Here is a 115,343-nt window from a genome sequence, read left to right on the forward strand (position 1 = left end):
GCGTCCCATTGGAACGCGGAGCGTCCCTTGAGGCATTCCCACGCGGAGCGTGGGAACGATCGGCGTGTACCTCTTCTTTCTCTCGTTTTGTTTTTACGACGCAACTCAATCACTCGGGGTCTGGCGGAAGCTGACGGCCAGGCGGTTCCAGCTGTTGATGGTGCTGACCGCAACCGTCAGGTCCACCAGTTCACCTTCATCAAATTGCTCGCGCGACTGTTGGTAAACGTCATCCGGCACGTGGCTTTCGGCCAACAGCGTCACCGCCTCGGCCCAGGCCAGCGCCGCGCGTTCGCGGGGGTTGAAGAAGTTGCTGTCGCGCCACACCGCGACCGCATACAGGCGCCGATCACTCTCCCCGGCCCGCCGCGCGTCCACCGAATGCATGTCAGTGCAGAATGCGCAGCCGTTGAGCTGCGAGGCGCGGATTCTGATCAATTGCAGCAGGGGCGCTTCGATACTCAGGTTGGCGGTCAGCGCCTCCATGGCAAGCATCGCTTTCATCGCCTTGGGCGACGCGTTGTAGTAATCCAGACGCAGGGACATGGCGCGGCTCTCGGCAGGCGGAATGATGAGTTCACGGTAAGGGTTGTGCGGGCTGTGTTACAGCCCCAATTCCACGAATTTCGGCTACACCACTGCCCCCCTACCTTTACGCGCTGATCGTTCCCACGCTCCGCGTGGTAACGCCTCCAGTGACGCTCTGCGTCACAGTGGACGCGGAGCGTCCATGGCTGCATTCCCACGCGGAGCGTGGGAACGATCAGGTAACTGACCCACCGCTTTCGCGAGCAAGCTCGCTCCCACAGGGACTTGCGCCAATTTGCGGTTTTTACTCCACGCAACTACTGCCAAAAGCCCAACAACGCTAATCTGACCGACACTTCACTCGACACCCGGGAGCCTCGTCGGTATGGAACTTCATGTCGTGATCAACGGCCGCAAGGATCTTGCCGGTCAGTTGTATCAGCAGTTGCGCGCGGCGATTGAATCCGGGCGGTTGTCGGCGGGTACGCAGTTGCCGCCGAGCCGCTTGCTGGCCGAGCAATTGGGCATCTCGCGCAAGACCATTTCCGACACTTATGCACAACTGACCTACGAAAACTTCCTCACCGGCGTCATCGGCAAAGGCACCTATGTCAACGCCCGCCCGGCGCAGGTGCAGCGCAAGCAGAGCCACACCGAGCTGGCCAGTGCCGAGGTGATCGAGAGCTGGCGCAATCTGCCGGTGTTCCTCCGTCACCCGACGCTGGAAGGTTCGCTGCGCTACGACTTCATCGGCGGCGCCACCAGCAAAGGCCAGTTCCCCCACGACGACTGGCGCCGCTGCGTCGCCCATGCGATGCGGCAGATGGCGCAGTCGAAAGGCTTCTACAGCGTCGCCGAAGGCTTGCCGGCGCTGCGCAATGCGATCGCCCGGCACATCGCCTTTTCTCGCGGCATCAACTGTCAAGACGAGGACATCGTGGTGTGCAACGGCGCGCAGCAGGCGCTGGACCTGATTGCCCGGGTACTGACCCGCCCCGGCAGTCTGGTGGCCATGGAAGATCCGGGCTATCCGCCCGCGCGCTTGCTGTTCGGCACCCACGGCGCCGAGGTTGTCGGGGTGCCTGTGGATGCCGAGGGTATTCAGGTCGAGCACATTCCCGATGGCACGCGGCTCATTTACGTCACCCCGTCGCACCAGTTTCCGCTGGGCATGGCGATGAGTCAGGCGCGCCGCGAGGCCCTGCTTGCCCGTGCCTATGAGCTCGGCGCGATCATCATCGAAGACGATTACGACAGTGAATTCCGCTACGAGGGCCGGCCCACCGATTCGCTGTACAACCTTGATCAGCGCGGCATCGTCGCCTACGTCGGCACGTTCTCGAAAACCTTGCTGCCGGAGTTGCGCCTGGGCTACGCGATCCTGCCGCCGTCGATCATCGAGGCGGTGATTCGCGCCAAACAGCTGACCGATCTGCACGCCTCGACCCTGCCGCAATGGGCGCTGGCCAAGTTCATCGCCGAAGGTTGCCTGCTCAAGCACATCCGCCGCTGCCACACGATCTACGCGCAACGTCGCGAGCGGATTCTCGAGCGCATGGCCACCGACCTTGCGCCATGGCTGCAAGCCGTTCCGGCCAGTGCCGGGTTTCACATGGCGGTGTTCTGCAAGGTGCCGATCGATTTGCCGTTGGTCATCGAGTTGGCAAAAAAGGTCGAGGTCGGCCTGTATGCGATCAGTGGTTTCTACTACCAGCAGCCGGCGAAAGAAGGCCTGTATTTCGGCTTCGGCGCCATCGAAACCCTGGACATCGACATCGCCCTCGATCGCCTGCGCGACATCCTCGAACAGCTGTCATGAGCCGTTGGTATAAGGCTTTTACCGCCGATTGGTTATTGGTGATTCAGAGCGGCAGGCCTATTCTGCACAGGCGTTATCCCTCAATGAGCAGGATTCGTCCGGCCTGATTCAGGAGTGTGAGCAATGTCCAACGAAGTGATCAACACGGTTGAGGTCAAGGCGGTTGCGGGCCGCTCGGAAGAGCTCGGCAAGCAATTGCAGAAGATCGTCGACACCCTGCGCGAAACCCCGGGCTGCGATTCCTACCTGGTCGACCGCTGCCCCGAAGACAGCCACCGCTGGACGGTCAGCGCGCGCTGGCAGTCGGAAGCGGCGATGCAGGCGCATTTCAACCGGCCCGAGGCACAGGGGTTTATCGACCTGATCGATAGCCGCCTGGCCAATAGCGTCGATTTCAACAGCTTCCCCATCGTCTGAACCGGCCTCTTCGCGAGCAAGCTCGCTCCCACAGGGTTATTTGTTGTTCACAAGACGGGTGAGCAACCGCAGAACCTGTGGGAGCGAGCTTGCTCGCGAAGGCGATTTGCGCCGCACCGAAATCCTTCCGAGGGCAATTGGTCACCTGATCTTCGCGAATATTGGCCGTTTGAACCGGCCACATTGCGGCCTACTGTGAGCACACCCCAACCATCACAGGTAACCCGCCATGAAAGCCCTGCCCCTCTTCGCCGCCGCCCTCGCCTTCACCCTGTCCGCTTCGGCAATGGCTCACGACCCGTCCGAGAAAATCACCGTCCTGCAGGAACAACTGCTGAAAAACGCCCCCGGCAAGAAAGCCATGATGATCGAAGTCGACTACCAGCCCGGCCAGTCTTCGATCGCGCACAAACACGAGGGTACGGCGATGGCTTACGTGCTCGACGGCGAAGTGATTTCCCAAGTCAAAGGCGAACAGGCCATCACTTACAAAAAGGGCCAGTTCTGGTACGAGCCGGCCGGTTCCGAGCATCTGGTGTCGAAAAACGCCAGTTCGACCAAGCCGGCCAAGTTGCTGGTGTTCATGGTGCTGGCCCCGGATGAGCAGGTGCTGATTCCGCTGGAAAACTGATGGCTGAACGGCCAGCCATAAACGAAAGGCGCGAATCGAGCATTTGCGCCTTTTTTATTGCGCGGCGGCATTAACTGCGAACGCTTAAAGCCAATAAAACTAACCGCGCAAAGGTTATTCAGCCAACGGTCAGGCCGGCAGGTTTACCCTGAATATCCGCCGATATCTTCGGCCCGTGCACACTCATCGACAGACCTTGTTTCACGGGAGAAACACCATGAAACCTGCGCTTCCCGCCCTGCTGGCGATCTCCGTTTTGACGCTCTCTGCCTGCTCTGTTCCCACTGCCCCGCAAGCGGTGTCATCCCTCGACACGCTGCTGCCGCACCCGACCGGTCGCAGCAGTGCTACTCAGGTCAACAGCGGCCCCGGCGTATCGCTGGGGGTGATTTACAGCCCCGGCACCCAGGCCAATCGGCAATACTTGCGCGAGTATCAGGCCAAGGCCGGCACCGGTTTTGGTCAGAGCCTGCTGGTGCAACCGATCCACGACGCCTACGTCGCCAGCTCCAGCCCGGATCGCGCGGTGGAGTGGGTCAACGCTTCGCTGCAACGCCAGTTCGGCTCGGTGACGGTGTACCCGGACATGCAAAGCCTGCGCGCGGCCAAGCCGGATGTGGTGGCGATCGTCGATACCCACAGCCAGTTGATCACCTCGCGCAGCTCGGATATCCGCGCGGATGTCAGTGCCGATTTCTACGATGCGCAATTGAACTACATCGGCACGGCGAAGGGCTCGCAGGCTAGGGAGCTGACGCCGGTGTGGGCGGACTTCAAGCGCTCGGAAGAGATCGTCGCGGATATCAATCAGCAGGAGGAATTGCAGCTGGCGGCGTTGCGCGAGTTTGACCGTTCGCTGAGTAATCTGGTTGTGCGGCCGGGGGAGAAAGTGTCGATGCTCGAGGGTAAACCAGCGCAAAAGTTGTATTGAATGTAAGTGCCTCTTCGCGAGCAGGCTCGCTCCCACATTTGGAATGCGAATCCCTGTGGGAGCGAGCCTGCTCGCGAAGGCGCCAGACCAGACACCACAAAAACCCTCAGACATTAAACCCCGCCAAGACTGGCCATCCCGTCATTCAAATCCACAATCATCCCCCGCTGTCCACTGTCAGGTCTGACAGTGGACAGCGCGACCGAAAGCTTCCCAAATACCAGCACTGCGTTGATTTGCCGGTCTCTATCGACTGATCGCTTTACGCAAAAACAGCGTATTCGAGGAGCTGACCATGACTGAAGTCAAAGACACCGCCGTGCATAACCTGGACCCCACTTTCGGCCCCAACAAAAATGGCCTCACCTGGTTTGAATATCCCGATCAGGAAAACGGCTTCGCCAACGCAGTTACCGTCGCGGCGGACGGCAAGCTGCTGATCGCCGCCAGTGCGGGCAACAAGTTCGCCATTGTGCGGTTGAAGCCTGATGGCACACAGGACGCTTCGTTTGCCCGGGATGGCGTGGCGACCGGGGTTTTCGCGCAGGGCTATAAATCCACGGGTGGCAGCATCAGCATCCTCAAGAACAACAATCTGTTGCTTCAGGGTGCCTTTGTCCTACACGAATACGCACGACCACAGCGCTGCTTGGCAATGTTTCGCAATGACGGAACGCCCGAGAGCGGATTTGGCGACAACGGCGTGGTCATCGTCAGCCAGATTCCGTTGCCCGCCCTCGCGTCGTCCGAGGTAGCACCGGAGCAAAAACGCACTACGGCATCCGATTACAGTGGCCATGCCATTGAACTGGCCGACGGAAAACTGATGGTCCTGAGCAATCATCAATATTCCCCCAATGACCAATACGGTCTTTTGATCAGGCTGCATAGCGACGGGGCTCTGGACACTTCCTTTGGCCAAAGACAGGGTTACATCACGATTCGATACCTGGACAATTCCACGTGGGCTGGCTCACTGATCCGGCTCCAGGATGGCAAATTCGCCATCGCAGGTTACGTTTCACGTAAAGACCGCTACCGCGCAATGATCGCCCTCTTCGACGCCGCAGGTAAGCCTGTCAGCAGCTTTGGCGATAACGGTTTTGCCCTGTTCGACCGCCTGGACAAGCTCAGTCAGATCAACCAACTGGTCGAAATGCCTGATGGCAACATCCTCGGCATCGGTAGCGCCACCTCGGAGGATCTTGTTCACAGGGGCGTCCTGGTTTGTGTCGACAGGAATGGCAAATACGCCAGCGACTTCAATGAAAGGAGGCCAGTCCTGACGTCTTATTCCGACGCGCCTTTCGGCATCCAATGGACTGCTGGCACGCTGCGAGAAGGCGTACGCATCGTGTTGCTTTCCAGCACCCACGGCGAAGAAGATTCCGAAATCGTCATTGCCCAGTTCAAATCGGACGGCGCTCCGGATCGCGGTTTTGCCGACGACGGTGTGCTGGTGATCAATCTGACCGACGTGCTCGACATGGCGGGAGGCCTTGCTATTCAGAACAATCAGATTGTCGTAACCGGAACATCCCTGCCCCGTGCCGACGGCGTTGGTAGCTTCGCCTTCCGCTGCGCCGATACGCTCTGAATGACAGACAAGAAAAAGCCCCGCCTCTTTCGAGAGCGGGGCTTTTTCACTCAGCCACTACTTACGCCAGTTCAAGCTCGGCATTCGCAGTGATCGCAGGCACGATCGCTTGCCCGCTCAACGCCAGATCCAGCAGTTCACGGTTGGCCACCGCGTACATGGCGTAGTCCGTACCGCTCGCAGCACGGATTTCCACCAGCATGGCGCGCCAGCGTTCGATCATGCTTTCGTGCTGGGCCATCCACAGCGCCAGGCGTGCTTCCACGTCCTGGGAACCGTCGCCCTGTTGCAGGACGGAGATGGTGATCGCCCGTTGCTGCCAGTCGACGTCATCACGGAACGCTTCACGGGCCAGAGCCTGCCAGTTGTTTTCCACCGGCAGCGCGCTGATCTGTTGCAGGTACCAGGTGATGTCCAGCGCAGAGCCCACAGCGAAGTAAGCCTTGGCCACTTCGGCCGGGTCCTGCCCGGTGACGTCTGCGGCTTCGATGATCGGCAGCAGCGTGTACAGATGCGAAGTGCCCGCAACCATACGCGCCAGCAATTCCGGCACACCGGCTTCGACGTACGCCTGATAGCGCGACTGCCAGTTCTCGCGGATTTCGCCGCTGAGCAGTTCGTCGAGTTTCAGACCCAGCTCTTTCAGGTGCGGACCGAAGTGCGCGACGTCACGGGCAGCGTTCTGCTCGTTGCGGCGGGCACGCAGGAACCAGCGCGTGGCGCGACGGCCCAGACGCATCAGCTCGTCCATCAGCTCCAGCTGCACGTCAGCGGAAACCTGATAGTCCAGTGCTTCGATCTGACGGAACCAGTGCGGGAGGTGGAAGATGTCGCGCACGATCACGTAAGCGCCAGCCACGTTCGCCGGGCTCATGCCGGTCGACTCTTTGAGTCGCTGCACGAAGGTGATGCCCATGTGGTTGACCAGATCGTTGGCGATCTGGGTGCTGACGATCTCGCGCTTCAGACGGTGACGACGCATGGCTTCGGAGAACTTGCTGACCAGGGTCGGCGGGAAGGCCGTTTCCATGTCGCGGGTCAGGTAATCGTCGTCCGGCACCAGCGAGCCCAGCAACTGCTCTTTCAGGTCGATCTTGCTGTAGGAAATCAGCACCGACAGCTCAGGACGGGTCAGGCCGTGGCCCTCAGCGACGCGCTCGGTCAGTTGCTCTTCAGTCGGCAGGAACTCGATGGCACGGTCCAGCTTGCCACGGCCTTCCAGATCGCTCATCAGACGCTTGTACTCAGCGATGCGCGCGTAGGCACGGCGCGCCGCCAGGGACAGGGCCTGAGTCTGCTTGTAGTTGTTGCCCAGCACCAGATTGCCGACTTCGTCGGTCATGCTCGCCAGCAACTGGTTGCGTTGCTTGTCGGTCATGTCACCGGCCTGAACCACTTCGTTCAGCAGGATCTTGATGTTCACTTCGTGGTCGGAGCAGTCCACGCCACCGGCGTTGTCGATGAAGTCGGTGTTGGAACCGCCGCCATTGAGACCGAATTCCACACGACCCAGTTGGGTCATGCCGAGGTTACCGCCCTCGCCCACGACTTTGCAGCGCAGCTCGTTACCGTTGACGCGCAGTGCATCGTTGGCCTTGTCGCCGACATCGGCGTGGCTTTCGGTGCTGGCCTTGACGTAGGTGCCGATACCGCCGTTCCACAACAGATCCACCGGCGCCTTGAGCAAGGCATTGAGCAGTTCGGTCGGGGTCAGCTTGTCAGCCTGGATGTCGAAGCGTTCTTTCATCTGCGGCGAGATCGCGATGCTCTTCGCGCTGCGCGAGAAGATACCGCCACCTTCGGACATGATGCTGGTGTCGTAATCGGTCCAGGCCGAACGCGGCAGGTCGAACAGACGCTGACGCTCGACGAAACTGGTCGCCGGGTTCGGGTTCGGGTCGATGAAGATGTGCATGTGGTTGAACGCAGCGACGAGTTGCAGCTTGTCGGACATCAACAGGCCGTTACCGAACACGTCGCCGGCCATGTCGCCGACGCCAACCACGGTGATGCTGTCTTCCTGAACATTGATGCCGCGCTCGCGGAAGTGGCGCTGCACGCCGACCCACGCGCCCTTGGCGGTGATGCCCATTTTCTTGTGGTCGTAACCGGCCGAACCACCGGACGCAAACGCGTCACCCAGCCAGAAGCCGTAGTCGATGGCAATGCCGTTGGCGATGTCGGAGAAGGTTGCAGTGCCCTTGTCCGCCGCGACCACCAGGTACGGGTCATCGTCGTCATGACGCACGACGTTGACCGGCGGCACCAGGGCGCCGTCCTTCAGGTTGTCGGTGATGTCCAACAGGCCGGAAATGAAGATGCGGTAGCAGGCGATGCCCTCGGCCGCGATCTCGTCACGGCTGCCGCCCAGTGGCAGACGACGCGGCAGGAAGCCGCCCTTCGCACCCACCGGCACGATGACCGAGTTCTTCACTTGCTGGGCTTTTACCAGGCCGAGCACTTCGGTACGGAAGTCTTCTTCACGGTCGGACCAGCGCAGACCACCACGGGCAACGTTGCCGAAGCGCAGGTGCACGCCTTCGACGCGTGGCGAGTAGACGAAGATTTCGAACTTCGGCACTGGCTTCGGCAGCTCAGGGATCGCATGCGGGTTGAACTTGAAGCTGAAGTACGACTTGTTCTGGCCGTTGGCGTCAGTCTGATAGAAGTTGGTGCGCAGGGTGGCTTTGATCAGGTCGAGGTAACGACGCAGGATGCGATCTTCGTTGAGCACCTGAACATCGTCCAGTGCGGTCAGAATCGCTTGTTCCAGACGCAGTTGCTTGTCTTCCAGATCATCGCTGCCGAGCTTGCGCGCCAGGTAGAAACGGGTCTTGAACAACCGGGTCAGCTCGCGAGCGATGTCGGTGTGGTTGTTCAGGGTGCTGGCGATGTAACCCAGGTCGAAGCCCAGACGAATCTGCTTCAGGTAACGGGCGTAGGCACGCAGCAGTGCAACGTCGCGCCATGGCAGACCGGCGGTCAGTACCAGACGGTTGAACGCATCGTTTTCGGCGTCGCCGCGCACGATGTGCACGAACGCGTCTTGCAGGGTGTCGTTGAGTTGCTGGATGTCGAGGTCCAGACCTTCGGCGGCGGTGAAAGCGAAATCGTGAATCCAGAATTCGCGGCCGTTGGTGTGGCGCAAGCGATACGGGAATTCACCCAGCACGCGCAGGCCGAGGTTTTCCAGAATCGGCAGGACGTCGGACAGCGCCAGCGGCGTGTCGGCGTGATACAGCTTGCAATGCAGCTCGCGCTGGCCGGAGACCTGACCGAGCGGCTGATAGAAGCTCATCACCAGCGGATTTTTTTCGTTGAGGCTCAGCAGGTGCTGCATGTCGACCACGGCCGAATGCGCGGCAAAACGCTCGCGGTAACCGGCCGGGAAGCCTTTCGGGAAGTCGGCCAGCACGTTGGTGCCGTGGGCTTCGCCGAAGCTTTCGACGGTCAGTGCGGCGTAGTCGTCCTGCCAACTGCGGCAGGCCTGGACCACTTCTTTTTCCAGCAGTACCGGGTCGATGTCGAGGCGGTTCTTCGGATCGACGCGCAGAATCAGCTGCACGCGGGCCAGCACGGATTCCGAGAAGAAAGTCCAGAATTCGCAATCGGAAGCCTTCAGGCGCTCCATCAGCACTTGCTGGATCTTCTGGCGGACTTCGGTGGAATAAATGTCGCGCGGCACATAGGCCAGGCAGTAGCAGAAGCGACCGTACGGGTCTTTGCGCAGGAACACGCGGATCTTGTTGCGTTCCTGGATCTGCACGATCGACATCACGGTGGTGAACAGTTCGTCGACCGGGGTCTGGAACAGGTCGTCACGCGGCAGCACTTCGAGGACCTGCGCCAGTTCCTTGCCCAGGTGAGCCTTGGACTGGAAGCCGGAGCGGCGCTCGATTTCTTCGACCTTGCGGCGGATGAACGGGATGACCCGCACGCTCTCGCCGTACACCGAGGAGGTGTACAGGCCCATGAAACGGTGTTCCTTGATGACTTTGCCGTCGGCGTCGATTTCACGGATCGACACATAGTCCGGGTAAGCCGGACGGTGTACGCGGCTCGGGTGCGCAGCCTTGGCGAACGACAGCAGGGTCGGTTCGCGCAGGTAGGACACGGCGTAGTCTTCGATGCGCAGGTCTTCGTAGGTCAGGCCGGTGCGCAGCAGTTTGGTCAGGCCGAGGAAGGAGCTCTGGTCGTACTCGATGTGGCCGCCATCGGCTTGATCGGTAACCACGAACTCTTCGTAGCCGAGGAAGGTGAAGTGGTTGCCCACCAGCCATTCCAGGAAGCTCTTGATTTCTTTCTTTTCGTCGGCATCGACCGGATAGGCGCTGTTGTCGAGCTGGGTGAGGATGTCCTGCACCTTGGCTTTCATCGGCTCGAAGTCAGCGACGGCGACGCGCACTTCACCGAGCACCTGCTCAAGCTCTTTGCTCAGCACATTCAGCTCGGCCGCGTTGGCGCAACGGTCGATTTCCAGGTACATCAGCGATTCATGCAGCACGCCTTCGCCGGTGCTGCCTTTTGGCAGGACTTCCAGCAATTCGCCCTTGCTGCCACGACGTACGCTGAGCACGGTGGTCTGCAGGGTGTGAATGCTGTAGCCGCGACGGTTCAGCTCGGTACGCACCGAGTCGACCAGAAATGGCAGGTCGTGGTGCAGCACTTCGACCGCGGTGTGGGTCGACTGCCAGCCGTGGCGTTCGTAATCGGGGTTGTAGACACGCACTTGCGGTTGCGCGTGATCGAAGCGCTCAAGCAGGCGCCACGCAGAGAGAGTACAGCCAGCGAGGTCGGAGAGGCGACGTTGAGTCAGCTCGTCCAGGGAAATGATGCCGAAGAATTGTTCAGCGAACAGCGCCACTTGTGGCAGTGCCTGTTCACTGATGTGCTGCGCCAGTGCCGCTTGCAGTTGGTGCTGGAAGTCGGCTTTGCTGGCTGCGGTGAAGAACGCCATCTGTGGTACTCCGCTTAAGCTTGTTATTGATGGAAAGCGTCGCGTGCAACACCCCTTTCGGGGCTGGTGTCGCCCTGTTCCTGATTCTCGGGCAGAGGAAACAGGGAGACAGGTGGGTGAAGCTGGACGGGACACTCAGGTCACATTCACCTTCCATGAATGAGCATCTGCAAAAGCGACTGCCAGCACTGCCGGCAATGCCTTTACGGGTGCTCATCCGTTGCGCAGCTTAATGGGTGCGACAATGTGTCTGCTTGCGGTGCTGCGACATATTCGGTCATTGGCACGTAAATGCAGGGTTTGGCCTGCATCAACACTAGCAGGCGTGCGCCGAAATGCAGGTTCGAAACCCCGGTTTCACGGGACTTTCGTGCCAGGTCGGTCGCCGAGGACGTTACATATCCGGAAACGAAAACGCCCAAGGCCCTGTTATCGACCCTGAGCGTGGCATCCGGTTCAGCGCCAGCGGTTGACGCGGATCAGTCCGGCAGTTCCTCAAAGGCTCTGAATTTGCTCACCGTGGCGCAGTCGTAGCACATCGTCTGCAGGATCTGCTTGTCCATGCTGGCGTCAATGTTGCTCGAATCGCATTCGCGGCAGAACAGGCGCAGATGGCTGAGCAAGTCGCTGTCGAACGCCACGGCGGAAAAGAACTGCGGGACCAGTTCGTCACGCCAGTACATGCCCGGCGATTTGGAAAATCCGGCGCCGCTGTCCTTGAGCACCACGTCGTAGAGCAAGCGCTGCAAGGCCGTTTGCGGTACTCGCGCATCGCGATGGGCGTTCTTGCGCCAGTTGCGCGCGAGCGCGTCCTGCGCCGTGCCCAGCATGTTGCGCGGAATGGTGTTGGAGGCGTGACTGCGCCCCTTGGAATTGCCGGTGGCATAGAAATGCGCGGCATTTCTCACCGCGAGGCGGGCGAAGTAATACAACTGACTCACCGAGAAGTCCTGCAGCAACTGCCCGACCACCTCTTCGGCACGGGCTTCGGCCGTGAAGGCAAAATCCACTTCAGCGGCCAGCACACGAATGTATTGAATGGACGCTTCGCGGGCGAGACTGAAGACCAGCGAATAGATTTCGCTCTTCCAGGCGGCTTTGACGCTGCCCGATAACTCCTCATACAGCACACGGTACAAACTCTCGCGGGTACTGCGCGCCACGCCGTCGAGCGTGACGCTGGGCAGCCAGCGCACCGCGCTGTACTCGCGGATATTGCAGCCCTCGCTGCGATCGAAGGCGTTGATGTCGGAATCGGTGGAAACTGCCAGCACCCCGGCCTCGTGCAGGCCTTTGAGCAGCTCCTCACGTGCCTCGAACGTCAGGGCGAGCAGCTCTTCTCTGGATGGCGCATTCAACGGCGCAATCCATTCAACGGTTGCGCCGTAACCATCATCCAGCAAAGCGAGCAACGTCAGCTTCTGCACAAACCCCAGATTGGCGTAAGGCACTGCGGGGCATCGCGCGCCATACCGAGCTTCCAATTCCAGGCGATCACGCGTGGCCCGGGCGGCAAGCTGCTGCTGGCGCACTTTGAAACATTCTTTGCAGCTGCAAGTCGTGTGGCGGGTATTGGTGCCGGGAAGGCTTTGCTGGTGCTCACAGCGTACGCATTTGAAGGTACTGCGCAGCGAAAGCGGAGTGCCTCTGGCGTGTCGGCGCACCCACATCGGCAGTTTGCAGTAAGGACAGCTGAGGTCGGCACTGATGACCGGGGGCAAAACCTTGAGCAGACTGCGCACCGTTGCAGGGATCTGAAATTCCGCCATCAGCGCGGCAGTTTTCTCGCCTTCGAGATAGCGCTTGTAGATTTCCTCGATCTGTTCATCGGACAGGTGGCGGATTTCTTCGGCGCGGTCGAAATATTGGGTCATGGCAAAGGTCCTTTTCTGGGGGTTTCGTAACGCACTCCGTTGCGCAAGAGCGGCGAAACTAACGGCAAAGCGGTGGCGATCACAAGCGAAAAATCGCAATTTCGGGTGGATTTTGCGCATCCGGTAATTGCCTTACGCTGGCGTCGGATTTTCCCTTCTCGCTACTCGGAACCGGGCGACAGAAATGTCCTGCTTTGCCACTTTTTACCGATGCAGGCAGCGCAAACCGGTTGAGACTGGCAAAATCGCGCCTTCGAACAGACTCACCGCCGCCACTGCCCAGGATTTCCCCCATGCAAATGACCACCGCCCTACTGATCGTCAACCCGTGCGACGACGAAGAAGACAACATGGCCATGCTCTGCTGCCACAGCGACAAGGGCGAGATGTTCCTGATGAGCCGTTACCCGGATGAGGATGAGCTGGAGATCACCCTGGATGGCGAGCCTTCGACGCTTGACGGGGTGAAGGTCACGCTGACTTCGAAACTGCTGAAGATCGAGATTGCTGCGGCGGATGCCGATGCGTTGAATGGCGATGATGTGCTGGAGATCAGTTTTAATCCGGATATGGTGGATATGGATGAGGTTGTTGAGACTTTGAAGAATATTCTCGATGGGACCGGGACCTTTATCAGCGAGGTTTGATGTTGACCGGGCTGGCCCTTTCGCGAGCAGGCTCGCTCCCACATTGGAATGCGTACATCAGACCCTGTGGGAGCGAGCCTGCTCGCGAAGAGGCCGGAACCAGCGCCCAATCTTTTGCTCTTTTGCACAAAATGCCGTTAGTCGCCGCCCCCCGCGATGGATTAAAGTAACGCCCCCAGCCCCGGCGTTATCCGAACGCCCCGGCCACCCCCTTTCCAGGAACAGTCACCGATGGAACATCGTGAAGCGCTGCTGGCGCTGCGAACCTTTCTTTCAACGCAGATTCTCGGCCAGGAAAAACTCATCGAGCGTTTGCTCATCGCCCTGCTCGCCGACGGCCATATGCTGGTCGAGGGCGCTCCCGGTCTGGCCAAGACCAAAGCGATCAAAGAACTCGCCGAGGGCATCGAAGCCCAGTTCCATCGTATTCAGTTCACCCCCGACCTGCTGCCGGCCGACATCACCGGCACCGAAATCTACCGTCCGGAAACCGGCAGTTTCGTCTTCCAGCAAGGGCCGATCTTCCACAACCTGGTGCTGGCCGACGAAATCAACCGCGCGCCGGCCAAGGTGCAATCGGCCTTGCTCGAAGCGATGGCCGAGCGTCAGGTCAGCGTCGGGCGCAGCACTTATGAGCTGTCGCCGCTGTTTCTGGTGATGGCCACGCAGAACCCGATCGAACAGGAAGGCACCTATCCGTTGCCGGAAGCCCAGCTCGACCGTTTCCTCATGCACGTCAAGATCGGCTTCCCCGACGCCGCTGTCGAACGGCGCATCCTCCAGCAGGCCCGTGGCGAGGCGTTGAACGGTGAGACCAAGCCCGAGCGCCGGGTCAGCCAGCAGGCGATCTTCGCCGCGCGCAAGGAAATCCTTGGTTTGTACATGGCCGACGCCGTGGAGGAATACCTGGTGCAACTGGTCATGGCCACGCGCAACCCGGCCAAGTTCGACCCGGAAATGGCCGAGTGGATCGCCTATGGCGCCAGTCCGCGCGGTTCGATCGCCCTCGATCGCTGCGCCCGCGCTCATGCCTGGCTGGCCGGTCGCGATTTCGTCAGCCCGGAAGACATTCAGGCCGTGCTGTTCGACGTGTTGCGCCATCGCATCATTCTGTCGTTCGAAGCCGAAGCCGCTGGCATCGATCAGGATCGCGTGGTGCAGCGGATTCTCGACGTCGTCGCCGTCGCTTGACCCCCATGAACGCCGCCCTGCCCTCCGAACCCGGTATCCGCATCAGCCTCGCCGAGCTGATCGAAATGCGTCACCGCGTGCGCGAGGTACAGCTGTTTTCCACGCCGAGTCAGCGCAGCCCGCTGATCGGCCTGCATCACTCGAAATTCCGTGGCCGTGGCGTCGACTTCGATCAGGTGCGGGTGTATCAGGCCGGTGACGATGTGCGCACCATCGACTGGCGCGTCACTGCGCGCACGCAGGAGCCGCACACCAAGCTGTTCCACGAAGAGCGCGAGCGACCGATTTTCATCATGGTCGAGCAAAGCACGCGGCTGTTTTTCGGCTCGGGGCTGATGTTCAAGTCGGTGCTGGCGGCGCAGGTCGCGGCGTTGATCGGCTGGGCGGCACTGGGGCACAACGATCGGGTTGGCGGGCTGGTGTTCGGCGATAACGAGCACTACGAAATCAAGCCTCGCCGGAGCAAGCAGAGCCTGCTGCAATTGCTCAACCGCCTGGTCAAGGTTAATCAGTCGCTGCACAGCGAGCGCGAGCCGGATCGCGATGCCTTCGGCGTGGCCCTGCGCCGCGCGCGGGAAGTGCTGCGCCCGGGCAGTCTGGCCATCGTCATTTGCGATGAACGCGCGTTGTCCGACAGCGCCGAACAACAACTGAGTTTGCTGGCGCGGCATTGTGATCTGCTGATGCTGCCGCTGTCCGATCCGCTCGATCACGCCCTGCCCGCTGCCGGCCTGCTGCGCTTCGCCGAGCGTGGCGCGCAACTGGAAATCGACACGCTGAATTTCGACCTGCGCCAGACCTACCGCGCCCAGGCCGAAGCGCGCATCGCTCGCTGGGAATTGCTCGCGCAGAAGCTGCGGGTGTTGCTGATGCCCTTGAGCACGCAGAGCGAAATGGTCGAGCAGATGCGCGAGTTCCTCAACCCGCAGCGTCCGGGGAAAGGTCGATGAACGGCCTCGAACAACTGCAACCGCTGATCTCGCCGCCGCCGATCGCCTTCTGGCCGCCGGCGCCGGGCTGGTGGCTGCTGCTTCTGCTGTTGCCGCTGCTGGGCTTTGCCGCGTGGAAGCTGCGCCGCTTCATTCCGATGAAGAAACGCCCGGTGGTACGCGCCGAGCAACCGCTGGACCCGGTGCGCATCGCCGCGCTCGCCGAACTGGCGCAAATGCCCAAGCCTTACGACGGCGCACCCGCCGGCGCCTGGCTGCAACAACTCAACGGCCTGCTCAAACGCCTGTGCCGCAACCACTATCCGTACAGCCAGAGCCACACCCTCAACGGCCGCAAATGGCTGGCCTTCCTCGATAACCGCTGCCCCGCTGCCGGCCTGACGCGCTGGATGGTGCTAGTCGAAGGCGCGTATAAACCGGAATGCAAACTCGACGACAAAGCCATCGCCGGCCTGACCCAAGCGGTCGACACGTGGATTCGCAAACATGTTTGAATTTGCCTGGCCGTGGATTTTCATGCTGTTGCCGCTGCCGTGGCTGATGCGTCTGGTCCTGCCGGTGGCCGACAGCGGCGAGCCGGCGCTAAAAGTCAGTTTCCTCGCCGACCTCGAAGGCCTCGCCCGCCGCCGCGCCCGCGCCAACTTGCCGGCCTGGCGGCAGCAGGCGCCGTTTATCCTGTTGTGGCTGATCCTGCTGATCGCCGCCGCGCGCCCGCAATGGCTAGGCGAACCGTTGCCTATTGCCGCCAGTGGCCGTGATCTGCTGGTGGCGGTGGACGTGTCCGGCTCGATGGATTTCCCCGACATGCAGTGGCAGGACGAAGAAGTCAGTCGCCTGTCGCTGGTGCAGCACTTGCTCGGCGATTTCCTTGAAAGCCGCGACGGCGACCGCGTCGGCCTGATCCTGTTCGGCAGCCAGGCCTACCTGCAAGCGCCGCTGACCTTTGACCGGCGCACCGTTCGCGTGTGGCTCGACGAGGCGCGGATCGGCATCGCCGGCAAGAACACCGCGATTGGCGATGCCATCGGCCTGGCCCTGAAACGCTTGCGTCTGCGCCCGGCGCAAAGTCGCGTGCTGATTCTGGTCACCGACGGCGCCAACAACGGCGGCGAAATCAATCCGCTGACCGCCGCAAAACTGGCCGCCAGTGAAGGCGTCAGAATCTACCCGATCGGCATCGGCGCCAATCCCGAGGATAGCGGCTCGACCGGCCTGCTCGGGGTCAATCCGAGCCTTGATCTGGATGAGCCGGCGCTCAAGGCCATCGCCGAAATCACCGGCGGCCAGTACTTCCGCGCCCACGACGGCCTGGAGCTGCAAGCGATCAAGGACACCCTCGATCAGCTCGAACCGGTGACTCAGCAACCGACTCAGGCACGTCCGGCGCAAGCGTTGTATCACTGGCCGCTGGCGTTGGCGCTGTGGTTGAGCCTGTTGCTGGTCGTCCGCGAACTGTGGCCGGATAACCCGCTGCAACGCCTGTTTACCAAGCAACTGTATTTGCAAAGTCCACTGCCGGACTGGCGTGAGCGCTTGCAGCGTTTGCGCCTGCGGAGGCGCCGATGATCGCGCTCTGGCCGCACTGGTTCCGCCCTTGGTGGCTGTTGCTGTTGCCGCTGCTCGGCTGGCTGCTCTGGCAACTCTGGCACCGACAGAAACGCGCCGGTCGCTGGCAGATGATTCTGCCGCCGGCGTTCCATGCCGCGTTGCTCAGCGGCGGCAGCGGTCGCCAGAGCAAACTGCCGTGGATCGCCCTTGGTGTGGCGTGGTTGCTGACCATTCTGGCCTTGCTCGGGCCGAGCTGGGAGCGCGTCGAACAGACCAGCCAGAAACCCGCCGATCCGCTGGTGGTGGTGCTCGAACTGACTCCGGAGATGCTCGCCACCGACTCGCCGCCGACGCGTCTCGAACAGGCGCGGCGCAAGCTGTTCGACCTGTTGCAGGCGCGCAGCGATGCGCAGACCGCCATCGTCGTTTATGCCGGCAGCGCGCACACGCTGGTGCCGCTGTCGGATGATCTGGCGACCAGTCGCAACCTGCTCGACGCGCTCAAGCCGTCGCTGATGCCGGAAGCCGGCCACCGCGCCGATCTGGCCGTGGGCAAGGCGCTGGCCTTGCTCAAGCAAGGTGCGCTGGGACAGGGACGGATTCTGCTGATCGGTTCGTCGCTCAATGAAGAAGAACGGCGCGGTATCCGCCGCGCGCTGAAGGGCGAGTCGACGCAACTGCTGATGCTCGGCATCGGCACCGCCGAAGGTGCGCCGATTGCCCAGGAAGACGGCAGTTTCCTCAAGGACCAGCAAGGCGCGATCCGCGTGCCGCAACTCGACAGTCCCGGCCTGGCGACTTTCCTCAACAGCGTGGGCGGTGAGTATCACCCGGCGCGTCTTGACGAGGCTGATCTTGGCGCACTTGGCCTGCTCAACGGCCCGCGCAGCCTGCGCGACGACGGCCAGACCGTACGCCTCGATACGTGGGCCGATCAGGGTTACTGGCTGCTGTTGCCGCTGTTGTTGCTCGCCGCCTGTGCCGGGCGCCGTGGCTGGCTGTTCTGCCTGCCGCTGCTGTGGTGCCTGCCGCAACCGAGCTACGCTTTCGACTTCGAAGACTTGTGGCTGCGCCCCGATCAACAGGGTTTGCACCTGCTCAAGCAGAAACGTCCGGCCGAAGCCGCGCAGCATTTTGAAGATCATCAGTGGCAAGGGGTGGCGTTGTACGAGGCCGGCGACTACAGTGGCGCCGCTCAGCGCTTCGCCGAGGGCAGCGATGCCCGCGCCCACTACAATCGTGGCAACGCTCTGGCAAAAAGTGGCGAGCTGGAAGCGGCGATCGATGCCTACGAACAGGCGCTGGAACTGCAACCGGATCTGCGTCCGGCGCAGACCAACAAGGCGCTGGTGGAAAATCTGCTGAAGCAGAAAAACGCCCCGCCGCCGCCCGGTCCGGACAACCAGCCCAACGAACAAAGTCTGCCCGGCGATGAGCCCTCGCCCACTACCGCGCCACCTCCGGCGGTGAGCAGTGAAACCCAGAGCGAGGCGCAACCGGCCGAGTCGGCCAGCGAACCGCCGCCGACCGCCCCGCCGCTGCCAGGCCCCAATGAAATCCCCGGCAGCAACGAGGAAGAGGAAACCGACACGGTGCCGACCCTGCGCCCGAGCGAGAACAACCTCGAAGGCGAGCAGCGTCAGGCGCTCGAACAATGGCTGGGCAAGATCCCGGACGACCCGGGCGAGCTGCTCAGGCGCAAATTCTGGTACGAACAGCAACAACATCAGGATCAGGAAAACAATCGATGACCCGCTTCACCGCTCTCTTGCTGCCCCTGCTGATCTGCACGGCCACCGCTCAAGCGGCCGAGCTGACTGCCAGCGTGGATCGCAGTCGCCTGAACTCCGGCGAGACGGTCGAGCTCACCCTCGAAACTGACGACGTCACCCAGTTCGGTAAGCCCGATCTGTCGGCACTGGAAGCGCTGTTCGAAGTGCGCGGCACGCGCCAGGTCAACCAGCTCAACACCCTCAACGGCGACAATCGCGCGACCACACGCTGGATCATCACCCTGCTGCCGAAAGAAAACGGCAGCGTAGTGATTCCCCCGCTGCAACTGGGCGAAGCACAGAGCCAGCCGATCACCGTGCAGGTGATCGCCAGCGACAACCGCGAAGACAGCAACAGCCTTGATCCGGTGTTCATCGAAGCCAGCCTCGATCAGACCAGCGTCTACGTGCAGGCCCAGGCCATCCTGACTTTGCGCATCTACCACTCGGTTTCGCTGTACGACGACAGCAGCCTGAGCCCGCTGCAAATCGCCGATGCGCGCATCGAACAACTTGGCGACACGCGCACCTACGAGAAAGACATCAACGGTCTGCGCCACGGCGTGATCGAGATGCGCTACGCGATCTATCCGCAACACAGCGGCCTGCTGACCATCGCGCCGCAGACGTTCAGCGCCACGCTGGTCGATACCGCGCCATCAGCAGACGCCTCGGGGCCGAAGCCCGGCAAACTGATGCGCGTCAGCTCGGCGTCGATTCCGCTGACGGTCAAACCGAAACCGCTGACCTACCCGGTCGATGCGCCATGGCTGCCGGCGCGCAGCCTCAGCCTCAGCGAAAGCTGGAGCCCGGAACCGGATCACACCCAGGTCGGTGATTCCCTGACCCGCAGCCTGACCCTGAAAGTCGAAGGCCTCGCCAGCTCGCAACTGCCGGCCCTGCCCGCCACCGACGTCAACGGCCTGCGTCGCTACCCCGATCAACCGGTGCTGAGCAACCAGAGCAGCGACCGCGGCATCATCGGCAGCCGCGAAGAACGCGAAGCCCTGGTGCCAAGCCGCAGCGGCGCGATCGACCTGCCAACCGTCGACGTAGTCTGGTGGAACACCTTCGAAGACCACCTCGAACACAGCAGCCTGCCCGCGCGCACGCTGCAAGTGGCGAACAACCCCAGCCTGCAAATCGACACCCCGGCCGGCACGCTGCAACCGAGTACGCCCGACAACGACACCCTGTGGTGGTGGAAACTCAGCACCCTGATCCTCGCCTGCACCACCCTGCTCGGCTTCGGCCTCTGGTGGCGCGCCCGCTGGCAACCGGCAATCCACCGCGCCGCCCAGACCGGCCCGAGCCCACGCACCCTGCTCGACGACATCAAACGCGCCAGCCAGGCCAACGACCCCCACGCCACCCGCCAGGCACTGGACGCCTGGGCGCGGCAGCAGCCGGAGACACTGGCGGACATGGCCGCGCGGTTTGTACCGTTATCGGACGCGTTGGACGGGCTGAACGGCGCGCTGTACAGCGAGACCGGGCAGCACTGGCAGGGTGAGGATTTGTGGCGGGCGATTCGAACTATTCCCGCCGCCGAGCGCGTGCAGGATCCGGTGAGTGAGAGTGGATTGCCGCCGCTTTATCCGAAGTAGGTCCCGTCACCCTCGGGATTCGGAGCGGAGGTCACGGCAACCGCCGAACTCTCTGAATCGATTCCCACTTTTGGCACGTAAAACGGGGACAGACTACGTTTTCGGAGTAACTTGCTAAACATGGCCTGTCCCCGTTTACCCGCAGGTGAGTTCGACATATACAGCTTCGATGATGGCATTGTCTTCCTCAAAGTCAGGTACATAAAATCTCAAGCCCACGTCAATGACATTGAATCCTGAGCTATTGAAGACCAGAACTTCTCCTCGCCTGGACAGAAATTGTTGAGCCACCAAGGCATCTTCACCGACCAGGTTCTGCTCATCCCAGAAAAGCTTACTCCACTTAAAAAACTCGACACCAACGACTATGAGCTTTTCATCAAAGTACACATGAACGCCCAAGTCATCATAAGCGTCAGTCGGCACTGCCGAATCTTCGGTTTTGAAAAACGCCTCAAAACCACCACCCAGGGCTGTTCGGGATTCATCTCGCGTCATACCAGCGCGAATCAATCCCAAGTCCCCGCCCCCCAAAAATCTGAAAATCTTCGTCATGTCTTCTTGAACTTTTCCTGGTTGAAGGGCAAATCTGAAGTTGGTTGATACGCCAATGCTCACTGCAACGACCCAACTCCAAGCGACTAAAGGATCCCTCAGGGACAGTGCACGTTTTTTAAACGAGGTCTGTCCCGTTATCCTCAGAGATCGAACACAGAACGAACATATTCCGTCAGTCCAATTAAATCCTCGTACGCCACTGGACCAAGCAAAGGTTCATGAATGGACAAATAGACCGCTGCCGTCATGTTTACTTGCAAAGCACATTCATCCACGCCCCACAACCTTGACGGTGCAATCATCCAGTTAATCCCAGGCAGCCCTTCGCGTGACCGGCCAACAAGCGACCATGCTACCCCCCCCCTGTAGCCTTCCACGGCGACCTTCAACTTGTCGATATCAACGTTGCTAATACACTCAAACCTGAAAGCGATGAAGGGTGGCAGCGCAGAATGATCCTCCCGCTGCATTTCATTCCCAACCCTTACTTTTGGAAAACGCTGTTGATACTTTTGCCACTCCAATACGCCAATTTCAGCAATAACAGTAAGGAGATGGCCTTCTTCATTTTCAACTGTCATAAATTCAGACCTTTGATCCCTCGAGACAGACCACGTTTATTTAAATGGTAAAAAGTATAAAAAGGGGACAGACCACGTTTATTTAAACGTGGTCTGTCCCATTATTCCTCCAAACGCCTCAGACCTCGTCTGCGTGAAAGGAAATGAGATCAAGAAGTCGCCTAAAATTTCAATCAAGTTCTCCAATCGAGATCACGGTCACTTTCAAGATCGGTCTTGTAACCGAAATACAGCCCTACTTCCAGCAACCTGACGGCTGACTTTCCTGAAATCTTGAAATCAAAACGCTCAAGTAAGGACACCATCACTTCGTATGCCAAACCATATTCGCTATCATCTTCCAACCATTCTCTAATATTGGATAATGTATCTTCATAACCCAATATATCTGACGCAAAGAAGATCGCCATTTCGGGCTGAGACTCAAGCTCCTCCAAGAGCGCTGTGAGACTTTTTTCAACAAAGACATCATCCCTACTCATAATTTTGGATTCTTGGGTACATTCGTTGGATAACCTGTTACAACACGATTAAGAACCGTATCATAAACAACTTTGATATCGAGCCCATCTCTTGTGGCATTGCCCACTACGTAACCTCTGTTATCTGGAAGCAAAAAATGGGACAGATTTATTTCCTAAAATGAATCTGTCCCCTTTTAGCCTGACGCCCGCGCCCCTTATCAAAGACCCGATGTCGTCGCATTCTGCACCTATGGATAACTCACTGGTGGTAGCCCTGATAATCAAATCCTTCTGGAATATCCGGCCAGACTGGCTTGCGCAGCAGTGCATCCAAATCGTCGAAAATATCCCTGAAAAAATTGGCGAGATCCATGAAGTCCGTTCGTGAATTCAGTAACGCGGCTTTCAACATGACATCATCTGTATTTTCTTTGGCGGATGCCGCTCTGGACATATTGTAGAAAGCGTTTGCTAGCCTTTCCGCTAACTCGTCTTCCCAGTTCAGCTTGTAATCAGCTTCCCAACTGTCACCATCAAAATTACCGGCTTTATCTTTAACCAACTGGATAATCAGTTTCTTTACTGACTCGAAATCATTCATCTTTTAACTTTCTCTTGATCGGAGATCTTTTGGCTGCGCTAGACAAATGGAACACTTCTACTTATCAGATATAGCTCCCACTTAAGAGAACATCTACTTCAGCGTTACTTTCAGGATGGCGCTGTAGGTATTTATCACAAGCTAGCCGAAGGTATTCCATGCAAACCTCTTCACTGACAACAATTGTGTCTGCATCGCTAGAGGGACACCCATAAGAAAACTCCACTCCTTCGAAATGACCCTCTTCAAATGAGCTATTTACATCAGGGAAGTTACAGTATGCTCCATCAACACTGAACCCCCAACGCCTAACAATATAGCCGGCTGCCTCGATGAAACGGCCATCATCATACATCCTGTCAAAATACCCTTTGACAATCCAATAAGGGTCTGACTGGCGGTATGGCTGACCGAACAACTCCTTCATAACAACCTCACTTCATTGCCGGATCAAACACTGTCATTTCTTGAGTCTTCTGAATCGGAAACAATGTCCAACTCGTCCCACAGCATCGACAAGCCTATGCTTTCCATATAAGTCCCAAAATCCAGAAAAGGCGCAACGCCGATCGCCTCAACTGAAAACCAGGTAGCGTCGCACTCTGGGCACATGAATAACTCTTTCCCAGTGGCCTTGACATGGGCACAGACAATGTAATCCTGCTGACATCTTGGGCAGATGATCATCTCTGGCTCATGTTAGAGCACGACGCCGTTAAATGAATTTCGCGGCGCAGATTGATATATAAAGTGGTGATCAAGTCGTCGTCATCGTCAACGTAAAACCCCATACCCAACTCACCGACTTCAAATCCGTCATCGTCAATGACGGGATCAATACCGTGGCGACGAAACAAAGCCAACACGTCCGTGGATGTTTCGCCTACCAGCTTGTGGCCGTTCCAGGACACCGTGCTTCTTTCGAAAAACTCTACCCCTTTAACCATATCTCGCGCGTCGTAGTAGACATGAAGGTCGAGCTGAAAATAAGCATCCGTAGTATTCAAGGAGTCAGCTGTTTTCCAGAACACTTCGAAACCGGCTCCAAGAATGTCGCGCACTTGTCCTCTGGACAACTTGCCATTCAAAGGGCCGACCGCTCCGTACTCCGCAATTGAAAAGTCCATTTGAAGCCTCTTGCTGGCGAACAATCCAGTCCCCACTCTTACCCGAAAGCGTGTGGCGCGCTCTATCATAGTTCCTTAATATAGGAAGAAAAGTTTCCGCCACCTTGATCAATATGTAGTCGCCCGCATTTATTGCATCGATAAACAGTAGTAGCACCCGCACCTATCTGCTGATAGAACTCTTCCTCAGACAACCAACGGTCTGCCAAGGCAGCACCCAGCTCATCTATCTTTCGCTCGGCAACCATTGAAAACTCTAACTCGGACGTACCATGAGACAAATTGATAATCTGACCGCACACACAGGAAAATTTAGGCATTGTATTGGTGGCTCAACTCAAGAAATGTAAAAAGCTTGCCCACGGTCTTGAGGCGGACACATCAAAACAAAAAATCTTTCATCAGCGAGCGTTGGGAAGGGAACAATCATTGTTTCACCTGATAAAACGTAACCACCGGGCCGTAATCCTCATCCGAGTTCGACACCTCGACAGTGAATAACGTGTCCGGGAATTTCTCCTTCAACACCATTCGCCAGGCAAACCCGATCATCTCGCACACCTGAAGAAATATTCTGGGCGATACACCATTTCCGAATTGGCCAAAAACATCATAAATTTTCACATAATTCATAAGCCGCTCAACCTCCGCCATGTCGCCAGCGGCCAGGTTCACGCAGCGCGCGAACGCTTCGTGTGAAAAATTTCGCTCGAGGAAGACGCCTCCCTCAGACACGATGAACGTCGGGAACAGCAACGTGGAAAACATCAATATCTGTTCCGGGTGGCATTGGTCGTGGATATACGAATGAATATCCAGGCCTTCTTGATTCGACCACTGCTGCTTCCATGTGTCGAAGGGTTCTGTGTCGATAACCCATGGTATAGAGTTGATCACTTGCATTACATTGGCTCCCCACTCGATCTTCCGGCGTCGGCTTTATCGAATAACGCTGAAGACTGGACGTAACGCTTGCGACCGAGATGATATCAATACGATAGCTCGATATTAGGTAGCCGCTGTAAGGGCGTCAACGAGCGAATCGTCGAAATGCCCTGCGGCGTTCCGCTGGGACAAGCTCCACCGGCGCAATAATCTGTAAACTCTCCCCTCTTTCGCCGCCCTCATTTCATCTGCGGCCATCACCTCTTTTCTGTAGCGGAGTCCACCTTGCGTCTGTTCCACACCTCCGACTGGCACCTTGGGCAAAACCTGCACGGCCAGGAGCGCGATTTCGAGCACGCGTGTTTTCTCGAATGGCTGCTGCGCCAGTTGCACTTGGCGCAGCCGGATGTGCTGCTGATTGCTGGCGATATCTTCGATACGGTCAATCCGCCGGTCAAAGCGCAGGAACGCCTCTACGATTTCATCGTCAGCGCTCACGAACAGCAGCCGCTGCTGACCATCGTGATGATTGCCGGCAACCATGATTCCGGCTCGCGGATCGAACTGCCGGCGCCGTTGATGCGGCGTTTGCGCACTCACGCGTTGGGACGGGTGCTGTGGCTGGATGACGGGCAACTCGATGCCGAGCGCCTGCTGCTGCCGCTACCGAATGCCCAGGGAGAAATCGCCGCGTGGTGCCTGGCGCTACCATTCTTGCGCCCGGCGGAAGTCACCGGCGCGCATCTGGGCGACAACTATCTGCGTGGCATCGGTCAGGTGCATGAATGGCTGATCGCGGCGGCGAATGCCAAGCGCCAGCCCGGGCAGGCGTTGATCGCTATCAGCCACGCACACATGGCCGGGGGCTCGGTGTCGGAGGATTCCGAGCGCAGCCTGATCATCGGCAATGCCGAAGCGCTGCCCGCCAGCCTGTTCGGCGAAAGCATCAGCTATGTCGCCCTCGGCCATTTGCACAAGCCGCAGAAGGTCAACGGCGAGGAGCGCATCCGCTACAGCGGCTCGCCGATTCCGCTGTCGTTCTCCGAAATCGGTTATCAGCATCAGATTCTCGATGTGGTCCTGGACGGTGAAACACTGGTCAGCGTCGAGCCGAAACTGATCCCGCGCTCGGTCAATCTGCAGCGCATCGGCCCGGCGCCGCTGGCCGAGATTCTGCTGCAACTGGCCGACCTGCCGAACATCGATCTGCTCGCCGAAACCCAGCGCCAGCCATGGCTCGAAGTGCGCGTGCGCCTCGATGAGCCGCAGCCGGATCTGCGCCATCAAGTGGAAACCGCACTGCAAGGCAAAGCCGTGCGACTGGTGCGCATCGCCGCTGAATACGCCGGCAATCGTGGCGCCGATGGCAGCGATGATGGCAGCACGTTGATCGAACTCGACCAGCTCACTCCGCAGGAACTGTTCAGCCGCGCCTGGCTCGACAATTACGGCAGCGAGGTCGACGAGCAGACGCTCAAGGACTTCGCTGAACTGCTGCAGGACGTGCAACTGGAGGGCGAGCAGCCATGAAGATTCTCGCCATTCGTTTGAAGAACCTCGCCTCGCTGGCCGGGCCGTTCGAGATTGATTTCACCGCTGAACCGCTGGCCAGCGCCGGTCTGTTCGCAATCACCGGCCCCACCGGCGCCGGCAAAAGCACGTTGCTCGATGCCTTGTGCCTGGCGCTATTTGGCGCTGTGCCGCGTCTGAACAACACCGGCCGTGATGCGAAAGTCCCGGATGCTGATGGTGAAATCGCCACTGGCGACCCGCGCACCTTGCTGCGACGCGGCACCGGTGAAGGCTATGCCGAAGTGGATTTTGTCGGCGTCGATGGCCGCCGCTATCGCGCGCGCTGGGAAGCCAATCGCGCTCGCGAGAAGGCTGGTGGCAAACTCCAGGCCAGTCGGCAGAGCCTGCGCGACATCGATCAGGATCAACTGCTCGCCAGCCAGAAAGGCGAATACAAAACCCAGCTCGAAGCCGCGCTGGGCCTGAACTTTGAACAGTTCACTCGCGCTGTGCTGCTGGCGCAGAGTGAGTTCAGCGCGTTCCTCAAGGCCGACGACAACGACCGCAGTGAACTGCTGGAAAAACTCACCGACACCGCGCTGTACACCCGCCTCGGCCGCCGCGCCTTCGACAAGACCAAAGAAGCCCGCGAAGCGCACAAGCTGTTGCAGGATCAGGCTACCGGTGTGACGCCTTTGGCGCCGGAAGCTCGTGCCGAACTCGACGAGCGTTTCAACACCGCGCAGCAACAGATGAAGGCGCAACAGGCGCAGCTCAAACAACTTGAGCAACAACACGGTTGGCTGAAGGATTTGCGTCTGTTGCAGGAAGCGCAGCAAGCGGCCAGCGAACAACTGCAAACCGCGCAACAGCAATGGCAGGCACTGGCCGGCGAGAGGGTAAAACTGACGCGTCTGGAACAGCTTGGCCCGCAGCGTCATCAGTTCGCGCGCGAGGCTGAGCTCGATGCGCTGCTCACGCCACTGGCGACGCAGATTGCCGCGCACACCCAACAACACGCGGCGCTGGGCGAACGCCAGACGGAGCTGGAACAGAACCTCGGCGCAGCGAAAGTCGCCCTGAGCGCAGCGCAACAACGCCAGAGCGAAAATGCGCCGTTGCTGCGTCAGGCATTCGAAGAGCAAAGCACCCTCGCCCGCCTGATCAAGGACACCGCCAGCAGTGCCGAAGCCCGGCAAGCGGCCGAGCAAGCGTTCAAGGATGGCCAGAGCGCGATTCAGGCTTTGCAGGAAAAGCAGACTGAAGTCGCCGCGCGTTTGCAACGCATCGCCGCGGAGCTTGAGCAGAGTGCGCATCTGGCGCCGTTGAGCGATGCCTGGAGCGCCTATCGCGATCGTCTGCAACAGCTGATGCTGATCGGCAACCGCTTGAACAAGGGCCAGAGCGAACTGGCGTCCCTCGAACAGAACGCCGCGCACAATGCTGAGCAACTGGCCTCGCACAAACAGCAACTGGAAGTGCTGTTCAAAGAAGCCGGCGCAGAGCCGGACGCAGTCGCCGAACAGATCGGCCTGCTTGGCACCTTGCTGCAGGACAACCGCAAACAGCTGCGCGCAATCGAAGATCTGGCGCGCCTGTGGGCGTCTCAGCAGGATCTGGACAAGCGCAGCGCCGAGTTGCAACAACGCCAGCTCGACGCGCAGCAGCAACGTGAACGTCTAACCCAGGACGGGGTGAAAACCAAGGCCGAACTGACCGTCGCCGAGCAGACCCTAAATGTCACTCGCGAACTGCTTGAACGTCAGCGGCTGGCGCGCAGTGCCAGTGTCGAAGAGCTGCGCGCGCAGTTGCAGGACGATCAACCCTGCCCGGTCTGCGGCAGCAACGAGCATCCCTATCACCAGCCCGAAGCGCTGTTGCAAAGCCTTGGCCGTCACGATGAAAGCGAACAGGCCAACGCCCAGCAAGTGGTCGATCAGCTCAAGGAAAAACTGATCGAACTGCGCGGCGAAGTCGGTGGCGTGATCGCACAACAGAAAGAATTGCTCCAGCAACAGGAACAACTCGCGGCGCAACAACAAGCCCTGGCCCCGAGCCTCGACGCGCATCCGCTGGCCGCGCAACTGTTCAATCAGGACGCCGACAAACGCGACGCCTGGCTCAGCCGCCAGACCGAGCAATTGAACCAGAGCATCACTCAGGACGAACAACGCCAGAGCGCCCTGCTCACCTTGCAACAGGACGCGGCGCGCTTGTCGCAGCAATTGCGTCAGGCTGAAGCGGCGCATCAGCAAGCGGCGCAACAGCTGAGCCATCAGCAGCATGAACTCAACAGTGATCGTCAGCGCCTTGAGGAAGAACTCAGCGCGTTCGGCCCGCTGCTGCCCGCCGACACGCTCGAAGCCTTGCGCCTGGAGCCGGCGGCAACGTTCATGCAGCTGGACCGGCAGATCGCCGAGCGTTTGACCCAGCTCGAACAGCAAAAGGAAGAGCTGAGCGAACAGCAGCAACGCCAGCAGACGCTGGAGAAAGAGCAGGATCGCCAGCAGCTGCGCACTCAGCAGCTGCACAGTGCCGAACAGCAATTCACGGCGTTGACCGAGCAACAGCAAGGCTGTCAGGAAAAACTCGCGCAGTTACTTGGCGAGCACAGCAACGCCGAGCATTGGCAGCAGCAGTTGGAACACGCGGTGGAACAGACGCGTAGCGCCGAAACCCGTACCGCTGAGGAGCTGCAAAGCGTGCGCACGCAGCTGGTGCAAATCGCTGCAGAGCTCAAGTCTCAGCAGGAACGCCTGCAAGCACTGCAAGCTGAAGACCAGGCACTCGCCGGCAAGATCGCCGATTGGCGCGCCAGCCATCCGGAACTGGATGACGGCGGCCTCGAGGACTTGCTGCGCTTCGACGACGCGCAAGTCACCGAACTGCGCCAGACCCTTCAGCACAACGAAAAAGCCATCGAACAGGCCCAGGTCCTGTTGCAGGAGCGCGATCAGCGCCTGCTCGATCACCAGGCCCGGCAGGACGGCAATCTTGACGCCGAACAGCTGGACAGCGCCCTCGCCGAGCTGCAGAACCAGTTCGCCGTCAGCGAACAGCAGTGCGCCGAATTGCGCGCCGAACAGGTGGAAGACCAGCGCCGGCAGAACGCCAATCAGGCGCTGGCCCAGCAGATCGCCGACGCCTATGCCGAGTACCAGCGCTGGGCGCGACTCAGTGCCTTGATCGGCTCGGCCACCGGCGACACCTTCCGCAAGATCGCCCAGGCCTACAACCTCGACCTGCTGGTACATCACGCCAACGCGCAGCTGCGCCAATTGGTCAAACGCTATCGCCTCAAACGCGGCGGCAGCATGCTCGGCCTGCTGGTAATGGACACGGAGATGGGCGACGAACTGCGCTCGGTGCATTCGCTTTCTGGCGGCGAGACGTTCCTCGTATCACTCGCCCTTGCGCTGGGTCTGGCCTCGATGGCGTCGAGCACGCTGAAAATCGAATCGCTGTTTATCGACGAAGGTTTCGGCAGCCTTGATCCTGAATCCTTGCAGTTGGCGATGGACGCGCTCGATGGCTTGCAGGCGCAGGGACGCAAGGTCGCGGTGATTTCCCATGTGCAGGAAATGCACGAACGGATCCCAGTGCAGATTCAGGTGCGGCGCCAGGGCAATGGTTTGAGCACGCTGGAGGTGAAATGAACACGCTGTATTCCTTCCGCCGCTGCCCTTACGCGATGCGTGCGCGAATGGCCCTGCGTTATGCGGGCGTGCCGGTGGAGATCGTTGAGGTCAGCCTCAAGAACAAGCCGGCGGAAATGCTCGCGCTCTCGCCCAAGGGCACCGTGCCGGTGCTGAATGCCGATGGTGTGGTGATTGATGAAAGTCTGCAGATCATGCGCTGGGCGTTGGCGCAGAATGATCCGGATGATTGGTTGTTCAAGGATGATCCGGGAGCAGACGTCATCATGGACATGCTGATCGAGACGAACGATCAACGATTCAAGACTTCGTTGAACCACTACAAATACGCTGAGCGTTATCCAGAGCAACCGATGGAGGTCTATCGCATGCAGTGCGAGATGATCGCCCACTATCTGGATCTGACGCTCGCAGACCACGACTATTTGCTGGGTGACCGGCTCAGTCTCGCCGACATCGCCCTGCTGCCCTTCGTCCGACAGTTCGCTCATGTTGATCGCGAGTGGTTTGCGCAGACGCCTTATCTTCGCTTGCAGGCCTGGTTGCAGCGCCTGCTCGAATCCGAGCTGTTTACCTCAATCATGAAAAAATAACCCTCTGTCCCTTTGATCGTTCCCACGCTGCGCGTGGGAATGCAGCCGGGGACGCTCTGCGTCCCATTGGAACGCGGAGCGTCCCTTGAGGCATTCCCACGCAGAGCGTGGGAACGATCATTAGGCCAGTGCTTGGCACATGCCCAGCGCCATGCAATCCACTTCAAACGGCCCGAGAAAATCCACCGCGACCTTGACCGGTGGATTGCCGGCCATCAGCCCCAGCGTGTTGGCGCGTTCAATGTTGTGGGCGATGTTGTGGTTGGCCTCTATGGCCCGGGCCAAGCCGCCCACCGAGCCCTGGCCAAACCCCAGGAGTGAGGCGCCGTTGGTCATCAGCGCGAGGCTGGCGATGACCCAGAGTCTGTAGCCTTTCATGCGCCGCCGACTCCTGCGAGTTCGGCCCTGTCGACCATCGCGCTTTGCGAGCGCAGTTCGAACTGGATGCCGGGGTGGGCGACGTCGATCGGGGCGTCGAAGCTGTGTTCCATCTGCGCGCCGATGCTGACGAACAGCACCACGGCTAAGTACAGACCGATGGCCAGATAGGCGCCGAGTTTGGCGGAAGTGAGGATTGCGCTGGCCATGGTGTTCTCCGTGGGCAAAGGTTTCGATGGCCACAGAATCAATCAAAAAAGCCGAAGCAACCACTCAGGGTTTGCAATGGTGAATATCAGCTTCGTTGATTATTTAGCCGCTCTATTTGCCGGCGAGAGAAAACCTATGAGTGCAGAACGCGTACGCGCACAGGAGCTGCCGAAGGCTGCGATCTTCTGATTGATCGTTCCCACGCTCCGCGTGGGAATGCCTCAAGGGACGCTCCGCGTTCCAATGGGACGCAGAGCGTCCCGGGCTGCGTTCCCACGCAGAGCGTGGGAACGATCAGGTTACGCGCGTGCGTAGGAGCTGCCGAAGGCTGCGATCTTTTGACGATGAAGATCAAGAGATCGCAGCCTTCGGCAGCTCCTACAGGAGAACGGTGCGCTCAGGCTTGGGTTTTGTGATCCAGCGCGGCGTAGAAGTTGGCGCTTTGTTGCAGGTATTTCTGGGTGTAGCTCTGGGTGTGGGATTTTTTGCTGGCGATTTCGACGTTGGCACCGGCTGGCAATACCACGGTGGCAGAAATGGCGGAAGCGGCGATGACGGAGAAGAGATTGAAGTTCATGGCGGTAACCCTCGTGTTCGTTTGCTTGGTTTGCCCGGTCGGGCTGTGAAACAAACGTAACGCTCGAGGGTTGCCTCCTTGAAATCTTTTGTAGCATTAGCCGATATCAGTGCAATTAATACAACGATGCAGGCCCCGCAGACCGGGGCCTGTGGCTTATTGTCGCACTACAAATTTCAGATCGCTTGGCGCGTCCATCGGCAGTTTTTGCACGGTTTTGCCCAGCAGACCGGTCTTGGCATCGCGTTCGACGACGACAATCTGGTTGCTCTTCTGGTTGGCAATCAAGACAAATTTACCGCTCGGATCGAGGGCAAACTCGCGCGGGTGATCACCCTCGACCGAGCGCTTTTGCAGCTCTTTGAGCTGACCGGTCGCAGGATCAATGCTGAACACTACGAGCTGATTGGCCGTGCCGCGATTGCTCACGTAGAGAAACTTGCCGTCAGCCGAGGCATGCAGCGCCGCGCCAGCCTTGTCCGAGGTTGGCTGGCCCGCCGCGAGATCGACCAGTTGCGTCTGGGTCAGCACGCCGTCGTTGTAGTCGAACACCGCGACCTGTGCACTCATCTCCATGGTCAGCCAAGCGTGTTTGCCATCAGCGCTGAACAGCAGATGACGCGGGCCACTGCCGGCCGGCAAGGCTACCGAGGCGGTTTTCGCCGGGGTTAGCGGCAAGTGCGGGTTGGCCTTCGGGTCGTACTGATAGATGAAAACCTTGTCCGCGCCCAAATCATTGGAGAACACATAGCGCCCGTCCGGCGACGACACCGTCGAGTGCACGTGATTGGAAGCCTGGCGCTCAGGGTTGACCCGACTGGCCGGGTGGCCGCTCATCTGCACCACCGGTTTCAGCTGGCCGTCGGCATCGACCGGCAATACCGCCAGGGTACCGCCCGGATCTTCCATCACCGAGTAGTTGCTGACGAACAGGTGTTTGGCATCAGCGCTGAGGCTGGAATGGGTCGGCTCGTTACCGAGGCTCTGCACTTGATTGATCAGGCTCAGCGCGTGGGTCTTCGGGTCGATGGCGAAGCTGCTGACGCGGCCGACCGGGTCAGTCTGGCCCGGGCCGTTTTCGTTGACCACGAACAAGCGCTTCTGGTCTTTCGAGAGGGTCAGCCACGACGGGTTTTCGGTCTTGACCACTTGCAGCGGCTTGGCGTCGATCTGGCCGGTGGCACTGTCGAACTGCATGCGGTAGATGCCCTGGCTGGAACCGGCGGTGTAGGAGCCGACCAGCAATTGCAAGGTTTCGGCAGAGGCGCTGGAAAGCCCCATCGCGCCGACGCTGCCGGCCATCAGCAAAGGCCAGAAATTACGCATCTTCATTATTGTCATCCTCATCGTCGCTGCTGCTGACTACGTCGCCGACGCACACCAGACGATGCTCGCCCGTGGTCTTGGTGTCGCTGGCGTAACCGACGATCAGCCAGCTCTGCAGCGTCTCATCGAACGTCGCTTGCGCGACCTGCGCCGGGGTGAATTCCCAGTGCTTGGCTTCGCGGCCATCGATGCATTCGATGTGCAGGTTATCGTCCTCGTCGAGGGCGAATTCGAAGGCGTGCAGGCCATCGATTTCGACCATACCGCAGTGTTCGAGGGCGTTGAGAAGGGTTAGGGCAGTCATGGCAAACAGTCTTTCTAGGGGGGAAAGGGCCAATGATAGCCCAATGTGATCCGAAGGCCCCTGCTGGAACCTCTGTGGGAGCGAGCCTGCTCGCGAAGGCGGTGTGCCAGCTGATCGTTCCCACGCTCTGCGTGGGAATGCCTCTAGGGACGCTCCGCGTTCCAATGGGACGCAGAGCGTCCCGGGCTGCATTCCCACGCGGAGCGTGGGAACGATCAATCAAAGACACAGGAAATTACGGTGTTGGCTAGATCGCCTCACGCGATGGCTTGCCATCCACCAAACGCTGAATCCGCAGCGGGTTGGCGTTTTTCAGCGGTTCGGGCAGCAAGCTGTCCGGGTAGTTCTGGAAGCACACCGGGCGCAGGAAGCGATCGATCGCCAGCGTGCCCACTGACGTGCCGCGCGCATCGGACGTCGCCGGGTACGGCCCGCCGTGCACCATCGAATCGCACACTTCGACACCGGTCGGATAACCGTTGAGCAGGATGCGCCCGACCTTCTGTTCCAGCAGCGGCGTCAGTTCGGCGAATTGCTCGAAATCAGACGGCTCGCCGATGATCGTCGCGGTCAATTGACCGTGCAGGCCGTGCAGCGCCGCGCTCAGTTGTGCCTGATCGGCCACGTCGACGATTACTGTGGTCGGACCGAACACTTCTTCCTGCAGCACTTCATCGCCGTTGATCAATAGGCTGACATCGGCCTTGAACAACTGCGGCTGCGCCTGATTGCCCTGCTGCGGATTACCGGCCAGATGCTCGATGCCGCTGTGCGCCAGGAGCTTCTCCAGGCCTTTGCCATAGCTGCCGAGGGTGCCGGCGTTGAGCATGGTTTGCGCCGGTTGATCACCGATTGCAGCGGCGACTTGCTGTACAAACGCGCTGAACTGCGGCGAGCGAATACCGATGACCAGACCCGGGTTGGTGCAGAACTGACCGCAACCCTGCACCACCGAAGCGGTGAGGTCGCGCGCAACGGTTTCCGAACGTGTGGCCAGTGCTTGCGGCAAAACGATCACCGGGTTGATGCTCGACATCTCGGCGAACACCGGGATCGGTTGCGGACGTGCGGCAGCCATGTCGCACAAGGCGCGACCGCCCTTCAGCGAACCGGTGAAACCAACGGCCTGAATCGCCGGATGCTTGACCAGCCATTCGCCGACGCCGCCACCGTAGATCATGTTGAACACGCCAGCGGGCATACCGGTTTTTTCTGCGGCACGAATGATCGCGTCGGCGACCAGTTCAGCCGTGGCCATGTGGCCGCTGTGGGCCTTGAACACTACCGGGCAACCGGCGGCCAGTGCTGCTGCGGTGTCGCCACCGGCAGTGGAGAACGCCAGCGGGAAGTTGCTCGCACCAAACACGGCGACCGGGCCGAGGCCGATGCGGTACTGACGCAGATCCGGACGTGGCAGCGGCTGGCGATCCGGCAGTGCCAGATCGATGCGCGCGCCGTAGAAATCACCGCGACGCAGGACTTTGGCGAACAGACGCATCTGCCCGCTGGTGCGACCACGCTCGCCCTGAATGCGACCAGCCGGCAGCGCGGTTTCGCGGCAGACCACGGCGACGAAATCGTCGCCAAGCGCATCCAGCTCATCCGCGACTGCGTCGAGGAACTGCGCGCGACGTTCGGCGCTGAGGCTGCGATAGGTCGGGTAAGCCGCAGCGGCGGCCTTGGCGGCGGCGTCGACTTCTTCGGCCGTGGCCTGAATGAAATCGTGCGGCAGGGCCTCGCCAGTGCTGGCGTCGACCGAGTGCAGTTTGACGCTGCCGGCGGCGCTACGCTGACCGCCGATGTAGTTGTGACCGAGAATCTGAGTCATGGGATCTCCTTAAAGGGTGCCGATGCTGTCCGGTTCAAAAGCCGCTTTGACCGGTGCGATACCGTTGACCAGCGGTGCGCCGAAGTCGGCCTGGCTGATCTCAAACGTGTCGCCCGGCTGGGTGCGGATGCCGTCGGCAAACGACAGGGTCGCAGTGCCGAAAAAGTGAATATGCACGTCGCCCGGACGCAGGAACTGACTGTATTTGAAGTGGTGGTACTCGAGGTTCGCCAGGCTGTGGCACATGTTGGCCTCGCCGCTGAGGAACTCGTTCTGCCAGAGCACTTCGCCGTCACGCAGGATTCGGCTGGTGCCGGCAAGGTGTTGAGGCAATTCACCGGTACGAAGTTCCGGGCCATAACTGCAACTGCGCAATTTCGAGTGCGCCAGGTACAGGTAATTCTTGCGTTCCATGACGTGATCGGAGAACTCGTTACCGACGGCGAAACCGAGGCGATACGGCTTGCCATCGTTGCCGATGACATACAGGCCGGCCATCTCCGGCTCTTCGCCGGCGTCTTCGGCGAACGGCGGCAGCGGGAACGGCTGCCCCGGACGCACGACAATGCTGCCGTCGCCCTTGTAGAACCACTCTGGTTGCACGCCGGCCTGCCCCGCCGCCGGTTTGCCACCCTCCACGCCCCATTTGAAAATGCGCATGGTGTCGGTCATCGCCGCTTCATCGCCGGCCTGCTGGTGCATCTTGTCCCGGGCCGAAGCGCTGCCCAGGTGCGTCAGACCGGTACCGCTGACCAGCATGTGCGCCGGATCCGGGTGATCGAGTGGCGGCAGAATGCGCAGGTCTTTGAGCAATTGCGCGTAGTCGTGGCTGGCACCGAGGCCGAGGCTTTGCACTTGCTGCTCAAGGGAGCCGCCGGCCTCGATTGCGGCCAGGGCCAGATCACGGACACTGCGGGCGTCCTTGACTTCGCGGACCTGACCGTTGTCGACCACGCCAACACGGCGCTCGCCGTTGGGTAATTCGAATTGAACCAGATGCATGATTTTCTCCTGTTCCATCAAAAACGCCGCTATCCCCTGTGGGAGCGAGCCTGCTCGCGAAAGCGGTGTATCAGTCACCAACAGTGTTGAATGTGATGGCCTCTTCGCGAGCAGGCTCGCTCCCACAGGGGCCAGTGTTGGTCAGTCAGGTTCGGGTCGCGCCACGGGCACTTGCTGCGAACTGGTCGACGGGCAACACGTGTTTGCGTTCCAGCACGCGGTAAACGATGCCGGTCAGAATCAGCCCGAACACCATCACGCCCGAGAGGAAGTAGAGTCCGGACGCCAGATTGCCGGTATATTCCTTCAACGCGCCGATCACGAACGGCCCAATGTAACCGCCGAGGTTGCCGACCGAGTTGATCAAGGCAATCCCCGCCGCGGCACTGGCGCCAGCAAAGAAGCGCCCCGGCAAGGTCCAGAACACCGCGGTGCACGAGAACAACGCAAACGCCACCAGACACAGCGCCGCCAGTTGCGCTACCGGCAGCGACAGCCAGGCACTGAGGAACAGGCCCAGCGCTCCGAGCACATAGAGCACCGCCAAGTGGCCGTAGCGATCATTCAAACGGTCGGAGCTGCGCGGAATGATCAGCAGGCCGATGATCCCGAAAATGTATGGCACCGAAGAGACGAACCCGGTGACCAGATCGCTGCCGCCGAACTGTTTGATCAGTGTCGGCAGCCACAGGCCGAGGCCATAAATGCTCAGGGTCACCGGCAGATAGAACAGCGCCAGCAGCAACACGCGTTTGTCTTTCAGCGCATGCAGCGGATTGCCGTGACGGGTCTGGCCGTATTCCTGCAAATCCTTTTTCAGTTCGCCGGTCAGCCAGTCTTTTTCCGCCTGATCCATCCACTTCACTTGCTGCGGGCCGTCCGGCAGCCAGCGCAGGACCGGCCAGGTCAGCAGGATCGCCGGCGTGCCGATGACGATGAACAGCCACTGCCAGCCATGCAGACCAAGGATGCCGTCCATGCCCAGCAAGCCACCGGACACGGGACCGGTGATCATCATCGCGATGGGTTGCGAGAGGATGAACAGGCCGAGGATCTTGCCGCGATGGCGCACCGGGAACCATTGGGTGATGTAGTACAGCACGCCGGGGAAGAAGCCCGCCTCGGCCGCGCCGAGCAGAAAGCGCATCACATAGAAGCTGTGCGGCCCTTGCACAAAGGCCATGCCGATGGTGATCGCGCCCCAGGTGATCATGATCCGCGCGAACCAGCGCCGCGCGCCGAAGCGTTCGAGCATCAGGTTGCTGGGAATCTCGAGAAGAAAATAGCCGATGAAAAACAGCCCGGCACCGAGGCCATAGGCGGCGTCGCCGATGCCGATGTCGGCGCCCATGTGCAGCTTGGCGAAGCCGACGGCGGAGCGATCCACATAGGCGATCAGGTACAGCAGGATCAGGAAGGGAATCAGTTTCAGTGTGATGCGCCGGACAAGCCGCAATTCCTGGCTCATGAGATCGGTCTCCGATTGTTGTTTTTATAGAACCTCGGGGGACGCCTCTCGCCAAAACAGCCAGGGCCATCCCTCCGTCGAAAACGACTATATAGTAATACTAATTACCCAACAACACTTCCAAAGCGCGGATTTTGAGCTTAGATTAAGCGTCAGCTCGCAAACAATAGTCTTACAATAAGAGAATCGATCATGTCTGATAAGAAACCCACCCTGCGCTCCGCCCAATGGTTTGGCACGGCCGACAAGAACGGCTTCATGTACCGCAGCTGGATGAAGAATCAGGGCATCGCCGACCATCAGTTCCACGGCAAGCCGATCATCGGCATCTGCAACACCTGGTCGGAACTGACCCCGTGCAACGCGCACTTCCGCCAGATCGCGGAGCACGTCAAACGCGGGGTGATCGAGGCCGGTGGTTTTCCGGTGGAATTCCCGGTGTTCTCCAATGGCGAATCGAACCTGCGCCCGACCGCCATGCTCACCCGCAACCTGGCGAGCATGGACGTTGAAGAAGCGATTCGCGGCAACCCGATCGACGGCGTGGTGCTGCTCACCGGTTGCGACAAAACCACTCCAGCACTGTTGATGGGCGCGGCCAGTTGCGACGTGCCGGCCATCGTCGTCACCGGCGGGCCGATGCTGAACGGCAAGCACAAAGGCAAGGACATCGGTTCCGGCACCGTGGTCTGGCAGCTCAGCGAACAAGTCAAGGCCGGCACCATCACCATCGACGACTTCCTCGCAGCCGAGGGCGGCATGTCGCGTTCGGCGGGCACCTGCAACACCATGGGCACCGCGTCGACCATGGCGTGCATGGCTGAAGCGCTGGGCACTTCGCTGCCGCACAACGCCGCGATTCCGGCTGTGGACGCACGCCGTTATGTGCTGGCGCACATGTCCGGCATGCGTGCGGTGGAGATGGTGCGTGAAGACCTGAAGCTGTCGAAGATCCTCACCAAGGAAGCCTTCGAAAACGCTATTCGTGTCAACGCTGCCATCGGCGGTTCGACCAATGCCGTGATCCACTTGAAAGCCATTGCCGGACGCATCGGCGTCGAGCTGGATCTGGACGACTGGACCCGCATCGGTCGCGGCATGCCGACCATCGTCGACCTGCAACCGTCCGGGCGTTTCCTGATGGAAGAGTTCTACTACGCCGGCGGTTTGCCAGCGGTACTGCGTCGCCTCGGTGAAGCCAATCTGATCCCCAACCCGAATGCACTGACGGTCAACGGCAAGTCCATCGGCGAAAACACCAAGGACGCGCCGATCTACGGCGAAGACCAAGTGATCCGCACCCTCGACAATCCGATTCGCGCCGACGGTGGCATCTGCGTGTTGCGTGGCAATCTGGCGCCGTTGGGCGCGGTGCTCAAGCCGTCCGCCGCCACTGCTGAACTGATGCAGCATCGCGGTCGTGCGGTGGTGTTCGAGAACTTCGACATGTACAAGGCGCGGATCAACGATCCGGAGCTGGACGTCGATAAGGATTCGATTCTGGTGATGAAAAACTGCGGGCCGAAGGGTTATCCGGGCATGGCTGAAGTCGGCAACATGGGCCTGCCGGCCAAGCTGTTGGCAGAAGGCGTGACCGACATGGTGCGTATTTCCGATGCACGCATGAGCGGCACGGCATACGGCACGGTGGTTTTGCACGTTGCCCCGGAAGCCGCAGCCGGCGGGCCTTTGGCGGCAGTAAAAGAAGGCGACTGGATCGAGCTCGATTGTGCCAGCGGCCGTCTGCATCTGGACATTCCGGATGCTGAACTGGCCGCACGCATGGCCGATCTGCAAGCACCGCAACAGTTGTTGGTGGGCGGTTATCGTCAGCTGTACATCGACCACGTGCTGCAGGCGGATCAGGGTTGCGACTTTGACTTCCTCGTCGGTTGCCGAGGCGCCGAGGTTCCGCGCCACTCCCATTAACACCCCACTGATCGTTCCCACGCTCCGCGTGGGAATGCAGCCCGGGGCGCTCCGCGTCCCTTTCAGAGCTGGAACGCGGAGCGTCCGTTGAGGCATTCCCACGCAGAGCGTGGGAACGATCATTGCCTACCTCAAGATTGCGCCGTGCCTGCTATGATGCGCGGCATCTCCATCGCTCAGGATCGCGCCACTCCCCATGGATTACCGCAAACCTTCCGACCGTAAAAGCATGCACTCGCGCATCGTCCAGGAACTGGGCATGCAGATCGTCTCCGGACGCTTTTTGCCCGACGACAAACTGCCCGCCGAAGCCCTGCTGTGCGAGGAGTACGCGGTCAGTCGGCCGGTGTTGCGCGAAGCCACGCGGGTGCTGGTGGCCAAGGGTCTGGTGTATTCCAAACCGCGCGTCGGCACCGTGGTCAAGGCCCGCCGTGAGTGGCACATGCTCGACCCGGACGTGCTGCACTGGCTGATGCAGAGCAGCCCGCAGAATGAATTCTTCAACGTGCTGACCAGCGTGCGCAGCATCATCGAACCCGCCGCTGCCGCCCTCGCTGCTCAGCATGCGACTGATGCCGACATCGCCGCGATCAACGAAGCCTACCAACGCATGGAAGCCGCGCCGACCCCGGAAGCGCTGTTGCAGCCGGACCTGGACTTCCACAGCCGCATCGCCGATGCGACGCACAACGACCTGCTGGCGAACCTGTGCAACATGTTGGCGGTAGCGATTGCCGAGGCGCTGAAGCATTCCAATCAACGGCCGAATCTGCATGAACTGGCGTTGCCCAGGCACAAGGCGATCTTGACCGCCATCGAGAACCGCGATGCCCTGGGTGCCCGGCATGCGACGCTGGTGCAGCTGGATGATGCGCGCAGTGCGTTGAGTGTTGTGCTTGGCGCAGAGCTTTCTTAGGGCTTGAGATCGCTTGCCCTCACCCTAGCCCTCTCCCAGAGGTAGAGGGGACCGATTGGCGGATATTTGAGATTTACGCCGACTTGAACGATTTGCGCTGAATCCAACATCGCTTGGTATTGCAGGTCCAGTGATTTGCTTTGAATCCATAATCGACTCGATCTTTCAGGTCGGTGTATGGCGAGAGACACCGCGGTCAGTCCCCTCTCCCTCCGGGAGAGGGCTAGGGTGAGGGGCGCTTGATCTTGAAGCACAAAAAAAGCCGCAACCCCCAAAGGTTGCGGCTTTGTCGTTTCAGCCTGTCAGATCAGTGGGCAAACAGCGAATTGCCCTTCTGCCCCGCCAGCTTCTCAGGCTTGATCAGGAACTTGGCCAGCGCTGGCAGCAGCCACAGCGCACCGAACATGTTCCACAGCAGCATGAAGGTCAGCATCAGACCCATGTCGGCCTGGAACTTGATCGCCGAGAAGATCCAGGTGCACACGCCGATCGCCAGGCACAGGCCGGTGAACAGCACCGCTTTACCGGTCGACTTCAGCGTCTGGTAATAGGCTTCCTGCAACGGCAGCCCGGCACGCAGGAAACTCTCGAGGCGGCTGTAGATGTAGATGCCGTAGTCCACGCCGATCCCCACGCCCAACGCCACCACCGGCAGCGTCGCGACTTTCACGCCGATGCCCATGAACGCCATCAGCGCGTTGCCGAGCACCGAGGTGAGCACCAGCGGCAAGACGATGCACAGGGTCGCTGCCCATGAGCGGAAGGTGATCATGCACATCACTGCCACGCAGATGTACACCAGAATCAGGATGGTCAGCTCAGCCTGTTTGATGACTTCGTTGGTGGCCGCTTCGATCCCGGCGTTACCGGCAGCGAGGATGAATTCCAGGCCATCCTTGTTGTTTTCCTTGGCAAACTCCTGCACCGCGTTGACCGCACGATCGAGGGTCTCAGCTTTGTGATCGTTGAGGAACACCAGCACTGGCGCCAGCGAGCAGCTGTTGTTGTACAGGCCATCGGCGCGGGCGATCGAGTTATTCAGTACGTCCGGGTTGCGCGACAGGGTTTCCCATTTCAGGTTGCCCTCGTTCATGCCCTTGATCATCTGCTTGGACACGGTCACCAGCGAGATCGCCGACTGTACGCCCTCGGTGTTCTGCATCTTCCACATCAGCTGATCGATCGGCGCCATGGCTTCGTAGCGCGAGCAGCCTTCGGCCTTGGTCTTGACCATCACCACCAGCACGTCGGAGCTGGTCGAGTAGTTGCTGATGATGAAGTTGTTGTCCTTGTTGTAGCGCGAGTCCGGACGCAGTTCCGGCGCGCCCTGGTCGAGGTCGCCGATCTTCAGGTTCTGGCTGTACCAGAGGCCGCCACCGAAGGCGATCAGCGCCAGCGCTACCGAAATCGGCGCAACTTTCGGGCTGGCGAAGTTCGACAGCAGGCGCCAGAACGGGTGCTCGCGGTTGGCGTCCTTCTTGCTCTTGGCAATCGCGCGCTTGCTGATGCCGACATAGGAAATCGCCACCGGCAGCAGGATCAGGTTGGTGAACACGATCACCGCAACGCCAATGGACGCGCCGATTGCCAGTTCACGGATCACGCCGATGTCGATGATCAGCAGGGTAATGAAGCCCACCGCATCGGCCAGAATCGCGATCATCCCCGGCAGGAACAACTGGCGGAAGGTGCGCCGTGCAGCGGTCAGGGCGTTATCGGCCTCGCTGGATTGCAGGGCGATACCGTTGATTTTCTGCACGCCGTGGGAGATGCCGATGGCGAAAATCAGGAACGGCACCAGCATCGAATACGGGTCGAGCCCGAAGCCGAAGAAGTGCATCAACCCCAGCTGCCAGACCACCGCCACCAGCGTTGTGCTCAACACCGCGATGGTGCTGCGCAGGCAGTTGGTGAACCACAGCAGCAGAATCAGGGTGATGACGAAGGCGACACCGAAGAACAGCACCACCATCACCAGACCGTCGATCAGGTCACCGACCTTCTTGGCGAAACCGACGATGTGGATCTTGATGTTGGGGTTCTGCGCTTCGAACTTGTTGCGGATCTTGTCTTCGAGCTCATGGGAGAACTGGCGATAGTCCAGCGCCAGCAACTTGCCCTGATCCTGCGGGTCCGGATAGGCCTCCAGCAGCGGGATGTCGACGATGCTCGACTTGAAGTCGTTGGCCACCAGACGCCCGACCTGGCCGGACTTGAGCACGTTGTTACGCAGCAGATCGAGGCTGTCCTGCGAACCGTTGTAGCTCTGCGGAATCACTTCACCGCCGGCGAAACCCTCTTCGGTCACTTCGGTCCAGCGAACGCTCGGGCTCCACAGCGATTTGAGGCCGGAACGGTCGACGCCGGAAATGTAGAACACTTCGTCGTTGATCTGGCGCAGGGTCTCCATGTACTCCTTGGAGAAGATGTCGCCGTCGGTGGCTTCCACCGAAATACGCACGGTGTTGCCGAGGTTCGCCAGATCGTTGCGGTGTTCCATCATCTTTTCGATGAAGGGATGCTGCAGCGGGATCATTTTTTCAAAACTGGTCGACGGCCGGATCAGCGTGGCCTGCCAGAACAGGAAAATGCTCACCACCAGGCAGATCAGGATCACGGCCGGGCGATTGTTGAAGATCAGGCGCTCGAGAACCGTCGCCTTTTCCTGCTGAGGAGTGATCAAGGAAGTCATAGCCCCGCCTTCTTGTTATTGGTCTCGGCACCGTTTGGCTGGGTGATGTGCAAGCCACCCTGCCCGGTCAGAATCAGGTTGCCGTTGCCGGCGGCGGTGACCGACGACAGCGAAATGCGATCCGGGCGGTTGAACACGCTGAAGGTTTCGCCGTTGTCGCTGCTGCTGATCACCGAGCCGCCGTTGCCGACGATGACGATCGAGCCGTCTTCCAGCAGCGTGCCGCCGGACAGGCCGAACTCCAGCGCACCGCGTGCGGCTTTGAGTTCGACCTGCTGCCAGTTGCTGCCGAAATCAGTGGAGCGATAAAGGTTGCCGCGCAAGCCGTACGCCAGCAGGGTCTGCGGTTGCGCCGTGCCGATCACGCCGAACAGCGAACCTTCGTACGGGCCTTCAAGCTTTTCCCAGGTCTGGCCGTCATCGGCGGAGCGGAACATGCTGCCGGACTCGCCGACGATGAACAGCCCGGCGTCTTTCACGGCGGCGATGGCGTTGAGGTGGAACTGGTCTTCGTTGTCGAGGCGGTCGCTGACGTCTTCCCAGTTCTTGCCGCCGTCGGAGGTTTCCAGCAGCGTGCCGTAGGCGCCCACGGCAAAGCCGCTGCTGGCGTCCTTGAACCAGACGTCGAGCAGCGGCGATTCGCGTGCGAGGTCTTCGAATTGTTTGGTCCAGGTCAGACCGCCGTCTACGCTGGCGAGAATCTGCGCGTCGTGGCCCACGGCCCAACCGTTTTTGTCGTCGACGAAATACACGGCGGTGAGCAGTTGCCGCGTTGGCACCTTGGCCTGGGTCCAGGTTTTGCCCTGATCATCGGAATAGACGATGTGCCCGCGATCGCCGACCGCGACCAGACGCGCGCCAGCGTGGACGACATCAAGAATCAGGCTTTTTGCGGCCTTGGCCGATTCGGTGGCATAAACCACGTCAGCCGGGGCCTCGGCGGCAATCACAGGTGCCGACAACGTGGCAAAGCCCAGCAGCGAGAGTGCTGTGGCCAGCAACGCGGTGTTGCGTAACGCCGGCGGGCGGCAACGACTCATAGACCTTCCCCTATTTATTATTGTTGGGCCATCGGGCCTTCAAGGGCGCCGCAAGGGTGCTCAGCTACTGGCGTTTCAGAAGCATAGTCCTGAAACCCGCAATCCAGAGCCCCTTCGGAAGCTGGCTCATCCTATCGGGCTTTGCAAATGTCTGACAATCGGCGCCGCGTTATCTTTTGTTAACCGAAAGCGGCCCTCTGTAACCCATCATTTTCCCTGTGGGAGCGAGCCTGCTCGCGAATGCGGTGTATCAGTCACCCTGTTTATTGGCTGACCCACCGCTTTCGCGAGCAGGCTCGCTCCCACAGGGTTTGTGGTGATGGGTGGTTTCGCGCCAAAGGCTGAATGCGCAGCCATTCGTAGGATGGATGACGCAATTGTCGCTGCGGGGACTTGCAGGATCGGTATTATGGTATACCATCAGACGCACAGACATTCTCAATCCTCCAACGGAGCAGCTCATGAGTTTCGAAATTCGCAAGATCGTCAGCTATGTCGAAGAAACCTTCATTGAAGGCGACAAGGCTACTGACAAGCCGGTGACCATGGTCGGCCTCGCCGTGGTGATGAAGAACCCGTGGGTGGGCAACGGTTTTGTCGAAGACCTCAAGCCGCAGATCCGCGCCAACTGCTCCGACCTCGGCGCAATGATGGTCGAGCGTCTGGTCGGGATCATCGGCGGTGCCGAGAAGATCGAGGCCTACGGCAAAGCGGCGGTCGTCGGCGCTGATGGCGAGATCGAGCACGCGTCGGCGGTGATCCACACCCTGCGCTTCGGTAATCACTATCGCGAAGCAGTGAAAGCCAAGAGCTACCTGAGCTTCACCAACAAGCGCGGCGGTCCGGGCACGTCGATTCAGATCCCGATGATGCACAAGGACGACGAAGGCCTGCGTTCGCACTACATCACCCTGGAAATGCAGATCGAAGACGCGCCGCGTGCCGACGAAATCGTTGTCGTGCTCGGTTGCGCCGACGGTGGCCGCCTGCACCCGCGCATCGGCAACCGCTACATCGATCTGGAAGAACTGGCTGCCGAAAAAGCCCAGTAATCACAATAAAAAGGCATTGCAGGAGCGCTCCATGATTCGGCTCACCGCTGAACTCACCCCGGCTGGCACCAGTTACCTGGCGACCGGCCAAGGCCAGCCCGTGGTATTGATCCACGGCGTGGGCCTGAACAAAGAAATGTGGGGCGGGCAGATTGTCGGCCTCGCCAGCCAGTACCAGGTGATCGCCTACGACATGCTCGGCCACGGCGCCAGCCCGCGCCCGGCCAGCGGCACCGACCTGCTCGGTTACGCCGATCAGTTGCTCGAGCTGCTCGATCACCTCAATCTGCCCCAGGCAGCGGTGATCGGTTTCTCCATGGGCGGCCTGGTCGCGCGGGCCTTCGCCCTGCATTACCCGGAGCGCCTGCAAAGCCTGGTGGTGCTGAACAGCGTGTTCAACCGCAGCGAAGAACAGCGTGCCGGTGTCATTGCCCGCACTGCGCAGGCTGCCGAACATGGCCCGGACGCCAATGCCGAAGCGGCGTTGTCGCGCTGGTTCAGCCGTGAATATCAGGCGGCCAACCCGGCGCAGATCGCCGCGTTGCGCCAGACTCTGGCCAACAACGATCCGCAGGGCTACCTGACCACCTACGAATTGTTTGCCACCCAGGACATGTACCGCGCCGACGACCTGAGCAGCATTCAGGCACCGACGCTGATCGCCACCGGCGAACTCGACCCCGGTTCGACCCCGGAAATGGCCGAGCAACTGGCCCGACGCATCCCCGGCGCGAAGGTTGCCGTGCTGCCCGAGCAACGGCATATGATGCCGGTAGAGTCGCCGCGTCTGGTCAATCAGATGCTGCTGGAATTTCTCCAATTCGCACACGCCCGACAAAACCATATAAAGGGGATCGTTGCATGACACTCGCACGCTTCCAGATGTGCATCGGCGGAGACTGGGTCGACGCCCTCTCCGGCAAGACCTTCGAAAGCCTCAACCCGGCCTCCGCGCAAGCCTGGGCGGAACTGCCCGACGCCGATGAAGCGGACGTCGAACGCGCCGTGCAAGCAGCGCAAACTGCTTTTGACAGCCCGGCTTGGCGCGGTCTGACCGCCACTGCGCGCGGCAAACTGCTGCGCCGCCTCGGTGATCTGATCGCTGAAAACAAGGAACACCTGGCGCAGCTGGAAAGCCGCGACAACGGCAAGCTGATCCGCGAAACCCGTGGCCAGGTCAGCTATCTGCCGGAGTTCTTCCACTACACCGCAGGCCTCGCTGACAAACTGGAAGGCGGCACCCTGCCGCTGGATAAACCGGATCTGTTTGCCTACACCGTGCACGAAGCCATGGGTGTGGTCGCCGCGATCATTCCATGGAACAGCCCGCTGTACCTGACCGCGATCAAACTGGCCCCGGCCCTCGCCGCCGGCAACACGATTGTGATCAAGCCGTCCGAGCACGCCTCGGCGACCATTCTCGAGCTGGCACGCCTGGCCCTCGAAGCCGGGATTCCGCCGGGCGTGGTCAACGTCGTCACCGGTTACGGCCCGAGCACCGGCGCCGCCCTCACCCGCCATCCGCTGATCCGCAAGATCGCCTTCACCGGCGGCGCGGCCACGGCACGGCATGTGGTGCGCAGCAGCGCCGAGAACTTCGCCAAGCTGTCGCTGGAGCTGGGCGGCAAGTCGCCGAACATCATTTTTGCCGACGCCGATCTCGACAGCGCGATCAACGGCGCGATTGCCGGGATCTACGCGGCGTCCGGGCAGAGTTGCGTGTCCGGTTCGCGCTTGCTGGTGCAGGACGAAATCTACGACGAGTTCGTCAATCGTCTGGTCGAGCGCGCCCAGCGCATCCGCATCGGCAACCCACAGGAAGACCACAGTGAAATGGGTCCGATGGCCACCGCGCAGCAACTGGCGGTGGTCGAAGGTCTGGTCGCCGATGCGATCGCCGAAGGCGCGCGTTTGCGCACCGGTGGCAAGCGTCCGGCGGATCTCGGTGACGGCTGGTTCTACGAGCCGACGCTGTTCGAGTGCGACCGCAATTCGATGAAGATCATGCAGGAAGAAGTCTTCGGCCCGGTGGCTTCGGTGATTCGTTTCAAAGACGAAGCCGAAGCGCTGGCGATCGCCAACGACTCGCAGTTCGGCCTCGCTGCCGGCATCTGGACCCGCGACCTCGGTCGCGCCCATCGTCTGGCGCGTGATGTGCGCTCGGGGATCATCTGGGTCAACACTTACCGCGCAGTCTCGGCGATGGCGCCGATCGGCGGCTTCAAGAACAGTGGCTATGGACGCGAAAGCGGCATCGATTCGGTGCTGGCCTACACCGAACTGAAAACGGTGTGGATCAACCTCTCCCAGGCGCCAATGCCTGATCCGTTTGTGATGCGCTAGGAGTCCTGCGAAATGATCGAACCCGGCATTTACAAAGACGTCATGAGCTCGTTTCCGTCCGGCGTCACGGTGGTCACCACCCTCGACCCGGACGGCGGCATCGTCGGTATCACCGCCAGCGCGTTCAGCGCGCTGTCGATCGACCCGGCGTTGGTGCTGTTCTGCCCCAACTACGCCTCCGACACCTACCCGGTGCTGCGCGACAGCAAGAAATTCGCCATCCATTTGCTCTCCGCCGAGCAGACCGCCGAAGCCTACGCGTTCGCCGGCAAGGGCAAGGAAAAGGCCAAGGGCATCGAGTGGCACTTGAGCGATCTGGGTAACCCGATTCTGGCCAAGGCCACAGCGATCATCGAGTGCGAGTTGTGGCGTGAATACGACGGCGGCGATCACGCGATCATTGTCGGCGCAGTGAAGAACCTGATCCTGCCCGAGCAACCGGTGACGCCGATGATTTATCACAAGGGCAAGTTGGGTGCGTTGCCTGCCTTGACCTGACGGATCCACACAACTCCCACTGTGGGACGACCCATTGTGGTGAGGGGATTTATCCCCGACCGGCTGCGAAGCAGTCGTAAAACCATTGCGCGCGGAATATCTGGCAAATCGCCGTTGCAGGTATTGGGGGTGCTTCGCACCCCGTCGGGGATAAATCCCCTCACCACAGGGTTCATTCCAACAAGGGGATCTGTGTTGTGAGGAGGAATGATGAGTAACGATAAGTACGAAAAAGGTCTGAAAATCCGCACCCAGGTATTGGGCGAAGCCTATGTTCAGCGCTCGATAGACAACGCCGACGATTTCACCCGTCCGCTGCAGGAAATGGTCACCGAATACTGCTGGGGCCATGTATGGGGGCGTGAGGGTCTGTCGCTCAAGGAGCGCAGCATGATCAACCTGGCAATGATCTCGGCGCTCAACCGCCCGCATGAACTCAAGCTGCATGTGCGTGGCGCCTTGCGTAACGGCCTGAGTCGTGAGCAAATACGCGAAATTCTGCTTCAGGTCGGCATTTATTGCGGCGTTCCGGCGGCCGTGGACAGTTTCCGGCTGGCCCGTGAAGCCTTTGCCGAAGCCGACGCCGAGGCCTCCAGTTAACCCTCGGCTGTTTTGATGCCCGTCTGGCATGGACAGCCAAGCTCAAGAGCGGACCCCATGAAACGCCAGCCACTCGACGACAGCTTCAAGGTCAATCGCAACCCCGTTACCCTGCGCGAAATCGTGCTGGACAAACTGCGTAGCGCGATCATGAATTTCCAGCTCATGCCAGGTGATCGCCTGGTCGAACGCGACCTGTGCGATCGCCTCGGTGTCAGCCGCACTTCGGTGCGCGAAGCCTTGCGTCACCTCGAATCCGAAGGTCTCGTCGAATTCGCCGATGCCAAAGGCCCGCGCGTAGCCATCATCACCCTCGACGACGCCGTCGATATCTACGAACTGCGTTGCGTGCTCGAAGGCTTGATCGTGCAGTTGTTCACCCTGCGTGCCAAAGCCAAGGACATCAAGGCCCTGGAAAAAGCCCTCGACGACAACCGCAAGGCGCTCAAGGACGGCGAGCTGCAACAGGTCATCGACTCGGTGCAGGGCTTCTACGACGTGCTGCTCGAAGGCTCGGGCAACCATGTCGCCGCCACCCAATTGCGCCAGTTGCAGGCGCGCATCAGCTATCTGCGCGCGACCTCGGTGTCCCAGGAAAACCGACGCGGCGCGAGTAATCACGAGATGGAAAAAATGGTCGAGGCGATCAAGAGCGGCGATCCGCTGGCGGCGCATCAGGCGTGTGTCGATCACGTCCGCGCGGCGGCTGCCGTGGCCCTCGATTACCTCAAGCGCAAACAGGAAGAAACCGGCGTCGCCGTCAAAGGCACCCCGGCGATCACCCTGCCGATCGCGCTGAAAGAACCCCGCATAGGTCAATGACATGTTCAGCCCGAGCTTTTGCCCGAAATGCGGTGGCCCTGACCTCGGTCAGCAGACGCCGCCGGGCGATACGCACGAGCGCCTGATGTGCCGCGGTTGCGGCTATATCCACTACGTCAATCCGAAGATCATTGCCGGCTGCATCATCGAGCAGGACGGCAAATACCTCTTGTGCCAACGGGCGATCCCCCCGCGCCCGGGCACTTGGACCCTGCCGGCCGGTTTCATGGAAAGCGGTGAGACCACCGAACAGGCGGCGCTGCGCGAAGTCTGGGAAGAAAGCGGCGTGCGCGCGGAAATCGTCTCGCCGTATTCGATCTTCAGCGTGCCGAAGATCAGCGAGGTGTACATCATCTTCCGCGCGATCGCCCTGGAGATCACCGGGCAGTACGGGCCGGAGACCATGGATTACAAGTTCTTCGCCCCGGAAGAGATTCCGTGGGAGCAGATCTATTACCCGGCGATCCGGCAGATCCTCGAGCGCTATATCGAAGAGCGCCAAGCGGGAGTTTACGGGATTTACATGGGCAATGATGACAGCGGCAAAATTCATTTCATGCGCTAAAAATCACCTGTCCCCTGAACGTTCCCACGCTCCGCGTGGGAATGCCTCTACGGACGCTCCGCGTTCGGCTCTGGAAGGGACGCAGAGCGTCCCGGGCTGCATTCCCACGCGGAGCGTGGGAACGATCATCAGTGTGGCTTAAATTGGGGCGATGCCTTCGACGATGATGATCTCCGCCCTCGCCCATTCTTCGCGATAACTTTTCGCCTCCTGATACGCCGCCGAGCTGTAGCACGCCACGGCTGTTTCGTAGCTCTCGAACTCAATGATCACTGTGCGCTGCGGCGTCTGCCGTCCTTCCATCGCTTCGCTGCGCCCGCCTCTGGCGAGAAACTTGCCGCCGAATGCGGCAATCGCCTGCGGGGTGCGCTGGGTGTATTGGCTGTAGTGCTCGGCATCGGCTATATCCACATGTGCAATCCAGTACGCCTTCATAGTGACCTCTTTGTTGATTTTGTATTATGGTATACCAATATATTTCCAACGAACCCTGAGAGTCCAGCATGGCCTTCAACAGCATCGAAGAAATCATCGAAGATTATCGCCTCGGCAAAATGGTCCTGCTGGTCGATGACGAAGACCGCGAGAACGAAGGCGACCTGCTGCTGGCCGCTGATCGTTGCACACCGGAGGCTATCAGCTTCATGGCCCGCGAGGCACGCGGGCTGATCTGCCTGACCCTGACCGACGAACATTGTCAGCGCTTGGGCCTGGAGCAAATGGTACCCGCCAATGGCAGTGTATTCAGCACTGCATTTACCGTGTCGATCGAAGCGGCGGTTGGCGTGACTACCGGCATTTCTGCCGCGGACCGGGCCTGCACCGTTGCCGCCGCCGTCGCGCCGAATGCCCGCGCCGAAGACCTGGTGCAGCCCGGCCACATCTTCCCGCTGCGCGCCAAGGAAGGTGGCGTGCTGACTCGCGCCGGGCACACCGAGGCCGGTTGCGATCTGGCGCGTCTGGCCGGTTTCACCCCGGCCTCGGTGATCGTCGAAGTGATGAACGACGACGGCACCATGGCCCGCCGCCCGGATCTGGAGCAGTTCGCGCGCAAGCATGGGATCAAGATCGGCACGATTGCCGACCTGATCCACTACCGCCTGAGCACCGAGCACACTATCGAACGCATCGGCGAACGTGAGCTGCCGACGGTGCATGGCACGTTCCGTTTGATCACCTTCGAGGATCGCATCGAAGGCGGCGTGCACATGGCGATGGTCATGGGCGATCTGCGCCGCGAGGAGCCGACCCTGGTGCGCGTGCACGTGATCGATCCGCTGCGCGATCTGGTCGGCGCCGAGTACAGCGGGCCGACGAACTGGACGCTGTGGGCGGCGCTGCAACGGGTCGCGGCGGAAGGTCATGGGGTTGTGGTGGTGCTGGCCAATCATGAATCGTCGCAGGCGTTGCTCGAGCGCGTGCCGCAGTTGACCCAGCCGCCACGGCAGTTCAGCCGCTCGCAATCGCGGATTTATTCCGAGGTCGGGACGGGGGCGCAGATTCTGCAGAATCTGGGAGTGGGCAAGTTGCGTCACCTCGGCCCGCCGCTTAAGTACGCGGGGTTGACCGGGTATGACCTTGAGGTGGTTGAGAGCATTCCGTTCACCGAATAACCCTGTTATCGATACTCCCCTGTGGCGAGGGGATTTATCCCCGTCGGGCTGCGAAGCGGCCCCGATTCCTGCCAACGCGATCCGCCAGAAATATCGCATGTCCCGCTTTCAGGGCTGCTCCGCAGCCAACGGGGATAAATCCCCTCGCCACAGTTTCATTCGCTACACATTTGGATGAAGACCGGAAAGACAGATCCGCCAGATAACCGGTAAGGCAAAGTGCTTGCACAAAGTTTGGAATACCATAATATGATATTCCATAGACCGGACGAACCAAAAAACCGTCCAGCTACTGCTCCCGACAGGCGGGCAACAACGCAAGGCCCGCTCAAAAACACAACAATGAGGGCGTGAACATGGTGTTGAACAAAGCTGCAACCGCGATCTTTTTCGCGGGACTGCTCAGCGTTACCGGCCAGGCTGCAATGGCTGCCGAAAGCGTGAATTTTGTCAGCTGGGGCGGTAGCACCCAGGATGCGCAGAAACAAGCCTGGGCCGATCCGTTCAGCAAGGCCAGCGGCATCACCGTCGTTCAGGACGGCCCCACCGACTACGGCAAACTCAAGGCCATGGTCGAAAGCGGCAACGTGCAGTGGGACGTGGTCGATGTCGAAGCCGATTTCGCCCTGCGCGCCGCTGCCGAAGGCCTGCTTGAACCCCTCGACTTCAAAGTGATCCAGCGCGACAAGATCGACCCGCGCTTCGTCAGCGATCACGGCGTCGGCTCGTTCTTCTTCTCCTTCGTCCTCGGCTACAACGAAGGCAAGCTCGGCGCCAACAAGCCGCAGGACTGGAGCGCGCTGTTCGATACCAAGACCTACCCCGGCAAACGCGCCCTGTACAAATGGCCAAGCCCCGGCGTGCTCGAACTGGCGCTGCTGGCCGATGGCGTACCTGCCGACAAGCTCTACCCGCTGGATCTGGATCGCGCCTTCAAGAAACTCGACACCATCAAGAAAGACATCGTCTGGTGGGGCGGCGGCGCGCAGTCGCAGCAACTGCTGGCGTCCGGCGAAGCGAGCATGGGCCAGTTCTGGAATGGCCGTGTGCACGCCTTGCAGGAAGACGGCGCACCGGTCGGCGTGAGCTGGAAGCAGAACCTGGTCATGGCCGACATTCTGGTCATTCCCAAAGGCTCGAAAAACAAGGACGCGGCGATGAAGTTCCTCGCCAATGCCAGCAGCGCCAAAGGCCAGGCCGACTTCTCCAACCTGACCGCCTACGCTCCGGTTAACCTCGACAGTGTGGAGCGTCTGGATTCGACGCTGGCCCCCAACCTGCCGACGGCTTACGCCAAGGATCAGATCACCCTTGATTTCGCTTACTGGGCCAAGAACGGTCCGGCTATCGCGACACGGTGGAACGAATGGCTGGTCAAATGAAAATCGCGGCCACTGCGCCCCGTCCTTCCACTGCCACCGGGAGCGCCGCCGGCGCTGCCGGTTCGGCTTTCAAGCAACGCTGGCGCGGCGCCGGCAACCTCGTCCCGGCGCTGCTGTTCCTCGGCCTGTTCTTTCTCGCACCGTTGATTGGCCTGCTGCTGCGCGGTGTGCTCGAACCTGTGCCGGGTCTCGGCAACTACGAACAGTTGTTCGCCAACTCGGCCTATGCGCGAGTGCTGCTAAACACCTTTTCGGTGGCCGGGCTGGTGACGCTGTTCAGTCTGCTGCTGGGCTTTCCGCTGGCCTGGGCGATCACCCTGGTGCCGCGCGGCTGGGGGCGCTGGATCCTCAACATCGTGCTGCTGTCGATGTGGACCAGCCTGCTCGCCCGCACCTATTCGTGGCTGGTGTTGCTGCAAGCCTCGGGGGTGATCAACAAGGCGCTGATGGCGATGGGCATCATCGATCAACCGCTGGAGATGGTGCACAACCTCACGGGCGTGGTGATCGGCATGAGCTACATCATGATCCCGTTCATCGTGCTGCCGTTACAAGCAACCATGCAGGCCATCGACCCGATGATCCTGCAGGCCGGCTCGATCTGCGGCGCCAGTCCGTGGACCAACTTCTTCCGGGTGTTCCTGCCGCTGTGCCGGCCGGGTCTGGCCTCAGGCGGTTTGATGGTGTTCGTGATGTCGCTCGGTTACTACGTCACCCCGGCGCTGCTCGGCGGGGCGCAAAACATGATGCTGCCGGAGTTCATCATTCAGCAGGTGCAATCGTTCCTCAACTGGGGCCTGGCCAGTGCCGGCGCCGCGTTGTTGATCGCAATCACCCTGGTGCTGTTCTACTTCTACCTGAAGCTTCAACCGGAATCCCCGGTTGGCGCCAGTAACGCGAGGTAAGCCGACATGCTCCTGACCCCCAATGCCATGAGCCGGCGCATGCGTTTCGGCCTCTACGCCACGACTGGGCTGATCGGTCTGTTCCTGCTGTTGCCGATCGTGTTCATCGTGCTGCTGTCGTTCGGCTCCTCGCAGTGGCTGGTGTTCCCGCCACCGGGCTGGACGCTGAAATGGTACGGCCAGTTTTTCTCCAACCCCGACTGGATGAACGCCGCTGCCGCCAGCCTCAAGGTTGCCGTGCTGACCACGATCTGCGCCGTGGCCCTCGGTTTGCCGACCGCGTTTGCGCTGGTGCGCGGACGCTTTCCCGGCCGCGAGATGCTCTACGGCCTGTTCACCCTGCCGATGATCGTGCCGCTGGTGATCATCGCCGTGGCGGTGTACGCGCTGTTTCTCAAGCTCGGCTATACCGGGACCATGTTCGCCTTCGTCGTCAGCCATGTGATCGTCGCGCTGCCGTTCACCATCATCTCGATCATCAACTCGCTGAAGCTGTTCGATCAGTCGATTGAAGACGCGGCGGTGATCTGCGGTGCCTCGCGCCTGCAAGCGGTGTTCAAGGTGACGTTTCCGGCGATCCGTCCGGGCATGGTCGCCGGCGCCCTCTTCGCCTTCCTCGTTTCGTGGGACGAAGTGGTGCTCAGCGTGATGATGGCGAGCCCGACTCTGCAAACCCTTCCCGTGAAAATGTGGACCACCCTGCGCCAGGACCTGACCCCGGTGATCGCCGTCGCTTCGACGCTGCTGATCGGCCTGTCAGTGTTGGTCATGGTGATCGCCGCCGCCCTGCGCCGGCGCAACGAAATCAGCGCCTGAGCGCCCAGGAGTACGACATGAGTGCCGTGATCAAAGACGCATCCCAGCAGAGCGACAAACCCCTGGTCAGCCTGCGCAACCTGAACAAGCACTACGGCGATTTTGCTGCCGTCGATAACATCTCGCTGGACATCAAGGACGGCGAATTCCTGACCTTTCTCGGCTCCAGCGGCTCGGGCAAGAGTACGACGCTGTCGATGCTCGCCGGGTTCGAAACACCGAGCAGCGGCGAGATCCTCGTCAACGGCCAGTCGCTGGTCAACGTGCCGCCGCACAAGCGCGACATCGGCATGGTCTTCCAGCGCTATTCGCTGTTCCCGCATCTGTCGGTGCGCGACAACATCGCCTTCCCTTTGGCGATTCGCAAACTGGCTGCCGCCGAGCGTGAAAAACGCGTCGATGCGATGTTGAAGCTGGTGCAGCTCGAACAGTTCGCCCATCGCCGCCCTTCGCAACTGTCCGGCGGTCAGCAACAACGTGTCGCCATCGCCCGGGCGCTGGTTTACGAGCCACGCATCCTGCTGATGGACGAACCGCTGGGCGCGCTGGACAAGAAGCTGCGCGAGGACTTGCAGGATGAACTGCGCCAGCTGCACCGGCGCCTGGGTATCACCATCGTTTACGTGACCCACGACCAGGAAGAAGCCATGCGGCTGTCGCAACGCATCGCGATTTTCAGCCACGGCAAGATTGTCGGCTTGGGCAGCGGGTATGACCTTTATCAGAATCCGCCGAATGCGTTTGTCGCGTCGTTTCTGGGCAATTCGAACTTCCTCAAGCTCAAGGCGCAAGGCAATGCGGCAGCGAGTTTCGAGGGTCAGTCGTTGTCGATTCGGCTGACGTCCGGGTTGCACACTGATCAGGATGTGCTGCTGATGGTGCGTCCGGAAAAAGCCTTGGCGTTGAGCACGCAGCAGGCGCTGGATGAGCCGCTGGCGGCGGGTTGGAATGAAGTATCGGCGAATGTTGTTGAGGTGCTGTTTCTCGGTGAGAGCCAGACGTGCAGCGTGGTCACTGCGGGCGGGACTTCGATGACGGTGAAAGCGCTGTCGGCAGCGGGCATGCCGCTCAAGGCCGGCGATCCGGTCCGGGTGCGCTGGGCGACGGCGGATGCTTGTGTCTATACCGAATGGACCGAGAGCGATTTGAACAAGGCTGCCGGTGCTCACTGATTGCGCTGAGTCAGTTGGATCTACCCCCTCACCCCAGCCCTCTCCCCCACGGGGGGCGAGGGGGAAAGGGAGCCGATCTTCATGCTGTTCAAAATGTAAGTTCGACTCGGTATCGCACGTCGGCGTATCTCGCAACAACACCTCGGTCAGTCCCCTCTCCCATTGGGAGAGGGCTAGGGTGAGGGCAAGCAGGCGACACGGTATTAGCCAATGGCCCGGTACCCTTCAATCTCATCCGGCCACGCCGTCAGCACTTCAAACCCGCTCTCCGTCACCGCGACCATATGCTCCCACTGCGCCGACAAGGAGCCATCCTTGGTCAGCACCGTCCAGCCATCCGGCATGTTCTTTACATGGCGTTTGCCGGCATTGAGCATCGGTTCCACGGTGAAAATCATCCCGGCCTTGAGCTTCAGCCCTTGATTGGGAAAGCCGTAATGCAGGATTTGCGGTTCGTCGTGATAGACCTTGCCGATGCCATGGCCGCAGTACTCGCGCACCACGCTGAAGCCCTCCGCCTCCGCCAGGCTCTGGATCGCGTAGCCGATATCGCCCAGCGTTGCGCCCGGTTTCACTGCGCGAATGCCCGCGCACATCGCGTCGTAAGTGGTCTTGATCAGGTGCTGCGCTTCAGGAGTTGCCTCACCCACGACGTACATGCGGCTGGTATCACCGAACCAGCCATCCTTGATCACGGCGATGTCGAGATTGACGATGTCGCCATCCTTCAATGGCGTACCCGATGGAATCCCGTGACACACCACGTCGTTGACCGACGCGCAGACGGTTTTTGGAAAGCCGTGATAACCGACATTGGCCGGCACGGCTTTCTGCACATTGACGATGTAATCGTTGCACAGCCGGTCCAGCTCATCAGTGGTCACCCCGGCCTTCACATGCGGCACCAGCATCGCCAGTACTTCGGCGGCGAGTTTGCCGGCGGCGCGGGATTTTTCAATGTCGGCCGGGGTGTTGATCTTGATCTGGTTTCTCATGCGCTGACGGCTTCCTGAGTCAGTTGTTGCAGATCCAGCCCACCATTCTGTTCGGCGCGGATCAGCAGGCGGCAAATGGCGCTGTGGTCGAGGTTGGGGTGCAGCTCGGCGAGCATGCCGATGCGCATCCAGTGCTCGGCCTGCGCGTTGATCGAGCGGCTGAGGGCGTTGCTGGAGATGCGCAGGTTCTCGTGCATGTCCTCTGAAATCTTTACGATGCCCATATATGAATCCGATACGATGTGTATATGGAACGTATATTAATCAGTGCATACGGCCGATTGCAATGCCAACGGCAAAATCGACGCTGTGGCAGATTCGCCTCCCCCTCCACCGCGCAAATCGACTACCATGCCGCCGCCGGTTTCCACACGGAATTAATAGGGAATCCGAAATGCTTGCACAGCATCAATCGGAACTGCCCCCGCAACTGTAGGTGCCGAGCCTGCTCCTCGACTGCCACTGGGTGAATCCCGGGAAGGCCGGAGCGTGGCGATGACGCATCAGTCAGGAGACCTGCCGGCACAGTGACTGACTAACCGGCGGGGTGTCCGGGAAGGACATCGTGCCGTGCTTGTTTTCACTATGCCGGCCTTGCGCAGTTTCCACGACCGCGCCCGAGGTGTGTTTCCAACCGTACCCGCCCGCTCCCGTACGGTTCTCCTGGAGACTGCCCCATGCTGCTGCCCCGCGTTGCCACCCTGCTCACCGCCCTGAGCCTTTGCGCCCTGGCGCAAGCGTCGCCGACTGCGTATCCGCTGACCGTGGAAAACTGCGGCAGCAGCCTGACCTTTCAGCACGCGCCCGCGCGCACGGTGACCATCGGCCAGGCCGGCACGGAAATGCTCTATACATTGGGTCTGGGCGACAAAGTCGTTGGCACTTCGCTGTGGTTCAACGACGTGCTGAGCACATACAAAGCGCAGAACGACAGGATCGAGCGCCTCGCCGACAACGAGCCGAGTTTCGAAGCGGTGATCGCCAAACGCCCGGAACTGGTAGCCGTCGAGCTGGAATGGATGGTCGGCCCGCAAGGCGCGGTCGGCACCCGCGAGCAGTTTCATGAACTGAAGATTCCCACCTACCTGCTGCCCTCCGACTGCGAAGCCAAGGACAACCTCGTCGGCTCGGACGGCACGCGGCTGGCGCCGTTTCGCATCGACAGCATCTACAAAGCCGTGAGCCAGCTCGCAGCGATTTTCGATGTGCAGGCGCGTGGCGAGCAGCTCAATGACCAGCTCAAAGCCAGCCTCGCGCAGTCGATCGCCACGGCGAAAAAGCAGCAGCGCAAAGACGTCAGCGCCCTGGTGTGGTTCTCCAGCGCCGAGATGGACATCGAGCCTTTCGTGGCCGGGCACAAAGGCGTTCCCGATTTCATGCTCAGCACCCTCGGCGTGCGCAACGTGGTCGAGTCGGATGAAGAATGGCCGACCGTCGGCTGGGAAACCATCGCCAAGGCCAACCCGACATTTCTGGTGATCGCGCGCATGGATCGTCGACGTTTCCCGGCGGACGACTATCAGAAAAAACTCGCCTTCCTGCGCAGTGATCCGGTGACGCGCAACATGGACGCGGTCAAGCACAACCGCATCATCATCCTTGACGCCATGGCCATGCAGGCCAGCCTGCGCACCTTCGACGGCCTCGCACAACTGGCCAGCGCCATCAACGGCTACGACCTGTCGCCATGAGCAGACGCCTGATCCGATTGCTGCTGGTGCTGTTGACGCTGTCGGTTGCGCTGATCGGCGGCGTGGCCATTGGTGAGACTTCGATCGAGCCGAGCGTAGTGTTGCAGGTGCTGGCCAACAAGCTGTGGAGCGCGGGTTATGTGCTCGACCCGATCGACGAAGGCATTGTCTGGAACTATCGCCTGACCCGCGCGCTGGTCGCGGCGGCTTGCGGCGCCGGTCTGGCGACCTGTGGCGTAATCCTGCAGTCGCTGCTGCGCAATCCGCTGGCCGATCCGTATCTGCTGGGTATTTCTGCTGGCGCCTCGACTGGCGCGGTGATGGTCGCCCTGCTTGGCGTCGGCGCCGGGGCGATTTCATTGTCGGTCGGTGCCTTTGCCGGCGCGGTGATCGCTTTCGTACTGGTGATCCTGTTGGCGCGGGTCAGCGGCTCGGCCAGCGGCACCGGGCAGATCATTCTGGCCGGGATTGCCGGCTCGCAACTGTTCAACGCCCTCACCGCTTTTCTGATCACCCGCTCCGCCAGCTCCGAACAAGCGCGCGGGATCATGTTCTGGTTGCTCGGCAATCTCGGCGGCGTGCGCTGGCCGTCGGTGTGGCTGGCGGTGCCGGTGGCGGTGTTGGGCTTGGTTGTTTGTCTGTGGCATCGCCGAGCCTTGGATGCGTTCACCTTTGGCGCGGACTCGGCGGCATCCCTCGGCATTGCCGTGCGCCGAGTGCAGATCCTGCTGATTGGCTGCGCCGCGCTGGTGACGGCGGTGATGGTGTCGATTGTCGGCTCGATCGGCTTTGTCGGTCTGGTGATTCCCCATGCCGCGCGGTTGTTGCTCGGCACGGGGCATGCGCGTCTGTTGCCCGCCAGTGCGCTGGGCGGTGCGGTGTTTCTGATTGCCGCCGATGTGCTGTCGCGCACCCTGATCAAGGGTCAGGTGATCCCGGTCGGCGTGATCACTGCGCTGGTCGGCGCACCGGTGTTCGCGCTGATTCTGGTGGGCCGGAGATCGGCGCGATGAACACGGTTCTGAGTTGTGCGGGTGTGGGCTTCAAAGTGCGCGGTGCCGAGTTGCTCAATGGTGTCAGTCTCGATGTTCAGCGCGGCGAGACCCTGGGCATTGTCGGGCCGAACGGTTCGGGGAAATCCACTCTGCTGAAACTGCTCGCCGGGCTGCGTGAACCGAGCGTGGGCCATGTGCAGCTCGACGGTCGGACGCTGGGCAAGATGTCGCGGCGCACTATCGCGCAGACGCTCGCGGTGGTTGAGCAACAGGCCGATACCAACGATGGCATTCGCGTGTTCGACGCGGTGGCGCTGGGGCGCACGCCGTGGTTGTCGGCGCTGCAACCGTGGTCGCCGGCCGATGACGCCATCGTCGAGCAAGCGCTGGTCGACGTCGACGCCGTGCACCTGCGCAACCGCCTCTGGCGCAGCCTCTCCGGCGGTGAACGCCAACGCGTGCATATCGCCCGCGCTCTGGCGCAGCGCCCGCAGATCCTGCTGCTCGACGAGCCGGCGAATCACCTCGATATCCAGCATCAGTTGAGCATTCTGCAAGTGGTGCGCGCACTGCCGGTGACTACGCTGATCGCCCTGCACGATCTCAATCAGGCGCTCAAGTGCGATCGCCTGGCGGTGCTGGAGCGCGGGCGTCTGGTGGCATTGGGCGAGCCGCTGCACGTGCTGACGCCGGAGCGGTTACAGACGACTTTCGGCGTCAGGGCGCACTATCTGACGGACCCGTTCGATGGTGCACCGATATTGCGTTTCCTTGCCTGATGCATGTGTAGCTGACAGACCGCTTTCGCGAGCAGGCTCGCTCCCACAAAGGATTTGTGTGTTGCCGTGAATGACAGGGGGAACGCGAATTCTGTGGGAGCGAGCCTGCTCGCGAAGGCGTCAGGTCATCCAACATAGAGGTCGATTGACACACCGCTTTCGCGAGCAGGCTCGCTCCCACAGGGTTATGTATTCCAGGGCGGTAAAGGGTCAGGCCCACTCTTTGCGCAGTTGCCGTGCGGCGCTGACCATGTGCACCAGCGCCGCTTCGGTCTCTGGCCAGCCTCGGGTTTTCAGCCCGCAATCCGGATTGACCCACAGCCGCTCAACCGGAATACGCTGCGCCGCCTTGCGCAGCAAGCCAACCATTTCCGTCACATCGGGAATCCGTGGCGAGTGAATGTCGTACACGCCGGGGCCGATGTCATTCGGATAGGCGAACGCTTCAAACGCTTCGAGCAGTTCCATGTCCGACCGTGAGGTCTCGATGGTGATGACATCGGCGTCCATCGACGCGATCGACTCGATCACATCGTTGAACTCGCTGTAGCACATGTGCGTGTGAATTTGCGTTTCGTCGCGCACGCCGGAGGCGCACAGGCGGAACGCTTCGCTCGCCCAGTGCAGATACGCCGGCCACTGCGCCCGGCGTAACGGCAAGCCTTCACGGAACGCCGCTTCGTCGATCTGCACGATTTTGATTCCTGCCGCTTCCAGATCATTCACTTCGTCACGAATGGCCAGCGCCAGTTGTCGAGCCTGCACTTCGCGACTGACGTCTTCGCGGGCGAAGGACCACATCAGCATGGTCACCGGGCCGGTCAGCATGCCTTTCATGACCTTGTCGGTGAGGCCCTGGGCGTAGCAGATCCACTCGACCGTCATCGCTTGCGGGCGGCTCAGGTCACCGAAGATCACCGCTGGCTTGACGCAGCGCGAACCGTAGCTCTGCACCCAGCCAAAGCGGGTGAAGGCATAGCCGTCGAGCTGCTCGGCGAAGTATTCGACCATGTCGTTGCGCTCTGCCTCACCGTGCACCAGCACATCCAGGCCGAGGCGTTCTTGAATTTCCACCGCGTGGCGAATCTCCGTGTGCATCGCATCGGTGTAATCGGCCGCGCTGAGCTTGCCTTGCTTGTAAGCCTGACGCGCCAGACGGATCGCCGCCGTTTGCGGAAACGAGCCAATGGTGGTGGTCGGGAATAACGGCAGGTCGAGCTTGCCGCGCTGTTTGGCAATACGCTGGGCAAACGGCGATTGGCGTTGCAGATCCTTGGCAGTGATCGCCGCGACCCGCGTTTGCACCTCAGGTTTGTGAATGCGCGGTGAGGCGGCGCGGCTGGTTTGTACCGAACGACTTTGCGCCAGTGCGCGCAGCACCTGCGGCGCTTCCGGCTCGCTGACCGCTTGGGCGAGCACGGCGACCTCTTCGCACTTCTGCACGGCAAACGCCAGCCAGCTTTTCAGTTCGGCATCGAGCTGGTCTTCGCGGCCCAGATCAACCGGACTGTGCAGCAACGAGCAGGACGGCGCCACCCACAAGCGATCACCCAGACGCTCATGGGCATGGCGCAGTGTCGCCAGCGCGTTTTGCAGATCGCAGCGCCAGACGTTCCGACCGTTGACCACACCCAGCGACAGCACTTTATAGGCCGGCAGACGATCCAGAATGGTCGGGTACTGATCCGGCGCGTGCACCAGATCGATGTGCAAGCCATCGACCGGCAGGTTCGCCGCCAGACCGAGGTTTTCTTCCAGGCCCCCGAAGTAAGTGGCAAGCAGTTTTTTCAGCGGATCGCGCTGGATCTGGTTGTAGGCGCGCTCGAAGGCATTCTTCCAGTCCTGAGGCAGATCGAGCACCAGAATCGGCTCATCGATCTGCACCCACTCCACACCCAACGCCGCCAGCCGCGCGAAGATCTGGCCGTATAGCGGCAGCAGGCGATCAAGCAAATCGAGCTTGTCGAAATCGGCGCCTTTGGTTTTGCCCAGCCACAGATAGGTCAGCGGGCCGAGGATCACCGGTTTGACGTTGTGCCCCAGCGCACGAGCCTCTTCGGTTTCTTCAAACAGCTGCTCCCAACCCAGCTGGAAGTGCTGGTCGACGCTGAATTCCGGTACCAAGTAGTGATAGTTGGTGTCGAACCATTTGGTCATTTCCTGAGCGTGGCCGTCGCTACAGCAAGCATTGCTGACGCCTCGGGCCATGCTGAACAGGGTGTGCAGCGTGGCTTTGCCGTCATGCGGGCGGAAGCGCTCGGGGATCACGCCGAACATCAGCGAGTGGCTCAGCACTTGGTCGTACCAGGCGAAATCGCCAACCGGCAGCAAGTCGATGCCGGCGTTTTTCTGCAAGTCCCAATGGACCTTGCGCAGCTCACGCCCGACGTCACGCAGGCCCGCCTCGTGCAGTTCTCCTTTCCAGAACGCCTCTTGCGCTTTCTTCAGTTCGCGGTCGCGACCGATGCGCGGAAATCCAAGGGAATGGGCCAGTGCCATGACAAACAACTCCAGATGCTTATTCGATGGCGGGTATTGTCGGGAACCGGACTTGATGAAACAAACTCAATAAATTCCAGATCATCACAAGTTCTACTCATGCACAGAAGCCCCTGCAGGAGCTGCCGAAGGCTGCGATCTTCAGACCGTAGGGACGCAGAGCGTCCAAGGCTGCAGTCCCACGCGGAGCGTGGGAACGATCAGACACCTCAAGGCAACATGCCAGTTTTCGTTCTATCGTTAGATCCAAATGGCTGGATTTTCCAAGGATTAGAGGTTGCGAGAGAGGATGTCAGCGCCTAAGTTGCACGCGAGTCTTTTCCCCGCGATTGGAACGCGATCAACACCATAAAGAGGTGAAGAAATGTCGAAGGAATCACGCCCTGCCGTGCTTGGGCTGATAGGCAATACTCCGCTGGTGCAGGTCACCCGCTTCGATACCGGACCGTGCACGCTGTTTCTCAAACTCGAATCGCAGAACCCCGGCGGCTCGATCAAGGACCGTATCGGTCTGGCGATGATCGACGCTGCGGAACGTGACGGCCGCCTGCAACCGGGCGGGACGATTGTCGAGGCCACTGCCGGCAATACCGGTCTGGGCCTGGCGCTGGTCGGCCGCGCCAAAGGCTATCGTGTGGTGCTGGTGGTGCCGGACAAGATGTCCACCGAGAAAGTCCTGCACTTGAAGGCCATGGGCGCCGAAGTGCACATCACCCGCTCCGATGTCGGCAAGGGCCATCCCGAGTATTACCAGGACGTCGCCGCGCGTTTGGCCAAGGACATTCCCGGTGCGTTTTTCGCCGACCAATTCAACAATCCCGCCAACCCGCTGGCCCATGAATGCAGCACCGCGCCGGAAATCTGGGCGCAGACCGAACATGATCTGGACGCCATTGTCGTCGGCGTCGGATCGGCCGGCACGCTGACCGGATTGAGTCGCTTCTTCAAGCGCGTGCAACCGGATCTGGAAATGGTCCTCGCCGATCCGATCGGCTCGGTGATGGCGCAATACAGCCGCGACGGCACCTTGCCGACGCCCGGTTCGTGGGCGGTCGAGGGTATCGGCGAAGACTTCATTCCGTCGATCACCGACCTGTCCAGCGTGCGTCACGCCTACTCGATCAGCGACGCGGAAAGCTTCGATCATGCCCGCCAGTTGCTCAAGGCCGAGGGCATTCTCGGCGGCTCATCGACCGGCACCCTGTTCGCTGCCGCGCTGCGTTATTGCCGCGAACAGACCGAGCCGAAACGCGTGGTCAGCTTTGTCTGCGACACCGGCACGCGTTACCTTTCGAAGGTCTACAACGACCAGTGGATGACCGATCAGGGCCTGTTGCAACGCAAGGGCTACGGCGATCTGCGCGATTTGATTGCACGGCGTTTCGAGGACGGCCGGGTGATCAGCGTCGGCCCGGACGACACCCTGCTCACGGCCTTCCAGCGCATGCGTCTGGCGGACGTTTCGCAACTGCCGGTGCTGGTCGAAGGCAAACAACTAGTGGGCGTGATCGACGAGTCCGACATCCTCCTCGGCGTCCACGAAGATGCCGCACGTTTCAGCCAGTCGGTGTCGAGTGTGATGACCGACAAACTGCAAACCCTCGCCCCGGCTGCGAGCCTGGCCGAGCTGGAATCGGTGCTCAGCCGTGGCCTCGTCGCGATCATCGCCGACGCCTCCGGCTTCCATGGCCTGATCACCCGCACCGACATGCTCAACCAATTACGGAGATCCCTTGCATGAGTCAGCACGACGCCAAATCCCAAGGCTTTGCCACCCGGGTGATCCACGCCGGGCAAGAGCCGGACCCGACCACCGGCGCACTGATGCCGCCGATCTACGCCAACTCCACCTACCTGCAAGACAGCCCCGGCGTGCACAAGGGGTTCGACTACGGCCGCTCGCACAACCCGACGCGTTTTGCTCTGGAGCGCTGCGTCGCGGATCTGGAAGGCGGCACCCGCGCCTTTGCCTTCGCCTCAGGGCTGGCGGCGATTTCCACGGTGCTGGAACTGCTCGACGCCGGCTCGCACATCGTTTCCGGCAATGACTTGTACGGCGGCACGTTCCGCCTGTTTGACAAGGTTCGCCAGCGCAGCGCCGGGCACCGTTTCAGCTTCGTCGACCTGACCGATCTGTCGGCGTTCGAAGCCTCGCTGCAGGACGACACGCGCATGGTCATGGTCGAAACCCCGACCAACCCGCTGCTGAGCCTGTCGGATCTGGCCGCCATCGCTCGCATCTGCCGCGCACGCGGGATCATCTGCGTCGCCGACAACACCTTCGCCAGCCCGTACATCCAGCGCCCACTGGAGCTGGGTTTCGACATCGTCCTGCACTCGACCACCAAATACCTCAACGGCCACTCCGACGTGATCGGCGGCATTGCCGTGGTCGGGCAGAACGCCGAACTGGCGGAAAAACTCGGTTTCCTGCAGAACGCCGTCGGCGCAATTTCCGGGCCGTTCGATGCATTCCTCACTCTGCGCGGGGTGAAAACCCTGGCGCTGCGCATGGAGCGCCATTGCAGCAACGCCCTGGACCTGGCGCAGTGGCTGGAACAGCAGCCGCAGGTCAAGCGCGTCTACTACCCGGGCCTGACCTCGCACCCGCAGCACGAACTGGCCAAGCGGCAAATGCGTGGTTTTGGCGGGATGATTTCTGTTGATCTGAACAGCGATCTGGCCGGCGCACGGCGCTTTCTAGAGAACGTGCGGATCTTTGCACTGGCGGAAAGTCTGGGTGGCGTGGAGAGCCTGATCGAACATCCGGCGATCATGACCCACGCGACCATCCCGCCGGAAACCCGCGCGAAGCTGGGGATTGGCGATGGGCTGGTGCGGTTGTCGGTGGGGGTCGAAGACATTGAAGACCTGCGCGCCGATCTGGCTCAGGCACTGGCAAAAATGTAAACAGCTCCACACCAAGAAGCCTGCGCAATGCGGGCTTCGTCTTTTTTTGTCCGTCGATCTTTCCACCATGGCAGTTTCCGAGGCCGATCCTATACTCAATCGGCTCGATCAGGATTATCTCGACACCCGCACGCCGCTCGGTGTGCCCGTGCCTTTCGCCAACCAGGTAAAACCCAAGCCAATGAGTCGTGGCGTTTGTATGCATCGCGCGCGATTGATCGCTGTATGGCAGCCGGGTCGTGGAGAAAACCATGAAATACAAGTTGTTGTCAGGGGTGCTTCTTGCGGTAGCGGCCAGCGTTGTGGTGCCGAATGTCTTGGCGGCGCAACCGCAGGCGTTGGCTTCGGATGCGGCTGATCATGTTGGTGCTGGGGCGGTGGCCGCCGATGGTGCTGATCGTGTCGGCGCCGGCGCGGTGGCCGCCGATGGCGCTGATCGTGTCGGCGCAGGTGCAGTCGCTGCCGATGGCGCTGATCGTGTCGGCGCCGGCGCGGTGGCTGCCGATGGCGCTGATCGTGTCGGTGCCGGCGCAGTGGCTGCCGATGGCGCCGATCGTGTCGGCGCCGGTGCGGTGGCTGCCGATGGCGCTGATCGTGTCGGTGCCGGCGCAGTGGCTGCCGATGGCGCCGATCGTGTCGGCGCCGGTGCAGTGGCTGCCGATGGCGCCGATCGTGTCGGCGCGGGCGCAGTGGCTGCCGATGGTGCTGATCGTGTCGGTGCCGGCGCTGTGGCTGCCGATGGTGCTGATCGTGTCGGTGCCGGAGCATTGGCAGCGGATGGCGCCGACCGCACCGGCGTCAACCGAGTGGCCTACTCCCGGGTCGGAGTCGGTTCTGATCGCGTGGCATCGGCGCTGATGACCGGCAGCTATTCCGACCAGTTCAACAGCCCACAATAATCGCTGCGAAATAACGGGCGAGCTCCTGAGCCGCCCGTTTACATCGGCCTTTACAGCATCTGTTCAACCGCTGCGCCTTGTCGATCACGCAGGGCGCGCAACGTCGCGCGTAACTCGGCCGGGCGCACAGGTTTCGACAGAATCGCAATCTGCCGGTCATGCAAGGCTGCCTGAATCTTCTCGACGTCGTGCCCGGTGATGATCATCGCCGGCACGGCCCAGCCGCGCTGCCTGCGCACTTCATCAATGCATTCGATACCCGTGGCATGGGTGCCGAGGTCAAAGTCGGCGACGATGATGTCGCAGTCGGTGACCAGATCTTCAGCCGACCACTCGCCCTGCACCACGCAGCCCCAGCGTTCAAGCAACGCCGAAGTCGCCAGCAGCACGTTGCGGTCATCCTCGACCAGACACACCTTCAGCCCGGTCAACAAACCCACCTGCCGCGCTTCACTGCGAACCACCGGTGACTGCGGCGCCGCCACGATCGGCAACCCCGCAAGCGTCACAGCTGTGCCGCGCCCCAACTGTGAACGCAGAGCAACGTGCACATCGATCAGTTCACCAAGACGCTTGATGATCGACAGGCCCAGCCCCAAGCCTTCGACGTCTTTGTCGCGCACTTGCCGCACGCGATAAAACTCCTCGAAAACCTTGTGCAAATGCTCTTCGGCAATGCCGTTGCCACGGTCATGGATGACGATGGCCAGCCCTGCCCCACGTTTACGCACGCCGATCAGCACGGGTCGTTGCGCGCCGTATTTGAAGCAGTTGGAGAGCACGTTCTGCACCATGGTCGCCAGCAGTGCCGGATCGGTTCTGACCCAGTAGTTGCACGGTCGCAGCCGCAGTTCGACGCCCGCCCAACGGGCCGCTTCCTGGTGTTGGCGTATCAGATCCGCAAGCCATTCACCAAGATTGAGCGTTTGCATTTTCGCTTCAACCCGGCCGTTATCGAGGGTGTAGAGGTCAAGAATCGAGCGGAACAACTGCGAGACGTTGAGCAGTGAGCGGTCGATGTTGTCGACCAACCGCCGCTCCTCATCACCCAAGCGCGACTCCCGCAGGCACGCGGTAAACAGTCCGATGGAGTGAATCGGCTGACGCAAATCATGACTGGCCTGCGCGAGGAAGCGCGATTTCTCCAGATTCGCCGCCAGTGCTTCTTCCGACGCCTTGCGTGTGCGCTCCAACAGCAAGTGTGCATAGAACGGAATCACCGTGCTGGTGATCAGCAGCATCAGCACCATGAACGGCTGCCCCTGCCAATACGGCGTCAGGCGATAGACCACCAGCAGCGCCACCAATGCAAGGCCGGTAGCAATCGCCAGATAGCGCGAGCCGTAGCGCATGCCGTTGCCGAGATTGACCCAGACCATCACCGCATACAACGGCAGCGCCGCTTCGCCGCCGATCACCAGTCCAAAACAGGTGCCGGTGTAATCGTGGACCATGGCAAAAATCCGCCGCGCCGGATAATGCCCGGGCCAACGCGCAATGGCTTGGCGGAACGCGATCGACGCCAGCAGGAACAGGCTGATATAGGTGATGACCGGCAGGTAGGTCTCGAAGCGATGGCCCGGTAGAAAGACCAGTACGACCATGTAAACCACCGCGATGGCGGCGATGATGATGCGCAGATTGGCTTGGTCGAGTTCGGTGTTTTTCTCGAACTTCATGGGAAACGTCCTTGTGCAGCGATTGCAGTTTCGGAAGCAGCCTACAGGCAACCTTCGCGTCCGATGCTAAGGTGCAGGCCTTGAATCACGCCTGACCCAGGGAGGGTCGCATCATGACGTGCCGGATCATCATAGCCGACGATCACCCACTGTTTCGCGAGGCAATGCTGCGCACTGTGCAGCGCTTGCTGCCTGAGATGTTGCTTGAAGAAGCCGGCGACTTCGAGACCGTGCTCAAGCTGCTGGTGCCGGACAACGAGCCGGACACGCTGATGCTCGATCTGCGTTTTCCCGGGCTGACCTGCATCACTCAGCTCGCCGACTTGCGCCGACAGTTGCCGCGCACCACGTTGATCGTGGTGTCGATGGTTGACGATCAGGCGCTGATCAGTGAAGTCATGGCGGCGGGCATTGACGGTTTTATCGGCAAAAACATTGCGCCGGATGAAATCGGCCAGGCGATTCTGGCGATCCGTGAAGGCGAGGTGTTGGTGAAGTCGGCGCCGTCCGGCTTGTTGCCGCTGGAAACCGCGACGACGCTGACGCCGCGTCAGCAGGACGTGCTGCGTTTGATCGCGCAAGGCAAGACCAACAAGGAAATTGCCCGTGAACTGGATATCTCCCCGTTCACGGTACGCATCCATGTGTCTTCGTTGCTGCGCACGCTGGATGTGCCGACGCGGGCGGCAGCGGCGGTCAAGTATTCGGGGCTGTGAAGCGCTTTTACGGATCAACCTGCGCCATCAGATCCGGCACCGACTCCGGTCGTTTCGCATAGCGCTGGGCCAATACCGCGCAGACCATCAGCTGAATCTGGTGGAACAACATCAGCGGCAGAATCAGCACGCCGATGGTGCTGCCGGCGAACAACACCTGCGCCATCGGCACGCCGGTCGCCAGGCTCTTTTTCGAACCGCAGAACAGAATGGTGATGCGGTCTTCCTGATTGAAGCCGAACGCTTTGCTCAACAGAATTGATGCCACCAGAACCAACGTCAGCAGGATGCAGCAGACCACCACCAGGCCGAGCAACTCGAACAACGGAATCTGCTGCCAGATGCCTTCGTTGACCGCCTCGCTGAATGCGCCGTACACCACCAGCAGAATCGAACCCTGATCAACGAATTTCAGCCAGTTCTTGTTGCGCCCTACCCACGCGCCGATCCAGCGGCGGGCGATCTGCCCGGCAATGAACGGCAGCAACAATTGCACGCTGATCTTCACTATCGCATCGAGGGTCGAACCGCCGTCACCGTGAACGTTGAGCAGCAGCGTTACCAGCAGCGGCGTCAGAAAAATCCCGAACAGACTGGACGCCGCCGCACTGCAGATCGCCGCCGGAATATTGCCTCGCGCCAGCGAAGTGAACGCGATCGCCGACTGCACGGTGGCCGGTAATGCGCACAGATAGAGCATGCCCATGTACAGCTGATCACCGATCAGCGGTGACAACAGCGGTTTGAGCGCCAGACCGAGAATCGGGAAGAGCACGAAGGTCAGGCCGAACACCAGCAGATGCAGACGCCAGTGGCCAGCGCCGGCGATGATCGATTCGGGCGACAGCTTGGCGCCGTGCAGGAAAAACAGCAGGGCGATGGCGATGTTGGTCAGCCAGCCGAAGCCGACCGCGACCTGGCCGCTGGCCGGCAGGAAGCTCGCCAGCAGCACAACGCCGATCAAGGTCAGCGTGAAGTTATCGGGCAGAAAACGTGGGCGCGTCATGAGATTCATCCGGGGGTTGCCAGTGCGTGCCGACGACTCTAACGTGACTGGCAATTACCGACTAACGCCGAAGAGCCGCAAGATGCCGCCTAAAGGACATAGCAAAAGCGTCCGCCGCAGTGTTCCCGGGTTGCCCAGCCTGCCGCGCCCCGTGTACGGACGCACCGAATCGCTGCCCAATCGCGCCCTCACCCGCCGCCACAGTCATCCGTGGGTGCAGTTGTCCTATGCGATTCAGGGCGTGCTCGAAGTGCAGACCAGCGCCGGCCGTTTCGTCGCGCCGCCGGAACGTGCGGTGTGGATTCCGGCCGGCGTGCCGCACCGGGTGTTCAGCGCACCGCATACGGAAATGCGCAGCCTGTACATCGACAGCAGCGTCACCGGTTGGGCCGCCGAGCACTGCCATGTGCTCGGCGTCAGCGATCTGCTCAGGGAGTTGATTCGCGCCTTCAGTCAGGTGCCAGTGGAATACGACGAAAGCGGCCCTGACGGACGCTTGGCCCAGGTGATCCTTGATCAATTGGCCGACGCGCCGACCATCGACTTGATGCTGCCGCTGCCGCAAGACCCGCGCTTGAAGCAGATCTATCAGAGCCTGGAGCAACACCCGGAGCAGCAGACCACCCTGAGCCACTGGAGCGAAAAATTCGGTGTCACCGAAAAGACTCTGACGCGCCTGTTTTTGCGCGACACCGGCCTGACCTTCCGCGCCTGGCGCCAGCGCTTGCGCTTGCTCGGCGCCCTGACCCCGCTGGAAAAAGGTGAGCGTGTGACCGACGTTGCGCTGGCTTGTGGATACGACTCGACCTCGGCGTTTATCGCCGCGTTTCGTCAGCAGTTTGGTGAGACGCCAGGGGAGTTTTTCCGCTGAGGCATGTGCCAATGGCCTGTTTGTATACGGGGTAACTCATCGCCCGACACTTCGCTACCATATTCATCAAAATTTTGCACCTGTCAGGTCTGTCAGTAGTTAGCACACAAACCGAAGCGTAAATTGAATCTCCCAACCGGCGGAAAAGCCGGTTTGCCAAAAAAACGGAACGCATTTTTATCAGGAGATTCGATCATGACCGACCTGACCAAGAACAAAAAACTTGGACTCGACAGCGAAGACAAGCCACAGGATCTGCCGCACAAGATCGCCGCAGGCGAGCGCTTCGACGTAACGTTCCCAGAAAATTTTCCGCCCCTTAAAAAGTTTGAAACAACGCATACCTGGTACGCCTCCTTCACAGAAGACTCGCGCAGCATCATTGGGCGCCATCAAACCTCGCAGAACTTCTACCAGCTGACATTACTTACTCCACGGGAGCTTAAAAGCGGCACGTATAAACTCGAGGATTATGGCCCCGGCAAGCATTCAGTTGTTTTTATGGTCTACGGAGTTAGCGTCAAGGGAGGTAATGTTACTTACGATGTAGACGACAGCCGGAAATCAGTTAAAGCAACTCTCGAGTTCGAGATCGTTTATGAATCAACCCCCTACACGGTCACTGCAGATATATTCCTGCTGGCAACGGGAGAGCTTTGATCCATATATCCCCTCGATATCAACCTGAATTCTGTGATGCGGTATCGCTGGAAGTTGGATTCGCCAATCAGCGGTACTTTCGATGCAGGAATGCTCCAATGAAATGCCAAAGTGCCCCGAGGTAGGACACTTCGTTTTTCTCGAACAAACCCTCAGAAATAAACGATTTTTCTTTGCCACAAATGCGTCGCTAGCATGGCCCCCGTCTGATTCAATTCAAACCAAAGACAGGGGAGCGTGCCATGCCTGCCACGAACATCAATATCGGCGAACCCTGGATGTGGGGCGCCTTCATCGTCTTCGTTCTGGCCATGCTGGCCCTGGACTTGTTTGTCTTCGGTGGGCGCAAGGCGCACCGGGTGTCGGTGCGGGAAGCGTCGGCCTGGGTGATTGCCTGGTGCCTGTTGGCGCTGAGCTTCGCCGGGTTGCTCTGGTGGTATCTGCACGGTGAATTCGGTGGTGAAATCGCCCGACAGAAAACCCTGGAATTTCTCACCGGCTATCTGATCGAGCAGTCGCTGTCGATCGACAACATGTTCGTCTTCGTAATGATCTTCAGCTACTTCGCCGTGCCACCAGAATTGCAGCGGCGGGTGCTGCTGTACGGCGTGCTCGGCGCGATCGTCATGCGCGCGATCATGATTTTTGCCGGTGTTTGGCTGGTGTCGCAGTTCGAATGGCTGCTGTATGCCTTCGGCGTATTCCTGATCATCACCGGGATCAAGATGCTGGTGTTCGCTGATCATCAACCGGATCTGGAAAAGAATCCGTTACTGCGCTGGGTGCGCGGGCATATGCGCATCACCAGTGGCTTTCACGGCGAGAAGTTTTTCATCCTGCAGAACGGCGTGCGCTGGGCAACGCCGATGTTCCTGGTGCTGGTGCTGATCGAGGCCAGCGACCTGATGTTCGCCGTCGACAGCATTCCAGCGATCTTCGCCGTCACCACCGACCCGTTCATTGTTTTCACTTCGAACATCTTCGCGATCATGGGCCTGCGCGCGCTGTACTTCCTGCTGGCGGACATGGCTGATCGCTTTCACCTGCTCAAATACGGGCTGGCGATCGTGCTGGTGTTCATCGGCGGCAAGATGGTGCTGATGCCGTGGTTCCACATGCCGGTGGAGTGGTCGCTGGCAATCGTCGGGACGGTGATTCTCGGGTCGGTGCTGTTGAGCCTGGTGACCAGCCGCGAGGCAGAACGCCGCACCGAATGACACAACACAACCCACCTGTGGGAGCGAGCCTGCTCGCGAATTCGCCGGTTCATTCAACATAGGAGTTGAATGACACACCGCTTTCGCGAGCAGGCTCGCTCCCACATTTGAAGTGCAGTGCACTTATTTATCGGACTTGATACTGGTCCACACCCGCGTCCGCACCCGTTCCATTTTCTGCGGCAACGGTTGCACCACGTACAGGGTTTTCAGCGCCTCGCTGGTCGGGGTCAGGTTGGGGTTGTCGGTGATGTCCTTGTTGACCAGCGGCATCGAGTCCTTGTTGGCATTCGGGTAACCGAGGAAATCGCTGATCGGGGCGATCACTTTCGGGTCGAGCAAGTGGTTGAGGAATTCGTGGGCCTCGGCGACGTTCTTAGCGCTCTTCGGAATGGCGAAGGTGTCGAACCAGATCGGCGCGCCCTCCTTCGGCAGACGCCAGTCGACCACCACGCCGTTGCCCGCCTCTTTGGCGCGATTGCCGAATTGGTAGAAGCTGCCGGAATAACCGATCGCCACGCAGATGTCGCCGTTGGCGATGTCGGTCATGTATTTGGCCGAGTTGAAATAGGTCACATACGGGCGAATCTTCATCATCAAGGCCTTGGCCTTTTCATAGTCCGCCGGGTTCTGGCTGTTCGGGTCGAGGCCGAGGTAATGCAGGGCCAGTGGCAGAATTTCCGACGGCGAATCGAGCATCGCCACGCCACAGGCCTTGAGCTTTTCCATGTTCTCGGGCTTGAACACCAGATCCCAACTGTCCACCGGCGCATTTTCGCCCAGGGCGGCCTTGACCTTGGCCGGGTTGAAGCCGATCAGCACGGTGCCATACATGTACGGCACGCCGTACTGGTTGCCGGGGTCGTTGGCGTCGAGCAATTTGAGCAGGGCCGGATCCTGGTGCTGCCAGTTCGGCAGTTTCGACTTGTCGAGTTTCTGGAACACACCGGCCTTGATCTGGGTTTCGATGAACTGATTGGACGGCACTACCAGGTCATAACCGGAGTTGCCGGTGAGCAGTTTCGCTTCCAGGGATTCGTTGGTGTCGAAGGTGTCCCAGGTCACTTTGATCTTGCTTTGCTCGGCGAAGTCCTTGGGCACTGACGGCAGAATGTAATCCGCCCAGTTGTACACCCGCAGTTCTCGCTGCTCGGCCTGGACGGCGCTGGCCAGCAGCGTCAGACCACACACGGTGGCGCCCAGAATGCGTTTGATCGTGACCATGGTTGTTTCCCCAAATGCGACGTGAGATCGATGGTTTTTATGTTCTGTACACGGCAGTGGCTGTAACGATAGCCAAGGGCAAAAAAGGTCGAGCCTGTTGTTATGGTTTCGATTCTTGCTGACAGCGTAGCGCGATGACAGTAGGCGGCAGGCCAAAAGGGGATCGATATGGCCAATTTGCTTGACCGCTGAAATGCGCAAACAAAAATGCCCGGCGCTGGGCCGGGCATTGCTGTGTTGCCGTTGGGATCAGTCGGTATAGCCGAGTCTGGCCGCCCTGCTCTGCTGCGCCTGACCGCGAGTTGCCAGGCAGTAATACAGCGGCACCGTTACCACCAGGCCAACCAGCCACGACAGGTCAGCACCTTCCACCAGATTGGCGTATGGCCCGACGTACAGCGAGGTGTTGGCAAACGGCAGTTGCACGATGATGCCGATGAAGTAGGCAATGATCGCGTGCAGGTTGAAGCGCCCGTAGATGCCACCGTCGGCGCGGAAGATCGAGGCGATGTCGTAGTTGCCGCGCTTGATCAGGTAGAAGTCGATCAGGTTGATCGACGCCCATGGCACCAGCACCAGCAACAGCGCGAGAATCAGTCCAATGAACTCGGAAATGAAATCCGCCGAAGCACCGAGGGCGACCACGCAGCATCCGGCAAGGATCACGCTCGACAGCACCACGCGCACCTTGATGCTCGGCGTCCACTGGCTGGCGAAGGTCTGAATCGAGGTGATGATCGACAACACCGCGCCATACAGATTGAGCGCGTTGTGGCTGATGATGTTGAGCAGAAACAGCACCATCAGAATCGGCCCCAGCCAGCCGGTGGACTGCTTGACCGCCGCCATCGCTTCAGTGCCTTCCGGCGTCGCCAGCACTGCCACCGCGCCAAAACTGAACGACAGAATCGTGCCCAGCGTCGCGCCCAGATACGTCGCCCAGAAGGGTTTGGCGATACCGATGTCTGCTGGCAGATAACGCGAATAGTCGGAGACGTATGGCGAGAAGCTGATCTGCCAGATGATCCCCAGCGACACCGTCGCCAGCCAGCCGGAGAGGTTGAAACTGCCGCGCGTCAGGAAGTCCGCCGGCAAGTCATGGGCGAAGATGTAGATGAAGCCTGCGAGCAATGCGCCGCCCATCACCCAGGTGCCGATGCGGTTGAGCGTATGGATGAAGTTGTAGCCGATCACACCGATCGCGGTGGCGGCCAGCGCGCCGATCAGAATGCTCAGCGGCGCTGGCACTGACGGCGCAATGCCGACGATGGATTTGCCGGCTAGCACGATGTTGGAAATGAAGAAACCGATGTAGATGAGAGCCGCGAAGAACACGATCAGCAGTGCGCCATAACGACCGAACTGACCGCGACTCTGGACCATTTGCGGAATGCCCATGCGCGGACCCTGCGCCGAGGCCAGCGCAATCACCACGCCGCCGATCATATGCCCCAGCGCAATCGCCAGCAGCCCCCAGAACAGATTCAGATGGAACACCTGAACCACCATGGCGCCGGTGACGATGGGCAGTGGCGCGATGTTGGTGCTGAACCAAAGAGTGAACAGATCGCGGGCCTTCCCGTGGCGTTCCGCGAGTGGGACGTAATCGACCGTATGATTCTCGATCAACGGATCTTGCCGGGACATCTGGTACATATGCATGAACTCGAGTTTGTCTGTTTTTATCTTTGTATGAAGCCAAACCGGGAGGACTCTTGGGTCGCCCCTCAGATGCAGACCATATTATGGTATTCCAAACTTTGCACAAGCCTGATCCGCTGATTCTGTCGCTGTCTGATCCGCTATCCTCGCTGATCCCACCCCTGACCGGCTAGCTGAACGCCCCGTAAACACTGAGTTTCCGACGAAAGTGGCACGTTTATCGGTTCACCAGAAAAGCTCTTGCAAGATATGTATTACGGTATACCATCAGACCTACAATCCATAAAAACCGCGTCACACCACCCGAGGACCACCCAATGATCGATGCTGCCATTTACAAACAAGTCATGGGCTCGTTCCCGTCCGGCGTCACCGTTATCACCACGCTGGACGACGACGGTCAGATTGTCGGCCTGACCGCCAGCGCGTTCAGCTCGCTGTCGATGGACCCGGCGCTGGTGCTGTTCTGCCCCAACTACAGCTCCGACTCCTATCCCGTGCTGATCAAGAACAAACGCTTTGCGATTCACCTGTTGTCCAGCGTGCAGCAAAGCGAGGCCTATGCCTTCGCGCGCAAAGGCAAGGACAAGGCGCAGGGCATCGAGTGGACGTTGAGCGAACTGGGCAACCCGATCCTCGCCAATGCGACGGCGGTGATCGAGTGCGAGTTGTGGCGGGAATACGAAGGTGGCGACCACGCGATCATGGTCGGCGCAGTGAAGAACCTGATCGTCCCCGAGCAGGTCGCCGGACCGCTGGTGTATTGCCACGGCAAGATGGGTGCGTTGCCGGTTGTGGCGTGATTTTCAAATCCGCCGAAAATCCATGTGGGAGCGAGCCTGCTCGCGAATGCGATGGGTCAGTTGTTACATTTTTGACTGACCCGACGCCTTCGCGACCAAGCTCGCTCCCACTGGTTTTGGTGTTGCCTGGGCGACCGTGTCAGGTCCTAAACCGGCTCACCAACTGATTCAACGTCTGCGACAACGCCGTCAGGTTCTGCGCATCCTGGCGAGTCGAATCCGCCAGGCTCGCCACCAACTGCGCATCGCCATGAATCTGGCTGATGTGCCGATTGATGTCCTCTGCCACTTGATGCTGTTCCTCCGCCGCCGTGGCGATCTGGGTGTTCATGTCGCGGATCACGTCGACCGATTCACGGATCAATTCAAAACTCGCCCGCGCCTCGTTGATCGACACCACGGTTTCCTGCGACACCTCAAGGCTGGCGTGCATCTGCTTGCCCATCTGGTGGGTGCGCCGCGCCAGATTGCCGAGCAGTGCGTCAATCTCACCGGTGGAATCCGAAGTGCGTTTGGCCAGCGCCCGGACTTCATCAGCGACCACGGCAAAGCCCCTGCCCTGTTCACCAGCGCGCGCGGCCTCAATGGCGGCGTTGAGCGCGAGCAGATTGGTCTGCTCGGCAATCGAGCGGATGGTGCCGAGGATGGACTGAATGTCGTTGCTGTCCTGTTCCAGTTGCTGCATCGACTCGGCGCTGTGGCCGATCTCCTGGCTCAAGCGCCCGACGTTACTCACCGCCGCGTCGATCTGCTGCTGCCCGGTGTGAGCCTGACGCTGACCGTTGTCTGCCGAGTCGGCCGCCTGACTGCACGAGCGCGCAACCTCGTTGGAAGTGGCGACCATTTCGTGAAACGCCGTAGACACCATGTCCACCGCCTCACGCTGACGCGAAGCGACGTCGGCCATTTCCGCCGAGACTTCGGTGGCGCTGCCAGAGCTGCTGTGAATCTGCCCCGCTGCCTGGCCGATGCGCTGAATCAACGTACGAATCGCTTCAAGAAACTGGTTGAACCAGCCCGCCAGTTGCGCGGTTTCATCCTGCCCACGTACTTCCAGTCGCGCAGTCAGATCGCCCTCGCCCTGGGCAATGCCTTCGAGTCCGCTGGCGACACCACGAATCGGCTTGACCATCAACCCGGCAAACCACGCGCCGGCCATTGCAAACAACAGTGCGCAAACCACAGCGATCGCGCCGATCAGCCAGGTCAAATGCGTCGCCCCGGCCATCACTTCGCTCGCCTTGACCAAGCCGACAAACCGCCAGCCCAACGCTTGCGACGGCCAGACCAGCGCCATGTAATCCTCGCCGGCCAGTTGCACCTCGACCAGGCCTTTGCCCGCCTCGGCCAGTTGCTGATAACCGTCGCCGAGATCGCTGAGTTTCTTGAAGTTGTGCGCCGGATCGCTCGGGTCCACCAGCACGGTGTTGTTGGCTTCCATCAACAACAGATAACCGCTCTCACCGAGGCGGATCTGCTTGACCAGATCGGTCAACTGCTTGAGCGACACATCGATGTTGACCACCCCGGCATTGCTGCCCAACTGGTTGTTGAAACTGCGCACAGTGCTCACCAGCACCACGTCATCCGCCGCCCAGTAATAGGCCTCGGTGCGCAGGGTTTTGCCGGGATTGGCCATCGCGGTTTTGTACCAGGGGCGGGTGCGCGGATCGTAGTTCGCCAACTTCGCATCGCCCGGCCAGAACAGATAACCGCCCTGCTCGGTGCCGACAGATAGATAGGTGTAAGCCGGGTGCGCCTTGGCCAGACCGTCGAACAGCTTGAACAGCTGTTGATCCTGCGGCCCCATTGGCACTTGCGCGGCGTCGCTGCTCAGGTAGCGTTTGAGGCTGGTGTCGATGCTCTGCAGTTGTGGATGCTCGGCCAGGTAAGCAACGTTCTGGCTGATGCCCTCGAAGAACAGCTGCATCGCGTTCTCCACCTGACGCACTTCGCGCCCGGTGCTGTCGGTAAAGGTGTCGCGCGCGCTCTCGCGGACATTGAGGATGATCAGCGCTGCCACCAGTAACACCGGCAGGCTGGCGATTACCGCAAAAGCCAGAGTCAGTTTTTGTTTTATGTTCATTGCTTGCGCCTTCCTTGTTCGAAGTGTCGGTCAGAAATGTTTTGCGGATATTCCGTATTATGGTATACCAATATTCAATCAACCGAACAGCCGTCCTCGAAGGCGTGCTTGAATGGTGAGAAGACTCGCGAGCGCACAGCGCTCACGTCAGTTCGACAGGCCCGCATACGACCGGCCAATTACAAAAGACTCGAGGTAGCGTCATGAAATTTTCCCTGTTCGTACACATGGAACGCTGGGACGAAAGCATCAGCCACCGCCAACTGTTCGAAGACCTGACCGAACTGACGCTGATGGCCGAGGCTGGCGGTTTCAGCACCGTGTGGATTGGCGAACACCACGCCATGGAATACACCATCTCCCCAAGCCCGATGCCGCTGCTGGCCTACCTCGCAGCGAAAACCACCACCATCCACCTCGGCGCCGGCACCATCATCGCGCCGTTCTGGCACCCGCTACGCGTCGCCGGCGAATGCGCCCTGCTCGACGTGATCAGCAACGGCCGCATGGAAGTCGGCCTCGCACGCGGCGCCTATCAAGTTGAATTCGACCGCATGGCCGGCGGCATGCCCGCCTCCAGCGGCGGCCAGGCCCTGCGCGAAATGGTCCCGGTGGTCCGCGCCCTGTGGCAAGGCGACTACGCCCACGACGGCAACATCTGGAAATTCCCCACCTCCACCAGCGTGCCGAAACCGATCCAGAAGCCCAACCCACCCATGTGGATCGCCGCCCGCGACCCCGACTCGCACAACTTCGCCGTCGCCAACGGCTGCAACGTCATGGTCACGCCATTGATGAAAGGCGACGAAGAAGTCCTCGACCTGAAGAACAAATTCCAGACTGCACTGGACAACAACCCAGACGTACCGCGCCCACAACTGATGGTGCTGCGCCACACCCACGTGCACACCGCTGATAACCCGGACGGCTGGAAGGTCGGCGCGAAAGCCATCTCACGTTTCTATCGCACGTTCGATGCGTGGTTTGGCAACAAGCAAACACCAGTCAATGGCTTCCTCGCGCCGAGCCCGGAAGAGAAGTTTGCCGGACGTCCGGAGTTTGAGCTGGAGAGCCTGCACAAGACGGCGATGATTGGTACGCCGGAAGAGATCATTCCGCGGATCAAGTACTACCAGGAACTGGGCGTGGATGAGTTCAGTTTCTGGTGTGACAACAGCTTGCCGCATGAAGAGAAGAAGAAGTCGCTGGAGTTGTTTATCAAGCATGTGGTGCCGGCGTTTCGCTAAAGGTTTCGCAGGTTAAACCAAAAAAAACGCCCCGCTTCAGACGGGGCGTTTCTTTGGAAACAGCATCGACTTGTGCAACCTGGCTTTCGCAGCCTATTCGCCGCTGCCACGGTCCTCGCTGAGCACTTTGAAGGAGTGGAAGTTGAAGGCTATTTTTTCTTCTTCCTCATCAACCAGCTCATACCGGATACGATCCAGTCCGCCTTCAACCCGCGACACGCAAAGGTCCATGAACTGTGTCAAGCCACCACCAAATCCCCGCACGTTCAAACCGCCCACGTTAAAAAATATGACCGCGATAGTCGCTGCTCCAGGATCCGAAGACTTCGCCAGCGTCATCAACAGGTTGTAACCGGTAAGTCCATCTTCGGAATCCAGGCGAAGACTTTCCACATGAACGTATTCACGCAGAAAGCCATTCAGTGCTTCAACATTGCTCAATGGTTGATCCTCGTGTGCTTTAAGCTCCAGATATTGCAGCCGACAACCTGCCCTTATTTTGATTCACACCTTATTAGCGGCAACCCTCATCAGAATGCGCACAACTTCATCTAAATATTTATCCAACATACCTCTCACTACTCTGACACTTCGCTAACGCTAAATTGAATAAAAAGGGACAACCCCTAAAAAATGCTTTCAACAAGGTATGAACGGTACCGGTGCTTCAGCTAATTGAATTAAACGTGATCTATCCCCATTTACCCTTCAAAAAGCAGTTAAAGCCCGGCCTTATAATTTTCATCACAAAAACACTTTTCTAACAGTGTCCATATCAGACTGGATAATTTCTAATTCTTTATCATCAACGCCGATTTCTATAAGACTCTCAACACTGCACTTTTCGTACGTATCTGCCAAAACCTCCAACATATCAATCGCGTATTGACTTTCCTTTGACAGCCTTAGCCCTCGACGAATGCCTTCCATGTAAATAGCAGTCTGAAGAACTGCGTTTGCGCCAGGAGCATCCTTTCGCATAAGACGCTCCAATTCGTCCTGAGTATACGCAAACGCTTGTTCCGGACGAAAACAAAGCTCATCAATCGCGTAACTATAGTTCCCTGCAACCATAGCCTTGGCCTGATTAAACATACTATCGACTCGCATATTCAATTTTCCACCGTAAATACATTCAATTGAATCTTTGGATAGCGGTCACGGAACTGAGTGATCACATCGGTACAGCTAGGACAGACAGCCTTCTCGGAAATCAAGTCTATTCTCCCAACTGCCTCCTTGTTATCACCGAGCCGTTGCGCCACTGTTTCAAGAATCTTGAATTCCGTATCCATATCTCGCATGTACCCTTCAGGTGAATTTACATATTTACTCGATGCGACCTTTGGCTTCAAGACCCATGTATCCACATCACCTGGCGGTTTCGGCAAATAGGATCCTTCACGATCATTGTATTTACTGTATGCCTTGAACACCATGGGCTCGGCAGATAGCGAGTCAATCTTTATTTCTGCAAATGCAGCGTTGCCCTGCGCAGGAAGCTCCCTGCGTATTTCTTGAAGGGCGTTTATAAGGCCTGTACGAACTTCCGGAGCCGTTGAGTTGGACAAATAAATCAAAGGATCCGGCTTCACCGTTGAAATCGTGGGCACGGTGTCTTTCACGCCCCAGGACAATCCCCCATCCAACACCAGCCCAAGTCCGACACCCGTGGCCGTAGCCACTGCTGCATTCGCCCTGACGACATCAATTCCGTTGTCTTGCATGGTGTGCAAGACATCCAGATACCCCTTGAGCCGAACCTCCTCCGGCCAATTCATGACCGAGTCAAAAGCTGCCTCCAGATCGGTAGCAGCGCAGCTAGGGCAATTGACGGCTCCCATCACCCACAAGGCTGATTTCGAGCTGGAACTGACAAGTCCCTCCATGACGGCCGCGAAGCCTTCAGCGCTACCGATTCCCTTTGCATTGAGGATTTCTGCTTGGTACTTCGGATCGTGCCGGTACTTGTATGGATCGACCAAAGCAATGTGGTCGAGCAGAGCTTTGACTGAATCTCGGTCTTTGAGCAGCTCCTTCAAGCCCAGCCTTTCGTCGTTGTAGTCAGCTAGAGTGACCCGAAACAACCCAGTATTCTGCGACTGTGAAACTTCCGTACGAAGGAAATTCGCCGCTGCATTGGTCTTACCATCGCTTTCACTGAAGGTCGCATTCCAGCCCTTGTCCACCATTGCTGCGGCCGTACGCAGCAACTCAGTCCGGGCTTGATCTTCACTAATTCCCCTTTCTGCAGCGTATCGATTAACCCGTTCATCATCAGAAGCAAATTTGATCTCATCCGGATGTAATTGCCGGTTGAATGAGGTTGCGTTCTTGGCAATGTCGATACCTGTTTGCAGGTCTCCACCTACCAACCCCGCAGCCGTCAAGCCCACCAACTGAGATGCCGTGAGCTGAAACTTCGGATTGTTTTTGACAATTGCGGCCAAGCTATTGCTCAACGCTTCGTTGGCGCCTGCTGCCGCTGCACCCGTGGCGAACCCCTTGCCTGCCGCTTCACTCAGGAGCCCGCCGACGACGGCATGCAAAATTGTTTTCTGGAGACTGCCATCAGGCCATTTCTGTTTCTTCGCATAATCGCCAACTGCGTTGAAGGCCACGGCCTGTAAAACGGCTTGCGCCTGAGCAGTCATTGACGAACCAAGATTGTCTGTGAAACTTCCACCATTTATCGCCGTACTGACACCCGCCTGGAACAATCCTTGCGCCCCAGAATAAGCACTGAATTTACCAATACCTTCAAGGCTGCTCAGATCAAAACCGTGAGTAACCTTGTTGACGTTATCGCTGGTCACACCAAACGCATCATCCAGGTAACCGCTGGTAAATCCGGCGGTAGCAGCCCCGACAGCATAGTTTTTTAAGTTGTCTTCGGAAGTGATGTCTTTGAGTACTGCACCAACATTCCCCCGGTTGTTGATCGTGCTCACAGCGGCCGAACCGGCCATCGAAGTGAGTACGCTGGAAACCATCACGTTGCCCCAACCGGCTGCTGCGGTCCCCACCGCGGTCCCTGCCTCAACCATAGCGGTGCTACCAGCCGCTGCCATTGCCGACCCGCTTCCGACGCCAGCACCCGCAACGCTACCCACAGCAGCGCTTGCAGCGCCTGCCGTGAGCACCGTTACAACTATGATGATTGCGAGCATTGCGCCTTGACCCAGGCTCGAGCTGCTGTATTTGAAAGACTCGTGAGTCTCCTTAATCAAGTTCCAGTCGACATCGCCACGCTTCTCGGCCTCTTTCAGCCAAGCCAGCTGAGGATCAGCCTTAACCATTGCATCAATACTTTCGCTGACTGTTTTTTTGTTGATGTCTTTGACGTCGATATGCAGACCATCAACGGCTTTGATCACCAGATTCCCTTGTGCAACCAGTTCGCTCTGGCGCAGGGTTTCGTTGGTGTGCCCCTTACCCTTCATGGAGTTCCAGGCCATGCTGGTACTACTTTTCTGATGACTTTCCTGATCGAGGTCTTTAACTCCCTCAAAGGTGATTGAACCGCCGCTTTGAAGAACCAGATCTTTACCGCTGTTCAGCTTCGCAACCTGATAACGCTGATCACCACCACTGGCCAATACCAGATCGCCTCCAGTGCTAATCTCGCTGCCGACATGAGTAACTTTGGTAACTTCGTCGCGTCGAGTTTGTTTTTTACCGAAACTGCCTTTCTTCTTTTTGTCGTACAACGAATAGTCGCTGTCTTGGGCCGCGAGTACGTCGAGATTATTTCCAGCGACTAAATAGGCTTCATCACCTGCAGTGATCCGACTTGAAATCAATGCAAGGTCATTACCCGCTCGCATCGCCACATTACCGCCTGCAGTTATACTGCTGGCTATCTGCTTGACATGATCCTCTTGGGTAGTGAGCTTCTTGCTTTTGGAGTATGAGTGACTTTCATCGGCAGCGGAGGTAACCGTTAAATCACCTTCAGCGAGGATCACAGCATTTCGCTTGGCATCGATTCCGCTCGCGATGGCGCTGAAGTCACGCCCCGCACTGATGGCTACATCGCGCCCGGCGTTTAAGCTGGAACTGAATTGAGTAATGGAACTTTGATTTCGTCCCCCGGACTCAACTTGCACCTGCTGTGTAGAAACAATACTTACGTCGCGACCTGCCTCGATCTTGGTATCCAGACCGCTAGAGATAACGCTACCACTGCTGGTTACATCCCGTGCTGCACTAATGGTCAGATCATTGGCCGCTTCAATACGTGCAGCATTGTCCAGATACTCGTGATATCGGGTTTGACCGTTTTTACTAAAGTCAGCACTGGTCACTGTACGCTCGTTGATGATGTCACCTGTAAGCGCCACCATACTGACGTCACGTCCGGAGATAATTCCTCCAGATTTATTGACGATATTGTCGCCGGCCAACAAATCCAGACGATTTCCAGCCTCAATCGAGCCGCTGTTGACCAGATCCTTGCCTGCGGTGGCCGACAGGTTATTGGTCGCCTTCAACGTACCAACGTTATCGAGATTCTCCCCAGCAATCAGCGTCACATCGTTACCGGCAATCAACGCCCCGGTCGGGCCGAGGCGGCCGTTGGCCTGGGCCAGATACACCACCGGCACCAGCACTTTTTCGCCGTTCACTTCGTGTTCTTCGAGCCAGACGATGTCGTGGGTCAGTGCGGCGACTTGCTGCGAGGTGAGGCCGACGCCGACGGACAGGTTGAGCGCGTCCTTGCTGGCGATGGCGTTGTTCATCAGGTACTTGAACATGCCCTCGTTGGAGGTCTGGCCGTCGAGGAAGGCCTGGCCGGTGCGGGCGGTGACGGCTTGCTGGATCAGGCGTTGCTCATAGAGACCGTCGCCGAGGCGCTTGGCGCTTTGGTCTGGGTCGAAGCCGAGTTTTTCCAACAGGTAATCGGAGCTCATGAACGACTTGAGCTCGGTCAGCACCGGATTGGTTTCGATCAGGTATTTGTGCGGATTGGACGGTGCCGTGGTGTCCGGCAGGCCGGTGACACGAGTGACCGGACGGGTGTCAATCGACTCCTTCATGTCGTTGCCGCGACTCGGCATGCCCGACCCGGCACTGCCCTCGGGCACCTTGACGTCGACCGTACTGGCAACCGCCTGAACCATGCTTGGGGTGCGCTGGAAGGTATCAACGGCGCGCGTGCTGTCAGACACCGCTGCCGGGGCATCGATGAACAGGTTGCGCGGCCCGCCACTGGTCGCTGCGACCAGATGGTCCTGGGCATTTACCACAACATTACCGACCGTCCACGTTGGTGCTGGCCCGGTATTGCTGGCTGCGGTACTGCTGGAGCCCTGCCCGCTCAGCCGGAACAGACCGTTTTCGCCCGTTGGCAGGGAAAAGCCCGGCAAGCTCAGCGGATTTACTTGCTGTTGCGCTAGGTCTGGAGGCAGTTGGCTGTTGAGGTGCACCAAAAGCGGCTGACCGGTTCCGCCACCTTGGGTGTTCTGGACACGATCAACCCCAGCGATGAAGCCATAATCCTCATGGATCACGCTGTTTGTCAGGTTCTTTGTGGCCGTAATATTGACCTTACCGCCGGCTTGGACCACTGCACTTTGCACCGCGCCACCGTTGCGGGAAATTTCGGTGTCGCTGACCGGGGTCAAATTGGCAAGAGCCGCTGGAATCGAAAGCAGATTATTCGGATCGTATTCCGATTGTTCTCTGGCGGCCGGAAACTGATAAGCACCATATTTCATCAGCTTGGCACCAGTTTCACTGTCGACCAAGATAGCCCGGGATTCCAAGCTTCCTTTACGGTAAAAATCCTCTGAACCAAGCTTGCCGGTTCGGAATTGCCGCGCGTCATCCATGTAGTGAAACGTCAGCGGCCCGTTATCGTTGCGCTGATTGTAATTCCAGACATCACCACGCATGAAGCGGGAGTAAGTCCCGTCGGTAATGCCGGGCATGTTGTAGATGCGTGTGCGTTCGATCGTGCCAGCAGACGCTCCGATATTGCTGAAGTCGATGGCATTGATGGTGATATCACGCGCCGCAACAACTTCACTTCGGCTATTAAGGAAGGCACCACCGTTGAACGTAAAGTTGCCACCCGAAACCAATTTGGCGCCAGGCGACTGATCAGACACGCCGCCTTCATAAATTTCCTTCAAGCCGAATTCGACGTAGTAGGTGTCACCACTGCAATCGTTGCATTTGGTGGCGATAAATCCAGACACCAATTTGCGTGACACTTCGAACTTGTCGCCGCGGTTATTCATTGTCTCTGCATTGATCGAAAAGTCGCCAGCGCTCTCCATCGTTCCAGAAATGTTTTCCAGAATGCTGGCCCGTTCGCCCCCCCTGTAACCCCTGATCGTCAAGGCGCCCAGGCTGTAGACATCGGCATAATTGTTGGTAAAGCCCGTGGTCTCCAGAACGGTATTCTGGCCGCTGAAAAGAAGGCCTCGATCATTCACCAGATTTGCGGTTCTGATTGTCACGTCCTGAGAACCACCGAGGGTGCCAGTGTTGCTGAGGCTCCCAGCTTCGACGTCCAAATCTGAGTTCGACGTCAGGCGTCCGGCGTTGGTGAGCAAGCCCCCTGTCTGGATCTGCGTTTTGCCGCCGCCGGCGATACTGGAAGTTGAGCTCAGCGTCAGCTGTGCCACTGTAAGGTTGATCGCGCCAATACTCGACAGCCGCCCATTGCCGCTGTAACTACCGCCGATCTGTACGTCTATGTCGCCGTCACTGGCGATCAGCCCGTCGTTGCTCCAGTTGCCGCCACGGATCTGCAGCGAATCCGAAGCCAGCAGCTTGCCGCTCGCGGTCTGGCTGAACTGCCCGACATTGACGTTCAGGCGACCGGCCTGAATGACGTTGGAGTTGCTCCAGCTGTCGGCGTTGAGTTCCAACAGTCCGCCGGTGACGATGCTGCCGCCGGCGCCGATGACATTAGCGGTGGAGATGTCGAACTTGCCGCGTCCGACATGGTTGAGTTGCCCGCCGCCATTGAGGAAGCCGCCGAGCGCGAGGGTCATGTCAACGTTGGCGGTTTCCAGCACGCCGTTGCGGTTGTCGAGCAGACCGCCGATCTGGAACAGGGTCTTGCCGGTATTGCCCAGCGAACGCAGACGACCGTTCTGGTTGTCTACGCTGGCCGCTTTTACGCTCAGTTGGGTTTCGCTTTCGATGACGCCCGTGCCGTTGCGCAACGCACCCGTCAGGCCGAAGTCAATGCGATTCGCGGCGATCTGGCCGCTGGCATTTTCCAGATTCGAGCCGGTGACGCCGAGCGATCCCTTCGCATACAGCACACCGCTGCTGTTATCCAGCGCGGTGGTGGTAATGCTGCTGTCAGCGGACTGTGCGGAAATGCGCCCGCCGTTGTTGTTCAGCCCGGCCAGTGCGGTCAGGGTCAGAGCCTGCGCCTGGATGATGCCGCCCTGACGATTGTTGTTCAGGTCAAAACCGTTGCGCAGCACGCCGACGGTGCGTGCTTCCAGTGCGCCTTTGATGCTGGAAAGAATGCCGCCACGGTTGTCGATGTTGGCCGCTTTGACGAAGACCTTGCCGTTCTGCGCGATGACCTTGCCGCTCTGGTTGTCGAAGTCAGCGCCGATGTCCAGGGTCAACGCGCCTTCGCTCTGAATCGAACCTTTGCCGTTGCCCAGGCTGGCGGCGCTCAGCTCTACGCCAGCGTTCTGGCTGTAGATCAGACCGTCAGCGCTGTTATTGACGGCGCCCGTTGCGATGATCTGCAACTGATCGTTGGCCGCGACCGTACCCTTGTTGCTGTTGTTCAGCGAACCGCTACGCACCTCAAGGGTTTTCTGGCTGGCGATTTGGCCGTTCTGGTTGCGCAGGTCGGTGACGCCCTTGAGCAACATCGCGCCGCTGCTCGCCAGTTTGCCGGAGTTGTTGTTCAGCTCGCCGCTCAGGCCGAGAGTGATTGCGTCGTTGCTGGCGATTTGTCCGGCACTGTTGTCCAGACGCGTGGCGGTGGCGGTGAACGCCTGTTCGGCATTGACTGAGCCGCCGACATTGGTGAACGCCGTGCTGACCACATCCAGTGCCGCGCCGCTGAAAATCAGGCCCTGGCTGTTATTCAGCGCACCACCCAATGTCAGGGTCTGCGCTGCGCCACTGCTGAGATTGCCCTTGTTGCTGTTGTCGAGGCTGCCCGCTTTGACGGTCAGGCTTCCCTGAGCAACCAGTGCACCGTTGCTACTGTTGAGCAGCGCGTCCTTGAGGTCGACCGAGACATCGGCGAACTTGCTGGAGAGCGTTCCGCTGTTGCGGTTGTCGAGGCTGTCGGCGTTGACGGTGAGTCCCTGCCAGCCGGAGATCAGGCCTTTCTGGTTGATCAGTGCGGTGCCACGCAACAGCAGTTTTTCGCCGCTGATGATCTTGCCGGAAGTGTTGTTGAGCGCTTGAGCAATGAGATCGAAACCGAGGTCGCTGGAGATCTCGCCGCTCTGGTTTTTCACGTCACGCAGGCGTTTGAGCGTCAGTGGCCCTTGAGCCGTGAGCAAGCCGTGCTGGTTGTCGAGATCACCATTGGCAAGGTCGAGGGTCACGGCTTTGTCGCCCAGCAGGCGTCCGCCGTTCTGGGTCAGGGACGTCAGTTTCAAGTCCATGTCACCGCTGGCAGAAACCTCGCCGTCTTCGCTGGAGTCCAGCCCGGTGGCGGTCAGGGTCAGGTTGCCTTGGCTGTTGATCAAACCACTGTCGCGGTTGTTCAACCCGGCACTGCTGATCTCGAGCGACTGCGCCGCGCTGATCAAGCCTTTGCCGTCATTGCGCAGCAAGCCGTCCACAGTCAGGTCGAGGTCGCCCCGGCTGACCAGGTTGCCGCCGCTGTTGTTCAGGCTTGCCGCGTGCGCGTCGATGGCGGCGGCGCCGATCATGCCTTTGACGTTGTCCAGCGCCGCTGCGATGCGCAGGGTCAGGCCCTGATTGCTCAAGAGCTTGCCGTCGCTGTTGTCCAGGCTTTGTGCAGTCAGGGTGAACGCCTCGGCGCTGGAAATCGTGCCGCCCTGGTTGTTGACGCCCTTGAGCTGCTTGAGCAGCAGCGCGCCCGGGGCGTTGATCAAACCACCAATGTTGTTCAACTGACCGTGGTTCAAATCCAGACTCAGTTGCGTGTTGCTGAACAGCTTGCCGCCTTGCTGATCGAGGCCGCTGACCGAAGCCGTCAGCGCGTTTTGACTACCGATACTGCCGTCGCCGCCGTTGGTGACCTGACCCGCCGTGAGGTTCAGGGTGTCGGCACTGCTGAGTCGACCGTTGCTGTTATCAAAGGCGCCAGTGGTCACGGTGACCGCGCCTTTGCCGCTGAGCGTGCCCTTTTGACGGTTATCGAGGCTGGCACCAGTCAGCAGCAGCGTGCCATCGGTGACGATCTGGCCAGCCTGGTTATCGATGCTGCCGTCGCTGTCCACCTTCAGATCTGCCGCGCTGGACAGGCTACCGCCAACGTTGGTCAATTTCGCGGTGTCGACCGCCAGCGTGCCTTCGCTGCTGACCTTGCCCGAGCTGTTGTCAACGGCGCCGGTGAGGTTCAGCGACATGCCTTGCTGGCTGAGCAATTCGCCGCCGTCGTTGGTCAGCGAGCGGCCCTGCAGAGTGAACCGGGCGCCCGCATTGATCAGCCCTTTGCTGCGGTTGAGCACTTCGTCGACAGTCAGGGTCAGGCCTTTGCCGGTGTAAATCTTGCCGCCGTCGCTGTTGTCGAGTTTTGTGCCAGTGACCAGCAAATCGCCGCTGCTGCTGATTTCGCCGCCACGGTTGTCCAGGTCAGCGACGGTCAGGGTCATGTCCTTGCTCGAACCGAGCAAACCGTTCTGCTGATTATCGAGTTGACCGGCCTGCAGTTTGAGCACGCCGGTGGCGATCAGTTGCCCCTTCTGATTGTTGACGGTTTTGGCCTGCACGCCGGCATCGGCCTTGCCGGCGATGTTGCCTTCACGGTTGACCAGTTCATCAGCGTTGACGGTCAGTTGGCCGTCAGCGATGACCGTACCGAGCTGGTTATCCAGGGTCTTGTCGACAGTCAGCAACAACTCGCCGCGACTGCTGATCAAGCCTTCATGGTTGCCCAGATTGCCGCTGTGGCTGTCGAGCGAGGCGCCAGAGATGACGCCTTTGAGGTTGTTCAATGCCCCAGCGATGCGCAACGTCAGGCCCTGCTGGCTGAGCAGTTTGCCGTTGCTGTTGTCCAGCTCACGCGCGGCGAATGTGAAAGCCTGCTGGCTGGAAATTTCCCCGCCCTGGTTGTTCACGCCGTTGAGGTTTTTCAGCAGGAGCGTACCGGGTGCATTGATCAAACCGTTCTGGTTGTTCAACTGGCCGTGATTCAGATCGAGCGTCAGGTCGGCCTTGCTGAACAGTTCACCGCCCTGCTGATCAAGCCCGCTGAGCGAAACATCCAGCGCCTGCTGACTGGCGATGCGGCCAGCGGCGTTGTTGACCTGGCCGGCCTTGAGCGTCAGTGCCGCACCGCTGGTGAGTTTGCCGCCATCGTTGTTATTGAAAGCGCCGGTCTCGACCCGGCTACTGCCTTGGGCGTAAATCACACCTTTGCGACTGTTATCCAGACTGCCGCTGTTGACGGTCAGCGCGCGGTCGGTATTGATCGAACCGGCCTGATTGAACAACGCGCCAGTGCTGGTCAGCTTCAGATCGCCGCCACTGCCGAGACTGCCGTTGCTGTTGTCGATGCGTGCGGCATTGATGGTCAGCGTGCCGTCGCTGTTGATCACGCCAAGAGAATTGCTCAGCGCATCATCGAGGGTAATCACCAGACCGTTGAGGCTGTTGAGCGTCCCCCCACCGTTGTCGAGCGTGTTGCCAGTGACCGTCGCCGCGCCTTTGGTCGCGGCGATCAAACCTTTGCTCTGGTTGATCAGTTTGCCGACGCTCAATCCGAGATCGCTGCCGGAAAGAATCTTGCCGCCGTCGCTGTTGTCCAGACGCAGACCTTTGACGTTCATCAACAGGCTGCTGGAGATTTCGCCGCTGCGGTTGTCGACGTCATCCACCGACAGGGTCAGCGTTTGGGTGGTGCCGACCAGTCCGCCGTTACGGTTATCGAGGGACTTGCCGCTCAGGCTCAAATTGCCTTGCGCTACCAGTTCGCCGCCCTGTTGCTGCAGCAGGCCGATGGTTGCCAGCAAGTCGCTTTGGCTGGCAATGCGCCCGGCAGCATTTTGGATCTCTGCGGCGGTAAGATTGACCGCGCCGGCCGCGCTGACCAGCCCACCGCTGTTGTCCAGGCGAGTGCCCACATAGGTCAGGCCTTGTTTGCCGCTGATCACACCCTTTTCGCGGTTATCCAGTTGTGCGACGTTAAGGTTCAGTTGCTGGTCAGCCTGGATCACACCGCCCCTGTTATCGACCACATCACCGCGCAGGGCCAGCGTGTTTTTACCGATGACTTTGCCGTCGCTGTTGAGCAGCGTGCCGGCCTGCAGATCAAGGGCGCTTTTGGCCGAGATGTCACCTTTGTTGCGGTTGTCGAGGGTGCCACTGATGCGCGCCGTCAGGCTGCCATCGCTGACCACCGCACCGGCCTCGCGGTTATCCAGACTCGCGGCTTTGAGATTGACCAAACGCCCCGAACCAAGAACGCCATCACGGTTGTCCAGCGCCCCGCTCAGGTCGATGTTCAGGCCCAGATCACCGAGAATTTGCCCGCTGCGGTTGTTGAGCATGCCGCCGCTGATGCTGATGTTTTGCGCGCTGAGCGTGCCGTTTTGATTGTTCAGGATCTGCGTTGCGTTGACCGTCAGGTTGCGGCTGGCGGTGAGGTCTTTGCCGCTGTTGTTGATGGCCTGTGCACTCAGGCTCAGATCACCGCTGTTGTTACGGCTGCCGTCTGCGTTGACGCCAGCTTCAATAGCGCCGGCATTGGTCAGTTGCCCACCGGCGCTGAGCACCACGCTGTCGCGGGCGGCCAAGGTCTGGCGGTTGGTCAGGTTGCCTTGGGTCTGTACGTTGAGCGATGTGCCGGCGTAAATCGGAGCTTGCGCGTCGAGGCTGGCAGCTTTGACGTTGACCGCGCCGGTGGCCGAGGTGTCGGCCAGGCTCAGTTGCCCGTTCGCATCGAGCTGAATATCGCCGCCGCTGGCGATCAGTTTGCCGTCGAGTTTCACCCCGACGCCGGCCTCGGTGCCGACCAGCTTGATCGCCCCGGCGTACATGCCGCCGAGTGCCGAGGAGTCGATGGCCAATTGGGGTTTGGCGCTACCGTCATCGGCGCGGGCAGTGGCGTTAAGGGTGTCGGCGTTGACGTCGTTGCGACCGGCGACGATGGTCAGGTTCTGTGCCTGGATCTGCGCATTGATTTTGGCGCTGCGGGTGATGATTTCGAAGCGGTCGATATTGGTTGCGTTGATGCCCGCGCCTTCGATAGCCACGCTGCCTTGATCGACCTGAAAGCGATCCAGCCGACCGTTTTCCAGCACTGGTTTACCGGTAGTCAACGTCACCCGTGGTGCGTTGATGAAACCGCAGCCATTGCAGGTGATGCCGTAGGGGTTGGCGACGATGACCCGCGCCGACTGCCCGGCTACTTCGGTGTAACCGCGCAACTGACTCGGGTTGCCGCTGATGACTTCGTTGAGAATCGCCTGCGCCGAACCGCTGTTTTTCAGGTTCGGGTTACCGATGACGTGACCGCCCAGTTGCGTGTTCGAAGTTTGAGTCGCGCCGTTGTTGAGGATGACGCCCTGTGCGCCGACGTTGTAATCGTGGAACTGGTTGTGCGACAGGCCACTGGCATTGGGCGTGGCGATGTTGACGATCGGCACGCCGTTGCCGGCACGGTCCAGCGTGGTATTCGGGTTGGCAACGACGATGCCGTCGGCCTGCGCCCAGACCGGTTGCCAGAACATGACGTTGGCCAGCAGGAAGGCCAGTCCGCGCTTGGGCATGCCAAGGAACAACTCACGGTTTTTAACGACCGCACTCGGCTGATCTGCGAGGAAGGCAAACTGGCGAACGTCCATGTCAATGACCCCGATTACTAGCGTTTAGATGAAAAAGTCCAGGCGGAAATAGATCGGCGCTTCACGCTCGGTCAGCGCGTCCGGTCGTTCCAGGGAATGCGCGAAAGTCACGCTGGCGGCCACATGCTGACCACGGGCGAACAGCTCCAGCGAGTTGCTCGACATGCGCCCGTGCTGATCGCCGTTGTAGCGATCGCCGCGAATTACGCCCTGGTCGTAACCGAGGCTGGTGCCGTATTCGGCGAACACCGGTTGCAGCCATTCGGCAGTCACCGGGCGGCTCCAGCGCAGGTCGTTGCGCCAGTAACCACCGCTGTCGCCGGACAGCGATTGATCCTTGTAGCCACGGATCGACGCCGAGCCGCCGAGGCTGGTGCGTTGTGGGCTGAACAGCACGTCTTCGCTGCGCTGGCCGGTCATCAGGCTGCTGAAGCTGAAGGACTCACCGAGCAATTTGAATGGCTGCAAATAGCTCAGGGTTGCGGTGTATTTGCGATAGCGTGCGTCCGGTTCGCCGGGGCCGGGATCGTGACTGCCCTGCGCATCGAAAGCGCCGATGCCCTCCTGCATGCCAGCGTCGAAGTTGACGAATGCGCTGCCGATGCGACGGCCATGGTTGAAGCCGAATTGCGCTTCGCTGACGCGATTGCTGCTCAGTTTGAGCTTGCTGTCTTCGATGAAGTTGTTGCTGCGCAGGTACGAAAGTCCCGCACTGAGGGAGGTCTTGCTGACCGCGTCGCGATGGATCACGCGTTCGGCGCGCAACTGATGGTTTTCGCTGTCGCCGGTCTGCTTGAAGTTGTAGCCGTTGGCGGCGATCTGCGAGCGGTACTCGCTCTGGCTGTAGGTGTAACTGAACGTCCACCAGCCCCACGGCAGACTGTAATTGAGCATGGCGTTGTTGGAGGTGTGCTGGTGATCGGTCATCGCATCGTGACCGCCGCGCAGGCTCAGTTGGTCGGCCAGACCCAGCGGGCTGTCCCAGTCGAACGACGTGCCCCACTGCTGCTCGCCGGTGCTGCGTTGGCCATCGTTGCTGCGCGACAGGCCGGCGCGCCATGGCTTCTGCGGCGTATTGGTGACGCGCACTTCGCTGCCGCCGACATTCTGCCCCGGCGCCAGCTCCATTTTGGCCTGATTGGATGGCAGGCGATTGAGCTGATCGACCATCTGCTCGATCTCGCGCAGGTTGACCAGTTCACCGCTTTTGCCGGGAAAGGCCATGGCCAGTTCGCGATCCGAGAGCCGGCTGTTTTCTGCGCCCTTCATGCCTTCGAGCTTGCCTTCGACCACGAGCACTTTCAGGTGCCCGGCGGACAGATCCTGTTGCGGCAAATACGCGCGACTGGTGACCAGACCTTTTTCGATGTAATGGTCGGTGATGACTTTGAGCAGCTCGTTGAGCTGCGGCACGCCGAGGCATTCGCCGATATAAGGCTTGAGCAGCCGCGTCTTTTCGCGCTCCGAGAGGCTGTCGGCGCCCTTGAGCTCGATGTCCTTGATGGTGAAGCAGCGAGTGTCGACGGGGGTTGTCGGCTGTACGGGTTTAGCGTCTTTGCCGGGTAGATCCTTGAGTTCTTCGAGGCGCCGCTGCTGCTCTTCGAGCAAACGGTTCTGACGTTCGCGGATCAGGTCGGTTTCACCGGGAGTGGGCGCGGCCCAGGCAGACTCAAGCGGAGAAAGGCAGAGCAGCGCCAGGCACAACCGCGCCGTGAAGGCGGGTGAAAACATGTTCGATCCCTCGACATAAAAAGTGACATCAAAATAGTGGCGCGATATTAGAGGGCCATCATTTTGACGTCAAACTTAAGTTTGTACCGCTCATCGGTGTTTACCGCGCTTTCATACGGGTGAAACCAGCACCTGCGTACAAGTGGCGGGCGCGTTTTGCGCGGATAGTGGCCGTTGCCCAATCGGCATCTATTCTTGCCACACACGATCACAAGGAGTTTGCATGAGCACCTTCAAGACCCAAGACGGCACCGAGATCTATTACAAGGACTGGGGTAGCGGCAAGCCCGTGCTGTTCAGCCACGGCTGGCCGCTGGATGCCGACATGTGGGAATACCAGATGGAATACCTGAGCAGTCGTGGCTATCGCACCATCGCCTTCGACCGCCGTGGTTTCGGCCGCTCCGATCAACCATGGACCGGCTACGACTACGACACCTTCGCCGATGACATCGCCGGCCTGATCAACCATCTGGACCTGCGCGACGTGACCCTGGTCGGCTTCTCCATGGGTGGCGGCGACGTCAGCCGTTACATCGCCCGCCACGGCAGCGAGCGCGTTGCCGGTCTGGTATTGCTCGGTGCGGTGACGCCGCTGTTCGGCAAGAAAGCCGACTTCGCCGAGGGCGTCGACAAATCGGTGTTCGACGGCATCAAGGCTGGCCTGCTGAAGGATCGCGCGCAGTTCATCGCCGACTTCAACGCGCCGTTCTATGGCACCAATCAGGGCCAGAAAGTCTCTGACGGCGTGCTCACGCAAACCCTGAACATCGCGCTGCTGGCGTCGCTCAAGGGCACCGTCGACTGCGTCACCGCGTTCTCGGAAACCGACTTCCGCCCGGACATGGCCAAGATCGACGTGCCGACTCTGGTGATCCATGGCGACGGCGACCAGATCGTGCCGTTCGAAACCACCGGCAAGCAGGCCGCCGCGCAAATCAAAGGCGCCGAGTTGAAGGTCTACGCCGGCGCGCCGCACGGTTTTGCCGTGACGCATGCGCAGGCGTTGAATGAGGATCTGCTGGCGTTCCTCAACCGGTAATCCCGCCCGGCAACAGCCGTAGTCAGATGCTGATGAACCAAGGCCCGCGCGATGCGGGCCTTGTGTTTTGCGCTATGGTATTTTCCTGCGTCCACCACTCGGAGAAGGAAATCCCATGCTGCGAATACTCGGCAAAGCCTCATCGATCAACGTGCGCAAAGTGCTGTGGACCTGTGCCGAACTGGACATCCCGTTCGAGCGCGAAGACTGGGGTTCGGGCTTCAAGTCGCCGAACACGCCGGAGTTTCTCGCGCTCAATCCCTGCGCCATGGTGCCGGTGATCCAGGACGGCGATTTCACTCTCTGGGAATCCAACACCATCATTCGTTATCTGGCGACGCGTTACGGCGGTGCGCATTTATATCCGGTTGAGCCCATCGCCCGCGCGCGGGTCGATCAGTGGATCGACTGGCAGGCCTCGGAGCTGAATCGCTCGTGGTCGTACCCGCTGATGGCGCTGGTGCGCAAGTCGCCGGATTATCAGGACGGCGATGCCCTGGCCGCCGGCTGCCGGGACTGGATGCGCAACATGCAAATCCTCGACCGCCAACTGGAGAAGACTGGCGCTTACGTCAGTGGCGAGCAGTTTTCCCTGGCGGACATTCCGATCGGGCTGTCAGTGAATCGCTGGTTCGAAACGCCGCTCGATCACGGGAATCTGGCTGCGGTGCGCGCCTATTACGATCGCTTGAATCAGCGCGACGGTTATCGTTTGTACGGGCGCAATGGCACGCCGTAACCTTTTTCAACACTTGTGCTTGAAAACGCGCAAATGATGCACGCCGCGCATGAGCTCAATGAACCGACCTTTGCGCATGCAACTGTCGGCACGGAGGTGTTGATTGGCAGCTTGGCCGGCAAGCGCCAGACGATCAGATCAAGTATGAATCTGGCGCCTTAGAGCTCTTCGTTCAACTCGAATTCACGGGCGAAAAGCGCAGAGATGTCCAACGGCGCCTCCACTGCAAACACGGGGAAGTTGATCGACCACGGTTCAGGAGAACCCGGGGTATAGGCAAGAGCGCCCAGCTCATGCAGTACTGCCACAAGGGCACTGGTATCCGGCGGATTTCCTTTTCGCCCAGTCTCCTTGAAGTAAGCGCTGCCAATGCCGGGCCGACTTTCACCGCTCCTGACTTTTGTTGCGCTGTTAGCCAAGGGAAACTGACCACTGGCGAACTGATGCTGCAAATGGGCGAGCATCGAGTTGATGAGCCCGATCGGGTAATGGCGACCGTCGTCCAGATAGATGCCGTGGGTATTGATCCGATAATGGAATCGCTTGCCTCGTGCTGCCGTGTAGCACTCAGTCCATTCACCCTCGGTGTGGGCATCGGATGCAACCTGTGAGGTTTCGTCAGCAGCCATTGCGGGCAAGTCATAGCCAATCATGAACAAAGCAGCTTCGAAGCGACGTAAACCGAGTATGGCCGAACCGTGATTGAAAGTACTGGCGGTCGCTCGGGTCAGGACTTGCGCCAGAATCCAGCTTGCCTTCAGGTTCCACGCGGCATGATGTCTGCCGGCAATCAAACGAGGAAAGTGGTAACGGGTTGTACCCGGATTTCGATTTTTCGGCGCTGCTGCATTAGCGGCTTCCTTCGAGGGAGCCCACGGAAAAGCGAGTTCTGCAGGCACGTGCTGCAGTTTTCGATCCTGACAATACTTCACCACAATCCAGCCCAGCGCAGCGGCGACCCGGCTATCGTAGATGATAAAGTCATCGACCAACAATGAATAAACCTTGGTCATCCCGGCATTGAAGCGCAGCTGTTCGAGGGCGTTCAGGAGCGGATGAGCCAGATTGTCGCTGGCCAGCGCCGCTGTCGTCGACGTCAGGATCTGCGCCAATCGCGGCGACTGCGCAGTCAACCATCGGACATTCCCTGCACGCACCCCGCCCCAGGCCATGACCTCAGTGCTCGCCTCAAGTGTGGCGCTGTCGTCAGCCGAGTGGATCGCTCTTCGCAATGCATCTCGTAACGCGCTCAGCGCAGCATGACTGCTTTCCAGATCGATACCAGCGGGAACCCCGAAGGTGCCTCGATGCTTCCAGTAATACTTGCCGCAAGCATCTTCCAGGCCAGCGAACGCTACAGTTTCTTTGCGACTGCGATCGAAATATGAATGGGCGAACAGTGATGTGTGATGCAGATTATTCGCTAGCCAATCGATGAAGTCATTGACGCTGGCTGTTGCCAGATACTCTGTGCGGTGCATGGGGTGTCCTGCGGTTCAATTCAAATCGGCTAAATGATGGCGAGAAATCAACGGGGCAGAACGCGGTATTTCCCGGGCGTGCCTTCCACCGCTGCATACCTCACCGCGCGCGACCCTGAAAGAGCGCGATCCGCATCGCCACCTGAAAGCAGAACCTTCAGCGGATTGACAATCAGCGCCTGCACATCGGCAGGAGTGTTGATATCGGTCAGATAAAGGCTGTAACACCACTCATCGTCATACTGAGAGTGATTCCATCTGAACAAGCGATCAGCCTCCAGACTCAGCTCGAATTCGTCATCCAGTTCTATCGGAAAGGTCATGACGAACTGGTCAAAATCAATTGCCGCTCCCCACCAGCCGACATGCACCAGAGGCTGGTGGTTATCGTCAGCATCGATTCCATCTTCCGACAGACTGATCTGCACGACGATGTACCCGCATACAGAGCGTTTAGGCTTGATGATCACGGGAAGCGAAAATCCCATCTGTGCGCATAGCCAGCCTTGCTCGTCATTGGCGAATGTTTCCATCCATTGGCCAGCCGCGCGATAGCGATGAGCGATGTCCGGCACAAGGAGCATGCGGCTAACTTCCTCGCGGATCAATTTGGCCAAGTGATCGCACTCGGCGCCAACCTTTGAAATGAAACGAATGCTCTGCGTAATCGAAAGACCGATATCTGAAACAGGATTCATGGTGTCGGATTCCAAAAACAATGAATTGTCGAAATTGGGTTCGTTGGGAAAGAAGGCGCGACGATTTCATGGAAACCGCCTAGTGGCCGCCAAAAAACGGGGCTTCGATCGAGCGTCGGCGGCATGCCGAGACCATGAAAACCCTCAAATCGCACGATCCCCAGCTTGTCGAGGAAGACCTCTGTCTGCCTGATCCACGATTGGAGCCCGACATATTCGGTTTTGATATGGCGCAGGCCATTCAGGACACTGATCCAGGAGTGCAGAATCAATTGTCCGTTCCAAACATCGTGGCTACTGACCGCGTTGAGACCAGAACTGATATCGGGCGCTATGAAAAGATGATAAGCGTCTGCACGCTCTTCTTCAGTGAGGTATTCGAGCCACTGACGTTGTAACTGCCACTCGCCGCTCAGTGGCGCGTTCCACTTGAATTCGACCAGCAAAATGCGTCGTTCGCCCGAAGCCCAGCCCAGTTCGACAACTAGGTCCGGCTCGATGCCGCGTCTGGGCCAGAACCGCATCCTGACGTGGCTAGCGGTCGCAGACGGAAAGCCCGGAGAAATACCGTGTCCCTGGCGCTCCACCAGACCACGCCAAAACAGCTCGACAGCGCTTGCAGGCATGTAATCGAGCGGCCCCATGAGCAGAGCGGTGATTTCGTCTTCTTCACAAACCCGCTTTTCACCCATTTCGCGGTGGCCGAGGTAACGTCTGTAAAGGTGACTTTTACCTTGATTGAAGGCATGCAGCATCGTGTTTTGACATCCCTGTTTAACTGGGATGCATGATGGCCTGTTGCATAGCTATTTGCCAGCACCAAGACTCAGACGATGTGTATTCAGGCTCAGCTCAGGCTGTTTCACCTTCGGCACGCACCACGCCCCGCTCTTCAAGCAAGCGCACGAACATGCTCAGACTGCGCGACACCGTGCCCCGGCGCCACACCAGCCAAGTGGTCAGATAGCGGAAGTCCGCCGCCAGCGGCCAGACGCTGACCGTCGCGCTGCCGGGCATGCTCTGCAGCATTTTGCGCGGCATCAGCGCCAGGCCGGCACCGGCACTGACGCAGGCGAGCATGCCGTGGTAGGACTCCATTTCGAAGATCTTGCCCGGTACGGCAGCGTCAGTGCTGAACCATTTTTCGAAATGATGACGGTAGGAACAGTTGGAACGGAAGGCGTAGATATTCTCGCCGTTAACGTCCGCCGCACGTTCGACCGGTGAATGATTGAGCGGCGCGATGATGACCATTTCCTCCTCGAACGCCGGCACACCTTCCAGAGCCGGATGCAGCACCGGACCGTCGACGAATGCCGCAGCCAGACGCCCGGACAGCACGCCGTCGATCATCGTCCCGGATGGCCCGGTGGACAGGTCGAGGTCGACCTTCGGGTGCTGCTGGTTGTACGCCGCCAGCAGTTCGGGAATACGCACTGCTGCGGTACTTTCCAGCGAACCCAAGGGGAACGCGCCCTGGGGTTCCTCACCCGCCACAGTGGCTCGAGCTTCCTGCACCAGATCGAGAATACGCCGCGTGTATTCGAGAAAACTCCACCCGGCCGGCGACAGGCGCAGACGGCTTTTCTCGCGGATAAACAGATCGACGCCGAGATCCTGCTCCAACTGTTTGATCCGCGTGGTCAGGTTCGACGGCACGCGATGAATCTGCGTGGCGGCAGCGCTGATGCTGCCGTGCTCGGCCACGGCCTTGAAGATTTCCAGTTGCACCAGATCCACAGTCATTCTCCAATCGTGAAAGAAACGCTCTTTATTATTCAGTTTCCAGAAAACTAATGCCACCCTACTCTAGGCCCATCCGACGAACCTACAGGACAACGTCATGAGCCAGATTTCCAGCCAGACCCACGCCATCTCGATCAACCCCGCCACCGGCGAGCAGATCGGGCATTACGCGTTTGAATCCGCCGCTGCCCTTGATGCGGCACTGACTCGCGCTGCCTTCGCTTTTGGCAAGTGGAAGCGCAAGCCGCTGCAGGATCGTTCGCGTCTTTTGACCGCCCTCGCCGGCGCGCTGCGTGAAACCTCAGAAGCGATGGCAACCATGATCACCCGGGAAATGGGCAAGCCGATCGCCCAGGCCCGTGGCGAAATCGAGAAATGCGCCAAGCTCTGCGAGTGGTACGCGGAACATGGCCCGGCCATGCTCGACGCCGAAGCCACTCAGGTTGAAGGCGGCAAGGCGCGTATCGAATACCGTCCGCTGGGGCCGATTCTGGCGGTGATGCCGTGGAATTTCCCGATCTGGCAAGTGCTGCGCGGCGCGGTGCCGACGTTGATCGCTGGCAACACTTACGTGCTCAAGCATGCGCCAAACGTGATGGGCAGCGCTTACCTGCTGCGCGATGCGTTTGTTCGCGCCGGTTTCCCCGAGGGCGTGTTTGAAGTGATCAACGTCACCCCGGAAGGCGTTTCCAGCGCCATCGCCGATTCGCGCATCGCCGCCGTGACGCTGACCGGCAGCGTCCGCGCCGGCATGGCCATCGGTGCTCAGGCAGGCGCGGCGTTGAAGAAATGCGTGCTGGAACTGGGCGGCTCCGATCCGTTCATCGTGCTCAACGATGCTGGTCTGGATGAGGCGGTGCACGCGGCGGTGGTCGGTCGTTATCAGAACTCCGGCCAGGTCTGCGCGGCCGCCAAACGTCTGATCATCGAGGAAGGTGTTGTCGAAGAGTTCACCCGCAAGTTCGTTGAAGCGACACGCCAGTTGAAGGTGGGCGATCCGCTGAATGCGGACACCTATATCGGGCCGATGGCGCGCTTCGATCTGCGTGATGAACTCGATCAGCAAGTGCGTGACACGTTGGAGGAAGGCGCGACGCTGCTGCTCGGCGGCCGAAAAGCCGAGGGCGCCGGCAACTTCTACGAACCGACCGTGCTGGCCGATGTAACCGACCGCATGACCTCGTTCAAGCAAGAACTGTTTGGCCCGGTCGCCTCGATTATCACCGCCCGCGATTGCGCACACGCCGTGGCCTTGGCCAACGACAGCGATTTCGGCCTGACCGCGACTATCTACACCGCGAACGTCGCGCTGGCTGAGCAACTGACCAGTGAACTGGAAACCGGTGGCGTGTTCATCAACGGCTACTCGGCGAGCGATCCGCGCGTGACCTTCGGCGGCGTGAAGAAGAGCGGCTTCGGTCGTGAGCTGTCGCACTTTGGCGTACGGGAATTCTGCAACGCGCAGACCGTATGGCTGGATCGTAAATAAGCCGGGTGCTGTAAAACCTGTGGGAGCGAGCCTGCTCGCGAAAGCGTCCTGTCAGTCACCGCTGCATCGACTGACACACCTCTTCGCGAGCAGGCTCGCTCCCACAGGGGCACGGCTGCGCAGATGATTTGGGGCACGACTCCCACAAGCTCTGCTTCGATTTACAGATACTTCAGCCAGCTGATGTCCCGCCGCCGCGCTTTCAGTGCCGAAAACCAGCGCACTGCCGGGAACAGCACCACGGCAAGAACCACCGCCGCCAGCCACACCGCCGTCACCGTCGAAAAGCCGAAATAGCTGCCCTGATTCAGGCCGAACAGCGCCACGCCAATCAGGTACAACACCTTCAACGCATACAGATGCAGCAGATAGAAAAACATCGGCGCCGAGCCGAACACCGTCAGCCAGCCAATCCAGCGGCGACTCTGCACGCGCTCAAAGGCGAGCAACAGCAACAGCCCCGTACTCACAGTAAGCGCGAGAAACAGCAGCGACGGCGGGTATTTGGTGATGTTGAAAAAGCTCATCAGTGTCTGCACCAGCGAATCGCTGATCGCCCACGGCTTTTCGCCGTAGCCATTGATCAAGCGCAGCACCACGAAGCCGAGCAATCCACCGACTCCGGCAATCAGCAAACGACGCTGACGCACCGCCGCGTCCATGCCGCGAGCAAACCACGGCCCCAGCACATAGCCCAGGCCGATTACACCAATCCACGGCAGCAGCGGGTATGAGGTGCGCAGGCGCAAGGTGTCGCTGATCTCGATCCAGCCCCGATCATGCAGAATCGCCCAAGGCACATGCATCGCCGACTCAACCGGGAAATGCACCGCGTCGAGCAGGTTGTGCCCGGCGATGATCGCCACGCTCAGCGTCAGCAGCAGCGCACGTGGCAACCAGACCAGCATCGCCAGCGCAATCATGCTCAGGCCGATCGCCCAGATCACTTGCAGGTAAATCACGCTCGGCGGCAACTGGAACGTCCAGGCGAAGTTGACCAAGGTGAACTCCAGCGCCACGAGGAACAATCCGCGCTTGAACAGAAACGCGCTGACATCGGCTTTGCCGGCGTATTTTTCGCCGTAGAGCCATGCCGACAAACCGGTCAGCAAGACGAATACCGGCGCACACAGATGCGCCAGAGTGCGGCTGAAAAACAGCGCCGGCTCGGTGCTGGCGATGTCCATCGGATCGGAGACCTGTCGGTGCAAGAGAAAGGTTTCACGTAAGTGATCGAGCAGCATGAACAGGATCACCAGGCCTCTGAGCGCATCAATGGATAGCAGCCGGCCAGTCGTCAACGGGGCAGAACGGGGAAGCACAGGGGTCATGGGGCTTTCGCAATCGAGAGGAATAACACCGGACAGCCACAACGCCGCCCGCAAATTTCGCGTTACCTTATAACACCAGAAAAACAAAACCCAAACATGCACCATCGAAGTTGCCCATCAGCGCCAGCCTTCTATAGTGAACAGGTCCGCCCTGCCCTTGAGCGCTGTCCATGGTCAACACCGAACACCTGATCATCTGCGAGCACTGTGATTGTGTGTACGAGAAAGTCGTGCTCGCCAAGCACCAGAAAACCCTGTGCGTGCGCTGCGGTGGCGTGCTGCAGCGCTTCAACGGCCTGACCATCGAGCAGCGTCTGGCGCTGACGTTCACGGCGGCGATGCTGTGGCTGTTTGCCAATTTCTACCCGGTGATGAGCATCAGCCTCAAAGGCATGAAAAACAGCGCAACCCTTTGGGATTCGGTGCTTGCTCTGAGTCAGGGGCCGATTACGTTCATTGCAATGGTCGCGGCGATTGCGATCATCATCGCGCCGGCATTTCAGCTGGTGTTGCTGGTCTGGGTGTTGAGTTTCGCCCTCGGCCTGAGGCGGGCACCGGGGTTCAATCTGTGCATGCGCTGGCTGGAAACCCTGCGCCCGTGGAGCATGCTTGAGGTGTGTCTGCTGGGGGCGATGGTCGCGGTGTTCAAACTCGCCGGCCTGCTCGATGTGCTGCCGGGGATCGGCCTGTTCGCCCTGGCGGTGCTGAGCCTGATGATGATCCGCATTGCCGGCCGTGACATCCGCGAACTCTGGGACATTTTATGAAGCGTCCACCGACCGCCAGCGAACTCAACCTGTGCCTGTGCCACAGCTGTGGCCTGGCCTGCGACATGACCGACGAGCCACACGAATGCCCACGCTGTGATGCGCCTTTGCATCGGCGCAAGACCAATTCGCTGGCGCGAACCTGGGCGTACATGCTCGCCGCCCTGGCGTTTTATATCCCGGCCAATCTGCTGCCGGTGATGAATACGGTGATGCTCGGCAACGGCGCCGACAGCACGATCATGAGTGGTGTGCTGGAGTTCTGGGAGGCCGGAGCGTGGGACATTGCCCTGATCATTTTCATCGCGAGCATCGCGGTGCCGGGGGTCAAGTTCGTCGCCCTGACCTTGCTGCTGGTCACCGTACAGCGCAACAGCGATTGGGCGCGCAGGGAGCGTTCGAAGCTGTACCGATTCGTCGAACTGATCGGCTACTGGTCGATGCTCGATGTGCTGGTGGTCGCGCTGGTCGCGGCGCTGGTGAAGTTCCAGGCGCTGGGCGATATCGAGCCACGACCGGGCATCCTGTTCTTCGGCCTGGTCGTGGTGTTCACCATGCTCGCGGCGATGAGTTTCGACCCACGCCTGATCTGGGACAGGGACACCAGCGACACGGTCAGCGACGCAGCGTCTGGAGCAGCACCTGCAACGGATGGCGCAGCGCCTGATCCGACTGGCGCTTGACCTGGCTGCGGCAGGAGTAGCCGGTCGCCAACGCCTCGCCCTGCTCCGCCGGAGCCTGCACCTGGCGCGCCCACGACTGCTCGTAAATGACGGCTGAGGTCTGGCGATTGCGTGCTTCGTGGCCGTAAGTACCGGACATGCCGCAGCAACCGGTAGCCTGCGTGGCCAGCTTCAGACCGGCACGTTCGAAGACCTGTTCCCACTGGCGGGTCGCGGCCGGCGCGTTGGTTTTCTCCGTGCAATGGGCGAGCAGACGGAATGCTTTGGGCTGAGCCTCAGGCGCCTGCTCCGGCATGACCTTGAGTAACCATTCCTGAACCAGCGCTACTTCTGGGCACTCATTCAGGCCCGGTACTTTCAGGTATTCCTGGCGATAGACCAGAGTCATCGCCGGATCCAGCCCCAGCAGCGGCACGCCGGTCTGCGCCAGCGCCTGCAACTGCTCAGCGTTACGCAACGCCGCCCGATTGAACGCCGAGAGAAAGCCCTGCACATGCAGCGGTTTACCGTTGGCGCTGAACGGCGCGAGATAGACCTGATAACCCAGGCGCGAAATCAGCTCGACCAGATCAGCCAGCAGCGGCGCTTCGAAGTAGCGGGTGAAGGCGTCCTGCACGATCACCACGCTGCGTTTGCGTTGCTCTGAGGTCACTGACGACAGCGTTGCAACCGTTGCTGGCTGCACCTGCCAACGGCGCATCGCCGCGTGGAAATCGAAACGGCTGAGCAACGGCACATCGACCATGCCACCGATCCGCGACAGCGCACTGCGCACCCAGCCCGCGCCCATCAAACCGTTGTACAGCGCCGGAATCCGCGCCATGTAGGGAATGGTGTATTCCAGCGAGGCAATCAGATAGTCCCGCGCCGGACGCAGATAACGACTGTGATACAGCTCGAGAAAACGCGAGCGAAATTCCGGCACGTTGACCTTCACCGGGCACTGCCCCGCGCAGGATTTACAGGCCAGGCAACCGGCCATGGCGTCGTACACCTCATGGGAAAAATCCGCCGATGGATCGCGACTGTTGCGCCAGCGCTGCCACAGCGTGCTGAAAAACGTCGGTTTTCGGATTGCGTCCGAGAGCACATCGACGCCCGCCTCGCCCTGCAACCGCAGCCATTCGCGAATCAGCGAAGCGCGGCCCTTGGGCGATTGCGCGCGTTCGCGGGTGGCTTTCCACGACGGGCACATGGCGTCATCGGGATCGAAGTTGTAGCAGGCGCCGTTGCCATTGCAGTGCATGGCCGCGCCGTAGCTTTGCCAGACTTTCTCGTCAACCTGCCGATCCAGCTCGCCGCGCAGGGTCACCTCGTCGATCTTCAGCAGTGCTGCGCCGCTGTTGGCCGGCGTAGCGATTTTGCCCGGGTTGAACTGGTTGAATGGGTCGAACGCGGCTTTCAAGGCTTGCAGCGCCGGGTACAACTCGCCGAAGAATGCCGGCGCGTACTCCGAACGCAGGCCCTTGCCATGCTCGCCCCAGAGCAGACCGCCGTAGCGCTGGGTCAGCGCCGCTACGCCATCGGACACCGGGCGTACCAGGGCCGCTTGCTGCGGGTCTTTCATGTCGAGGATCGGCCGCACGTGCAGTACGCCGGCGTCGACATGGCCGAACATGCCGTACTGCAAACCGTGGCTGTCGAGCAGGTCGCGCAGTTCGGCGATGTATTCGGCCAAATGCTGCGGCGGCACTGCGGTGTCTTCAACGAACGGCTGCGGGCGGGCTTCGCCGGCGACATTGCCGAGCAGGCCCACCGCCCGTTTGCGCATGCCATAGACCTTGTTCACCGCTGCCTGACCAACCGCCAGCGTATGGCCCAGGCGCTCCACGGTGCGGTCGTTTTGCAGATGTTCGAGCAACGCTTCGACGCGGCGTTGCAGATCTTCGGGATCGTCACCGCAGAACTCGACCAGATTGATGCCCAGAGTCGGCCGCTCAGCGTTTTCCGGAAAATATTCGGCAACGCCGTGCCAGACGATGTCCTGCATCGCCAGCAGCAAGACCTTGGAGTCGACGGTTTCAATCGACAACGGCTTGAGCGCCATCAACGCCCGCGCATCACGCAAGGCATCCATGAACCCGGCGTAGCGGATGTTGACCAGCATCGTGTGCTTGGGAATCGGCAACACATTCAACCGCGCTTCGACGACGAAGCCCAGCGAGCCCTCAGCGCCACACAGCACGCTGTTGAGGTTGAAGCGCTGATCGGCCTCGCGCAGATGCGCCAGGTCATAACCGGTCAGGCAGCGGTTGAGATCGGGAAAGCGTGCCTTGATCAGCTCGCCCTGTTCATCAATGATCTGCCGCGCACAACGATAGACTTCGCCGACGCGATCATTGCGGGCGCACTGCGCTGCAAGCTCATCCTCCGCCAGCGGCAGGCCGTGCAGACGCTCGCCGCCGCGCAGGATCATTTCAAGTTCCAGCACATGGTCGCGGGTCTTGCCGTAGGTGCAACTGCCCTGGCCGCTGGCGTCGGTGTTGATCATGCCGCCGACCGTGGCGCGGTTCGAGGTCGACAGTTCCGGAGCAAAAAACAGCCCGGCGGATTTCAACGCGGCGTTGAGCTGATCCTTGACCACCCCGGCCTGCACCCGCACCCAGCGCTGTTCAACGTTGATTTCCAGAATGCGATTCATGTGCCGCGACAGGTCGACGACGATGCCGTCCGTCAGCGATTGACCGTTGGTGCCGGTGCCACCGCCTCGCGGGGTGATCACCACTTTTTCGTACGCCGGTTCGGCAATCAGCCGCGCCACCCGTGCCACATCGTCCGCATCCAGCGGAAACACCGCCGCTTGCGGCAAGCGCTGATAGATCGAGTTGTCGGTCGCGAGCACCACGCGGCTGGCGTAATCGGCGCTGATTTCCCCGCGAAAGCCGCTGTCTTTCAGGGCGGCGAGAAATTGTTGGTAATCGCCGGTCAAGGCTTTGGCGGGCGACAGCTGGGCAATCATCGGTCGGGTCATCTCGGTCAAATCGGGCTGTGTGGCGGTGAACAGTTGTGCGCAAGGAATGATTGCGTCAGGCTCCGCCATCTGATTGCGCCCATGTTCATTGCTGGCCAGCCATGGAACAAGCGTAATTTCGACCCGCTATCGATGAGTTTTACGAATGAATCCGCGCACCCTCACACCGTCCATGTCGCTGCTGCTGGCTTTCGAGGCCGCCGCTCGCCACGAGAGCTACACCCGCGCCGCCCATGAGCTGTCACTGACGCAGAGCGCGGTCAGCCGCCAGGTGCAGATTCTCGAGAAGATGCTCGGCATGCGCCTGTTCAGCCGCGAAGGTCGGCAGGTGGTGCTGACGGATGTCGGGCGCATGTATCAGCGCGAGCTCAGCGAAGCCCTCGGACAGATTCGCAGCGCAACCTTGCAGGCGATGGCGTTTGGTTCGGGCATCCATAGCCTGCGTCTGGCGACGCTGCCGACCTTCGGTTCGAAATGGCTGCTGCCACGGCTGAAGGATTTCTACACGGCGCACCCGGGCATGACCGTGCACCTGCATTCGCGGATCGAAACCATCGATTTCGACACCAGCGAAATCGACGCCGCCATCTGTGTCGGCGGCGGTGAGTGGCCAGGCCTGACCGCCCTGCCCCTGCACACCGAAGAACTGGTGGCGATTGCCAGCGCGCAGCTGTCGGCGACTGAACGCGACGAGGCCGAGCGACACATGGCCGGGCAGTTGCTGCTCAACGTCAGCAGCAATGCCCAGGCATGGGCGGAATGGTTCAGCCATCATCAACTGCCGCATCGCAGCATGCGAATCGGGCCAAGCTTCGAAATGACCTCGCACTTGATTCAGGCAGTACGCGCCAATATCGGCGTCGGCCTGGTGCCGCGTATTCTGGTCGAGGAGGAATTGCTCAAGGGCGAATTGCTACAACTGGGCGAGCCGATTACCAGCCGACGCAGCTATTACCTGGTGTATCCGCCGCGCAATGAGAATCTGCCTTCGTTGAAGGCGTTCAGGGATTGGCTGGTTCATACGCTCTGAAGGATCGCGTCGCGGCCATTCGCGAGCAGGCTCGCTCCCACAGTTGCCATGCATTTACATGTGAGAGCGAGCCTGCTCGCGAAGAAGCCAGTCGCAACGACCTTAAAACCTCGGCTTGACCGCCCGCCAATCCGCCTTGTACCGCTGCATCTGCCGCACATCATCGCGCTGGCGAATGCCGCACGTCAGGTACTGGTCATGCAGCTTGGCCAGTTGCTCGTGATCCAGCTCCAGCCCCAACCCCGGCGCACGGGTGATCTTTACGCAACCATCGACAATCGGCAGCTTGCCGCCCTTGATCACTTCCTCGTCCGGCTCCTGCCACGGGTAGTGGGTGTCGCAGGCGTAATCCAGATTCGGCACTGCCGCCGCAACGTGCGCCATGGCCATCAGGCTGATGCCCAGGTGCGAATTGGAATGCATCGACACGCCGAGGCCGAACACGTCGCACATTTTCGCCAGTGTCTGCGTATCCCGCAGGCCACCCCAGTAATGGTGGTCGGCGAGGACGATCTGCACGCTGTTGAGCGCAACGCTGCGGCGGAACTCGTCGAAATCAGTGACGACCATATTGGTCGCCAGGGGCAGACCGGTGCGCTTGTGCAGTTCGGCCATGCCTTCAAGGCCCGGGGTCGGATCTTCGTAATATTGCAGGTCATCGCCGAGCAGTTCGGCCATGCGAATCGCCGTCTCCAGCGACCAGTTGCCGTTCGGATCGATGCGCAGCGGCAATCCCGGAAAGGCTTTTTTCAGTGCCTTGATACAAGCCACTTCATGCTCCGGCGGCAAGGTGCCGGCCTTGAGCTTGATGCTCTTGAATCCGTACGCTTCGATCATCCGCGCTGCCTGCGCGACGATCTGCTGCTCGCTCAGCGCCTCGCCCCAGTCGTCCGGTTTGTAGGGCGAGTCGATATGTTCGGCGTATTTGAAGAACAGGTAAGCGCTGAACGGCACTTCATCGCGGATCGCGCCGCCGAGCAGGTCCACCAGCGGCACGTTCAGGTAGTGCGCCTGCAAATCGAGAAACGCCACTTCAAACGCCGAGTAGGCATTGCTCACAGCTTTGCTGGCGTGGGAACCGGGGGCCAGTTCGGCGCCAGCGACGCTGGCGGGTTTATTCGCCGCCACGGTGGCCTGCACGATCGCGCGCAATTGATTGAGGTTGAACGGATCGAGGCCGATCAACTGGCTCTGCAATTGTTGCTGGATCGCCAGCGCCGGGGCATCGCCGTAGCTTTCGCCGAGGCCGATGTAGCCGTTGTCACTTTCAATCTCGATGATCGAGCGCAGGGCAAAGGGTTCGTGGATGCCACTGGCGTTGAGCAGTGGCGGATCGCGGAAGGCAATCGGGGTGACGCTGACACGGGTGATTTTCAAGATAACGCTCCTGACAGATCAACAATCGATTCAGTGGCTCGCAGCCGGACGAGCCGGCGCCACAGCGGCGGCTTCGTCACTTGGCTTTGCCGGGGTTTTACCTTTGGCGCCAGGCGCCGTGCGGGCGAAGAAGATCACCACGGCGGCGATCAGCGATGTCGCCGCCAGGCCATACAGGCCGCCCTCGATGGAGCCGGTGGTTTGTTCGAGAATGCCGAACGCGGTCGGCGCGACGAAGCCGCCAAGGTTGCCGATGGAGTTGATCAGCGCGATCACCGCCGCAGCGATGCGCGCGTCCAGATAGCTTTGCGGAATCGGCCAGAACAGCGCCGACGCTGCTTTGAAACCGATAGCGGCGAAGCAGATGGCGACGAAGGCAAACACCGGCCCGCCAGTGGTCGACATGAACATGCCGACCGCCGCGATCACCAGGGTCAGCGCGACCCAGGCCTGCTGGAATTTCCATTTGCCGGCCATCGCTGCGAAGCCATACATGGCGACAATCGAAATGATCCACGGAATGGAGTTGAGCAGCCCGACCTGGAAATCACCGAGGTTGCCCATCTTCTTGATCATGCTCGGCAACCAGAACGTCGCGCCGTAAATGGTCAGGGCAATGGAAAAATAGATGAAGCAGAACAGCGCGATCTGTCGGTCAGCCAACAGCTTGAACATCGACGGCTTGGCGACTTGTACCGCTTCGCGAGCGCGCTGCTCCTCGGCAATCGCCGCGACCAGTGCGTCTCGCTCTTCCTCGCTCAGCCACTTGGCTTGGCGCGGGTGCGATTGCAGCCAGAACCAGACGAATGCGCACAACACCACCGACGCTGCGCCTTCGATGAGAAACATCCACTGCCAACCGTGCATGCCCAATCCGCTGATATGCAACAGCGCACCGGACACCGGGCCGGAAATCACCGAGGCAATCGCTGAGCCGCTGAGAAACACCGCCATGGTTTTGCCGCGCTCGGACGCTGGCAGCCATTGGGTGAAGTAATAAATGATCCCCGGGAAAAACCCGGCCTCGGCCGCACCGAGAATAAAGCGCAGCACGTAGAAACTGGTTTCGCCCTGAACAAACGCCATGGCCATGGCCGCAGCGCCCCAGGTGAACATGATCCGGGTCAGCCAGACCCGCGCGCCGTAGCGCTGCAACAGCATGTTCGACGGCACTTCGAACAGTGCGTAACCGATGAAAAACAGCCCGGCGCCAAGTCCGTACGCCGCTGCGCCGATACCCAGATCGGTCTCCAGATGGCTGCGCACGAAACCAATGTTGACCCGGTCGATGTAATTGACGATGAACATCACCACGAATAGCGGCAGCACGTGGCGTTTGACCTTGGCGGCGGCGCGGGCGAGCACCGTGATGTCCGGCGGACTCTGGAGGGTTTTCAAGGGGCGACTCCCGATCTTGTTTTTTTAGGGATGACTTGAAGCGATGAGCCGATCATGGACGTCGCGCATTGATCCCGTCTAATCTAAACAGGCATTCGATTGATACCCGGATTAGATCAATGTTTGAACTTACCCAGCTGCGCTGCTTCACTACGGTCGCCACCGAACTCAACTTCCGCCGCGCCGCCGAGCGCCTGAACATGACGCAGCCGCCGCTGAGTCGGCAGATTCAGCTGCTGGAGCATCACCTTGGCGTCGAATTGTTTACCCGCAGCACCCGAAGCGTTGCGCTGACGGCGGCGGGCCGGGCGTTTTTCGTTGAAGCGCAGAATCTGCTGGAGCGCGCCCAGCAAGCAGCGATCACCGCACGCCGGTTTGCCGAGGGCGATATTGGTTCGGTAAACATCGCGTTTGTCGGCAGCGCGGTGTATGAGTTTCTGCCCAAGGTGATCGCCGAAGCGCGACTTAAGCAGCCCCAGGTGAAAATCGATCTGGCAGAAATGAACACCTATCAACAGCACGAGGCCTTGCGCGCTCGCCGTATCGACCTGGGCATTGCCCGAGCGCCATTGCAGGAACCGGGCTATGCCACCGAATGCCTGGTGCGCGAACCATTTGTGCTGGCAGTGCCGAGCGGGCATCGGTTGGCCAATGCAGCTGAGGTATCAGTGGCTGATCTGGATAAACAACCGTTTCTGATGTACTCCCATGAAGCCTATCCGCCGTTCAACGAACTGTTGACCGGCACGCTGCGCTCAGCGCGGGTGGCGCCGGATTACGTGCAGTGGCTGGGCTCGTCGCTGACCATTCTGGCGCTGGTCAACGCTGGCATGGGTCTGGCGCTGGTACCACGTTGCGCGACCAGCGTGGTGTTCAGGAATGTGGTGTTTCGCGAGATCGATCTGGGCGAAGGGGTGCAGAGCGAACTGCATCTGATCTGGCGTGAGAACAATGACAACCCGGCGTTCGCGATGTTGCTGGAGGCGATTCGCCGGGCGGTGGTGCAGGGTTGGGGCTGAAAATTATTGTGGCAACCTGTATTTGAGCGGAGGCGGAGCGCTCGGGGCTTTGATCAACGGCTCCTCCAGCGGCTTGCCGTCAGGACCAGTGAACAGGCGTTCGTATTGCTTTGGCATTGGTCGCGGTGCTCTTGCAGTCGTCATGATGAACCCTCTGATACCGGGCTGAATTCAACCCACTTAACTTGCGCGGAATCTATCAGCAAAATTTCGGCACCAAAAGGCGTCGACTTGCCATCGTCATTAACCCAACGTGGATTCTGCATCACGAATTGCCCACAACTGAATTCGGACGGCCACTCGACAGGCCAGCCAAACACGCGCCTCTCGTCATGTAAATGCAGGGTTATGAACCGGTCGAACTGGGCGAAAGCGCAGAACCATTCACTGGGGAAAGAAGATTGTTTCGTGACGTTTCGCTTACGTAACCAGCAGTGCAATTTGTCACTCGTAGCCAGATAACAGGCAAACAATCCCAGCATCAGCGAAAACACAAATGCCCAAAGCGTCTGCGCCCGGCCGTCCCAGTGTCCTAGAGAAAAACCCTTCGAGCCAATCCACAAACAGAGGTTGCCCACCGCCAACACCGCGCCCTGAATCACAAATGTGAATATCAGCGCCTGCACGATCTGGCCGAACGTATCCGGTCGCTTGAATGCCGTAAGTGAATAGAAGATCCAGGTCGATAGAAAACCTGGGATTAGATACTGCAACAGCGGAATGATGTCCTTGACCAGATCATCCATGATCCGAGACTCCTTTCAGTCATGCCGATCCCGTCACGGGCCGACATTCAAAGCCTAGTCAAGGATCCTGCTGCGCCTCGCGGGCAACTGTCACAGCTCATTGCGAGCGTTTGGCTGGAGTCTTCATCCAATGAAAAAAGGCAGACATCGAACTTCGGTGTCTGCCTTTTTTGAGATCCGGGCGCCCGGTTACAGGCAGTCACGCACCGATTGGCGCAGCGATCCGGACTTGGCCCAAGGCGGCCCCTGATAGAGGGACACTTTGCTGCCGTCCTTGTATTTGACGATATCGAGAATCTCATCCGCCGTGATAATGCTCGGCGCGGTAATCCGGTAGCCGTTGGAAATCGACGTCTGCGAAGTCTTGGCCACGTCCTTCTGCCACAGCGGTAACAAACACGCGGCATATTCCTTGGGAGGCTTGTCACTGGTCTTGCTGAGGTTTGGCTCGCCCGGCACCAGCGATGCTGGTAACGAGCAACCCGTCAACAGGGCCAGTGCCAAAGTGCCGATCCATACGCGCATGCTGTTTACCTGTTCCGAAAAAACGTGAATGTACCGTTTAACGGCGTGCACATCCATCGTGGCACCCCGCCGTTATCGGGGTTTGGACAATTTTTTACATCGGTTCAGCCGGGCGTCAGATGGCCTGGCCCCAGGTGGAAAAATGCGACTACTCTTTTCTACCGAGAATGTTCTGGAGGTGATCATGCGGCTCAATGAATACGAACACGAACTTCAACGGGATTTGCAAAGCGTGGCGTCGGACCTGAGGTGGTCGGCGGTCGACCTCAAGCGCATTGCCGAACAATTGCGCAAATCAGGTAACGAGGCAGACGCCCAGACTGTGTTGCGGTCTTGCACAATCCTGCAAAACGACGAGGAGAGATTGCAGATCTATGCCAGGGAGGTAAAAGCCCGGACCATCAGCCGAATCAAGGTGCACTGACTCCTGATCCAAACAAGAAGCCCCGGTCGAAACCGGGGCTCTTTCGTTATAACGCGTCAATTCACGTTCTGGCTTTGCACCCGCTTGGCGCGCTGCTTGTAACCAGGAAGCGCCGCCGCATAGGCCATCGCTTCCTCCCTGCTGGTGAATGACGCCAACCGGTCGCCCTGAGTGCAAACCCGCCATGGGCCGTTGTTCACACTAAGCACGTCATAACCGTTCATGTGCAGCTTGTTCAGCATTGGAATGCTCATGAGCACCTCCATTTCGTCAACGGTGTTTTCGGTGTACGGGCTTACCTTACACCCGCTCCCCGCTGCGGTGTAAACCGGATTCGCCCTGGCACATGTCAATTCACTGGCACTTTTTGCTACGCAAATGGCTCCGAATCAAGAGGGAACCTTTAAATCCGCTTGCGGCTCGAATATTGCAGATTGATTACAGATTTATGACACGCATCAACAGGGCAATCATGAAAGTACGCGCCACCGTCATTTGCGAGCAGGATCGCCATATCCTCCTGGTACGCAAACCCCGCCATCACTGGTCATTACCCGGCGGCAAGGTCGAACCCGGGGAAACCCGTGCGGCGGCAGCCGTGCGCGAGTTGCAGGAGGAAACCGGGCTCAATGCGGAGGACGTCCTGTACCTGATGGATTTTCAGGCGGGCAGTACGCGGCATCATGTGTACGAGGCTTCGGTGGTCAACCTCGACGATGTGCGCCCGCAGAACGAAATCGTCGATTGCATCTGGTACCCGCTCGATGCCGTGCACAATCTTGAAACCAATGACGCGACACGGCGCATCGTGCAGGCCTTTCAGCGCCGTTTATGACAATCAGCCGGCGAACGCCCGGCGACCGGCGCTGATTTCCGTTCGCAACTCACCGATGAAATTGGAAATATCGCGAATCGTCACCAGATGCTCGGGAGAAACGCCGTCAAGCAACAACTCGACACGCCCACTGCCCGGCTCATACACCTTGATCCGCAACAGACCTTGCCCGGTCGGTGTGCAATCACACTTGAACGTGGGGAAGCCTGACTCGACGATCCGGCAAATATCGGCAATGGCAAGCATGGACGGGCGCCTCGCAGGCGGAGAATCGATCCATCGAGCATAGACCCACGGTGTGTTTACTGCCCGCTCGAGAATGCCAAGCCGATCACAACTCACTCATGCCATTCAATGCGCGTCGTGATCCCAGATCCAGTTCCACATTCCGGGCAGATTCACCGGCTCAGCGCTTTGCTGAACCGTACGCGCCAACGCAGCTTTTTCCAGTGCGGCCTGATTGTCGTAGAACGGCTTGTCCGCCAGTCTGACCCCGGTCGCCGCCGCGCTA

At 59.8% G+C, this 115,343-nt stretch carries 98 protein-coding genes, 1 pseudogene and 1 riboswitch (1 of these 100 running past the window's edge); of the genes and pseudogenes, 51 read left to right on the plus strand and 48 right to left on the minus strand.

Annotated elements, in window-relative coordinates; translation table 11 throughout:
- Positions 1-105: 105 nt before the first annotated feature.
- Positions 106-546: a carboxymuconolactone decarboxylase family protein gene (locus OK411_RS16515; RefSeq protein ID WP_264365383.1), complete on the minus strand. Its 441-nt coding sequence runs from the start codon at positions 544-546 to the stop codon at positions 106-108.
- Between the two features lie 367 nt (positions 547-913).
- Here OK411_RS16515 and OK411_RS16520 point away from each other — a divergent pair, with 367 nt between their 5' ends.
- From OK411_RS16520 to OK411_RS16540, 5 genes are all read left to right on the plus strand, one after another.
- Complete coding sequence (locus OK411_RS16520) at positions 914-2,347, plus strand: PLP-dependent aminotransferase family protein (protein ID WP_217878364.1); 1,434 nt, start codon at positions 914-916, stop codon at positions 2,345-2,347.
- A 123-nt stretch (positions 2,348-2,470) separates the two neighbouring features.
- The gene (locus OK411_RS16525) at positions 2,471-2,764 is read left to right on the plus strand and encodes a putative quinol monooxygenase (protein WP_016774982.1); all 294 of its coding nucleotides are present in this window, start codon (positions 2,471-2,473) and stop codon (positions 2,762-2,764) included.
- A 229-nt stretch (positions 2,765-2,993) separates the two neighbouring features.
- Entirely contained in the window at positions 2,994-3,395 is a 402-nt protein-coding gene (locus OK411_RS16530) for a cupin domain-containing protein (protein ID WP_110603812.1), read from the plus strand.
- A gap of 217 nt (positions 3,396-3,612) precedes the next feature.
- Positions 3,613-4,326: an ATPase gene (locus OK411_RS16535; RefSeq protein WP_264365384.1), complete on the plus strand. Its 714-nt coding sequence runs from the start codon at positions 3,613-3,615 to the stop codon at positions 4,324-4,326.
- Positions 4,327-4,621: 295 nt separating this feature from the next.
- Positions 4,622-5,923 (plus strand): hypothetical protein, encoded by a 1,302-nt coding sequence (locus tag OK411_RS16540; protein ID WP_264365385.1) that lies wholly within the window; start codon positions 4,622-4,624, stop codon positions 5,921-5,923.
- Between the two features lie 61 nt (positions 5,924-5,984).
- Here the strand turns inward: OK411_RS16540 and OK411_RS16545 are convergent, their stop codons facing one another.
- Positions 5,985-10,880 (minus strand): NAD-glutamate dehydrogenase, encoded by a 4,896-nt coding sequence (locus tag OK411_RS16545; protein WP_264365386.1) that lies wholly within the window; start codon positions 10,878-10,880, stop codon positions 5,985-5,987.
- A gap of 479 nt (positions 10,881-11,359) precedes the next feature.
- Positions 11,360-12,754, minus strand: coding sequence for a hypothetical protein (locus tag OK411_RS16550; RefSeq protein WP_264365387.1), 1,395 nt, complete (start codon positions 12,752-12,754; stop codon positions 11,360-11,362).
- A 293-nt stretch (positions 12,755-13,047) separates the two neighbouring features.
- Between OK411_RS16550 and OK411_RS16555 the strand changes: the two genes are divergently transcribed.
- From OK411_RS16555 to OK411_RS16585, 7 genes are all read left to right on the plus strand, one after another.
- Positions 13,048-13,401, plus strand: a complete 354-nt coding sequence (locus tag OK411_RS16555) for a hypothetical protein (protein WP_016774987.1) — start codon at positions 13,048-13,050, stop codon at positions 13,399-13,401.
- 231 nt (positions 13,402-13,632) lie between these two features.
- Positions 13,633-14,592 carry an AAA family ATPase gene (locus tag OK411_RS16560; protein WP_007913915.1) on the plus strand — a complete coding sequence of 320 codons (960 nt, stop codon included), beginning with the start codon at positions 13,633-13,635 and terminating at the stop codon, positions 14,590-14,592.
- Between the two features lie 5 nt (positions 14,593-14,597).
- Positions 14,598-15,542: a DUF58 domain-containing protein gene (locus OK411_RS16565; protein ID WP_016774988.1), complete on the plus strand. Its 945-nt coding sequence runs from the start codon at positions 14,598-14,600 to the stop codon at positions 15,540-15,542.
- The gene (locus tag OK411_RS16570) at positions 15,539-16,036 is read left to right on the plus strand and encodes a DUF4381 domain-containing protein (protein WP_122750528.1); all 498 of its coding nucleotides are present in this window, start codon (positions 15,539-15,541) and stop codon (positions 16,034-16,036) included. The genes OK411_RS16565 and OK411_RS16570 overlap by 4 nt, the downstream gene beginning before the upstream one ends.
- Positions 16,029-17,108 carry a vWA domain-containing protein gene (locus OK411_RS16575; protein WP_264365388.1) on the plus strand — a complete coding sequence of 360 codons (1,080 nt, stop codon included), beginning with the start codon at positions 16,029-16,031 and terminating at the stop codon, positions 17,106-17,108. The genes OK411_RS16570 and OK411_RS16575 overlap by 8 nt, the downstream gene beginning before the upstream one ends.
- Positions 17,105-18,841, plus strand: a complete 1,737-nt coding sequence (locus OK411_RS16580; RefSeq protein WP_264365389.1) for a tetratricopeptide repeat protein — start codon at positions 17,105-17,107, stop codon at positions 18,839-18,841. Before OK411_RS16575 ends, OK411_RS16580 begins: the two co-directional genes overlap by 4 nt.
- On the plus strand, positions 18,838-20,469 hold the full coding sequence (locus OK411_RS16585) for a BatD family protein (RefSeq protein WP_186569565.1): 1,632 nt from the start codon (positions 18,838-18,840) through the stop codon (positions 20,467-20,469). The genes OK411_RS16580 and OK411_RS16585 overlap by 4 nt, the downstream gene beginning before the upstream one ends.
- 135 nt (positions 20,470-20,604) lie before the next feature.
- Here OK411_RS16585 and OK411_RS16590 read toward each other — a convergent pair whose 3' ends face one another.
- From OK411_RS16590 to OK411_RS16625, 8 genes are all read right to left on the minus strand, one after another.
- A complete protein-coding gene (locus tag OK411_RS16590; RefSeq protein ID WP_130888534.1) occupies positions 20,605-21,087 on the minus strand; it encodes a hypothetical protein in 483 nt (160 codons plus the stop codon).
- Positions 21,088-21,167: 80 nt separating this feature from the next.
- Entirely contained in the window at positions 21,168-21,608 is a 441-nt protein-coding gene (locus OK411_RS16595) for a hypothetical protein (protein WP_136492531.1), read from the minus strand.
- Positions 21,609-21,781: 173 nt separating this feature from the next.
- Complete coding sequence (locus OK411_RS16600) at positions 21,782-22,090, minus strand: hypothetical protein (RefSeq protein ID WP_076562550.1); 309 nt, start codon at positions 22,088-22,090, stop codon at positions 21,782-21,784.
- 241 nt (positions 22,091-22,331) lie between these two features.
- Positions 22,332-22,673, minus strand: coding sequence for a hypothetical protein (locus OK411_RS16605; protein ID WP_264365390.1), 342 nt, complete (start codon positions 22,671-22,673; stop codon positions 22,332-22,334).
- A 64-nt stretch (positions 22,674-22,737) separates the two neighbouring features.
- On the minus strand, positions 22,738-23,100 hold the full coding sequence (gene cdiI / locus OK411_RS16610) for a ribonuclease toxin immunity protein CdiI (protein WP_071172684.1): 363 nt from the start codon (positions 23,098-23,100) through the stop codon (positions 22,738-22,740).
- Between the two features lie 23 nt (positions 23,101-23,123).
- A complete protein-coding gene (locus OK411_RS16615; RefSeq protein ID WP_071172685.1) occupies positions 23,124-23,360 on the minus strand; it encodes a hypothetical protein in 237 nt (78 codons plus the stop codon).
- On the minus strand, positions 23,357-23,800 hold the full coding sequence (locus tag OK411_RS16620; RefSeq protein ID WP_130930007.1) for a hypothetical protein: 444 nt from the start codon (positions 23,798-23,800) through the stop codon (positions 23,357-23,359). The genes OK411_RS16615 and OK411_RS16620 overlap by 4 nt, the downstream gene beginning before the upstream one ends.
- A gap of 426 nt (positions 23,801-24,226) precedes the next feature.
- Complete coding sequence (locus OK411_RS16625) at positions 24,227-24,703, minus strand: hypothetical protein (RefSeq protein WP_217878384.1); 477 nt, start codon at positions 24,701-24,703, stop codon at positions 24,227-24,229.
- A gap of 267 nt (positions 24,704-24,970) precedes the next feature.
- On the opposite strand from OK411_RS16625, the gene OK411_RS16630 reads away from it, so the two are divergent.
- From OK411_RS16630 to OK411_RS16640, 3 genes are read left to right on the plus strand one after another with little or no spacing between them, the layout of a single operon-like run.
- Complete coding sequence (locus tag OK411_RS16630) at positions 24,971-26,215, plus strand: exonuclease SbcCD subunit D C-terminal domain-containing protein (protein WP_056789434.1); 1,245 nt, start codon at positions 24,971-24,973, stop codon at positions 26,213-26,215.
- The gene (locus OK411_RS16635) at positions 26,212-29,853 is read left to right on the plus strand and encodes an AAA family ATPase (protein WP_207808644.1); all 3,642 of its coding nucleotides are present in this window, start codon (positions 26,212-26,214) and stop codon (positions 29,851-29,853) included. Before OK411_RS16630 ends, OK411_RS16635 begins: the two co-directional genes overlap by 4 nt.
- The gene (locus OK411_RS16640; RefSeq protein ID WP_264365391.1) at positions 29,850-30,446 is read left to right on the plus strand and encodes a glutathione S-transferase; all 597 of its coding nucleotides are present in this window, start codon (positions 29,850-29,852) and stop codon (positions 30,444-30,446) included. Before OK411_RS16635 ends, OK411_RS16640 begins: the two co-directional genes overlap by 4 nt.
- Before the next feature lie 120 nt (positions 30,447-30,566).
- Here the strand turns inward: OK411_RS16640 and OK411_RS16645 are convergent, their stop codons facing one another.
- Complete coding sequence (locus tag OK411_RS16645; protein ID WP_016775000.1) at positions 30,567-30,824, minus strand: hypothetical protein; 258 nt, start codon at positions 30,822-30,824, stop codon at positions 30,567-30,569.
- On the minus strand, positions 30,821-31,033 hold the full coding sequence (locus tag OK411_RS16650) for a hypothetical protein (RefSeq protein WP_136492523.1): 213 nt from the start codon (positions 31,031-31,033) through the stop codon (positions 30,821-30,823). The genes OK411_RS16645 and OK411_RS16650 overlap by 4 nt, the downstream gene beginning before the upstream one ends.
- Here OK411_RS16650 and OK411_RS16655 point away from each other — a divergent pair.
- Positions 31,032-31,223, plus strand: a complete 192-nt coding sequence (locus tag OK411_RS16655) for a hypothetical protein (RefSeq protein ID WP_073471119.1) — start codon at positions 31,032-31,034, stop codon at positions 31,221-31,223. The two genes, OK411_RS16650 and OK411_RS16655, sit on opposite strands and share 2 nt — an antisense overlap.
- Positions 31,224-31,431: 208 nt before the next feature.
- Here OK411_RS16655 and OK411_RS16660 read toward each other — a convergent pair whose 3' ends face one another.
- The 6 genes from OK411_RS16660 to OK411_RS16685 all read right to left on the minus strand — a co-directional run bounded on the left by OK411_RS16660 (position 31,432) and on the right by OK411_RS16685 (position 37,539).
- The gene (locus OK411_RS16660) at positions 31,432-31,611 is read right to left on the minus strand and encodes a hypothetical protein (RefSeq protein ID WP_016775003.1); all 180 of its coding nucleotides are present in this window, start codon (positions 31,609-31,611) and stop codon (positions 31,432-31,434) included.
- 156 nt (positions 31,612-31,767) lie between these two features.
- On the minus strand, positions 31,768-32,943 hold the full coding sequence (locus OK411_RS16665) for a lactonase family protein (protein WP_264365392.1): 1,176 nt from the start codon (positions 32,941-32,943) through the stop codon (positions 31,768-31,770).
- Positions 32,930-33,241: a DUF5629 family protein gene (locus OK411_RS16670; RefSeq protein WP_038861789.1), complete on the minus strand. Its 312-nt coding sequence runs from the start codon at positions 33,239-33,241 to the stop codon at positions 32,930-32,932. Before OK411_RS16670 ends, OK411_RS16665 begins: the two co-directional genes overlap by 14 nt.
- 247 nt (positions 33,242-33,488) lie before the next feature.
- Entirely contained in the window at positions 33,489-35,069 is a 1,581-nt protein-coding gene (locus OK411_RS16675; RefSeq protein WP_264365393.1) for an aldehyde dehydrogenase (NADP(+)), read from the minus strand.
- A gap of 9 nt (positions 35,070-35,078) precedes the next feature.
- Positions 35,079-36,071, minus strand: coding sequence for an AraD1 family protein (gene araD1, locus OK411_RS16680; RefSeq protein ID WP_123442281.1), 993 nt, complete (start codon positions 36,069-36,071; stop codon positions 35,079-35,081).
- A 145-nt stretch (positions 36,072-36,216) separates the two neighbouring features.
- Positions 36,217-37,539, minus strand: coding sequence for an MFS transporter (locus tag OK411_RS16685; RefSeq protein WP_024013183.1), 1,323 nt, complete (start codon positions 37,537-37,539; stop codon positions 36,217-36,219).
- Between the two features lie 192 nt (positions 37,540-37,731).
- Between OK411_RS16685 and OK411_RS16690 the strand changes: the two genes are divergently transcribed.
- Both OK411_RS16690 and OK411_RS16695 read left to right on the plus strand, forming a co-directional pair.
- Positions 37,732-39,468, plus strand: a complete 1,737-nt coding sequence (locus tag OK411_RS16690; protein ID WP_024013184.1) for an IlvD/Edd family dehydratase — start codon at positions 37,732-37,734, stop codon at positions 39,466-39,468.
- A 196-nt stretch (positions 39,469-39,664) separates the two neighbouring features.
- Positions 39,665-40,384: a FadR/GntR family transcriptional regulator gene (locus OK411_RS16695; RefSeq protein WP_024013185.1), complete on the plus strand. Its 720-nt coding sequence runs from the start codon at positions 39,665-39,667 to the stop codon at positions 40,382-40,384.
- Positions 40,385-40,691: 307 nt separating this feature from the next.
- Here OK411_RS16695 and OK411_RS16700 read toward each other — a convergent pair whose 3' ends face one another.
- Together OK411_RS16700 and OK411_RS16705 are read right to left on the minus strand one after the other, a co-directional pair.
- Positions 40,692-43,076, minus strand: a complete 2,385-nt coding sequence (locus tag OK411_RS16700) for an efflux RND transporter permease subunit (RefSeq protein WP_024013186.1) — start codon at positions 43,074-43,076, stop codon at positions 40,692-40,694.
- Positions 43,073-44,116: a WD40/YVTN/BNR-like repeat-containing protein gene (locus OK411_RS16705; protein ID WP_264365394.1), complete on the minus strand. Its 1,044-nt coding sequence runs from the start codon at positions 44,114-44,116 to the stop codon at positions 43,073-43,075. Before OK411_RS16705 ends, OK411_RS16700 begins: the two co-directional genes overlap by 4 nt.
- Before the next feature lie 461 nt (positions 44,117-44,577).
- On the opposite strand from OK411_RS16705, the gene OK411_RS16710 reads away from it, so the two are divergent.
- The 7 genes from OK411_RS16710 to OK411_RS16740 all read left to right on the plus strand — a co-directional run bounded on the left by OK411_RS16710 (position 44,578) and on the right by OK411_RS16740 (position 49,996).
- Positions 44,578-45,168, plus strand: coding sequence for an amino acid synthesis family protein (locus OK411_RS16710; RefSeq protein WP_136492518.1), 591 nt, complete (start codon positions 44,578-44,580; stop codon positions 45,166-45,168).
- 31 nt (positions 45,169-45,199) lie between these two features.
- The gene (locus OK411_RS16715; RefSeq protein ID WP_071172700.1) at positions 45,200-46,033 is read left to right on the plus strand and encodes an alpha/beta fold hydrolase; all 834 of its coding nucleotides are present in this window, start codon (positions 45,200-45,202) and stop codon (positions 46,031-46,033) included.
- Positions 46,030-47,511: an aldehyde dehydrogenase gene (locus tag OK411_RS16720; RefSeq protein ID WP_264365395.1), complete on the plus strand. Its 1,482-nt coding sequence runs from the start codon at positions 46,030-46,032 to the stop codon at positions 47,509-47,511. Before OK411_RS16715 ends, OK411_RS16720 begins: the two co-directional genes overlap by 4 nt.
- A gap of 12 nt (positions 47,512-47,523) precedes the next feature.
- Entirely contained in the window at positions 47,524-48,009 is a 486-nt protein-coding gene (locus tag OK411_RS16725; RefSeq protein WP_016775013.1) for a flavin reductase family protein, read from the plus strand.
- 210 nt (positions 48,010-48,219) lie between these two features.
- Positions 48,220-48,609 carry a carboxymuconolactone decarboxylase family protein gene (locus tag OK411_RS16730; protein WP_264365396.1) on the plus strand — a complete coding sequence of 130 codons (390 nt, stop codon included), beginning with the start codon at positions 48,220-48,222 and terminating at the stop codon, positions 48,607-48,609.
- Positions 48,610-48,666: 57 nt separating this feature from the next.
- Entirely contained in the window at positions 48,667-49,431 is a 765-nt protein-coding gene (locus tag OK411_RS16735) for a GntR family transcriptional regulator (RefSeq protein WP_016775014.1), read from the plus strand.
- Between the two features lies 1 nt (position 49,432).
- On the plus strand, positions 49,433-49,996 hold the full coding sequence (locus OK411_RS16740) for an NUDIX hydrolase (protein ID WP_024013191.1): 564 nt from the start codon (positions 49,433-49,435) through the stop codon (positions 49,994-49,996).
- A 138-nt stretch (positions 49,997-50,134) separates the two neighbouring features.
- Here the strand turns inward: OK411_RS16740 and OK411_RS16745 are convergent, their stop codons facing one another.
- Positions 50,135-50,431, minus strand: a complete 297-nt coding sequence (locus OK411_RS16745) for a DUF1330 domain-containing protein (protein ID WP_264365397.1) — start codon at positions 50,429-50,431, stop codon at positions 50,135-50,137.
- 68 nt (positions 50,432-50,499) lie between these two features.
- Between OK411_RS16745 and ribBA the strand changes: the two genes are divergently transcribed.
- The 5 genes from ribBA to OK411_RS16770 all read left to right on the plus strand — a co-directional run bounded on the left by ribBA (position 50,500) and on the right by OK411_RS16770 (position 55,884).
- Positions 50,500-51,609 (plus strand): bifunctional 3,4-dihydroxy-2-butanone-4-phosphate synthase/GTP cyclohydrolase II, encoded by a 1,110-nt coding sequence (gene ribBA, locus OK411_RS16750; RefSeq protein WP_016775017.1) that lies wholly within the window; start codon positions 50,500-50,502, stop codon positions 51,607-51,609.
- Between the two features lie 356 nt (positions 51,610-51,965).
- Positions 51,966-52,991 carry an ABC transporter substrate-binding protein gene (locus OK411_RS16755; RefSeq protein ID WP_264365398.1) on the plus strand — a complete coding sequence of 342 codons (1,026 nt, stop codon included), beginning with the start codon at positions 51,966-51,968 and terminating at the stop codon, positions 52,989-52,991.
- Entirely contained in the window at positions 52,988-53,896 is a 909-nt protein-coding gene (locus OK411_RS16760; protein ID WP_016775019.1) for an ABC transporter permease, read from the plus strand. The genes OK411_RS16755 and OK411_RS16760 overlap by 4 nt, the downstream gene beginning before the upstream one ends.
- Positions 53,897-53,902: 6 nt before the next feature.
- On the plus strand, positions 53,903-54,712 hold the full coding sequence (locus OK411_RS16765; protein ID WP_007918021.1) for an ABC transporter permease: 810 nt from the start codon (positions 53,903-53,905) through the stop codon (positions 54,710-54,712).
- Positions 54,713-54,729: 17 nt separating this feature from the next.
- Positions 54,730-55,884, plus strand: a complete 1,155-nt coding sequence (locus OK411_RS16770) for an ABC transporter ATP-binding protein (protein ID WP_016775021.1) — start codon at positions 54,730-54,732, stop codon at positions 55,882-55,884.
- A gap of 203 nt (positions 55,885-56,087) precedes the next feature.
- Here the strand turns inward: OK411_RS16770 and map are convergent, their stop codons facing one another.
- Together map and OK411_RS16780 are read right to left on the minus strand one after the other, a co-directional pair.
- Complete coding sequence (gene map, locus OK411_RS16775; RefSeq protein ID WP_110603695.1) at positions 56,088-56,879, minus strand: type I methionyl aminopeptidase; 792 nt, start codon at positions 56,877-56,879, stop codon at positions 56,088-56,090.
- Positions 56,876-57,103, minus strand: a complete 228-nt coding sequence (locus OK411_RS16780; RefSeq protein ID WP_007918027.1) for a ParD-like family protein — start codon at positions 57,101-57,103, stop codon at positions 56,876-56,878. Before OK411_RS16780 ends, map begins: the two co-directional genes overlap by 4 nt.
- A gap of 120 nt (positions 57,104-57,223) precedes the next feature.
- Positions 57,224-57,418: riboswitch (cobalamin riboswitch) on the plus strand.
- Positions 57,419-57,556: 138 nt separating this feature from the next.
- Between OK411_RS16780 and OK411_RS16785 the strand changes: the two genes are divergently transcribed.
- Genes OK411_RS16785 through OK411_RS16795 form a run of 3 tightly spaced genes read left to right on the plus strand, consistent with a single transcriptional unit; the run spans position 57,557 to position 60,344 of the window.
- On the plus strand, positions 57,557-58,570 hold the full coding sequence (locus OK411_RS16785) for an ABC transporter substrate-binding protein (protein WP_217878404.1): 1,014 nt from the start codon (positions 57,557-57,559) through the stop codon (positions 58,568-58,570).
- Entirely contained in the window at positions 58,567-59,583 is a 1,017-nt protein-coding gene (locus OK411_RS16790) for a FecCD family ABC transporter permease (RefSeq protein WP_225914377.1), read from the plus strand. The genes OK411_RS16785 and OK411_RS16790 overlap by 4 nt, the downstream gene beginning before the upstream one ends.
- Entirely contained in the window at positions 59,580-60,344 is a 765-nt protein-coding gene (locus OK411_RS16795) for an ABC transporter ATP-binding protein (protein ID WP_136492512.1), read from the plus strand. Before OK411_RS16790 ends, OK411_RS16795 begins: the two co-directional genes overlap by 4 nt.
- A 210-nt stretch (positions 60,345-60,554) precedes the next feature.
- Here OK411_RS16795 and metE read toward each other — a convergent pair whose 3' ends face one another.
- Entirely contained in the window at positions 60,555-62,843 is a 2,289-nt protein-coding gene (gene metE, locus OK411_RS16800) for a 5-methyltetrahydropteroyltriglutamate--homocysteine S-methyltransferase (RefSeq protein WP_264365399.1), read from the minus strand.
- 364 nt (positions 62,844-63,207) lie between these two features.
- On the opposite strand from metE, the gene OK411_RS16805 reads away from it, so the two are divergent.
- The 3 genes from OK411_RS16805 (at position 63,208) to OK411_RS16815 (ending at position 66,652) form a co-directional block, all read left to right on the plus strand.
- Positions 63,208-64,584, plus strand: a complete 1,377-nt coding sequence (locus OK411_RS16805) for a pyridoxal-phosphate dependent enzyme (protein WP_125918460.1) — start codon at positions 63,208-63,210, stop codon at positions 64,582-64,584.
- Complete coding sequence (locus tag OK411_RS16810) at positions 64,581-65,753, plus strand: cystathionine gamma-synthase (protein WP_136492510.1); 1,173 nt, start codon at positions 64,581-64,583, stop codon at positions 65,751-65,753. Before OK411_RS16805 ends, OK411_RS16810 begins: the two co-directional genes overlap by 4 nt.
- Positions 65,754-66,004: 251 nt before the next feature.
- Positions 66,005-66,652: a hypothetical protein gene (locus OK411_RS16815; protein ID WP_177421645.1), complete on the plus strand. Its 648-nt coding sequence runs from the start codon at positions 66,005-66,007 to the stop codon at positions 66,650-66,652.
- A 50-nt stretch (positions 66,653-66,702) separates the two neighbouring features.
- On the opposite strand, the gene OK411_RS16820 is transcribed toward OK411_RS16815, so the two are convergent.
- Complete coding sequence (locus OK411_RS16820) at positions 66,703-68,331, minus strand: hybrid sensor histidine kinase/response regulator (RefSeq protein ID WP_264365400.1); 1,629 nt, start codon at positions 68,329-68,331, stop codon at positions 66,703-66,705.
- A 113-nt stretch (positions 68,332-68,444) separates the two neighbouring features.
- On the opposite strand from OK411_RS16820, the gene OK411_RS16825 reads away from it, so the two are divergent.
- A complete protein-coding gene (locus OK411_RS16825; protein ID WP_110603702.1) occupies positions 68,445-69,047 on the plus strand; it encodes a LuxR C-terminal-related transcriptional regulator in 603 nt (200 codons plus the stop codon).
- 7 nt (positions 69,048-69,054) lie between these two features.
- Here OK411_RS16825 and OK411_RS16830 read toward each other — a convergent pair whose 3' ends face one another.
- The gene (locus OK411_RS16830) at positions 69,055-70,053 is read right to left on the minus strand and encodes a bile acid:sodium symporter family protein (RefSeq protein ID WP_264365401.1); all 999 of its coding nucleotides are present in this window, start codon (positions 70,051-70,053) and stop codon (positions 69,055-69,057) included.
- Positions 70,054-70,135: 82 nt separating this feature from the next.
- On the opposite strand from OK411_RS16830, the gene OK411_RS16835 reads away from it, so the two are divergent.
- The 3 genes from OK411_RS16835 (at position 70,136) to OK411_RS16845 (ending at position 72,801) form a co-directional block, all read left to right on the plus strand.
- Positions 70,136-70,924 carry an AraC family transcriptional regulator gene (locus OK411_RS16835; protein WP_071172719.1) on the plus strand — a complete coding sequence of 263 codons (789 nt, stop codon included), beginning with the start codon at positions 70,136-70,138 and terminating at the stop codon, positions 70,922-70,924.
- A gap of 195 nt (positions 70,925-71,119) precedes the next feature.
- Complete coding sequence (locus tag OK411_RS16840) at positions 71,120-71,584, plus strand: hypothetical protein (RefSeq protein WP_073471142.1); 465 nt, start codon at positions 71,120-71,122, stop codon at positions 71,582-71,584.
- Positions 71,585-71,826: 242 nt separating this feature from the next.
- Positions 71,827-72,801, plus strand: coding sequence for a TerC family protein (locus tag OK411_RS16845; RefSeq protein ID WP_123442265.1), 975 nt, complete (start codon positions 71,827-71,829; stop codon positions 72,799-72,801).
- Between the two features lie 123 nt (positions 72,802-72,924).
- Here OK411_RS16845 and OK411_RS16850 read toward each other — a convergent pair whose 3' ends face one another.
- Together OK411_RS16850 and OK411_RS16855 are read right to left on the minus strand one after the other, a co-directional pair.
- On the minus strand, positions 72,925-74,025 hold the full coding sequence (locus OK411_RS16850) for a polyamine ABC transporter substrate-binding protein (protein WP_041480044.1): 1,101 nt from the start codon (positions 74,023-74,025) through the stop codon (positions 72,925-72,927).
- 249 nt (positions 74,026-74,274) lie between these two features.
- Positions 74,275-75,681 (minus strand): purine-cytosine permease family protein, encoded by a 1,407-nt coding sequence (locus OK411_RS16855; protein WP_264365402.1) that lies wholly within the window; start codon positions 75,679-75,681, stop codon positions 74,275-74,277.
- A 323-nt stretch (positions 75,682-76,004) separates the two neighbouring features.
- Here OK411_RS16855 and OK411_RS16860 point away from each other — a divergent pair, with 323 nt between their 5' ends.
- On the plus strand, positions 76,005-76,490 hold the full coding sequence (locus tag OK411_RS16860) for a flavin reductase family protein (protein ID WP_016775037.1): 486 nt from the start codon (positions 76,005-76,007) through the stop codon (positions 76,488-76,490).
- Between the two features lie 139 nt (positions 76,491-76,629).
- Here the strand turns inward: OK411_RS16860 and OK411_RS27150 are convergent, their stop codons facing one another.
- The gene (locus OK411_RS27150) at positions 76,630-77,397 is read right to left on the minus strand and encodes a methyl-accepting chemotaxis protein (RefSeq protein WP_370593578.1); all 768 of its coding nucleotides are present in this window, start codon (positions 77,395-77,397) and stop codon (positions 76,630-76,632) included.
- A gap of 138 nt (positions 77,398-77,535) precedes the next feature.
- Positions 77,536-78,576, minus strand: a pseudogene (locus OK411_RS27155) (cache domain-containing protein); the annotation flags it as partial.
- Positions 78,577-78,779: 203 nt separating this feature from the next.
- Here OK411_RS27155 and OK411_RS16870 point away from each other — a divergent pair.
- Positions 78,780-79,823 (plus strand): LLM class flavin-dependent oxidoreductase, encoded by a 1,044-nt coding sequence (locus OK411_RS16870; protein ID WP_264365404.1) that lies wholly within the window; start codon positions 78,780-78,782, stop codon positions 79,821-79,823.
- Between the two features lie 93 nt (positions 79,824-79,916).
- Here the strand turns inward: OK411_RS16870 and OK411_RS16875 are convergent, their stop codons facing one another.
- The 4 genes from OK411_RS16875 to OK411_RS16890 form a co-directional block, all read right to left on the minus strand.
- A complete protein-coding gene (locus tag OK411_RS16875; protein ID WP_217849121.1) occupies positions 79,917-80,264 on the minus strand; it encodes a hypothetical protein in 348 nt (115 codons plus the stop codon).
- A gap of 303 nt (positions 80,265-80,567) precedes the next feature.
- Entirely contained in the window at positions 80,568-80,933 is a 366-nt protein-coding gene (locus OK411_RS16880) for a hypothetical protein (RefSeq protein ID WP_122507940.1), read from the minus strand.
- Between the two features lie 2 nt (positions 80,934-80,935).
- Positions 80,936-92,800 (minus strand): deaminase domain-containing protein, encoded by an 11,865-nt coding sequence (locus tag OK411_RS16885; RefSeq protein ID WP_264365405.1) that lies wholly within the window; start codon positions 92,798-92,800, stop codon positions 80,936-80,938.
- Between the two features lie 24 nt (positions 92,801-92,824).
- The gene (locus OK411_RS16890) at positions 92,825-94,531 is read right to left on the minus strand and encodes a ShlB/FhaC/HecB family hemolysin secretion/activation protein (RefSeq protein WP_136492498.1); all 1,707 of its coding nucleotides are present in this window, start codon (positions 94,529-94,531) and stop codon (positions 92,825-92,827) included.
- 223 nt (positions 94,532-94,754) lie between these two features.
- Here OK411_RS16890 and OK411_RS16895 point away from each other — a divergent pair, with 223 nt between their 5' ends.
- Both OK411_RS16895 and OK411_RS16900 read left to right on the plus strand, forming a co-directional pair.
- Positions 94,755-95,573, plus strand: a complete 819-nt coding sequence (locus OK411_RS16895) for an alpha/beta fold hydrolase (protein WP_073471151.1) — start codon at positions 94,755-94,757, stop codon at positions 95,571-95,573.
- Positions 95,574-95,688: 115 nt separating this feature from the next.
- Positions 95,689-96,312: a glutathione S-transferase family protein gene (locus tag OK411_RS16900; protein ID WP_122612497.1), complete on the plus strand. Its 624-nt coding sequence runs from the start codon at positions 95,689-95,691 to the stop codon at positions 96,310-96,312.
- A gap of 158 nt (positions 96,313-96,470) precedes the next feature.
- On the opposite strand, the gene OK411_RS16905 is transcribed toward OK411_RS16900, so the two are convergent.
- The 4 genes from OK411_RS16905 to ptrR all read right to left on the minus strand — a co-directional run bounded on the left by OK411_RS16905 (position 96,471) and on the right by ptrR (position 100,231).
- Entirely contained in the window at positions 96,471-97,793 is a 1,323-nt protein-coding gene (locus OK411_RS16905; protein ID WP_177421644.1) for a hypothetical protein, read from the minus strand.
- A 47-nt stretch (positions 97,794-97,840) separates the two neighbouring features.
- Positions 97,841-98,491 carry a hypothetical protein gene (locus tag OK411_RS16910; RefSeq protein WP_136492497.1) on the minus strand — a complete coding sequence of 217 codons (651 nt, stop codon included), beginning with the start codon at positions 98,489-98,491 and terminating at the stop codon, positions 97,841-97,843.
- Positions 98,488-99,246 (minus strand): hypothetical protein, encoded by a 759-nt coding sequence (locus tag OK411_RS16915; RefSeq protein ID WP_136492496.1) that lies wholly within the window; start codon positions 99,244-99,246, stop codon positions 98,488-98,490. The genes OK411_RS16910 and OK411_RS16915 overlap by 4 nt, the downstream gene beginning before the upstream one ends.
- Before the next feature lie 97 nt (positions 99,247-99,343).
- The gene (gene ptrR / locus OK411_RS16920) at positions 99,344-100,231 is read right to left on the minus strand and encodes a putrescine utilization regulator PtrR (protein ID WP_136492695.1); all 888 of its coding nucleotides are present in this window, start codon (positions 100,229-100,231) and stop codon (positions 99,344-99,346) included.
- A gap of 103 nt (positions 100,232-100,334) precedes the next feature.
- Between ptrR and OK411_RS16925 the strand changes: the two genes are divergently transcribed.
- Positions 100,335-101,726, plus strand: coding sequence for an aldehyde dehydrogenase family protein (locus OK411_RS16925; RefSeq protein WP_264365406.1), 1,392 nt, complete (start codon positions 100,335-100,337; stop codon positions 101,724-101,726).
- Positions 101,727-101,887: 161 nt separating this feature from the next.
- Here the strand turns inward: OK411_RS16925 and OK411_RS16930 are convergent, their stop codons facing one another.
- A complete protein-coding gene (locus OK411_RS16930; RefSeq protein WP_264365407.1) occupies positions 101,888-103,057 on the minus strand; it encodes a DUF1624 domain-containing protein in 1,170 nt (389 codons plus the stop codon).
- Positions 103,058-103,227: 170 nt separating this feature from the next.
- Here OK411_RS16930 and OK411_RS16935 point away from each other — a divergent pair, with 170 nt between their 5' ends.
- Together OK411_RS16935 and OK411_RS16940 are read left to right on the plus strand one after the other, a co-directional pair.
- The gene (locus OK411_RS16935; RefSeq protein ID WP_016775060.1) at positions 103,228-103,824 is read left to right on the plus strand and encodes a paraquat-inducible protein A; all 597 of its coding nucleotides are present in this window, start codon (positions 103,228-103,230) and stop codon (positions 103,822-103,824) included.
- Positions 103,821-104,507: a paraquat-inducible protein A gene (locus tag OK411_RS16940; protein ID WP_016775061.1), complete on the plus strand. Its 687-nt coding sequence runs from the start codon at positions 103,821-103,823 to the stop codon at positions 104,505-104,507. The genes OK411_RS16935 and OK411_RS16940 overlap by 4 nt, the downstream gene beginning before the upstream one ends.
- On the opposite strand, the gene OK411_RS16945 is transcribed toward OK411_RS16940, so the two are convergent.
- Positions 104,440-107,466, minus strand: coding sequence for an FAD-binding and (Fe-S)-binding domain-containing protein (locus OK411_RS16945; RefSeq protein WP_264365419.1), 3,027 nt, complete (start codon positions 107,464-107,466; stop codon positions 104,440-104,442). The genes OK411_RS16940 and OK411_RS16945 overlap by 68 nt on opposite strands.
- Before the next feature lie 157 nt (positions 107,467-107,623).
- Here OK411_RS16945 and OK411_RS16950 point away from each other — a divergent pair, with 157 nt between their 5' ends.
- Entirely contained in the window at positions 107,624-108,508 is an 885-nt protein-coding gene (locus OK411_RS16950; protein WP_024013229.1) for a LysR substrate-binding domain-containing protein, read from the plus strand.
- Between the two features lie 102 nt (positions 108,509-108,610).
- Here the strand turns inward: OK411_RS16950 and OK411_RS16955 are convergent, their stop codons facing one another.
- Together OK411_RS16955 and OK411_RS16960 are read right to left on the minus strand one after the other, a co-directional pair.
- Positions 108,611-109,885, minus strand: coding sequence for a glucarate dehydratase family protein (locus tag OK411_RS16955; RefSeq protein ID WP_206422016.1), 1,275 nt, complete (start codon positions 109,883-109,885; stop codon positions 108,611-108,613).
- Between the two features lie 30 nt (positions 109,886-109,915).
- Positions 109,916-111,283, minus strand: coding sequence for an MFS transporter (locus OK411_RS16960; protein ID WP_016775065.1), 1,368 nt, complete (start codon positions 111,281-111,283; stop codon positions 109,916-109,918).
- A gap of 119 nt (positions 111,284-111,402) precedes the next feature.
- On the opposite strand from OK411_RS16960, the gene OK411_RS16965 reads away from it, so the two are divergent.
- Complete coding sequence (locus OK411_RS16965) at positions 111,403-112,302, plus strand: LysR family transcriptional regulator (protein WP_016775066.1); 900 nt, start codon at positions 111,403-111,405, stop codon at positions 112,300-112,302.
- A gap of 140 nt (positions 112,303-112,442) precedes the next feature.
- Here the strand turns inward: OK411_RS16965 and OK411_RS16970 are convergent, their stop codons facing one another.
- Together OK411_RS16970 and OK411_RS16975 are read right to left on the minus strand one after the other, a co-directional pair.
- Positions 112,443-113,048: a DUF6338 family protein gene (locus OK411_RS16970; RefSeq protein WP_264365408.1), complete on the minus strand. Its 606-nt coding sequence runs from the start codon at positions 113,046-113,048 to the stop codon at positions 112,443-112,445.
- Positions 113,049-113,237: 189 nt separating this feature from the next.
- Positions 113,238-113,573 (minus strand): hypothetical protein, encoded by a 336-nt coding sequence (locus OK411_RS16975; protein ID WP_024013232.1) that lies wholly within the window; start codon positions 113,571-113,573, stop codon positions 113,238-113,240.
- Positions 113,574-113,757: 184 nt separating this feature from the next.
- Between OK411_RS16975 and OK411_RS16980 the strand changes: the two genes are divergently transcribed.
- Positions 113,758-113,997 (plus strand): hypothetical protein, encoded by a 240-nt coding sequence (locus tag OK411_RS16980; RefSeq protein WP_038862200.1) that lies wholly within the window; start codon positions 113,758-113,760, stop codon positions 113,995-113,997.
- A 56-nt stretch (positions 113,998-114,053) separates the two neighbouring features.
- Here the strand turns inward: OK411_RS16980 and OK411_RS16985 are convergent, their stop codons facing one another.
- Entirely contained in the window at positions 114,054-114,251 is a 198-nt protein-coding gene (locus OK411_RS16985) for a hypothetical protein (RefSeq protein WP_016775071.1), read from the minus strand.
- Between the two features lie 218 nt (positions 114,252-114,469).
- On the opposite strand from OK411_RS16985, the gene OK411_RS16990 reads away from it, so the two are divergent.
- The gene (locus OK411_RS16990; RefSeq protein WP_051600742.1) at positions 114,470-114,832 is read left to right on the plus strand and encodes an NUDIX hydrolase; all 363 of its coding nucleotides are present in this window, start codon (positions 114,470-114,472) and stop codon (positions 114,830-114,832) included.
- 3 nt (positions 114,833-114,835) lie between these two features.
- On the opposite strand, the gene OK411_RS16995 is transcribed toward OK411_RS16990, so the two are convergent.
- Together OK411_RS16995 and OK411_RS17000 are read right to left on the minus strand one after the other, a co-directional pair.
- Positions 114,836-115,078 (minus strand): DUF1652 domain-containing protein, encoded by a 243-nt coding sequence (locus OK411_RS16995; RefSeq protein WP_016775073.1) that lies wholly within the window; start codon positions 115,076-115,078, stop codon positions 114,836-114,838.
- A 105-nt stretch (positions 115,079-115,183) separates the two neighbouring features.
- Positions 115,184-115,343: the 3' end of a polysaccharide deacetylase family protein gene (locus OK411_RS17000; protein WP_264365409.1), read on the minus strand. The gene runs 740 nt beyond the window's last position; the window shows 160 of its 900 coding nt (coding positions 741-900); its start codon lies off the right edge, out of view; the stop codon is at positions 115,184-115,186.

Origin of the sequence: Pseudomonas sp. RG1 (genome assembly GCF_025910115.1) — a bacterium.
Classification (GTDB): domain Bacteria; phylum Pseudomonadota; class Gammaproteobacteria; order Pseudomonadales; family Pseudomonadaceae; genus Aquipseudomonas; species Aquipseudomonas atacamensis.

Coding starts and splice junctions, on each gene's coding strand:
- OK411_RS16745 (WP_264365397.1), bottom strand. CDS start 50,431: ATGAAGGCGTACTGGATTGCACATGTGGATATAGCCGATGCCGAGCAC.
- OK411_RS16770 (WP_016775021.1), top strand. CDS start 54,730: ATGAGTGCCGTGATCAAAGACGCATCCCAGCAGAGCGACAAACCCCTG.
- cdiI (WP_071172684.1), bottom strand. CDS start 23,100: ATGAAGGAGTTGTTCGGTCAGCCATACCGCCAGTCAGACCCTTATTGG.
- OK411_RS16740 (WP_024013191.1), top strand. CDS start 49,433: ATGTTCAGCCCGAGCTTTTGCCCGAAATGCGGTGGCCCTGACCTCGGT.
- OK411_RS16650 (WP_136492523.1), bottom strand. CDS start 31,033: ATGGCCAGCGCAATCCTCACTTCCGCCAAACTCGGCGCCTATCTGGCC.
- OK411_RS16605 (WP_264365390.1), bottom strand. CDS start 22,673: ATGAATGATTTCGAGTCAGTAAAGAAACTGATTATCCAGTTGGTTAAA.
- OK411_RS16635 (WP_207808644.1), top strand. CDS start 26,212: ATGAAGATTCTCGCCATTCGTTTGAAGAACCTCGCCTCGCTGGCCGGG.
- OK411_RS16895 (WP_073471151.1), top strand. CDS start 94,755: ATGAGCACCTTCAAGACCCAAGACGGCACCGAGATCTATTACAAGGAC.
- OK411_RS16515 (WP_264365383.1), bottom strand. CDS start 546: ATGTCCCTGCGTCTGGATTACTACAACGCGTCGCCCAAGGCGATGAAA.
- OK411_RS16620 (WP_130930007.1), bottom strand. CDS start 23,800: ATGGACTTTTCAATTGCGGAGTACGGAGCGGTCGGCCCTTTGAATGGC.
- OK411_RS16595 (WP_136492531.1), bottom strand. CDS start 21,608: ATGACAGTTGAAAATGAAGAAGGCCATCTCCTTACTGTTATTGCTGAA.
- OK411_RS16600 (WP_076562550.1), bottom strand. CDS start 22,090: ATGAGTAGGGATGATGTCTTTGTTGAAAAAAGTCTCACAGCGCTCTTG.
- OK411_RS16615 (WP_071172685.1), bottom strand. CDS start 23,360: ATGATCATCTGCCCAAGATGTCAGCAGGATTACATTGTCTGTGCCCAT.
- OK411_RS16710 (WP_136492518.1), top strand. CDS start 44,578: ATGAGTTTCGAAATTCGCAAGATCGTCAGCTATGTCGAAGAAACCTTC.
- OK411_RS16830 (WP_264365401.1), bottom strand. CDS start 70,053: ATGACGCGCCCACGTTTTCTGCCCGATAACTTCACGCTGACCTTGATC.
- ribBA (WP_016775017.1), top strand. CDS start 50,500: ATGGCCTTCAACAGCATCGAAGAAATCATCGAAGATTATCGCCTCGGC.
- OK411_RS16580 (WP_264365389.1), top strand. CDS start 17,105: ATGATCGCGCTCTGGCCGCACTGGTTCCGCCCTTGGTGGCTGTTGCTG.
- OK411_RS16965 (WP_016775066.1), top strand. CDS start 111,403: ATGTTTGAACTTACCCAGCTGCGCTGCTTCACTACGGTCGCCACCGAA.
- OK411_RS16835 (WP_071172719.1), top strand. CDS start 70,136: ATGCCGCCTAAAGGACATAGCAAAAGCGTCCGCCGCAGTGTTCCCGGG.
- OK411_RS16645 (WP_016775000.1), bottom strand. CDS start 30,824: ATGAAAGGCTACAGACTCTGGGTCATCGCCAGCCTCGCGCTGATGACC.
- OK411_RS16530 (WP_110603812.1), top strand. CDS start 2,994: ATGAAAGCCCTGCCCCTCTTCGCCGCCGCCCTCGCCTTCACCCTGTCC.
- OK411_RS16535 (WP_264365384.1), top strand. CDS start 3,613: ATGAAACCTGCGCTTCCCGCCCTGCTGGCGATCTCCGTTTTGACGCTC.
- OK411_RS16715 (WP_071172700.1), top strand. CDS start 45,200: ATGATTCGGCTCACCGCTGAACTCACCCCGGCTGGCACCAGTTACCTG.
- OK411_RS16845 (WP_123442265.1), top strand. CDS start 71,827: ATGCCTGCCACGAACATCAATATCGGCGAACCCTGGATGTGGGGCGCC.
- OK411_RS27150 (WP_370593578.1), bottom strand. CDS start 77,397: ATGGCCGACGTCGCTTCGCGTCAGCGTGAGGCGGTGGACATGGTGTCT.
- OK411_RS16880 (WP_122507940.1), bottom strand. CDS start 80,933: ATGCGAGTCGATAGTATGTTTAATCAGGCCAAGGCTATGGTTGCAGGG.
- OK411_RS16810 (WP_136492510.1), top strand. CDS start 64,581: ATGAGTCAGCACGACGCCAAATCCCAAGGCTTTGCCACCCGGGTGATC.
- OK411_RS16980 (WP_038862200.1), top strand. CDS start 113,758: ATGCGGCTCAATGAATACGAACACGAACTTCAACGGGATTTGCAAAGC.
- OK411_RS16815 (WP_177421645.1), top strand. CDS start 66,005: ATGAAATACAAGTTGTTGTCAGGGGTGCTTCTTGCGGTAGCGGCCAGC.
- OK411_RS16795 (WP_136492512.1), top strand. CDS start 59,580: ATGAACACGGTTCTGAGTTGTGCGGGTGTGGGCTTCAAAGTGCGCGGT.
- OK411_RS16570 (WP_122750528.1), top strand. CDS start 15,539: ATGAACGGCCTCGAACAACTGCAACCGCTGATCTCGCCGCCGCCGATC.
- OK411_RS16930 (WP_264365407.1), bottom strand. CDS start 103,057: ATGACCCCTGTGCTTCCCCGTTCTGCCCCGTTGACGACTGGCCGGCTG.
- OK411_RS16755 (WP_264365398.1), top strand. CDS start 51,966: ATGGTGTTGAACAAAGCTGCAACCGCGATCTTTTTCGCGGGACTGCTC.
- metE (WP_264365399.1), bottom strand. CDS start 62,843: ATGGCACTGGCCCATTCCCTTGGATTTCCGCGCATCGGTCGCGACCGC.
- OK411_RS16885 (WP_264365405.1), bottom strand. CDS start 92,800: ATGGACGTTCGCCAGTTTGCCTTCCTCGCAGATCAGCCGAGTGCGGTC.
- OK411_RS16945 (WP_264365419.1), bottom strand. CDS start 107,466: ATGATTGCCCAGCTGTCGCCCGCCAAAGCCTTGACCGGCGATTACCAA.
- OK411_RS16625 (WP_217878384.1), bottom strand. CDS start 24,703: ATGCAAGTGATCAACTCTATACCATGGGTTATCGACACAGAACCCTTC.
- OK411_RS16675 (WP_264365393.1), bottom strand. CDS start 35,069: ATGACTCAGATTCTCGGTCACAACTACATCGGCGGTCAGCGTAGCGCC.
- OK411_RS16685 (WP_024013183.1), bottom strand. CDS start 37,539: ATGAGCCAGGAATTGCGGCTTGTCCGGCGCATCACACTGAAACTGATT.
- OK411_RS16550 (WP_264365387.1), bottom strand. CDS start 12,754: ATGACCCAATATTTCGACCGCGCCGAAGAAATCCGCCACCTGTCCGAT.
- OK411_RS16690 (WP_024013184.1), top strand. CDS start 37,732: ATGTCTGATAAGAAACCCACCCTGCGCTCCGCCCAATGGTTTGGCACG.
- OK411_RS16655 (WP_073471119.1), top strand. CDS start 31,032: ATGGTGTTCTCCGTGGGCAAAGGTTTCGATGGCCACAGAATCAATCAA.
- OK411_RS16990 (WP_051600742.1), top strand. CDS start 114,470: ATGAAAGTACGCGCCACCGTCATTTGCGAGCAGGATCGCCATATCCTC.
- OK411_RS16520 (WP_217878364.1), top strand. CDS start 914: ATGGAACTTCATGTCGTGATCAACGGCCGCAAGGATCTTGCCGGTCAG.
- OK411_RS16525 (WP_016774982.1), top strand. CDS start 2,471: ATGTCCAACGAAGTGATCAACACGGTTGAGGTCAAGGCGGTTGCGGGC.
- OK411_RS16785 (WP_217878404.1), top strand. CDS start 57,557: ATGCTGCTGCCCCGCGTTGCCACCCTGCTCACCGCCCTGAGCCTTTGC.
- OK411_RS16850 (WP_041480044.1), bottom strand. CDS start 74,025: ATGGTCACGATCAAACGCATTCTGGGCGCCACCGTGTGTGGTCTGACG.
- OK411_RS16730 (WP_264365396.1), top strand. CDS start 48,220: ATGAGTAACGATAAGTACGAAAAAGGTCTGAAAATCCGCACCCAGGTA.
- OK411_RS16585 (WP_186569565.1), top strand. CDS start 18,838: ATGACCCGCTTCACCGCTCTCTTGCTGCCCCTGCTGATCTGCACGGCC.
- OK411_RS16950 (WP_024013229.1), top strand. CDS start 107,624: ATGAATCCGCGCACCCTCACACCGTCCATGTCGCTGCTGCTGGCTTTC.
- araD1 (WP_123442281.1), bottom strand. CDS start 36,071: ATGCATCTGGTTCAATTCGAATTACCCAACGGCGAGCGCCGTGTTGGC.
- OK411_RS16540 (WP_264365385.1), top strand. CDS start 4,622: ATGACTGAAGTCAAAGACACCGCCGTGCATAACCTGGACCCCACTTTC.
- OK411_RS16820 (WP_264365400.1), bottom strand. CDS start 68,331: ATGAAGTTCGAGAAAAACACCGAACTCGACCAAGCCAATCTGCGCATC.
- OK411_RS16805 (WP_125918460.1), top strand. CDS start 63,208: ATGTCGAAGGAATCACGCCCTGCCGTGCTTGGGCTGATAGGCAATACT.
- OK411_RS16640 (WP_264365391.1), top strand. CDS start 29,850: ATGAACACGCTGTATTCCTTCCGCCGCTGCCCTTACGCGATGCGTGCG.
- OK411_RS16860 (WP_016775037.1), top strand. CDS start 76,005: ATGATCGATGCTGCCATTTACAAACAAGTCATGGGCTCGTTCCCGTCC.
- map (WP_110603695.1), bottom strand. CDS start 56,879: ATGAGAAACCAGATCAAGATCAACACCCCGGCCGACATTGAAAAATCC.
- OK411_RS16545 (WP_264365386.1), bottom strand. CDS start 10,880: ATGGCGTTCTTCACCGCAGCCAGCAAAGCCGACTTCCAGCACCAACTG.
- OK411_RS16940 (WP_016775061.1), top strand. CDS start 103,821: ATGAAGCGTCCACCGACCGCCAGCGAACTCAACCTGTGCCTGTGCCAC.
- OK411_RS16935 (WP_016775060.1), top strand. CDS start 103,228: ATGGTCAACACCGAACACCTGATCATCTGCGAGCACTGTGATTGTGTG.
- OK411_RS16700 (WP_024013186.1), bottom strand. CDS start 43,076: ATGACTTCCTTGATCACTCCTCAGCAGGAAAAGGCGACGGTTCTCGAG.
- OK411_RS16870 (WP_264365404.1), top strand. CDS start 78,780: ATGAAATTTTCCCTGTTCGTACACATGGAACGCTGGGACGAAAGCATC.
- OK411_RS16560 (WP_007913915.1), top strand. CDS start 13,633: ATGGAACATCGTGAAGCGCTGCTGGCGCTGCGAACCTTTCTTTCAACG.
- OK411_RS16565 (WP_016774988.1), top strand. CDS start 14,598: ATGAACGCCGCCCTGCCCTCCGAACCCGGTATCCGCATCAGCCTCGCC.
- OK411_RS16735 (WP_016775014.1), top strand. CDS start 48,667: ATGAAACGCCAGCCACTCGACGACAGCTTCAAGGTCAATCGCAACCCC.
- OK411_RS16900 (WP_122612497.1), top strand. CDS start 95,689: ATGCTGCGAATACTCGGCAAAGCCTCATCGATCAACGTGCGCAAAGTG.
- OK411_RS16760 (WP_016775019.1), top strand. CDS start 52,988: ATGAAAATCGCGGCCACTGCGCCCCGTCCTTCCACTGCCACCGGGAGC.
- OK411_RS16695 (WP_024013185.1), top strand. CDS start 39,665: ATGGATTACCGCAAACCTTCCGACCGTAAAAGCATGCACTCGCGCATC.
- OK411_RS16915 (WP_136492496.1), bottom strand. CDS start 99,246: ATGCTGCATGCCTTCAATCAAGGTAAAAGTCACCTTTACAGACGTTAC.
- OK411_RS16890 (WP_136492498.1), bottom strand. CDS start 94,531: ATGTTTTCACCCGCCTTCACGGCGCGGTTGTGCCTGGCGCTGCTCTGC.
- OK411_RS16840 (WP_073471142.1), top strand. CDS start 71,120: ATGACCGACCTGACCAAGAACAAAAAACTTGGACTCGACAGCGAAGAC.
- OK411_RS16780 (WP_007918027.1), bottom strand. CDS start 57,103: ATGGGCATCGTAAAGATTTCAGAGGACATGCACGAGAACCTGCGCATC.
- OK411_RS16910 (WP_136492497.1), bottom strand. CDS start 98,491: ATGAATCCTGTTTCAGATATCGGTCTTTCGATTACGCAGAGCATTCGT.
- OK411_RS16825 (WP_110603702.1), top strand. CDS start 68,445: ATGACGTGCCGGATCATCATAGCCGACGATCACCCACTGTTTCGCGAG.
- OK411_RS16995 (WP_016775073.1), bottom strand. CDS start 115,078: ATGCTTGCCATTGCCGATATTTGCCGGATCGTCGAGTCAGGCTTCCCC.
- OK411_RS16975 (WP_024013232.1), bottom strand. CDS start 113,573: ATGCGCGTATGGATCGGCACTTTGGCACTGGCCCTGTTGACGGGTTGC.
- OK411_RS16985 (WP_016775071.1), bottom strand. CDS start 114,251: ATGAGCATTCCAATGCTGAACAAGCTGCACATGAACGGTTATGACGTG.
- OK411_RS16705 (WP_264365394.1), bottom strand. CDS start 44,116: ATGAGTCGTTGCCGCCCGCCGGCGTTACGCAACACCGCGTTGCTGGCC.
- OK411_RS16855 (WP_264365402.1), bottom strand. CDS start 75,681: ATGTACCAGATGTCCCGGCAAGATCCGTTGATCGAGAATCATACGGTC.
- OK411_RS16725 (WP_016775013.1), top strand. CDS start 47,524: ATGATCGAACCCGGCATTTACAAAGACGTCATGAGCTCGTTTCCGTCC.
- OK411_RS16575 (WP_264365388.1), top strand. CDS start 16,029: ATGTTTGAATTTGCCTGGCCGTGGATTTTCATGCTGTTGCCGCTGCCG.
- OK411_RS16670 (WP_038861789.1), bottom strand. CDS start 33,241: ATGACTGCCCTAACCCTTCTCAACGCCCTCGAACACTGCGGTATGGTC.
- OK411_RS16970 (WP_264365408.1), bottom strand. CDS start 113,048: ATGGATGATCTGGTCAAGGACATCATTCCGCTGTTGCAGTATCTAATC.
- OK411_RS16665 (WP_264365392.1), bottom strand. CDS start 32,943: ATGAAGATGCGTAATTTCTGGCCTTTGCTGATGGCCGGCAGCGTCGGC.
- OK411_RS16660 (WP_016775003.1), bottom strand. CDS start 31,611: ATGAACTTCAATCTCTTCTCCGTCATCGCCGCTTCCGCCATTTCTGCC.
- OK411_RS16905 (WP_177421644.1), bottom strand. CDS start 97,793: ATGCACCGCACAGAGTATCTGGCAACAGCCAGCGTCAATGACTTCATC.
- OK411_RS16790 (WP_225914377.1), top strand. CDS start 58,567: ATGAGCAGACGCCTGATCCGATTGCTGCTGGTGCTGTTGACGCTGTCG.
- OK411_RS16720 (WP_264365395.1), top strand. CDS start 46,030: ATGACACTCGCACGCTTCCAGATGTGCATCGGCGGAGACTGGGTCGAC.
- OK411_RS16765 (WP_007918021.1), top strand. CDS start 53,903: ATGCTCCTGACCCCCAATGCCATGAGCCGGCGCATGCGTTTCGGCCTC.
- OK411_RS16925 (WP_264365406.1), top strand. CDS start 100,335: ATGAGCCAGATTTCCAGCCAGACCCACGCCATCTCGATCAACCCCGCC.
- OK411_RS16555 (WP_016774987.1), top strand. CDS start 13,048: ATGCAAATGACCACCGCCCTACTGATCGTCAACCCGTGCGACGACGAA.